This is a genomic window from Mesorhizobium sp. 10J20-29 (genome assembly GCF_054130485.1).
Genome location: NZ_CP199156.1, coordinates 1,399,024 through 1,510,138 on the forward strand (window position 1 = coordinate 1,399,024; position 111,115 = coordinate 1,510,138).

At 64.8% G+C, this 111,115-nt stretch carries 110 protein-coding genes, 1 tRNA gene and 1 pseudogene (2 of these 112 running past the window's edge); 65 read left to right on the forward strand and 47 right to left on the reverse strand.

What is annotated here, in order from left to right; all coding sequences use genetic code 11:
* The 3 genes from ACT2BZ_RS06720 to ACT2BZ_RS06730 all read left to right on the forward strand — a co-directional run.
* A protein-coding gene (locus tag ACT2BZ_RS06720) for a TRAP transporter large permease (RefSeq protein WP_457940070.1) crosses the window boundary here: on the forward strand, window positions 1-816 show its 3' portion. 537 nt of this gene lie to the left of the window's left edge; 816 of the gene's 1,353 nt are visible here — the last part of the coding sequence; its start codon lies off the left edge, out of view; its stop codon occupies window positions 814-816.
* A 9-nt stretch (window positions 817-825) separates the two neighbouring features.
* Complete coding sequence (locus ACT2BZ_RS06725) at window positions 826-993, forward strand: hypothetical protein (RefSeq protein WP_457940071.1); 168 nt, start codon at window positions 826-828, stop codon at window positions 991-993.
* A gap of 111 nt (window positions 994-1,104) precedes the next feature.
* Window positions 1,105-2,328: an argininosuccinate synthase gene (locus ACT2BZ_RS06730; RefSeq protein ID WP_457940072.1), complete on the forward strand. Its 1,224-nt coding sequence runs from the start codon at window positions 1,105-1,107 to the stop codon at window positions 2,326-2,328.
* Window positions 2,329-2,394: 66 nt separating this feature from the next.
* Here ACT2BZ_RS06730 and ACT2BZ_RS06735 read toward each other — a convergent pair whose 3' ends face one another.
* Window positions 2,395-3,189: a lytic murein transglycosylase gene (locus tag ACT2BZ_RS06735; protein WP_457940073.1), complete on the reverse strand. Its 795-nt coding sequence runs from the start codon at window positions 3,187-3,189 to the stop codon at window positions 2,395-2,397.
* A 307-nt stretch (window positions 3,190-3,496) separates the two neighbouring features.
* On the opposite strand from ACT2BZ_RS06735, the gene ACT2BZ_RS06740 reads away from it, so the two are divergent.
* From ACT2BZ_RS06740 to rpsP, 6 genes are all read left to right on the forward strand, one after another.
* The gene (locus ACT2BZ_RS06740; RefSeq protein WP_457940074.1) at window positions 3,497-4,549 is read left to right on the forward strand and encodes a zinc-binding metallopeptidase family protein; all 1,053 of its coding nucleotides are present in this window, start codon (window positions 3,497-3,499) and stop codon (window positions 4,547-4,549) included.
* An 89-nt stretch (window positions 4,550-4,638) separates the two neighbouring features.
* Window positions 4,639-5,316 (forward strand): DUF1236 domain-containing protein, encoded by a 678-nt coding sequence (locus ACT2BZ_RS06745; RefSeq protein ID WP_457940075.1) that lies wholly within the window; start codon window positions 4,639-4,641, stop codon window positions 5,314-5,316.
* Between the two features lie 120 nt (window positions 5,317-5,436).
* Window positions 5,437-6,429 carry a CPBP family intramembrane glutamic endopeptidase gene (locus ACT2BZ_RS06750; RefSeq protein ID WP_457940076.1) on the forward strand — a complete coding sequence of 331 codons (993 nt, stop codon included), beginning with the start codon at window positions 5,437-5,439 and terminating at the stop codon, window positions 6,427-6,429.
* Window positions 6,430-6,673: 244 nt separating this feature from the next.
* On the forward strand, window positions 6,674-8,236 hold the full coding sequence (gene ffh, locus ACT2BZ_RS06755) for a signal recognition particle protein (protein ID WP_457940077.1): 1,563 nt from the start codon (window positions 6,674-6,676) through the stop codon (window positions 8,234-8,236).
* Between the two features lie 7 nt (window positions 8,237-8,243).
* Window positions 8,244-8,570: a chorismate mutase gene (locus tag ACT2BZ_RS06760; protein ID WP_457940078.1), complete on the forward strand. Its 327-nt coding sequence runs from the start codon at window positions 8,244-8,246 to the stop codon at window positions 8,568-8,570.
* A 47-nt stretch (window positions 8,571-8,617) separates the two neighbouring features.
* Window positions 8,618-9,052, forward strand: a complete 435-nt coding sequence (gene rpsP / locus ACT2BZ_RS06765) for a 30S ribosomal protein S16 (protein WP_457940079.1) — start codon at window positions 8,618-8,620, stop codon at window positions 9,050-9,052.
* An 87-nt stretch (window positions 9,053-9,139) separates the two neighbouring features.
* Here rpsP and ACT2BZ_RS06770 read toward each other — a convergent pair whose 3' ends face one another.
* From ACT2BZ_RS06770 to ACT2BZ_RS06785, 4 genes are all read right to left on the reverse strand, one after another.
* On the reverse strand, window positions 9,140-10,114 hold the full coding sequence (locus ACT2BZ_RS06770) for an NAD(P)-dependent oxidoreductase (RefSeq protein WP_457940080.1): 975 nt from the start codon (window positions 10,112-10,114) through the stop codon (window positions 9,140-9,142).
* A 9-nt stretch (window positions 10,115-10,123) separates the two neighbouring features.
* Window positions 10,124-10,837, reverse strand: coding sequence for a FadR/GntR family transcriptional regulator (locus ACT2BZ_RS06775; RefSeq protein ID WP_457940081.1), 714 nt, complete (start codon window positions 10,835-10,837; stop codon window positions 10,124-10,126).
* A 3-nt stretch (window positions 10,838-10,840) separates the two neighbouring features.
* Window positions 10,841-12,010 carry a mandelate racemase/muconate lactonizing enzyme family protein gene (locus tag ACT2BZ_RS06780; protein WP_457940082.1) on the reverse strand — a complete coding sequence of 390 codons (1,170 nt, stop codon included), beginning with the start codon at window positions 12,008-12,010 and terminating at the stop codon, window positions 10,841-10,843.
* Between the two features lie 67 nt (window positions 12,011-12,077).
* Window positions 12,078-12,980 (reverse strand): sugar phosphate isomerase/epimerase family protein, encoded by a 903-nt coding sequence (locus ACT2BZ_RS06785; protein WP_457940083.1) that lies wholly within the window; start codon window positions 12,978-12,980, stop codon window positions 12,078-12,080.
* Window positions 12,981-13,445: 465 nt separating this feature from the next.
* Between ACT2BZ_RS06785 and ACT2BZ_RS06790 the strand changes: the two genes are divergently transcribed.
* Window positions 13,446-14,501, forward strand: a complete 1,056-nt coding sequence (locus ACT2BZ_RS06790) for a sugar phosphate isomerase/epimerase family protein (RefSeq protein ID WP_457940084.1) — start codon at window positions 13,446-13,448, stop codon at window positions 14,499-14,501.
* Between the two features lie 32 nt (window positions 14,502-14,533).
* Entirely contained in the window at window positions 14,534-15,721 is a 1,188-nt protein-coding gene (locus ACT2BZ_RS06795) for a Gfo/Idh/MocA family protein (protein WP_457940085.1), read from the forward strand.
* Between the two features lie 68 nt (window positions 15,722-15,789).
* Here the strand turns inward: ACT2BZ_RS06795 and ACT2BZ_RS06800 are convergent, their stop codons facing one another.
* Complete coding sequence (locus ACT2BZ_RS06800; protein WP_457940086.1) at window positions 15,790-16,224, reverse strand: MucR family transcriptional regulator; 435 nt, start codon at window positions 16,222-16,224, stop codon at window positions 15,790-15,792.
* A 307-nt stretch (window positions 16,225-16,531) separates the two neighbouring features.
* On the opposite strand from ACT2BZ_RS06800, the gene ACT2BZ_RS06805 reads away from it, so the two are divergent.
* From ACT2BZ_RS06805 to ACT2BZ_RS06835, 7 genes are all read left to right on the forward strand, one after another.
* The gene (locus tag ACT2BZ_RS06805) at window positions 16,532-17,278 is read left to right on the forward strand and encodes a helix-turn-helix domain-containing protein (protein ID WP_457940087.1); all 747 of its coding nucleotides are present in this window, start codon (window positions 16,532-16,534) and stop codon (window positions 17,276-17,278) included.
* 430 nt (window positions 17,279-17,708) lie between these two features.
* The gene (locus tag ACT2BZ_RS06810) at window positions 17,709-18,764 is read left to right on the forward strand and encodes a SagB/ThcOx family dehydrogenase (RefSeq protein ID WP_457940088.1); all 1,056 of its coding nucleotides are present in this window, start codon (window positions 17,709-17,711) and stop codon (window positions 18,762-18,764) included.
* An 89-nt stretch (window positions 18,765-18,853) separates the two neighbouring features.
* Window positions 18,854-19,039, forward strand: coding sequence for a hypothetical protein (locus tag ACT2BZ_RS06815; RefSeq protein ID WP_457940089.1), 186 nt, complete (start codon window positions 18,854-18,856; stop codon window positions 19,037-19,039).
* Window positions 19,029-19,949, forward strand: coding sequence for a DMT family transporter (locus ACT2BZ_RS06820; RefSeq protein ID WP_457940090.1), 921 nt, complete (start codon window positions 19,029-19,031; stop codon window positions 19,947-19,949). Before ACT2BZ_RS06815 ends, ACT2BZ_RS06820 begins: the two co-directional genes overlap by 11 nt.
* A gap of 111 nt (window positions 19,950-20,060) precedes the next feature.
* Complete coding sequence (locus ACT2BZ_RS06825) at window positions 20,061-21,332, forward strand: glycosyltransferase (RefSeq protein WP_457940091.1); 1,272 nt, start codon at window positions 20,061-20,063, stop codon at window positions 21,330-21,332.
* Window positions 21,329-22,312, forward strand: coding sequence for a hypothetical protein (locus tag ACT2BZ_RS06830; protein WP_457940092.1), 984 nt, complete (start codon window positions 21,329-21,331; stop codon window positions 22,310-22,312). Before ACT2BZ_RS06825 ends, ACT2BZ_RS06830 begins: the two co-directional genes overlap by 4 nt.
* The gene (locus tag ACT2BZ_RS06835; RefSeq protein ID WP_457940093.1) at window positions 22,309-23,259 is read left to right on the forward strand and encodes a GNAT family N-acetyltransferase; all 951 of its coding nucleotides are present in this window, start codon (window positions 22,309-22,311) and stop codon (window positions 23,257-23,259) included. The genes ACT2BZ_RS06830 and ACT2BZ_RS06835 overlap by 4 nt, the downstream gene beginning before the upstream one ends.
* A 21-nt stretch (window positions 23,260-23,280) precedes the next feature.
* Here the strand turns inward: ACT2BZ_RS06835 and ACT2BZ_RS06840 are convergent, their stop codons facing one another.
* A complete protein-coding gene (locus tag ACT2BZ_RS06840; RefSeq protein WP_457940094.1) occupies window positions 23,281-25,275 on the reverse strand; it encodes a putative bifunctional diguanylate cyclase/phosphodiesterase in 1,995 nt (664 codons plus the stop codon).
* A 291-nt stretch (window positions 25,276-25,566) separates the two neighbouring features.
* Here ACT2BZ_RS06840 and ACT2BZ_RS06845 point away from each other — a divergent pair, with 291 nt between their 5' ends.
* Complete coding sequence (locus ACT2BZ_RS06845) at window positions 25,567-26,601, forward strand: class I SAM-dependent methyltransferase (protein WP_457940095.1); 1,035 nt, start codon at window positions 25,567-25,569, stop codon at window positions 26,599-26,601.
* 884 nt (window positions 26,602-27,485) lie between these two features.
* Here ACT2BZ_RS06845 and ACT2BZ_RS06850 read toward each other — a convergent pair.
* The 4 genes from ACT2BZ_RS06850 to ACT2BZ_RS06865 form a co-directional block, all read right to left on the reverse strand.
* A complete protein-coding gene (locus ACT2BZ_RS06850; protein WP_457940096.1) occupies window positions 27,486-28,127 on the reverse strand; it encodes a hypothetical protein in 642 nt (213 codons plus the stop codon).
* A complete protein-coding gene (locus ACT2BZ_RS06855; protein WP_457940097.1) occupies window positions 28,124-29,074 on the reverse strand; it encodes a hypothetical protein in 951 nt (316 codons plus the stop codon). The genes ACT2BZ_RS06850 and ACT2BZ_RS06855 overlap by 4 nt, the downstream gene beginning before the upstream one ends.
* A 288-nt stretch (window positions 29,075-29,362) precedes the next feature.
* Window positions 29,363-30,469 (reverse strand): dTDP-4-amino-4,6-dideoxygalactose transaminase, encoded by a 1,107-nt coding sequence (gene rffA / locus ACT2BZ_RS06860; RefSeq protein ID WP_457940098.1) that lies wholly within the window; start codon window positions 30,467-30,469, stop codon window positions 29,363-29,365.
* Between the two features lie 308 nt (window positions 30,470-30,777).
* A tRNA-Gly gene (locus ACT2BZ_RS06865) sits at window positions 30,778-30,852 on the reverse strand.
* A 203-nt stretch (window positions 30,853-31,055) separates the two neighbouring features.
* Here ACT2BZ_RS06865 and ACT2BZ_RS06870 point away from each other — a divergent pair.
* The 4 genes from ACT2BZ_RS06870 to ACT2BZ_RS06885 all read left to right on the forward strand — a co-directional run bounded on the left by ACT2BZ_RS06870 (window position 31,056) and on the right by ACT2BZ_RS06885 (window position 33,597).
* Window positions 31,056-31,553 carry a prolyl-tRNA synthetase associated domain-containing protein gene (locus tag ACT2BZ_RS06870; RefSeq protein ID WP_457940099.1) on the forward strand — a complete coding sequence of 166 codons (498 nt, stop codon included), beginning with the start codon at window positions 31,056-31,058 and terminating at the stop codon, window positions 31,551-31,553.
* Window positions 31,554-31,634: 81 nt separating this feature from the next.
* Window positions 31,635-32,609, forward strand: a complete 975-nt coding sequence (gene trxA / locus ACT2BZ_RS06875) for a thioredoxin (protein ID WP_457940100.1) — start codon at window positions 31,635-31,637, stop codon at window positions 32,607-32,609.
* Between the two features lie 72 nt (window positions 32,610-32,681).
* On the forward strand, window positions 32,682-33,353 hold the full coding sequence (locus tag ACT2BZ_RS06880) for an LON peptidase substrate-binding domain-containing protein (protein ID WP_457940101.1): 672 nt from the start codon (window positions 32,682-32,684) through the stop codon (window positions 33,351-33,353).
* A 13-nt stretch (window positions 33,354-33,366) separates the two neighbouring features.
* A complete protein-coding gene (locus ACT2BZ_RS06885) occupies window positions 33,367-33,597 on the forward strand; it encodes a Trm112 family protein (RefSeq protein ID WP_457940102.1) in 231 nt (76 codons plus the stop codon).
* Between the two features lie 26 nt (window positions 33,598-33,623).
* Here ACT2BZ_RS06885 and ACT2BZ_RS06890 read toward each other — a convergent pair whose 3' ends face one another.
* From ACT2BZ_RS06890 to ACT2BZ_RS06900, 3 genes are read right to left on the reverse strand one after another with little or no spacing between them, the layout of a single operon-like run.
* Window positions 33,624-36,968, reverse strand: a complete 3,345-nt coding sequence (locus ACT2BZ_RS06890) for an error-prone DNA polymerase (RefSeq protein WP_457940103.1) — start codon at window positions 36,966-36,968, stop codon at window positions 33,624-33,626.
* Window positions 36,965-38,464 carry a Y-family DNA polymerase gene (locus tag ACT2BZ_RS06895; protein ID WP_457940104.1) on the reverse strand — a complete coding sequence of 500 codons (1,500 nt, stop codon included), beginning with the start codon at window positions 38,462-38,464 and terminating at the stop codon, window positions 36,965-36,967. The genes ACT2BZ_RS06890 and ACT2BZ_RS06895 overlap by 4 nt, the downstream gene beginning before the upstream one ends.
* Window positions 38,346-39,350 (reverse strand): ImuA family protein, encoded by a 1,005-nt coding sequence (locus tag ACT2BZ_RS06900; protein ID WP_457940105.1) that lies wholly within the window; start codon window positions 39,348-39,350, stop codon window positions 38,346-38,348. Before ACT2BZ_RS06900 ends, ACT2BZ_RS06895 begins: the two co-directional genes overlap by 119 nt.
* Before the next feature lie 191 nt (window positions 39,351-39,541).
* On the opposite strand from ACT2BZ_RS06900, the gene ACT2BZ_RS06905 reads away from it, so the two are divergent.
* Window positions 39,542-39,967: a metallopeptidase family protein gene (locus tag ACT2BZ_RS06905; protein ID WP_457940106.1), complete on the forward strand. Its 426-nt coding sequence runs from the start codon at window positions 39,542-39,544 to the stop codon at window positions 39,965-39,967.
* On the opposite strand, the gene ACT2BZ_RS06910 is transcribed toward ACT2BZ_RS06905, so the two are convergent.
* The gene (locus ACT2BZ_RS06910) at window positions 39,961-40,167 is read right to left on the reverse strand and encodes a DUF1737 domain-containing protein (protein WP_457940107.1); all 207 of its coding nucleotides are present in this window, start codon (window positions 40,165-40,167) and stop codon (window positions 39,961-39,963) included. The two genes, ACT2BZ_RS06905 and ACT2BZ_RS06910, sit on opposite strands and share 7 nt — an antisense overlap.
* A gap of 4 nt (window positions 40,168-40,171) precedes the next feature.
* Window positions 40,172-41,056, reverse strand: a complete 885-nt coding sequence (locus ACT2BZ_RS06915) for an HpcH/HpaI aldolase/citrate lyase family protein (protein ID WP_457940108.1) — start codon at window positions 41,054-41,056, stop codon at window positions 40,172-40,174.
* Between the two features lie 99 nt (window positions 41,057-41,155).
* Here ACT2BZ_RS06915 and ACT2BZ_RS06920 point away from each other — a divergent pair, with 99 nt between their 5' ends.
* The 7 genes from ACT2BZ_RS06920 (at window position 41,156) to ACT2BZ_RS06950 (ending at window position 48,576) form a co-directional block, all read left to right on the forward strand.
* A complete protein-coding gene (locus ACT2BZ_RS06920; protein WP_457940109.1) occupies window positions 41,156-42,325 on the forward strand; it encodes an NAD(P)/FAD-dependent oxidoreductase in 1,170 nt (389 codons plus the stop codon).
* 92 nt (window positions 42,326-42,417) lie between these two features.
* Complete coding sequence (gene leuD / locus ACT2BZ_RS06925; RefSeq protein ID WP_457940110.1) at window positions 42,418-43,023, forward strand: 3-isopropylmalate dehydratase small subunit; 606 nt, start codon at window positions 42,418-42,420, stop codon at window positions 43,021-43,023.
* 11 nt (window positions 43,024-43,034) lie between these two features.
* Window positions 43,035-43,415 carry a RidA family protein gene (locus tag ACT2BZ_RS06930; RefSeq protein ID WP_457940111.1) on the forward strand — a complete coding sequence of 127 codons (381 nt, stop codon included), beginning with the start codon at window positions 43,035-43,037 and terminating at the stop codon, window positions 43,413-43,415.
* A 75-nt stretch (window positions 43,416-43,490) separates the two neighbouring features.
* Window positions 43,491-44,603, forward strand: coding sequence for a 3-isopropylmalate dehydrogenase (leuB, locus tag ACT2BZ_RS06935; protein ID WP_457940113.1), 1,113 nt, complete (start codon window positions 43,491-43,493; stop codon window positions 44,601-44,603).
* A gap of 93 nt (window positions 44,604-44,696) precedes the next feature.
* Entirely contained in the window at window positions 44,697-45,620 is a 924-nt protein-coding gene (locus tag ACT2BZ_RS06940) for a phosphatase PAP2 family protein (protein ID WP_457940114.1), read from the forward strand.
* Between the two features lie 277 nt (window positions 45,621-45,897).
* Entirely contained in the window at window positions 45,898-46,932 is a 1,035-nt protein-coding gene (locus ACT2BZ_RS06945; RefSeq protein WP_457940115.1) for an aspartate-semialdehyde dehydrogenase, read from the forward strand.
* Window positions 46,933-47,475: 543 nt separating this feature from the next.
* On the forward strand, window positions 47,476-48,576 hold the full coding sequence (locus ACT2BZ_RS06950) for an NADH:flavin oxidoreductase/NADH oxidase (protein WP_457940116.1): 1,101 nt from the start codon (window positions 47,476-47,478) through the stop codon (window positions 48,574-48,576).
* A gap of 58 nt (window positions 48,577-48,634) precedes the next feature.
* On the opposite strand, the gene ACT2BZ_RS06955 is transcribed toward ACT2BZ_RS06950, so the two are convergent.
* From ACT2BZ_RS06955 to ACT2BZ_RS06985, 7 genes are all read right to left on the reverse strand, one after another.
* Window positions 48,635-49,714 (reverse strand): ABC transporter ATP-binding protein, encoded by a 1,080-nt coding sequence (locus ACT2BZ_RS06955; protein WP_457940117.1) that lies wholly within the window; start codon window positions 49,712-49,714, stop codon window positions 48,635-48,637.
* A complete protein-coding gene (locus tag ACT2BZ_RS06960; protein WP_457940118.1) occupies window positions 49,714-50,817 on the reverse strand; it encodes an ABC transporter ATP-binding protein in 1,104 nt (367 codons plus the stop codon). Before ACT2BZ_RS06960 ends, ACT2BZ_RS06955 begins: the two co-directional genes overlap by 1 nt.
* On the reverse strand, window positions 50,814-51,041 hold the full coding sequence (locus tag ACT2BZ_RS06965; RefSeq protein WP_457940119.1) for a hypothetical protein: 228 nt from the start codon (window positions 51,039-51,041) through the stop codon (window positions 50,814-50,816). The genes ACT2BZ_RS06960 and ACT2BZ_RS06965 overlap by 4 nt, the downstream gene beginning before the upstream one ends.
* The gene (locus ACT2BZ_RS06970; protein WP_457940120.1) at window positions 51,038-51,997 is read right to left on the reverse strand and encodes a carbohydrate ABC transporter permease; all 960 of its coding nucleotides are present in this window, start codon (window positions 51,995-51,997) and stop codon (window positions 51,038-51,040) included. The genes ACT2BZ_RS06965 and ACT2BZ_RS06970 overlap by 4 nt, the downstream gene beginning before the upstream one ends.
* Window positions 51,998-52,846: a carbohydrate ABC transporter permease gene (locus ACT2BZ_RS06975; protein WP_457941242.1), complete on the reverse strand. Its 849-nt coding sequence runs from the start codon at window positions 52,844-52,846 to the stop codon at window positions 51,998-52,000.
* A gap of 132 nt (window positions 52,847-52,978) precedes the next feature.
* Complete coding sequence (locus ACT2BZ_RS06980; RefSeq protein WP_457940122.1) at window positions 52,979-54,295, reverse strand: ABC transporter substrate-binding protein; 1,317 nt, start codon at window positions 54,293-54,295, stop codon at window positions 52,979-52,981.
* 347 nt (window positions 54,296-54,642) lie between these two features.
* Window positions 54,643-55,302 carry a TetR/AcrR family transcriptional regulator gene (locus ACT2BZ_RS06985; RefSeq protein ID WP_457940123.1) on the reverse strand — a complete coding sequence of 220 codons (660 nt, stop codon included), beginning with the start codon at window positions 55,300-55,302 and terminating at the stop codon, window positions 54,643-54,645.
* 109 nt (window positions 55,303-55,411) lie between these two features.
* Between ACT2BZ_RS06985 and ACT2BZ_RS06990 the strand changes: the two genes are divergently transcribed.
* The 4 genes from ACT2BZ_RS06990 (at window position 55,412) to ACT2BZ_RS07005 (ending at window position 58,944) form a co-directional block, all read left to right on the forward strand.
* Complete coding sequence (locus tag ACT2BZ_RS06990) at window positions 55,412-56,611, forward strand: Tm-1-like ATP-binding domain-containing protein (protein ID WP_457940125.1); 1,200 nt, start codon at window positions 55,412-55,414, stop codon at window positions 56,609-56,611.
* Between the two features lie 44 nt (window positions 56,612-56,655).
* On the forward strand, window positions 56,656-57,498 hold the full coding sequence (locus ACT2BZ_RS06995) for a phosphoenolpyruvate hydrolase family protein (RefSeq protein ID WP_457940126.1): 843 nt from the start codon (window positions 56,656-56,658) through the stop codon (window positions 57,496-57,498).
* A 22-nt stretch (window positions 57,499-57,520) separates the two neighbouring features.
* Entirely contained in the window at window positions 57,521-57,937 is a 417-nt protein-coding gene (locus ACT2BZ_RS07000) for a cupin domain-containing protein (RefSeq protein WP_457940127.1), read from the forward strand.
* A gap of 116 nt (window positions 57,938-58,053) precedes the next feature.
* Window positions 58,054-58,944 (forward strand): DMT family transporter, encoded by an 891-nt coding sequence (locus ACT2BZ_RS07005; protein ID WP_457940128.1) that lies wholly within the window; start codon window positions 58,054-58,056, stop codon window positions 58,942-58,944.
* 27 nt (window positions 58,945-58,971) lie between these two features.
* On the opposite strand, the gene ACT2BZ_RS07010 is transcribed toward ACT2BZ_RS07005, so the two are convergent.
* The 4 genes from ACT2BZ_RS07010 to ACT2BZ_RS07025 form a co-directional block, all read right to left on the reverse strand.
* Window positions 58,972-60,162, reverse strand: coding sequence for a M24 family metallopeptidase (locus tag ACT2BZ_RS07010; protein ID WP_457941243.1), 1,191 nt, complete (start codon window positions 60,160-60,162; stop codon window positions 58,972-58,974).
* 180 nt (window positions 60,163-60,342) lie between these two features.
* Entirely contained in the window at window positions 60,343-60,879 is a 537-nt protein-coding gene (locus ACT2BZ_RS07015) for an N-acetyltransferase family protein (RefSeq protein WP_457940129.1), read from the reverse strand.
* Window positions 60,880-60,886: 7 nt separating this feature from the next.
* The gene (locus ACT2BZ_RS07020; protein WP_457940130.1) at window positions 60,887-62,260 is read right to left on the reverse strand and encodes an aminotransferase family protein; all 1,374 of its coding nucleotides are present in this window, start codon (window positions 62,258-62,260) and stop codon (window positions 60,887-60,889) included.
* 5 nt (window positions 62,261-62,265) lie between these two features.
* Complete coding sequence (locus ACT2BZ_RS07025) at window positions 62,266-63,924, reverse strand: N,N-dimethylformamidase beta subunit family domain-containing protein (protein ID WP_457940131.1); 1,659 nt, start codon at window positions 63,922-63,924, stop codon at window positions 62,266-62,268.
* Window positions 63,925-64,167: 243 nt separating this feature from the next.
* Between ACT2BZ_RS07025 and holA the strand changes: the two genes are divergently transcribed.
* Entirely contained in the window at window positions 64,168-65,214 is a 1,047-nt protein-coding gene (holA, locus tag ACT2BZ_RS07030; protein WP_457940132.1) for a DNA polymerase III subunit delta, read from the forward strand.
* A 38-nt stretch (window positions 65,215-65,252) separates the two neighbouring features.
* Here holA and ACT2BZ_RS07035 read toward each other — a convergent pair whose 3' ends face one another.
* The 8 genes from ACT2BZ_RS07035 to hemE form a co-directional block, all read right to left on the reverse strand.
* Window positions 65,253-66,125, reverse strand: a complete 873-nt coding sequence (locus ACT2BZ_RS07035) for a ParB/RepB/Spo0J family partition protein (protein WP_457940134.1) — start codon at window positions 66,123-66,125, stop codon at window positions 65,253-65,255.
* Window positions 66,126-66,158: 33 nt separating this feature from the next.
* A complete protein-coding gene (locus ACT2BZ_RS07040) occupies window positions 66,159-66,959 on the reverse strand; it encodes a ParA family protein (RefSeq protein ID WP_457940135.1) in 801 nt (266 codons plus the stop codon).
* A gap of 30 nt (window positions 66,960-66,989) precedes the next feature.
* Window positions 66,990-67,622 (reverse strand): 16S rRNA (guanine(527)-N(7))-methyltransferase RsmG, encoded by a 633-nt coding sequence (gene rsmG, locus ACT2BZ_RS07045; protein WP_457940136.1) that lies wholly within the window; start codon window positions 67,620-67,622, stop codon window positions 66,990-66,992.
* Window positions 67,619-69,487, reverse strand: a complete 1,869-nt coding sequence (gene mnmG, locus ACT2BZ_RS07050; protein WP_457940137.1) for a tRNA uridine-5-carboxymethylaminomethyl(34) synthesis enzyme MnmG — start codon at window positions 69,485-69,487, stop codon at window positions 67,619-67,621. The genes rsmG and mnmG overlap by 4 nt, the downstream gene beginning before the upstream one ends.
* A 144-nt stretch (window positions 69,488-69,631) precedes the next feature.
* Complete coding sequence (mnmE, locus tag ACT2BZ_RS07055) at window positions 69,632-70,954, reverse strand: tRNA uridine-5-carboxymethylaminomethyl(34) synthesis GTPase MnmE (RefSeq protein WP_457940138.1); 1,323 nt, start codon at window positions 70,952-70,954, stop codon at window positions 69,632-69,634.
* A gap of 99 nt (window positions 70,955-71,053) precedes the next feature.
* The gene (gene rho / locus ACT2BZ_RS07060; protein WP_457940139.1) at window positions 71,054-72,319 is read right to left on the reverse strand and encodes a transcription termination factor Rho; all 1,266 of its coding nucleotides are present in this window, start codon (window positions 72,317-72,319) and stop codon (window positions 71,054-71,056) included.
* 165 nt (window positions 72,320-72,484) lie between these two features.
* Entirely contained in the window at window positions 72,485-73,027 is a 543-nt protein-coding gene (hemJ, locus tag ACT2BZ_RS07065) for a protoporphyrinogen oxidase HemJ (RefSeq protein WP_457940140.1), read from the reverse strand.
* Entirely contained in the window at window positions 73,024-74,058 is a 1,035-nt protein-coding gene (gene hemE, locus ACT2BZ_RS07070; RefSeq protein ID WP_457940141.1) for a uroporphyrinogen decarboxylase, read from the reverse strand. The genes hemJ and hemE overlap by 4 nt, the downstream gene beginning before the upstream one ends.
* Window positions 74,059-74,459: 401 nt before the next feature.
* Here hemE and ACT2BZ_RS07075 point away from each other — a divergent pair, with 401 nt between their 5' ends.
* From ACT2BZ_RS07075 to dnaQ, 5 genes are read left to right on the forward strand one after another with little or no spacing between them, the layout of a single operon-like run.
* The gene (locus ACT2BZ_RS07075) at window positions 74,460-75,281 is read left to right on the forward strand and encodes a pyruvate, water dikinase regulatory protein (RefSeq protein ID WP_457940142.1); all 822 of its coding nucleotides are present in this window, start codon (window positions 74,460-74,462) and stop codon (window positions 75,279-75,281) included.
* A 32-nt stretch (window positions 75,282-75,313) separates the two neighbouring features.
* Entirely contained in the window at window positions 75,314-75,913 is a 600-nt protein-coding gene (locus ACT2BZ_RS07080; protein WP_457940143.1) for a Maf-like protein, read from the forward strand.
* Complete coding sequence (locus ACT2BZ_RS07085; protein WP_457940144.1) at window positions 75,906-76,748, forward strand: shikimate dehydrogenase; 843 nt, start codon at window positions 75,906-75,908, stop codon at window positions 76,746-76,748. Before ACT2BZ_RS07080 ends, ACT2BZ_RS07085 begins: the two co-directional genes overlap by 8 nt.
* Entirely contained in the window at window positions 76,745-77,350 is a 606-nt protein-coding gene (coaE, locus tag ACT2BZ_RS07090; protein WP_457940146.1) for a dephospho-CoA kinase, read from the forward strand. The genes ACT2BZ_RS07085 and coaE overlap by 4 nt, the downstream gene beginning before the upstream one ends.
* 57 nt (window positions 77,351-77,407) lie before the next feature.
* Window positions 77,408-78,124: a DNA polymerase III subunit epsilon gene (gene dnaQ / locus ACT2BZ_RS07095; protein ID WP_457941244.1), complete on the forward strand. Its 717-nt coding sequence runs from the start codon at window positions 77,408-77,410 to the stop codon at window positions 78,122-78,124.
* 51 nt (window positions 78,125-78,175) lie between these two features.
* On the opposite strand, the gene secB is transcribed toward dnaQ, so the two are convergent.
* Together secB and ACT2BZ_RS07105 are read right to left on the reverse strand one after the other, a co-directional pair.
* A complete protein-coding gene (gene secB / locus ACT2BZ_RS07100) occupies window positions 78,176-78,682 on the reverse strand; it encodes a protein-export chaperone SecB (protein WP_457940147.1) in 507 nt (168 codons plus the stop codon).
* A gap of 126 nt (window positions 78,683-78,808) precedes the next feature.
* Window positions 78,809-79,297, reverse strand: coding sequence for an FxsA family protein (locus ACT2BZ_RS07105; protein ID WP_457940148.1), 489 nt, complete (start codon window positions 79,295-79,297; stop codon window positions 78,809-78,811).
* A 211-nt stretch (window positions 79,298-79,508) separates the two neighbouring features.
* Here ACT2BZ_RS07105 and ACT2BZ_RS07110 point away from each other — a divergent pair, with 211 nt between their 5' ends.
* From ACT2BZ_RS07110 to ACT2BZ_RS07125, 4 genes are read left to right on the forward strand one after another with little or no spacing between them, the layout of a single operon-like run.
* Window positions 79,509-80,216 carry a Tim44/TimA family putative adaptor protein gene (locus tag ACT2BZ_RS07110; RefSeq protein ID WP_457940149.1) on the forward strand — a complete coding sequence of 236 codons (708 nt, stop codon included), beginning with the start codon at window positions 79,509-79,511 and terminating at the stop codon, window positions 80,214-80,216.
* Window positions 80,217-80,241: 25 nt separating this feature from the next.
* On the forward strand, window positions 80,242-81,342 hold the full coding sequence (mltA, locus tag ACT2BZ_RS07115) for a murein transglycosylase A (RefSeq protein ID WP_457940150.1): 1,101 nt from the start codon (window positions 80,242-80,244) through the stop codon (window positions 81,340-81,342).
* Window positions 81,339-81,893, forward strand: a complete 555-nt coding sequence (locus ACT2BZ_RS07120) for a Smr/MutS family protein (RefSeq protein ID WP_457940152.1) — start codon at window positions 81,339-81,341, stop codon at window positions 81,891-81,893. Before mltA ends, ACT2BZ_RS07120 begins: the two co-directional genes overlap by 4 nt.
* Window positions 81,890-82,273 carry a helix-turn-helix domain-containing protein gene (locus ACT2BZ_RS07125; protein WP_457940153.1) on the forward strand — a complete coding sequence of 128 codons (384 nt, stop codon included), beginning with the start codon at window positions 81,890-81,892 and terminating at the stop codon, window positions 82,271-82,273. Before ACT2BZ_RS07120 ends, ACT2BZ_RS07125 begins: the two co-directional genes overlap by 4 nt.
* Before the next feature lie 43 nt (window positions 82,274-82,316).
* Here the strand turns inward: ACT2BZ_RS07125 and ACT2BZ_RS07130 are convergent, their stop codons facing one another.
* From ACT2BZ_RS07130 to hslV, 6 genes are all read right to left on the reverse strand, one after another.
* Window positions 82,317-83,276, reverse strand: a complete 960-nt coding sequence (locus tag ACT2BZ_RS07130; protein ID WP_457940154.1) for a DUF1402 family protein — start codon at window positions 83,274-83,276, stop codon at window positions 82,317-82,319.
* 134 nt (window positions 83,277-83,410) lie between these two features.
* A complete protein-coding gene (hslU, locus tag ACT2BZ_RS07135) occupies window positions 83,411-84,724 on the reverse strand; it encodes an ATP-dependent protease ATPase subunit HslU (RefSeq protein ID WP_457940155.1) in 1,314 nt (437 codons plus the stop codon).
* A 30-nt stretch (window positions 84,725-84,754) separates the two neighbouring features.
* Complete coding sequence (locus tag ACT2BZ_RS07140) at window positions 84,755-85,804, reverse strand: hypothetical protein (RefSeq protein ID WP_457940157.1); 1,050 nt, start codon at window positions 85,802-85,804, stop codon at window positions 84,755-84,757.
* On the reverse strand, window positions 85,801-86,400 hold the full coding sequence (locus tag ACT2BZ_RS07145) for a DUF2585 domain-containing protein (RefSeq protein WP_457940159.1): 600 nt from the start codon (window positions 86,398-86,400) through the stop codon (window positions 85,801-85,803). The genes ACT2BZ_RS07140 and ACT2BZ_RS07145 overlap by 4 nt, the downstream gene beginning before the upstream one ends.
* 92 nt (window positions 86,401-86,492) lie before the next feature.
* Window positions 86,493-87,008 carry a GNAT family N-acetyltransferase gene (locus tag ACT2BZ_RS07150; protein WP_457940160.1) on the reverse strand — a complete coding sequence of 172 codons (516 nt, stop codon included), beginning with the start codon at window positions 87,006-87,008 and terminating at the stop codon, window positions 86,493-86,495.
* Complete coding sequence (gene hslV / locus ACT2BZ_RS07155; protein WP_457940162.1) at window positions 86,992-87,546, reverse strand: ATP-dependent protease subunit HslV; 555 nt, start codon at window positions 87,544-87,546, stop codon at window positions 86,992-86,994. The genes ACT2BZ_RS07150 and hslV overlap by 17 nt, the downstream gene beginning before the upstream one ends.
* A 191-nt stretch (window positions 87,547-87,737) precedes the next feature.
* On the opposite strand from hslV, the gene hisB reads away from it, so the two are divergent.
* The 10 genes from hisB (at window position 87,738) to ACT2BZ_RS07205 (ending at window position 95,467) form a co-directional block, all read left to right on the forward strand.
* Window positions 87,738-88,337, forward strand: coding sequence for an imidazoleglycerol-phosphate dehydratase HisB (hisB, locus tag ACT2BZ_RS07160; protein ID WP_457940163.1), 600 nt, complete (start codon window positions 87,738-87,740; stop codon window positions 88,335-88,337).
* A gap of 13 nt (window positions 88,338-88,350) precedes the next feature.
* A complete protein-coding gene (locus ACT2BZ_RS07165) occupies window positions 88,351-88,830 on the forward strand; it encodes a DUF2628 domain-containing protein (RefSeq protein ID WP_457940164.1) in 480 nt (159 codons plus the stop codon).
* A 1-nt stretch (window position 88,831) separates the two neighbouring features.
* Window positions 88,832-89,482, forward strand: coding sequence for an imidazole glycerol phosphate synthase subunit HisH (hisH, locus tag ACT2BZ_RS07170; protein WP_457940165.1), 651 nt, complete (start codon window positions 88,832-88,834; stop codon window positions 89,480-89,482).
* Entirely contained in the window at window positions 89,479-90,234 is a 756-nt protein-coding gene (gene hisA / locus ACT2BZ_RS07175; protein ID WP_457940166.1) for a 1-(5-phosphoribosyl)-5-[(5-phosphoribosylamino)methylideneamino]imidazole-4-carboxamide isomerase, read from the forward strand. The genes hisH and hisA overlap by 4 nt, the downstream gene beginning before the upstream one ends.
* Before the next feature lie 4 nt (window positions 90,235-90,238).
* The gene (gene hisF / locus ACT2BZ_RS07180) at window positions 90,239-91,024 is read left to right on the forward strand and encodes an imidazole glycerol phosphate synthase subunit HisF (RefSeq protein WP_457940167.1); all 786 of its coding nucleotides are present in this window, start codon (window positions 90,239-90,241) and stop codon (window positions 91,022-91,024) included.
* Between the two features lie 21 nt (window positions 91,025-91,045).
* Window positions 91,046-91,372 (forward strand): phosphoribosyl-ATP diphosphatase, encoded by a 327-nt coding sequence (locus ACT2BZ_RS07185; protein WP_457940168.1) that lies wholly within the window; start codon window positions 91,046-91,048, stop codon window positions 91,370-91,372.
* Between the two features lie 20 nt (window positions 91,373-91,392).
* Window positions 91,393-92,352, forward strand: coding sequence for a type I pantothenate kinase (gene coaA / locus ACT2BZ_RS07190; RefSeq protein ID WP_457940169.1), 960 nt, complete (start codon window positions 91,393-91,395; stop codon window positions 92,350-92,352).
* A gap of 83 nt (window positions 92,353-92,435) precedes the next feature.
* On the forward strand, window positions 92,436-93,446 hold the full coding sequence (locus tag ACT2BZ_RS07195) for a glycosyltransferase family 2 protein (protein ID WP_457940170.1): 1,011 nt from the start codon (window positions 92,436-92,438) through the stop codon (window positions 93,444-93,446).
* A gap of 39 nt (window positions 93,447-93,485) precedes the next feature.
* Window positions 93,486-93,899 carry a GtrA family protein gene (locus ACT2BZ_RS07200; RefSeq protein ID WP_457940171.1) on the forward strand — a complete coding sequence of 138 codons (414 nt, stop codon included), beginning with the start codon at window positions 93,486-93,488 and terminating at the stop codon, window positions 93,897-93,899.
* The gene (locus ACT2BZ_RS07205; protein ID WP_457940172.1) at window positions 93,896-95,467 is read left to right on the forward strand and encodes a hypothetical protein; all 1,572 of its coding nucleotides are present in this window, start codon (window positions 93,896-93,898) and stop codon (window positions 95,465-95,467) included. Before ACT2BZ_RS07200 ends, ACT2BZ_RS07205 begins: the two co-directional genes overlap by 4 nt.
* A gap of 41 nt (window positions 95,468-95,508) precedes the next feature.
* On the opposite strand, the gene ACT2BZ_RS07210 is transcribed toward ACT2BZ_RS07205, so the two are convergent.
* The 4 genes and pseudogenes from ACT2BZ_RS07210 to ACT2BZ_RS07225 form a co-directional block, all read right to left on the reverse strand.
* Window positions 95,509-96,126 carry an alpha-ketoglutarate-dependent dioxygenase AlkB family protein gene (locus tag ACT2BZ_RS07210; protein ID WP_457940173.1) on the reverse strand — a complete coding sequence of 206 codons (618 nt, stop codon included), beginning with the start codon at window positions 96,124-96,126 and terminating at the stop codon, window positions 95,509-95,511.
* A gap of 90 nt (window positions 96,127-96,216) precedes the next feature.
* Window positions 96,217-96,727: pseudogene (lysM, locus tag ACT2BZ_RS07215) on the reverse strand (peptidoglycan-binding protein LysM).
* Window positions 96,728-96,802: 75 nt separating this feature from the next.
* Window positions 96,803-97,240, reverse strand: coding sequence for an alternative ribosome rescue aminoacyl-tRNA hydrolase ArfB (gene arfB, locus ACT2BZ_RS07220; RefSeq protein ID WP_457940174.1), 438 nt, complete (start codon window positions 97,238-97,240; stop codon window positions 96,803-96,805).
* 77 nt (window positions 97,241-97,317) lie between these two features.
* Complete coding sequence (locus tag ACT2BZ_RS07225) at window positions 97,318-98,928, reverse strand: phosphoenolpyruvate carboxykinase (RefSeq protein ID WP_457940175.1); 1,611 nt, start codon at window positions 98,926-98,928, stop codon at window positions 97,318-97,320.
* 352 nt (window positions 98,929-99,280) lie between these two features.
* On the opposite strand from ACT2BZ_RS07225, the gene ACT2BZ_RS07230 reads away from it, so the two are divergent.
* The 10 genes from ACT2BZ_RS07230 to addB all read left to right on the forward strand — a co-directional run.
* On the forward strand, window positions 99,281-99,982 hold the full coding sequence (locus tag ACT2BZ_RS07230; RefSeq protein WP_457940176.1) for a response regulator transcription factor: 702 nt from the start codon (window positions 99,281-99,283) through the stop codon (window positions 99,980-99,982).
* Between the two features lie 18 nt (window positions 99,983-100,000).
* Entirely contained in the window at window positions 100,001-101,779 is a 1,779-nt protein-coding gene (locus ACT2BZ_RS07235) for a stimulus-sensing domain-containing protein (RefSeq protein ID WP_457940177.1), read from the forward strand.
* 14 nt (window positions 101,780-101,793) lie between these two features.
* A complete protein-coding gene (locus ACT2BZ_RS07240; protein WP_457940179.1) occupies window positions 101,794-102,243 on the forward strand; it encodes an HPr kinase/phosphorylase in 450 nt (149 codons plus the stop codon).
* 166 nt (window positions 102,244-102,409) lie between these two features.
* Window positions 102,410-102,811 carry a PTS sugar transporter subunit IIA gene (locus tag ACT2BZ_RS07245; protein WP_457940180.1) on the forward strand — a complete coding sequence of 134 codons (402 nt, stop codon included), beginning with the start codon at window positions 102,410-102,412 and terminating at the stop codon, window positions 102,809-102,811.
* Window positions 102,808-103,104 (forward strand): HPr family phosphocarrier protein, encoded by a 297-nt coding sequence (locus ACT2BZ_RS07250; protein WP_457940181.1) that lies wholly within the window; start codon window positions 102,808-102,810, stop codon window positions 103,102-103,104. Before ACT2BZ_RS07245 ends, ACT2BZ_RS07250 begins: the two co-directional genes overlap by 4 nt.
* A 148-nt stretch (window positions 103,105-103,252) precedes the next feature.
* Entirely contained in the window at window positions 103,253-104,647 is a 1,395-nt protein-coding gene (gene ahcY, locus ACT2BZ_RS07255; RefSeq protein ID WP_457940182.1) for an adenosylhomocysteinase, read from the forward strand.
* A 199-nt stretch (window positions 104,648-104,846) separates the two neighbouring features.
* The gene (locus ACT2BZ_RS07260) at window positions 104,847-107,408 is read left to right on the forward strand and encodes an ATP-binding protein (RefSeq protein ID WP_457940183.1); all 2,562 of its coding nucleotides are present in this window, start codon (window positions 104,847-104,849) and stop codon (window positions 107,406-107,408) included.
* A complete protein-coding gene (tsaE, locus tag ACT2BZ_RS07265) occupies window positions 107,405-108,922 on the forward strand; it encodes a tRNA (adenosine(37)-N6)-threonylcarbamoyltransferase complex ATPase subunit type 1 TsaE (protein WP_457940184.1) in 1,518 nt (505 codons plus the stop codon). Before ACT2BZ_RS07260 ends, tsaE begins: the two co-directional genes overlap by 4 nt.
* Window positions 108,919-109,635, forward strand: coding sequence for a nucleotidyltransferase family protein (locus tag ACT2BZ_RS07270; RefSeq protein WP_457940185.1), 717 nt, complete (start codon window positions 108,919-108,921; stop codon window positions 109,633-109,635). The genes tsaE and ACT2BZ_RS07270 overlap by 4 nt, the downstream gene beginning before the upstream one ends.
* A protein-coding gene (addB, locus tag ACT2BZ_RS07275; RefSeq protein ID WP_457940187.1) for a double-strand break repair protein AddB crosses the window boundary here: on the forward strand, window positions 109,632-111,115 show its start. 1,636 nt of this gene lie beyond the right edge of the window; only the first 1,484 of its 3,120 coding nucleotides appear in the window; it begins with the start codon at window positions 109,632-109,634; its stop codon lies off the right edge, out of view. The genes ACT2BZ_RS07270 and addB overlap by 4 nt, the downstream gene beginning before the upstream one ends.

A 111,115-nucleotide genomic window follows, 5' to 3' on the forward strand; every position in this document is an offset into this window, starting at 1 on the left:
GTTTCCATCGTGCGGCTCTATGCCGGCGCGCTGCTGCCGGGCTTCCTGCTCGCCGGCATGTATCTGATCTACATCGTCGGCCGCGCCATGCTGCAGCCAAAGCTGGCGCCGAAACCGGTCGAACCCGAGGTGCCTATTCCCGGCACCCGGCTTGCCTGGATGCTGCTGACGTCGTTCTTCCCCCTGGCGATCCTGATCCTCTCCGTGCTCGGCGCAATCCTGTTCGGCCTTGCCACGCCATCGGAGGCAGCGTCGATCGGCGCGCTTGGCGGCCTCGTTCTCGCCGCCGCCTATCGCGCCCTGACCTGGAAGCGGCTACAGGAATCCGTCTATCTGACCGTCCGCACAACGGCGATGGTCTGCTGGCTCTTCGTCGGTTCCTGGACCTTCTCGTCGGTCTTCTCCTATCTCGGCGGCGAGCAGGTGGTGCGCGAATTCGTCGTCGGCCTCGACATGACGCCGCTGCAGTTCCTGCTGCTCGCACAGCTCATCATCTTCCTGCTCGGCTGGCCGCTCGAATGGTCGGAGATCATCATCATCTTCGTGCCGATCTTCCTGCCGCTGCTGCCGCTCTTCGACATCGACCCGCTGTTCTTCGGCATCCTGATCGCGCTCAACCTGCAGACCTCGTTCCTGACCCCGCCGATGGCGATGTCGGCCTACTACCTGAAGGGGATAGCGCCACCGCATGTGCGGCTGACGCAGATCTTTGCCGGTTCGCTGCCCTACGTGGCCATGGTCTTCATCACCATGATCGTCCTCTATGTCTTCCCCGACATCGCCTACTGGCTGCCGAGGCTGTTCTATGGCCGATAGGAGTCCGCAATGATCGTCGACCGCATCATGGCGCTGGCCGCGCTGGTCCTGTTTGCCGTTTTCCTTGGCATCGTCGCCCTGACGGTCAAGCGGGTCGATCTCTTCGCCGCCTGCGCCGTGGGCCTTGGGCTTGCCGGCTACGATATCTACCGGCAACTGTTCCGCGGCCGCTTCTAGCGGCCGCCCGGATGCGGGCGGCACCTTGCCCGATGGCGCTTTCCTGCTATTAGTGCGCCCGATTTCAACCGGCGCCGAGAAGGCGCCGACAGCGGGTGGCCGGCAAGCACAATGACCAAGTGGAAAGACGTCAAGAAAGTCGTCCTCGCCTATTCAGGCGGGCTCGACACCTCCATCATCCTGAAGTGGCTGCAGACCGAACTCGGCGCCGAAGTGGTGACCTTCACCGCTGACCTCGGCCAGGGCGGCGAGCTCGAACCGGCGCGCCGCAAGGCCGAGATGATGGGCATCAAGGACATCCGCGTGATGGACCTGCGCGAGGAATTCGTGTCGGATTTCGTTTTCCCGATGTTCCGCGCCAATGCCGTCTATGAAGGCACCTACCTGCTCGGCACATCGATCGCGCGACCGCTGATCTCCAAGCACCTCGTGGACATCGCCCGCGAGACCGGCGCCGACGCCATCGCCCATGGCGCCACCGGCAAGGGCAACGATCAGGTCCGCTTCGAACTCTCGGCCTATGCGCTCAATCCCGACATCAAGGTCATCGCGCCGTGGCGCGACTGGACCTTCAAGTCGCGCACCGATCTCATCAATTTCGCCGAGCAGCACCAGATCCCGGTTCCCAAGGACAAGCAGGGCGAGGCCCCCTTCTCGGTCGACGCCAACCTCCTGCACTCCTCCTCGGAGGGCAAGGTGCTCGAGGATCCGTGGGTCGAACCGCCGGAATTCGTCCACCAGCGCAGCGTCTCGCCGCTGGACGCCCCCGATGCGGTGACCGAGATCACGCTCGAATTCGCCAAGGGCGATCCTGTCGCGCTGAACGGCAAGAAGCTGTCGCCGGCAACGCTGCTTGCCGCGCTGAACGACCTTGGCCGCGACAATGGCATCGGCCGCCTCGACCTCGTGGAAAACCGCTTCGTCGGCATGAAGTCGCGCGGCGTCTACGAGACGCCAGGCGGCACCATCCTTCTCGCCGCCCACCGCGCGATGGAATCGATCACGCTCGACCGAGGCGCCGCGCATCTCAAGGATGAGTTCATGCCGCGCTATGCCGAACTCATCTACAACGGCTTCTGGTATTCGCCCGAGCGCGAGATGCTGCAGGCAATGATCGACAAGAGCCAAGAAGACGTCGAGGGCGAGGTTCGCCTCAAGCTCTACAAGGGCAACGTCATCGTCACCGGCCGCCGCTCGCCTAAATCGCTCTACTCCGACGCGCTGGTCACATTCGAGGACGATCGCGGCGCCTACGACCAGAAGGATGCCGAGGGCTTCATTCGCCTGAACGGCCTCAGGCTGCGCACCCTGGCCGCGCGCAAGCGACAGGGCTGAACCCCTCCATGGAACGGAAATGGCCCGGCGCTGTGCCGGGCCTTTTTCTTTTCAGGCTATGGATTATCAGCCGTCGATGGCCGCGGCCATGCGCGCGATGGCCTGCTGATAAACGCTCGCCGAGTTCCATCCGGCGATCGCGCCCATGTTGCCGTCGTAGCCGACACCCGGCCGCCAGCCATGCGCCCTCAGGAAATTGGCGGTGGACGCCAGCGCCGTCGCCTTGTCGCGCAGGTTCTTGTTGCCCACGCCGTAGTTCAGCACATTGCCTGGCAGGAACTGGGTGTGGCCAATCTCGCCATGCGCGGCGCCGACCGACTTGGGGCTGAGCGCCCCGCGGTCGACCAGGATCAGCGCGGCTACCGCATGCGGTTCGAAGAACGCCGGACGCCGGCAGTCATAGGCCAGTGTGAGGATCGCCGAGACGGTATTCTGCTTGCCCATGAAGGAGCCGAATCCCGTCTCCATGCCCCAGATGGCGAGGATCACGCCGGGCGGCACGCCGTAGGTGCGTTCGATCTTGTTGAAGAGCGCGGCATTCGACTGCTTGAGCTTGCGGCCCTTGGCGATGATGGTGTTGGCGCCACGGCGCTGCATGAAGGATTCGACCGAGCCGCTGAAGGCCTTGTGGATGGCGCGATCGACCTTGATGGTGGCGGTGGCGTAGGAGGCGCCGGCAAGTGCCGACAGGCCCTTCTTCTTCACCCCGGAGGCCTTGGCCACGCCGGCGAATTCAGCCTTCCACTGCTCGAACCCGGCTGCGTCGTTACCGCACGAGGCGGCCTGCGCCGCGCCTGTCAGCAAGCCGGCGACGGCGACGCCCACAGCCGCGATCATCTTTAGCTTGGCAAAATATGCCATGATGTTCTCCTGAGTTGCCTGATCCACCTTCCCCCGCTCGGGATGCTCGCCAGCAAAGGTGTAAAACTTACGGTAGGATGAACAGCGAACAACCGTGATCCCTGCTGCGAATGCCCAAAAAGCGGCGGCCGATCAAGCTTTTGTTGCGTCGAAACGGCAATAATGCGGCGTTGTTGCCGCTCTTGTGATCGGCAGGACACTGTTTGCGGCGCTTCCTCCTGACCGGATCGCCGGGCGCGCATCGGCCCGCGGAACCCGAGACCCCGCTCGCCGTTGCTGCGTCTCACCACAATCGCCGGACCTCGCCATGAAACTGTTTTCCTGCCCTAACTGTAGTGCCCGCCTCTATTTCGAGAATGCGCAATGCCTGAACTGCGGCAAGCTCGTGATCTATGATCCCGACGCCAGTGCATTCGTGCTGTCGGGCGGGTCGCACCCGCCCTGCGTCAACGCGACCGAGTGCGCCTGCAACTGGACGGCCGAACCGAACGGCCGGTTCTGCCGTGCCTGCGCGCTGAACAAGACCATTCCCGATCTGAACATCGACGGAAACCGTGACCGCTGGATCAGGGTCGAGGCGGCCAAGCGGCGCGCCATTTATTCGCTGCTCGCCTTCGGCTTGCCGGTCGGTCCGAAGGCCCGGCCGGACGACGAAAACGGCCTGGCGTTCGACTTTCTCGCCGACCCGATGCACGGCGACGAGCCGAGCGGCGAGCACGTGCTGACCGGCCACGACAGCGGCCTGATAACGCTCAACGTCGCCGAGGCCGATTCCGCCCGGCGCGAGGAGTTGCGAACCGAAATGGGCGAGAACTATCGCACCCTGCTCGGCCATTTCCGCCACGAGCTCGGCCACTATTACTGGGACCGGCTGGTTCGCGACGACGCCGGCTGGCTGCAGCGCTTCCGAGATGTCTTCGGCGACGAGACGGTCAACTACGAGGACGCCTTGAAGCGTCATTACCGGAATGGCGCGCCGCCGGACTGGGAAAGCCGCCACATCTCCGCCTATGCCGCGAGCCATCCCTGGGAGGACTGGGCCGAGACCTTCGCCCACTACCTGCACATCACCGACACCCTGGAGATGGTCCGGGCGCTCGATCTTCCCCTCGACCGGTTGGACACCGGCGGTCTGCCGGCCGGCAAGGCGCCACAGCCAGGCGACGAGGCCCGTCCTGGACCGGGCGCGGAGTTCGACCGCATGCTGGCGCGCTGGCTGGTGCTTTCCGAAGCCTCGAACTCGCTCAACCGCTGCATGGGTCTGCCCGACCTTTACCCGTTCGTCATCTCTCCCGTCACGGCAAGGAAGCTCGCCTTCACCCATGACCTCTTGTCCCGTCGACCGGCTGAGACCGCCTGAAACAAATCGTCACGACGCGCCCGATGGTCGGCCGGAACGCAATGGCTCCGTCGTCGTTCTTGGGCCGAGGGACAACAAGGAGTACTGACATGAACAAGAAACTGTTCGTATCGACTGCGGCGGCCGGGCTTCTCGCCTTTTCAGGCGCCGCTTTCGCAGAAGTCGCCGTTTCGGCGACCACCGATCTGAACCTGCGCGCCGGTCCCGGCCCGCAGCACAAGATCATCGGCACGATCGGCGCCGGCCAGTCGGCAGACCTCAATGGCTGCCTCGAAGACAGCAAGTGGTGCGTCGTCGCCTATGACGGCGTCGAAGGCTGGGTCTATTCGGATTACCTGACAAGCGATTTCGACGGCAACCAGGTCGTGCTCACGCAGCGCCCGCTCAATTCGGGTGTCGCGGTCGTACCGCCGCCCGCCGATGTTGACGGCGGCGCGACCGGCGCGGTTACCGGCGGTGTCACCGGCGCGGTTGCCGGCGCCCTGATCGCCGGCCCGGTCGGCGCGATCGTCGGCGGCGGCGCGGGCGTGGTCGCGGGCGGTGCCGCGGGCACCATCATCGATCCGCCGGAACAGGTCCGCACCTATGTCACCTCCAATGAGGTCGAGCCTGTCTACCTGGATGGCGAGGTTGTCGTTGGCGCGGGTCTGCCCGAGACCGTCGAACTTCGCCCCATCCCGGACTACGAGTACCAGTACGTCTATGTGAACGGCCAGCCCGTGCTGGTGGAGCCGTCGTCGCGCAGGATCGTCTACGTCATGCGCTAAAAGGGAAAGCCGCCGGGTTCGCCCGGCGGCTTTTTCATCTTCCCGAAACGATATTGCACCCACAGCCCTTGACGCACCGCCCTCCGACGAAGCCTATCCGGTGGAATGGAAGAGGGACCTATGACCAGCTCAGCCTTTGAACGTTACCGCCAGGCATCGGCCGCCAGGTCCAGCCTCCCATGGCTCCTTGCTGGCAGCCTGATCGTCGCGATCTGCTGGTTGCTCGCGACCGGCGCGGTGATCTACGGCGGCGCCTACCTCTACGCCTATGTCGGCCCGATCTTCGGCCCCGAACCGCTGACTTTCGACCAGGGCGGCTTCACAAGTCGCTTCCTTGCGTCGCCGATCGGCGTCATTTCAACCCTTCTCACCTTCGCCGGCGTCTGGCTCGGCGTCTGGGTCGCCATGCGGTTTCTGCATCGCGAGCCCGTCAGCCGCCTCTTCGGCGCCGGCCTTCGCCTGTCTCGCCCGGGCTTCGTCAACGGCCTCATTGCGGTGCTCTTCACCTCGGCACTGACCGAGATCGGCTTCTACCTGCTTGCCCCTGAAATCCACCGCGGCTCGGTGAGCCTGGGCGTATGGTTCGTCGTCTTCGTGCCGGTCGTCCTCCTCGCCTTCATCCAGACCTCGTCGGAGGAAATCCTGTTCCGCGGCTATCTTCTGCGCGGCCTGGCGGCGCGGTTTCGCAGCCCGCTCGTCTGGGCGGTCCTGCCCACGCTGCTCTTCACCCTGCTGCACTGGAATGCCGGATCGATACCCGCCATGAATATCGGTGTGCTGGTCTCGATCGGCGGCTTTGCAGCCCTTCTTGTCGCGCTGGTCTATGCCACCGGCAACCTCGGCGCCGCCATGGGCGCGCATCTCGGCAACAACCTGATCGGCTTCCTCTTCATCTCGCACGAGAATGCGCTCAGCCCCTTCGCGCTCTATCGCGGCGCGACGCTGGCTGAACTGCCCTGGACGGCAGGTCAGGCCGTGGCCATCGTCGGCATGAGCATTGTCTCCATCCTGATTACGCTGGGACTGCTCCTCCATCCGCGCTCGCCGCTCAAGGTAGGCCCCGACACGGCGCCGTCCGGTGATCGGGTTGCAGCCTCAGCACCGCAATCTTGACTCTTGCGGCAATTTCCTGTCTACAGCCGCCAATTCCGCGACGAGTAGAACACTCCGAGCAGCCGACCGGGACGCCGACGCTCTTTCAGGGCTGACGCCGTAAACAGATCCCGGAGGCCAACACCCGGCAGCGCAGTGCGCCCCCGGGTGCTTTTTGGCTTTGGCTCATGCTCTGGGTTTCATCACAGGCGCGAAAGCACTACCTCTCGGGCATCGCAGCGATGTCAGGGAAAAGGAAAACTGGATGTTTGAGTCACTTCAAGAGCGCCTTGGCTCGATACTGAACGGCCTTACCGGCCGTGGCGCGCTGTCGGACGCCGATGTTTCGGCGGCGCTGCGCGAGGTTCGCCGCGCGCTGCTCGAAGCCGACGTCGCGCTCGAAGTCGTCCGTTCCTTCACCGACAAGGTCCGCGCAAAGGCCGTCGGCGCCGAAGTCCTGAAGTCGATCAAGCCCGGCCAGATGGTCGTCAAGATCGTCCATGACGAACTGGTCGACATGCTCGGCGCCGAGGGCGTCGCCATCGACCTCAACGCACCCTCCCCGGTCGTCGTCATGATGGTCGGCCTGCAGGGCTCCGGCAAGACCACCACCTCGGGCAAGATCGCCAAGCGTCTCACCGACCGTCAGAACAAGAAGGTTCTGATGGCCTCGCTCGACACGCGCCGCCCGGCCGCGCAGGAGCAGCTGCGCCAGATCGGCGAGCAGGTCAGCGTCGCAACCCTGCCCATCGTTGCCGGCCAGACGCCGGTGGAGATCGCCAGGCGCGCCGTCCAGGCGGCAAGGCTGGGCGGCCATGATGTCGTCCTCCTCGACACCGCCGGCCGCACCCATATCGACGAACCGCTGATGGCCGAGATGGCCGAGATCAAGAAGGTTTCGTCGCCGCACGAGATCTTGCTGGTCGCCGACTCGCTGACCGGCCAGGATGCCGTCAACCTCGCCAAGAGCTTCGACGAGCGCGTCGGCATCACCGGCCTCGTCCTGACCCGCATGGACGGCGACGGTCGCGGCGGCGCAGCGCTCTCCATGCGCGCCGTCACCGGCAAGCCGATCAAGCTGATCGGCACCGGCGAGAAGATGGACGCGCTGGAGGAGTTTCACCCCAAGCGCATCGCCGACCGCATCCTCGGCATGGGCGACATCGTTTCGCTGGTCGAGAAGGCTGCCGAAAACATCGACGCGGAACAGGCCGCGGCGATGGCCAAGAAGATGCAGTCGGGCAAGTTCGACCTCAACGACCTGGCCGCACAGCTCGGTCAGATGTCGAAGATGGGCGGCATGGGCGGCATCATGGGCATGATGCCGGGCATGGGCAAGATGAAGGACCAGATGGCGGCCGCCGGGTTCGACGACAAGATGTTCGGCCGCCAGCTCGCCATCATCTCGTCGATGACCAAGGCCGAGCGCGCCAACCCCGACCTGCTGAAGCACAGCCGCAAGAAGCGCATCGCCGCCGGCTCCGGCACCAACGCTGCCGAAATCAACAAGCTCTTGAAGATGCATCGCCAGATGGCCGACATGATGAAGGCCATGGGCGGCAAGGGCAAAGGCGGCGGCATGATGCGCGGCCTCATGGGCGGCATGGCGCAGAAAATGGGTCTTGGCGGCATGCCCGGCATGGGCGGCGGCATGCCAGACCTGTCGAAGCTCGATCCCAAGCAGCTCGAGGCCCTGCAGAAGCAGGCCGGTGCTGCCGGTCTTCCGGGCCTTGGCAGCGGCGGTCTTCCGGGCATGCCCGGCGGCATGAAACTGCCAGGGCTTGGCGGGCCGGGTGGCCTGCCCGGTCTTGGCAACAGGAAGAAGTGAGGCGCAGATGACGGATTCGGCCGAGATGTCACCGGTACGCGCGATGCTCGCCGATTATCGCGCCTCGATCGACAACATCGACGCGGCGCTCATCCACATGCTGGCCGAGCGCTTCCGCTGCACCAAGGCGGTCGGCCTGCTCAAGGCCGAGCATGGACTGCCGCCCGCCGACCCGGCGCGCGAGCAGCAGCAGATCGCGCGGCTTCGCCAGCTGGCGAAAGACGCGCACCTCGACCCCGACTTCGCGGAGAAATTCCTCAACTTCGTCGTCAGGGAAGTTATCCGCCACCACGAACAGATCGCCGCTGAAAACGGCGTGACGAAAACCGGCTGAAACAGCCGCCAACCCAAACAGCGAAAACAGACTTTTAGGAGAAACAAATGTCGTTGCGAATTCGTCTGGCCCGTGCGGGCTCCAAGAAGCGTCCCTACTACCACGTCGTCATCGCCGACGTCCGTTCGCCGCGCGACGGCCGTTTTATCGAGCAGGTCGGCTCGTGGAACCCTCTGCTGCCCAAGGATGGCGGCGAGCGCGTCAAGATCGACGCCGACCGCATCAAGCATTGGATGGATCACGGCGCCCTGCCGACCGATCGCGTTGCCCGTTTCCTCGACGAGGCCGGCATCACCAAACGTGAAGCGCGCAACAATCCGACCAAGGCACTGCCCGGCCGCAAGGCCCAGGAGCGCACCGAGGCCCTGAAGAAGGCACAGGAAGAGGCAGCCGCCGCGATCGCCGCCGCCGCTGCCGAGCCGGCTGCTGCCGAAGAGGCTCCGGCCGAAGCCCCGGCTGAGGAAGCCACCACTGCCGAGTAAGGCGGTCTGAACTGGTTTTGAAGCGGCGGGCGAGTGATCGTCCGCCGTTTTCGTTTGGAGGGTTCAGAACAGCGGGGCGCGTCTCGGTCAGGCCGGAAACCGGCGCCGATAATGCTCCAGCACTTCGCGATTGCAGAAGTTGACCGGCAGTCCCCCGCCGAGAATCCGGATCGTCTCCTCCGCGGCGCCGATCCCCATCCGCATCATGCTTTCCTCGGTGATGCCCGCCATGTGCGGCGTGAGGATCACGTTGTCCAAGCGGAAATAGGCATGGTCCGGCGGCAATGGCTGCGTCACGAAGACATCGAGCGCCGCGCCGCCGAGACGTCCGTCCGACAGCGCCTCGATCAGCGCGTCGTCCTCCACGACCGGCCCGCGGGACACGTTGATCAGCAGCGCGCCAGGCTTCATGCGCCCGATGCGTTCGCGGTTGATCAGGCCGGTCGTCTCGGGTGTCAGCGGGCAGCAGAGCACGACGATGTCGCTTGCCGCCACCAGCTCGTTGACCGAGGCATGGCGTACATGGGCCGGCAGGTCGCGCTGCGTCCGCGTGTTGACGATGACGTCGAGCCCAAAGCCCTTGGCGGCGATCTCGCCGACATTGCGTCCCACGGCGCCGAAGCCGATGACGCCGATCCGGCGGCCCGCGAGATCGTGGCCCGAGACCGCGTGGTCGCGGCCGGCCAGCCAGCCTTTTTGCCTGAGGTCGCCGTCGACGCTGCGGAACTTCCTGAGCAGCGCCATCGACGTCCACATCACATGCTCGGCAACCGTGCGGGCGTTGGCGCCCGGCACGTTGGCGACCAGAACGCCGGCCCTTGTCGCCGCGTCCACCGGGATCATGTCGAGCCCGGCGCCGTGGCGAACCGCGGCGCGCAGCCTTGTCGCGCGCTCGAAGAGGATCGGCGGCAGGTTGGCGCGCACGATGACGATGTCTGCCTCGCGCGCCTCGTCGGCAATTGTCACCGGGTCGATCGCGGAGGCGACGACGAGCTCACCATGCGCGGCCAGCATGGCTGTCGGCTCCGGGTGCAATGGATGTGTGGAGAAGATGATCGGCACGGCCAGCTCCTAGGCCGGTGCCAGCGTTTTGCCTGCCTGCTCCGGACCGCCCTGCAGAAGCCCCTTCCAGTAGCTCTCGACGCCCTGCAGATGCGAGCTCATCAGCGCCTGGGCCAGGTTTCCGTCACGCTTCACCAGCGCGTCGAAGATCTGCAGGTGTTCGGCATGCGACTTGCGGCTGCGTTCCGGATCGGTGAAGTAGATCGGCAGGCGCTGCTCGCCCATCACGTAATAGACGCTGCACACCTTGTGAAAGACGCTGTTCTTGGTCGCACGCACGATCTCGAGGTGAAAGTCGCGATCCTCGCGTGCAAGGCCCACGCCCTCGGCAAGCCGCAGCTCGGATTCGTGCAGGATCTCGCGCAGCCGTTCGAAATTTTCGTCGGTGGCACGCGAGCAGGCAAGTTCCGCCGCCTTGATCTCGTGGATCTTGCGCAGTTCGACTGTCTCGTAGATCTGGATCGGGTCGAGCGGCACACCGGCCTTGGCAAACAGAGCCATGGCCTCGACGCTGGCCTGCCGCGTCGTCAGGTAGATGCCGGACTTGGCGCGTCTCTCGACGATCTGCATGGCCTCGAGGATCGCCAGCGCTTCGCGGATCTGCCCGCGGCTCACCGAGAAGTGTTCCGCCAGTTCGCGCTCCGAGGGCGTCCTTCCCGTGTCCCCGTGCGAACGGGAGAACAGGTAGGCGGCAAGCTCCGCGAGCAGGTTCTTCTCTTTCATCGGTCAGGCGTCCTGTGCGTGAGCCTCCAGAAAGCGTTCCGATACCGTGAAACCGAGCCCCGGTCGATCAGGAATGGCGATCATACCGTCACAGACCTCTATGCTTTCCTCCACGAGATCGTGGATCATCGGATTGGCGCCCAGCGAATATTCGACCGTGAACGACGCCGGCGAGGCGGCACAGACGTGCAGCCCTGCAAAGAAGCACGGCGCGCCGGCCCACAGATGCGGCGCCAGCCTCAGGTTGAAGGCGCTGGCAATGGTGCCGATGCGCATCGCCTCGCTGATGCCGCCGCAGAAGGCCGGATCGGGTTGGAAGATGTCGGCGGACTTGAGGACCGCAAGGTCGCGGAAGGCGTAACGCGTCGCCTCGCTCTCGCCGGTTGCAATCGGCACGCTGCTGGCCGCACGCACCTCCGCCATGCCGGCCTTGTCGTCGGCGATCAGCGGTTCCTCGAACCAGGCCAGATCGCAGTCCGCGACGAGATGCACGAAGCGCTTGGCGTCGGCGACCGTGTAGGTGCCGTGCGCGTCGACCATCAGGTCCACATCGGGACCGAGCGCGGCGCGTGCCGCACGTACCCTGGCCGCGGAGACGTGCGGCGCCCCGTCCATCGCGCCGACCCGCATCTTCACGGCCTTGAAGCCGCCGCTGTCGATATAGGATTTCAGCTGGTCGCCGATCGCGTCTGCAGATGCCCACCCGCCCGACGCATAGGCCGGCATGCGGTCGAGCTTGCGCCCTCCGAGCAATTGCCACACCGGCAACCCGAGCGACTTGCCCAGAATGTCCCACAGCGCGATATCGACTGCACTGATCGCTGCCACCGTCATGCCACGCCGCGCAATCTGCGGCATGGCGTGGCCGGACGCCACGGCAAGGCCGCCGCGCACGCCGTTGTAGAGCATCTCCCAGATCACGCCGATGTCGCCGGCGTGCCGGCCGATCAGCTGCGGTCCAATCTCGTGGTTGAGCATGTGGACGAGCGCGCCGTAGTCGCCGGCGCTTCCGGCGGCGTTCTTGCCCTCGCCCCAGCCGACGACGCCGTCATCGGTTTCGATTCGCAGAATCGCGGCGTCGAACGTCCGCACCTGGCCGAAGTCGCTGCGGTGCTGGCGGCTCGCTTCGATGGGTATCCGCACCCACCAGGCTCTGATGCTCTTGATGCGCATCGCTCTCCCTTGCCGCGCTCCGGGCGCAGGCGGGCTTGGCCCTGCCTGCGCCTTCCGCGGCGCCCTTTTAGGCCGGCATCTTCTTGCCGATCAGCGGCAGCAAGGTCTCGGCCGTGATCCGCATCTGGTCGGTATAGAACTTCTCGGTCAGCACGCTCGAGCCGTGGTCCTGGATGAACTTCAGCTGCTCGGGCGAGATGTCGACCGGGTTGCGTTCCACCATGTCCGGGTAGCGGTTGGCCGGCGTGCGATCGACGGGGGCAACGAACTCGTTGGTCAGCGCGCCGTCATAGCCGATGTCCTGCAATATGCCGACGATCTTCGGCCAGTCGATGGTGCCAAGGCCGGCAGCGAAGCGGTTGTTGTCGGCGACGTGGAAGTCGAACAGCCGCTTGCCGGCCTTGCGGATGGCTTCCTCGACGTCGAACTCTTCCATGTGGATGTGATAGGCATCGAGACAGATGCCGCATTCCGGGCTCACGGCATCGGCCAGCGCCAGCGCTTGTTCGCCACGGTTGAAGATGTAGGTCTCGAACCGGTTGAGCGGCTCCACGGCGATCTTGACGCCGACCTTCTTGGCATGGGTGAAGCATTCGCGCGTGGCGTCGACCAGCCACGTCCACTCTTCTTCCTCGGTCGCGTCGGGCGTCACCTTGCCGACCGTGCCGGGCACCAGCGTGATGATTTCGCCATCGAGCTCGCTGACCATGGTCAGCACGTCCTTGACATACTGCACCGAACGCTCGCGCTGGCCCTGGTCCTTGGCCGCGAGGTTGCGATCGCCGAGCATCAGCGTGACGGCACCCCAGCAGCGAATGCCGTGTTCCTTCAGAAGGGCACGCGTTTCGGCCGCCTTGTACTGCTCGGGTTCGCCGGAAATCTCAATGCTTTCATAGCCGAACTTCTTGATCCGCCTGAGCGTCGTCTCGAGCGGTTCCGCGCGCATCCAGTTATGCGTCGAAAGATGCATGTGCCTTCCTCCCTGCCATTGCCCGCCACCGCCATCGCGAGGAAGCGGGGCGCTGTCCAAAGTGCCAGGCCGAGCCAGTTCTTCCGATCTGGTTCGACCAATTCATCTCTGTCCGACCTCTACAGCAAAAATTTTCAGCGGGCAAGGCAGCCGCACTCATGCACCAATTCGGTCACTAACTATATGATCGACTTGGAATTATTGCGAGGCGCGAAAATTATCGCCGGGTCAGCGCGGGGTCGGCCGCAGCTTGACCGGACTCCGATTTTTGGTATTACCAGAGTGGGCGGTCAGGCAGCGGCTTGCCGCGGCGGCTTTGGCTGCCGCAGGGTCAGGCCAGCCTGTTCGGGGGAGCAAAGTGGCCGGCGGTCGGGGGGCCGTCGGCCATGTTTCTTGGTTCTGGACATTTGTCCGCGATCACGCAACCTATTGCCATCAGGCAGGATAGCGACAAGGGAGGAAGTTTTGCCCAAGACCATCAAGGGACCGGGAATTTTCCTGGCACAGTTCGCGGGCGATGACGCTCCGTTCAATTCGCTGAAGTCAATCGCGGAATGGGCTGGGGGGCTTGGCTACAAGGGGGTTCAGATCCCGACCTGGGACGGCCGCCTGTTCGATCTCAAGAAAGCCGCTGAATCCAAGGCTTACTGCGACGAGGTCAAGGGCATCTGTGCCGATGCCGGCGTCGAGATCACCGAGCTTTCGACGCATCTGCAGGGACAGCTTGTCGCCGTTCATCCGGCCTATGACCAGCAGTTCGACGGCTTCGCGCCGGCCTCGGTTCACAACAATCCGCAGGCCCGTCAGAAATGGGCCGTCGAGCAGATGATGTTCGGTGCCAAGGCCTCCCGGAATCTCGGGCTGAACGCCTCGGTCTCGTTTACCGGCGCCCTTGCCTTTCCCTATCTCTACCCCTGGCCGCAGCGGCCCGACGGCCTGATCGAGGAAGCCTTTGGCGAACTCGGCAAGCGCTGGAAGCCGATCCTCGATGCCTATGACGATGCCGGCGTCGACCTCTGCTACGAGATTCACCCCGGCGAGGATGTCTTCGACGGCGCCACCTTCGAGATGTTCCTGGACGCCGTCGGCGGCCATGCCCGCTGCAACATCAACTACGATCCGTCGCACTTCCTGCTACAACAGCTCGACTATCTCGACTTCATCGACATCTACCACGAGCGCATCAAGGCCTTCCACGTCAAGGACGCCGAGTTCAACCCGACGGGTCGCCAGGGCGTCTACTCCGGCTACCAAGGCTGGCTAAACCGAGCCGGGCGCTTCCGCTCGCTGGGCGACGGCCAGGTCGACTTCTCGGGAATCTTCTCGCGTCTGACCACGCATGGCTACGACAGCTGGGCCGTGCTGGAGTGGGAATGCTGCCTCAAGCATCCGGAAGACGGCGCTGCCGAGGGCGCTCCCTTCATCGCTCATCACCTGATCCGCGTCACCGAGAAGGCGTTCGACGACTTCGCCGGTGGCACGACGGACAAGAAGGTGCTGCGCAAGATGATGGGCATCTAGCCGCACCGCGGCGGACAGCGAGGGAGGAAATCATGGCGATCGAAGGTAAGAGCGAAAAGAAGAGCGGCCCGATCCGCTACGGCATGGTCGGGGGCGGGCAGGGTGCCTTCATCGGGGCGGTACACCGCATTGCCGCCCGCATGGATGGCGAGTTCGAGTTGGTCGCCGGCGCGCTCTCGTCTGACCCGGCAAGGGCCAAGGCCTCGGCCGCCGAACTCGGTCTCGATCCGGAACGCAGCTACGGCTCCTTTGCCGAGATGGCCAAGGCCGAGGCGAAGCGGCCGGATGGCATCGAGGCCGTGGCGATCGTCACGCCCAACAACGTCCACTTCCCGGCCGCCAAGGCATTTCTGGAGGCTGGCATCCACGTCATCTGCGACAAGCCGCTGACCTCCAATCTCGCCGACGCCAAGAAGCTTGCCGCCCTGGTCGAAAAGACAGGCAGGGTCTTTGTGCTGACGCACAACTACACCGCCTACCCGATGGTGCGGCAGGCGCGCGAGATGGTTGCCAAGGGTGTCCTCGGCGACATCCGCATCGTGCAGGCGGAGTATCCGCAGGACTGGCTGACCGAGGACCTCGCCGCCACCGGCCAGAAGCAGGCTTCCTGGCGCACAGATCCGAAACAGTCGGGGGTGGGTGGCGCCAGCGGCGACATCGGTACGCACGCCTACAACCTGGCCCGCTTCGTCTCGGGCCTCGAACTCGCCGAACTGTCCGCCGATCTCGACGCTTTCGTTCCCGGCCGCGCGGTTGACGACAATCTGAACGTGTTCCTGCGCTTCAAGCGGCAGGGCAAGGCGCCCGCCGCCAAGGGCATGATCTGGGCGAGCCAGGTGGCGCCCGGTCATGAGAACGGCCTGAAGATTCGCATCTACGGCACCAAGGGCGGCCTGGAATGGGTGCAGGCCGACCCGAATTACCTCTGGTATTCGCCCTTCGGCCAGCCAAAGCAGCTGATCACCCGCGCCGGCGCCGGTGCAGGCCCCGCTGCCGCCAGGATGACGCGCGTGCCGCCCGGTCATCCGGAAGGCTATCTCGAAGGTTTCGCCAACATCTACCAGGAAGCGGCGCGCGCCATACGCGCTGCCCGCAGGAAGAACGGCAAGCCGGCCAGGGACGTTATTTTCCCGACGGTGCAGGATGGTGTCGAAGGCGTTGCTTTCGTCGAGGCCTGCGTCAAATCTTCGAAGAAGAACGCGGCCTGGACGAAGCTCTAGCGTCTAAACGCGGCGTCCTGGCTGCTCCGGCGGCGGGCCGACGCAGTCAGCGGCGGACCCTCTGGCCGCTACTTGGCGCCGGCGGCGCGTCTGCCCTTGGGCTTCACGGCCGCGAGACGGCCGAGTCCGGCCTTCTTGGCGAGCTTCGAACGTTCTGAGGCATAATTCGGAGCGACCATCGGATAGGAGGGTCCGAGGTTCCATTTCGCACGATATTCGTCGGGCGTAAGTCCAAGCACGGACAGATGGCGCTTCATCGACTTGAACTTCTTGCCGTCTTCCAGGCATACGATGTAGTCGGGAAACACGGACTTCTTCGGATTGACGGCCGGAACCGGGGCGGCTTCGGGCTCGGGATCTGCTTCGCCAAGCTTCCGGACCGACCCGCTGACCGTTGCGATCAGATCCGGCAGGCCTGACGCCGGCATTGGGTTCTTTGAAACATAGGCTGCCACGATTTCAGCCGTCAGTCCCACAATTGTGGTTGTATCGATGCCAGCCATTTCATGCTCCCCAGATTTGAAGCCGACGATCTATCCGGTAATATTTAAACATGCAACAGTCTATAACCCGCAACAGCTTTGCTGTGTTACTTGCAACACTGAACTACGGCACGCGGTTCCGAGCGGCAGCGCAGTGACGCAAAGTCGCTTTCCGCGAGGCGCTCCGGCGTTGCGATACCGGCGCACTGGAACTTCGAAGCCGATGACACACTTCTTTCAGTAGAATTACAACTGGGAGAAGTTGATCTTCGGCCTCGCGTCACAACTCATTCTCTGTATAATCAGGCCGGGACGGGCTAGAACCACAATGCTAATTCGCGACATATTCGCGCGCAATTTGCGCACGCTGAGCGAAGCGCGCGGCTCAATTAACCATGTGTGCCGGCAGCTCGGCATCCACAGGCAGCAGTTTGCTGTCTACCTGCGCGGCGACCGGCTGCCCAACAAGACGACGCTGGCGCGTCTCAGCCGCTACTTCAATGTGCCGGAGGACGCCTTCTTCATCGATCCATCGATAGCCGCTGGCGTCGCCACGGCTGTCGACGACCCGTGCGTACCGATTGTGGAGCGCGTCAGGTCCCTGCCGCCGGCTCTGGCGGCCGGCCTTTATCAGACGTTCTTTTGGGCACCCGTGTTGGGCGACGATGTCGTCACCGCGCTCACCGTCGTCAAGGAGAACGACGGCGCCCTGGGCTTCCGGCGGCTGACAGCGACGGGCGAACGCGGCGATCCGACATGGTCCTACGTCAAGGGTGACCACCAGGGCGTGGTCTCCGAACGCCTCGGCTGGATCTATTTCCAGGCATCCAACCGCATGGACCCGCACGAGCCAAGTCTTATGGCGGTCAAGTGGGCGGCATTGTCCGAACCCCTGCTGGTTGGTCACGCCATGGTCATCAGCCACCTTGGACCGATGATCGCAAACGTTGTTCTGTCGCCTTATCCTCAGTCGATGACATTACTTGCTGCAATCCGTCGTACCCGCGTCTTCAACCGCGACGACCCCAAGATTGCTCTGTACAGAAGATTTTTGAGCCAGCCAATAGTATACTAGGCTGCATCTGTAGCATAAATTTTTGCATTTGGGACAACTCAACGGACTACCGTTTATACATTTTACCGAAGCCGGCGACGAGCCTATTTCACCATCAGTTATACTCAAAATAAAATTATTTATGTTGGATATGAACGAAATCCGTATAATATTATACTGATTTGATGGGATATTTTATTTCTGTCTTAATGGGTTATTAATGAATCGCTCTCCATAAACGTGAGGCATCCACCTGAAGGATGTTCGCAAAATGGAGACAGTCCGATGAATGCAAAGAAGCCTGTGATCACCGCTGCCGCCTCGACTGCTGCCTTTGTGTCGAAGGGCGCGCTTTTCAACAAGCGCTGATCACCTCCCGAGCATACGGTTTTCGGGCGGTTGCAGTAACGACCCCAACGACTGCAACCGCCTTTTTTCCCGTCAGGGCCCCATGCAGATCAGAGCAGCCAGGACACTTGTATTCACGCAACACGAGGGCGGAATACTGGGCTGCAACTACCTCTCCAAAAGCGTCTTCGGCTGCGACACCGGGCTCATCTCCGTGCTGTCGGAGACATCCGACTGGACCGACGTCGAGGCGCTGGTCGAGGGACCCTTTCAGGGCGACTCGGAAGCCGTCGAGGCGCTGATCGGCTATTCGGCCGTCGTGGTCGAAGGGTCCGAGCTGGCCCGCAAGGAGGAGGAATACATCTCCGAGTGGCACTGGAACGTGCCCACCGGCATGATGCATTTCTGTCTCGAAGACCCCGATATCATGAGCATCGAGGAGTCCGAGGCGGCACAGATCGAGCGCGTGGCGCACGAGCCGCAGCCGCCGCTCTTCATGCGCAATCCGGATTCGCTTCCTCGCATCTCGCTGCCTTCCGGCGGCAAGGCGGCCACCTTGCTCGAACTGATGGCCAGGCGGCGCACCGTGCGCGCTGCGGCCGCCCCCTCGATCAGTCTTTCGCAGCTTGCCGATTGCCTCTATGCCGGCATGGGCATCACCGGCTTCACGGCGAATTGCGTTGGCAGCCTTCCACTTGGCATGACGCCTTCCGGCGGCGCCAGGAATCCCTACGAAGCCTATGTTTTCGCGCGCAATGTGGACGGCCTTGAGCCGGGCATCTATCACTACTCCGCGCTCGACCATGACCTAGCCCGCGTCAGCGACGCGACGCCGCGCCTTTCCGAACTGATCGGCGGCCAGGACTGGGCCGATGAAATGCCCTGCATGATCGTCCTGACGGCGGACCTGCGCCGGACGATGTGGAAGTATCGTGATCCGAACGCCTACCGCGTGGTCCTGATCGAGGCCGGCCATATCGGCCAGAACGTCATGCTTGCAGCCACGCAGCACGGGCTCACGGCCTGCCCCACCGCCGCCCTGTCCCAGGCGCGCATACGCTCGCTTCTCGACCTCAAGCGGATCACCGATGCGCCCGTCTATGCAATGACGCTGGCGGTTCCTGGCATTGAACCAGGCGCGGGCGCCAGTATCCAGTGACCGGGTCCGGCAAGGCCGTCGCGGGCAGGGCCTCCCGTGCGACAGCGCCGGCTGGGCATCAGGCCCAGGCCGAGCCGCTGCAACAGCTGATGGACGAACTGCCGGAGCACACCGGAAACTGCCGACTGGCGATGCTCGGACATGTGCTCGAGATGACATGCGTTGCCCTTGACGGCATGCTGTCCGACAACGACCCGACCGCCGGCCGCCGGCCGGCCGCACCGCCGGCCTGCACCTGCGGTGCCGACACGCGTGCGAAATCCGATGCGTGCTGACCGGCCACTTCTCGGCATCATGCTGATGATCGGCTTCTGCGCCATGGCGCCGGTCGCCGATGCCATGGCCAAGCTGCTCGGCGGCAGGGTACCCCTTTCCGAGATGCTGCTCGTGCGCTTTGCCGCGCAAGGACTGCTCCTGCTGCCCGTCATCTGGCTGACCGGCCGCCGCCTCAGCTTGACGCGTGGCGCCTTCAAGCTGACCGTCCTCCGCTCTCTGCTGCACATTGTCGGTCTCGGCGCCATGTTTACCGCGCTGCGCTTCCTGCCTCTGGCCGACGCGGTCGCCATGGCCTTCGTGATGCCGTTCATCATGCTGCTGCTCGGCTGGTTGGTGCTTTCGGAGGAGGTCGGCTGGCACAGGCTGCTCGCCTGCACGGTCGGTTTTGCCGGCACGCTGCTGGTGGTGCAGCCGAGTTTCGCGGCGGTCGGCGCGCCGGCCCTGCTTCCGCTTCTCGTCGCCTTCGTCTTTGCGCTTTTCATGCTGGTAAGCCGCAAGCTCGCGCGGGAGAACGACCCGATTGTCCTGCAGGCGCTGAGCGGCATGGTCTCGACGCTGATCCTGGCACCCGTGGCCCTGCTGTTCGCCCACGCAAGACTGCCGTTCTTCGAGGTCATGCTGCCCGGTGCCGAGGAATGGGCACTGCTGCTTGGTGTCGGTGTGCTTGGAACGCTCGGCCACCTGCTGATGACCTGGGCGCTGCGCTTCGCGCCGGCGGCGACCCTGGCGCCGATCCAGTATCTCGAAATCCCGCTTGCGACCGCCGTCGGCTGGCTTGTCTTCCGCGACCTGCCCGACGGCATCGCCGCTCTCGGCATCGTCGTCATCATGTGTGCCGGCCTCTATATTCTCCTGGTCGAACGCGCGACCCCCCGGCCCGCCGCGGCCAGCCCCCAGTCCGCCGAGTAGCAGGCGCCTACTGCCGCATCGCTCGGTTGACGGCGCGCTCGGTGACCAGCATCATGCCCTCTCCGCCGATCCGGCCGATCGCGGCTTGCGACAATGCGGGTTCCTGTCACCATGCATTCTGTGCCCCCAGCAGAACCGATCAGGGTGTTGAGGCTGACCCCGCATTTCCATCGCGACGGTTCGCTGCCCGTTGCCTTCGATCCCGTCGGCGGCCTGCAGGTCCAGACCTGGACCATCGCCACCGCGCTCGACAGGCCCGGCATCGAGCAAACGGTGGCCACGAGCTACATTCCCGGCAGCCCGCGCCGCTTTCGTATCGGCCGAAACATTGACGTCCGGGCCGTCGGACCGCATTTCCCGCGCGTGCTCGCCGGCTCCCTCCTGTCATTCGGCTGGTTTCTCGGCGTGATGAGGCTGCTCGCCAGAAAGCGCGGCAGCTACGACCTCGTGCACATCCACTTCAACCACTCGGTCTGGTGCCGGGTTCTGGCATTTGTCCTCGGCATCGCCGGGCCGCCGGTGGTCGTATCCCTGAACACCGCCCTCTGGGGCGGCCTGCAACGCTTGCTGCGCCTGGAGGGGTCGCCGCTCGACGTCACGCTCTGGATCGAGCGCGCGGCCCTGCGGCGTGCCGACCGGGTCGTTGGCCTGACGGCCCAGGCGACCGGCGACGCCGCCCGAATCCTCGGTCTTGGGCGCGACAAGCTCCGCACGGTGTCCGACGCGGTTCATGCCGACGAGTTCCTTGTCCGGACCGGCGCCGAGCATCGTCAGATCTTCAGGCAGCGATACGGTGTTCCGGACTCCGGCCGGACGGTCGCCTATGTCGGTCGCATCAGCCCGGAGAAGGGCTGGCGAGACCTGCCTTTCCTCGCGCGGGAACTCGCCGGCGGCAATGGGTTTCTGCTCGTCTGCGGCGATGGGCCGGACCGTCCCCGGCTGGAGGCTGCGCTGCGCCGCCAGTGCCCCGAAGGCAACTGGGCCGTAACGGGATTCCTGACGCGACAAGAGATCAGGACGGCGATGCAGATCGCCGACGCGCTGGTCCTGCCGTCACGGCGGGAGGCATTCGGCAGTGTTCTGCTGGAGGCCATGGCCTCCGGCCTGCCAGCCGTCGCCTACGCGGTCGGCGGCATCCCCGAGGTTGCCGGCGACCCGCCCGCCATCTGTCTGGTCTCCGCGGGTGACAGGCACGCGCTCGTCCGCCAGGTGCTGGCCATCCTCGACGACCCGGTAATCAGCCAGCGCGCGATCATCCGCGGCCATCAGCGGGTAAAGGCCTTTTCTGTCGCCCGATCGGCCGCCGCCACCGCGGCGCTCTATCGCGAGGTTCTGCAGGCGGACGGCCATAGGGTCGCCGCCGACACGTTTGCCACGACATGATCAACTTCGTCACCACCCGGTCGCATCGCTATACGGTCCGCCGGCTGGTGCGGGACCTGGGGTGCAGGAAGTGCCGCCAATGGACCTACGAAGACCTGTTCACGCGACGCCGGCTTCCGGGCGGCACATGGATCTTCACCGACCACGAGCGCCTGTCGGATTTCGAACTGTCGCTCGCGGCAGCCATCGCGGCGCGGCTGGAAGGCGCCGGGTCGCTTGTGCTCAACCATCCGGCGCATGTGCGCGGACGGCTGGCCCTGCTGAAGCTCCTCAACACGGAGGGCATAAACGACTTCACCGCCTGGCCTTGCGATGGATCGCCCCGTCCCGCACGCTTCCCCGTCTTCATCCGCAACACTTTCGACCACAAGTCCGCAGCGATCGAACTGATCGGGGACCAGGCCGGGCTCGATGCATGCATCCTTGCAATGCAACGGGGCGGTGTTTCGCTCGCCGGAAAGATCGTCATCGAGTATGCCGGCGAGGAGGTCAGCCCGGGCGTCTGGGCCCGCTTTTCGACCTATCGGGCCGGCGACACCCTGGTGGAGCACCATGCCGCGGTCGGCTTCGAATGGATCGTCAAGGACCAGAAGCACGAGTCCCGCCTGCACGAGCATCCCGGTTACCGCGGCTTCCTCGAGGCGGAGCGGGATTTTGTCGCCAACGGTCGGTTTCGCGCGGTCCTGCGTCGTGCCTTCGATCTGGCCCGCGTCGATTATGGCCGCGCCGATTTCGCCATCGTGGCCGGGCGTCCGCAGATCTACGAGATCAACACGAACCCGAAACACGGATCGCGGCGCGCGCTGTTGCGGAGAACCCATCCGGACCGTCTGGAAACCCAGCTCGGCGCCGAGGACCGCCTGCGCGCCGCCCTTCTTGCGGCCGACGGCTCCGGCACGGGCACGGTCGTGCTCGACGATCCGCTGCTGCGGCGCCAGCAGAAGCCGCTGCGCCGGCTCTTTGGCCCGGCCCGCGGATGATGCAGCTGTCGGCACGCGGCAGTTTCGATTTCGCCTCGGCAGAGTATCTCGATCTCTTGGCCAAGGCCGGGGCGACCGCCTTTCAGCATCCGTGCTGGCTGCAGCCCTTCTACCGCCGGCTCCCGCCGGCGAACCGCGTCGAGCCGTTGATCGTTCTCGGTCACGACCGCGAAACCGGCCGTCTCGATCTCGTCCTGCCGCTGGTGAGGCACGCCGATGGCTCCGTCGAATACGCCTTTCTCGGCGTCACCGACTATGCCTGCGTGGTGGCCAGGCCCGGCGCCATCGCAGCGGATCCGGGTCTGGCTGCAAAGCTTGGCGAGACCATCGGCCCTCACCCGCTGTCGGTCGGGCCGGTGCGTGCCGAACACGCGCCGCAATGGCGCGAACTTCTCGGCGTCGCTCCCGTCAGGCTGTCCTTCCATGCCCACGCGCTGCCCATTGCCGGCGGGGCGGGCAGCCACTTCAGCAGCCGGCGCCTTGGCGACTTGCGCCGCAAGCGGCGACAGCTCGCCAGTCCACTGGAGTTGAAGTCGTTGAAGGGTCCTGCGGTCCGCGAGGCATTCCTCCAGGCGCAGTTCTGGCGTCGCGGCCTCTTTTCCGACGATCCGCTGCAGACCGGTCACGGGCTGGATTTCTATGTCGATGTCGCGGACGGGGGCGCGCGCCATGGCTTCGCCGACACGTTCAGCCTCTCGGCGGGCGGCCGCACCATCGCGGTCCTTTTCGGCCTTCGTGACAGGCGCAGTTTCCGCTATCTGGTCCTGGCTTGCGACTACCAGGCCTGCGGACCATCGTCGCCGGGACTGCAGGTCTTTGACGCGGCGATCGCGCATTGGGCATCGCTTGGCGGCGAGGAGTTCGACTTCACCATCGGCGACGAACCCTACAAGGGCGAACTCGGCTGCGTCGCCGCGCCGATGTACGGCTTCAAGCTCGCGGGCTAGTTGCGGGCAGGGCGGCCGCCTTCAGGCCGATCGCAATACCCGCACCGGTCGCTTGTAGGCGCTCGGGTTCGTCTGGAAACTGTCGGCCGGCGCCGGGCGCCCGATATGGTAGCCCTGGATCTTGTCGATGCCGAATTCGCGCATCAGCAGCAGTTGTTCTTCCGTCTCCACACCCTCGACCAGGATCTTGTGACCGCGGTTTCGGATCAGCCCGATGATGTCCTTCAGCATCGCCCGGCCTCGCGAGGAGCGGCAATCGTGCAGGAAGGAGCGGTCGATCTTCACGGTGTCGAAGTCGATCAGGCGCAGCCACGACAGTCCGGCAAAGCCGGTGCCGAAATCGTCGAGCCATATCCTGATGCCGAGCAGCTTGAGATCGCTGATGCAGCGCAGGATGTCGGAGTGCATCTCCATCTCCAGCCCCTCGGTGATCTCGAAGGCCAGACGGTTTCCGGTCACGCCGGTCTCGGTCAGGATGGCGGCGACGGAGGTCGCGAAGCCCGGCGTTCTCAGCTGGATCGGCGAGACGTTGACGCTGACGAGACTGACATGATTGTCGAGGATTAGCTCGTGGCAGACCGTCCGGATCGCCCATCGCCCGAGTTCCAGGATCGCCCCCGTCCGCTCCGCCACCGGGATGAACAGGCTTGGCGGAACCGAGGTGCCATCCAGCATTCTCAGCCGCATCAACGCTTCCACCGCCTCCAGCCTGCCCGTATCGACGTTCTGGATCGGCTGGTAGACCATCGAGACGAGGTCCTGGTTGATCGCGATCTTCAGCAGCGCCGCGATGTTTTCGCTCTCGTCGCTGCTCTGCGGGTCGCTCGGGTCGAACAGGCGCACGCAGTTGCGGCCACTTGCCTTGGCGAGATAGAGCGCCCGGTCGGCCTCGTGGATGATCTTTTCGAGCTTCGGCCCCGTCTGGCTGCGCGTGAAGGCCGCGCCGATGCTCACCGTAACGATCGACATGCCGTCGCGGCGCTGTTCGTGCACGATGGCAAGGTTCTCGACCGTGCGCCGGATCGCCTCGGCAAGCAGCGCGACCTGCTCCTTCCGCTCCATGCGTGCCAGCACGATGAATTCCTCGCCGCCATAGCGGCCGATCGAGGCATTGTGCTTCTTGATGGTGGCGCTCAGCGCGTCGGCCACCTGTACGAGGCAGCGGTCGCCTTCCTGATGGCCATAGCAGTCGTTGAACTTCTTGAAGAAGTCGACGTCGATGAGGATGGCGACGAAGCTGCTGCCGAGCAGCTGCCAGTCGCTCCAGTAGTCGCGCAGGCGCTCATCGACGGCGCGCCGGTTTTCAAGCCCGGTCAGCGGGTCGGTGCGCGACAGCCTGAGCAGCGCCTTGCCCCGCTCAGTGGCCTCCTTGTGCTGGTTCCTGGCCTCCAGCGCGTTCAGGAAGACATTGTAGCGTTCGACGTTGAGCTTCCAGTTCACATAGGAGGTGAAGGTGAAGCACGAGATGTAGAACGTGCCGAAAACCAGCCGATAGGTACCGCTCGCCGGAAAGAAGTGCAGCGCCAGGAAGAACGTCGCCAGCACGATCCCGGACGAAATGACCGACAGCCTGAAGCGGAAACTGAAAAACAGGTTGGCGCCCATCATGAAGATCGCGCCGAACACCATGTAGTATGAGAATGTCTGGATCTGCTGCGTCATCATCGCCGGGTACAGCCAGCCCGCGTAGCCGATGATCAGGCCAACGGCACAGGTGCCGTCGAGCCACTCGATCCTGGCGTCATAGCGAAACAGCAGTTCGATCAGCGTCAGCATCACGACGCCGACGGCGAAGCGGGCTGCGATCGTGTAGGCCGCGACGTCTGGAATGAGAATCAGGTCGGTGATCGAGAACAGCAGGTAGACGAGTCCGGCGATCCAGAGGCCCTGGCGCGCCGCCTGCTTTCGCTCCGCCGCACCATCCACGCGATAGAGATCGCGGAGCTCCTGCCGCGAGAGATCTCGCCGCTTCTCGCTCAGGTCTGCGTCAATCAGATTGGCCAGTGCGTTGGTCATTCACCGATCCATCAACAGCCGCCATCCCGACGGCGACACCTGTCCCCGTCGAGGAACGTTCCGACTGAACCCCCACACCACGGCGCCTAATCATGCCACTTTACAATAACCGACTGCTCTTACGGATTATTGCGCTGCACGCTTAAAGTTTTAATCGAAATTAATGTTTCGACTACCGCTCCTCTGTCCCCGCGAACATTCACAGGCAACGAAAAAAAGGCTGGAAAATTGTTGCGATTCCGGGCACATCTCTCTCGTTGGTTAATGAAGCGTTAACGCGTGAGGCTGTGAGTGAGCCAGTTTGTGTTTGACGGCGAGAGTCTGATTACCCCCGAAGCCATCGCTGCTGAATCCCCCCCTGCAAATGACTACATTGCCGAAGCCCTGGAGACGGCCAGGGCCGAACTGGCGCTTATCCTGAGCCTCGCAAGGCAGGGTTTCGAGCGCGGCAAGGAACCTGGCGAGGTCATCCGCCGGCTGGCCCGCGACCTCCACGACACCCGAGCCAAGCTTCCTCCCGCGCTCTGGAAGGCGCTTGTGCCGGTCGTGCAGAACCACCCGGTGTCCGAATTCGTTCTCCAGGACCCTTTCACGCGCTGGTCCTTCGAAAAGCCCCGCGGCTATTCGGGCGACGCCCATTTGCTCGATTTCATCTACGGGCACCCCAGCGTCGCCGAGGAAATCGAGGCCTCGACGCCCTTCGGGCGCGCGCTCTTCGCCGCCACGCGGGAGGCCTCCTCGTCGGTTGCCGTGCGCGAGCGTTGCGGCATCCTCACCCGCCAGGTCGACGAGACGGCCGCCACACGCGGCGGCGAGGCCGAGATCCTTACGATTGCGGCCGGACATTTGCGCGAGGCCGACGCTTCGGGCGCGCTGCGCGAGAAGCGAATCCGGCGCTGGGTCGCCGTTGACCAGGACCCGCTCAGCGTCGGCTCGATGGTGCGCGACTTCCAGGGCACCTGCGTCGAGGCCATCGACGGTTCGGTGCGTGGCCTGATGCACGATGCCTACGGCCTCGGCAGCTTCGACCTCATCTATGCGGCCGGCCTGTACGACTACCTGTCGGAAAGCGTCGCCATCCGCCTGACGCGGAAATGCCTGCAGATGCTGAAGCCCGGCGGCACGTTCATGTTCGCGAATTTTGCACAGGACATCGGCGTCGACGGCTACATGGAAAGCTGCATGAACTGGGCGCTGCTGCTGCGGTCCGAGGCCGACATGTGGAACATCGTAAACGCCAGCAGCGACCGCAACGCGGTCAAGGCGAACGTCTTCTTCGGCGACAACCGCAACATCGTTTACGCCGTCATCGAAACGCCCGCCTGAGTCTGCGACAGCCAGAAGGGTAGGGACTGCAGGCTGGCTGGAAGCATAATTCCAGCGAAGCCTTGGCTTCATGTTGCCTCAAATTCGGCAACGCCGCCCCAGAAACGAAAAAGCCGCGGAGATCCGCGGCCTTAAACGTCTGGAAATTTGGAGCGGGTGAGGCGATTCGAACGCCCGACCCCAACCTTGGCAAGCGAGAAATTGCGCCGGGGGCGTGTGGGTACGGCTGCCGGTGCGGTGGCCGGCCATAGCGCGTGCGTATGCCGATGATATGCCCGGTCCCGTAAGGTTCCAGTTCGCTAGCGAGGATCTCCTCTCGGTATAGCTCGTGAGCTCGCCCGCCATCGCGCGGCACATCCCAGTACTCGCAATAGACATAGCCCGGCCTGCCGGGCACCTCACCGGCGTACCTAAGGCCGCGACCACCTGTCTTGCGCTGCAGCGAATCGCCAATCTCAAGCGGTACCTTGCTCATCTGCCGGCCCTCGTTATTGTGACGTCCATTCTAACACACTGAAATTGCGCACATAATGGCCGCTGTGTGCTCGTGTCGTGTCGAGCAGGGACACGACGATGCACATCTTGGTCAGAGACAAGCGGACCGGCACAGAGGACTGATACCGCTCGAACCGGCGGCCCATTTGATGGGTAATGGGTATGACAGCTGAGGACATCGAAGCGGCGCTCGAGGAATTCGGCGAGATCGAGAGCGGCGACTACATCGCTCTCGAGCCGGAGTGATTTAGCCCCCCCTTCAAAGTCAAGTATGGGGATTAGGTCTAGGGGACCCGTTCAGGCCTGGAGCAGGGTCGAATTGCATAAGCAGGTACGCCGCTGCAGCACATCTTCCGATCGCGATTGCGCCGAGCGTGATCCAGCTACATTTAGATCGGTCCATAGGATTGCCGCATAACTGCACAAGGATTCCCAGCTACAAGTGCGCTTGGGGCTACTGACTTCCTGACAACCGCCCCTGCGGCGATTACAGCTTTATCGCCGATGGTTACTCCGTCGATCAAAACTGCGCCGGTTCCTATCGTCACTTGACGCCCAATCCTGCAGTTACCCGAAATGATCGCACCTGGATGTATTGTTGAGAATTCTTGAATCTCGGAATGGTGGCCAATGGACACTTGCCGGCCTACGCGCACCCAGCCTCCGATGCGGGTATAGCCAGCTATGATGGTTCCAGCGTCGATTGACACTCCGGAGCCCAACTGGGATCGGCGTGAGACTATAGACGCAGGATGCGCCAACGTCGCGAACAGGAAGCCTTGCGATACCTTTGATTCAATCCATGCAGCCCTCTTGGTCGTTGCAAGAGAGCAAATAAGACGATGACTTTCTCGCCATTCATGCAGGTCGTCATTCCATAGGATCGGAAGTCCTGCGACCGTCTCCTTGCATTTTGCCCGGTCGAGGTTTTCCACACAGCCATCGAAAACAATGCCGGGCACTGTCTCGAACATATCAATGAACGCATCGGTGTATGGCGTCGTGCCGAGCACAAGCAGTCGGGTGGTCATGGGCTGTTCTGATCCCGCTTTCGGGCATCTACGATTTCACAGAAACGTCCGACAGATACTTCAAGCGTCATTTCGCGGTTGACCGTATCAAGGCAGTTCTCAAGCATGGCTTTCCGGCGCTGCTCATCTTTGGATAATTCGGCAATCTCATTGGCCAGACGGTCGATGGGAGCAGAAATAAAATCGATGTTTGGACGAAGTGGGTCAGCGAGAAAAAGCGGCTCAGAAGCAACGACGGCTCCATTCGCGAGCGCCAGATTCCAACGCATCCATGGAGTGTCCCAGGGGAAGTTGTGGATGTGCAGCATGATGCGCGCTCGATTGACCAACTTGGTGCGTTCTTCGCCAAATATGGGATCCTTAGGGGTGTAAGCGTTGAGTCCCATCCTGTGGACCTCGGTAAACACATGCGCAAGCTTGCTGCGTCTTTGTTTTGGTTTCGTTTTTCCGATAAAAAGTAGATCGATGTCGCGATGCAGTTCGAGCAGCCTACCGAACTCGACCTGCTGGCCGACCGGCATGAACGCGCTCTCTATTCCCATATCGGCGAGATAGCGTTGCTTCTGCTTGGTGCTGACGGAAATTGCATCGATCCAGCGCTCCCGAAGCCCAATCGTCAGGAACGCAAGATTGTCGTGCAGGAATCGTAGATCGCTCGGAGTAATTTCGCGCCGCAGCTCCGCAGTTAGCGCTAAACGATGAATGGCGAAATGTATGGGGTAGGTGAGGAAGTGTAAGAGCGGCCTGGCCCAGACAGTACCTATTCGGATCGGACTAAGTGCTTCTGACAGCACCCGAGCCCATGAGGGCATACCCGGTGGCGGCAATGGTTCAGACACCCAAGCTACGACCACTGGTCGATTTTTCCGGGATCCCTTGAACAAGCGCGATGTTCCGCGCAAGGATACGAGGGACCCCATCAAAAGAGCAGCCTCGGCATCCAGCACGGCGGCATCTCCCTCCATTATGACCTTCGCTTGCCTACCGCGGCTCTCTAATTCGGCAACTACCGCGGGCGCGAAACCTGGATCAGCGTTTGGTGGGCGGACAACCGCTATCCATGGTTTCTCGGCACCACTCATCTAGTCAGCCAGTGCCTTAGAGTCTTCGGAACGTCGTTCGTGAAACGTACGACTGACCGCTCCAGTAGCACACGCTCTGGGCTCGTGAGGCCGAAACCGATCGCTTCCTCTCGTCATCAAGCTGGTCGACTCCTTGATGTGAACATCTGTGAATCAGGCGACAGAACCTCGGTCCGACCATTCTCGCACCGCGTCGATAACTAAGTCCTGCTTCGAGCCCAAGTCGTGATAAAGTGGTAAGCGTAGCAAACAATCCGTGGCGCGATCGGTGCCGGACATCTGGCCAACCGTCCGGCAATACCGCTGTCCGGCCGGTGAACTGTGCAAAGGGACGTAATGCGTCAGCGCCGAAATCCCGTGTTGCCGGAGTTCGGAAGCGAGGTGGTCGCGGTGTCGCCTGCTAGGTAAGACCAGGAAGAAGATATGGCCGTTGTGGTCAACCTCCGGAGGCGGCGACGGTAAATCAAAACAGCCGTCCGCAGCTAAATCGCCAAGGCACTCCCGATAGTAGTTCCATTGCGAACGACGCATCGCCGTAATCGTACCCGCGCGCTCAAGCTGGGCACGAAGAAAGGCAGCGGTCATCTCACTGACGATTTGTGACGAGCCAACATCCTGCCATGTGTAGAAGTCGACCTCGCCGGCCAGGAACCGTGACCGGTCTGTTCCTTTCTCCCGCATCACTGCAGCTTCCGCTGCCAACTTGATATCGTTCACCACTAGAGCTCCAGCCTCTCCAGCGGCGATGTTCTTCGTCCCATGAAAGCTGAAGCAGGCTAGCTTTGCGAAAGTCCCGGCCATTCGACCGTTGCGCTGTGATCCGTACGCTTGAGCCGCGTCCTCAACCACTGCGATGCCGTGCGGTTCAGCGATCCGCAGAATTGTCTCCATGTCGGCGGGGACGCCCGCGTAGTGGGTAACAAAGATTGCCCTTGTCCGGCTTGTCACAGCAACTTCAACCGAACTCGGATCGACGTTGAAGGTTATTGGATCGACGTCTACAAAGACCGGGGTAGCCCTGCGCAACACAACCGCATTCGGATTTGAAACAAAGGTGAAGGAAGGCATTATGACCTCGTCACCCGGTCCAAGTCCAAGCAACAAAGCGCACATCTCGAGCGCCGCAGTGCAGGAGGGGACGAGGAAGGCGGAGGGCGAGCCGACTTGTGCCCCCATTAGCGCCTCGCAAGCTGCGGTTTGAGCACCAGGTCCCGCAATTGCACGAGCTTTGAGGGATTCGCCGATATACGCAAGCTCCATCGCCCCTACATGAGGGCGGCTGAAGGGAACAGGTCCGGTGGAAGCCCTTTTGCGCAACTCGTGCACCTCTAGCCCTAGCCGATTTGAGCGAGCGTGACGGAAATCGACAACCCCGGCAAGCCAGTGAAGGCGGCATTCTGCGAATTGGCGTGCACCCCAGCGACGCTGCGACTTCACGCCGCGGCGAATTCGCAAACTGGTAACCCGCTTGTAACCGCGGCACTTTGGCGACCTGCCGCCGCCATCGTTGCAGATACCCCAGAAACGAAAAAGCCGCGGAGATCCGCGGCCTTAAACGTCTGGAAATTTGGAGCGGGTGAGGCGATTCGAACGCCCGACCCCAACCTTGGCAAGGTTGTGCTCTACCCCTGAGCTACACCCGCTCGCGCGGCGTTTCCGCCGCAAGCCGCGCCTATATGGCCGAAGAGTCGGGCGAATGCAACAGGCAAATCGCAGCCTGTCGACCGAAGCCGCCTAACCGCTTGCGCCGGCTGGGCCAATGCCCGCGTCCGGCGGCCTTGTGCCTTGTTTCGCGCCGGCATTTTCCTCTAAAGCTGAATGACCGACAGTCAATTCCGGACCCTTCATGCCCAAGTCACCTGCCGATCTGTTTGCATTTCTAGACGAGCTCGGCATCGCCGTCTCGACGGTATCGCATCCGCCGCTCTTCACCGTCGCCGACTCGCAGGCGCTGCGCGGCGAAATCAGCGGTGGCCACACCAAGAACCTCTTCCTCAAGGACAAGAAGGACAATTTTTTCCTTGTCACCGCAGAGGAAGACGCAGAAATCGACCTCAAGCAGATCCATCAGCTGATCGGGGCGGCCAGCCGCGTTTCCTTCGGCAAGCCGGAGGCGCTCCTGCAGCATCTTGGCGTCACGCCGGGGGCGGTAACCCCCTTTGGCCTGCTCAACGATCCCTCCGCGACGGTTCGCTTCGTCATTGACGAGGCCCTGATGCGGCACGCCGTCATCAACGCCCATCCGCTGACCAACGAGGCGACGACCTCGATTGCGGCTGCAGACCTGCTGCGCTTCGTGCGGGCGACGGGCCGCGAACCGCTTATCTTGAAAGTATCGCGCTGATCGCCACATGTGGCCAGCAGGTCTCGAATTGCGCTAGACTGCCGGCTTGGAAACAGCCTCGCCGGGCACGGAAGGGAAATAATGAGCGACAACGACAATCCGTTCGGCGGCATGGGCGGACAATATGCCCAGAATGTCAGCTTTGGCGCCTCCGAAGCCCCGTTGACCAACGGCGCCGCCGAGGCACCGGTCATCAAGGACGTGACGACGGCGAGCTTTCCCGCCGACGTCATCCAGGAATCGCGCAAGCAGCCGGTCCTCGTCGACTTCTGGGCGCCCTGGTGCGGCCCCTGCAAGCAGCTGCAGCCGGCGCTCGAGCGCGCCGTGGCGGGTGCGCGCGGCCGCGTCAAGTTGGTCAAGATGAACATCGATGACCATCCTGCGATTGCCGGCCAGCTCGGCATCCAGTCCATTCCCGCGGTCATCGCCTTCAAGGACGGTCAGCCGGCGGACGGCTTCATGGGCGCCGTTCCGGAGAGCCAGATCACCGAATTCATCACCAAGCTGGTCGGCAAGGACGACGGCGGGTCGCAGGTCGCCGAAGCGCTGGCGGCCGCTGCACAGGCGCGCGAGGCCGGCGACGCCCAGACGGCGGCCGGCATTTACGAGGCCGTGCTGCAGCAGGCTCCCGACAATGTCGAGGCCATTGCAGGCCTGGCTGACCTGCTCTTCGAGGCCGGTGAGACAACGGGAGCCGAGGAACTGCTTGCCAGCTGTCCTGACGACCAGAAGGAGGCCCCCGCCATCGTCGCCGTGCGCACCAAGATGGCGCTGGCGAAGCAGGCTGCAGAGCTCGGCGACCCGGGCGAGTTCGAGCGTCGGCTGGCCGAGAACCCCAAGGACCATCAGGCGCGTTTCGACCTTGCGATGATCCAGAACGCGCAGGGCAGGCGCCAGGAAGCTGCCGACAACCTGCTGGCGATCGTCTCGACCGACCGCGCCTGGAACGACGATGGCGCGCGCGCCCAGCTGATCAAGCTGTTCGAGGCCTGGGGGCCGACGGACGAGGTCACCCTGTCCTCGCGCCGGAGGCTCTCCTCGCTGCTCTTCTCGTAGGCCGCCGCGCCATGGGCCTTGCAACGGCGGCGCGATGCGCCAGATAGTGCCGAGCGGCAGACGGAGGAACAGGTGCAGGCGGGAAATTTCAACTACCGGCGGGAATCCGATCTGCCTTCAGCGGTGCCGGTGTTTCCGCTGACGGGCGCTCTGCTGCTGCCGGGCGGGCGGCTTCCGCTCAACATATTCGAACCTCGTTACCTGCAGATGATCGACGAGGCGATCTCTGGCTCCCGACTCATTGGCATGATCCAGCCCTCTTTCGATGGTGCTTTGCGCGCGGATGACGAGCCGGAGATCTGCAGTGTCGGCTGCCTGGGCCGCATCACCTCGCTCGCCGAGTCAGGCGACGGGCGCTACCTGATTTCGCTGCAGGGCGTATGCCGCTTCCGCGTGGTCAAGGAATTGCCCGTGAAGACACCTTACCGGCAATGCAAGGTGACGTGCTTCGTCGGTGACCTTGACGAGGACCAGACCGGCGACGAGGTCGATCGTCCCGCACTTCTTGCGACCTTCCGCTCCTATCTTGAAGCGAACGGGCTCGAGGCCGACTGGGAGAGCGTCAGCCGGGCCGAGAACGCCATGCTGGTCAATGCGCTGTCGATGATGGCACCCTATGGCCCGGCCGAGAAGCAGGCGTTGCTGGAGGCTCCCGATCTCAAGACGCGGGCCGAGACGCTGATCGCGCTGACCGAGATGACGCTCGCCCGCGACAATGACGATTTCGGGTCGAGCCTTCAGTAAGCGGAGTGACGTCATGACCGAGAGGGGCCGCGACAAGGAAATCGACGTCAAGCTGCTCGAACTCCTCGCCTGCCCCCTGACCAAGGGACCGCTGGTCTGGGATGCCGAGAAGAGCGAACTCATCTCGCGGCTCGCCCGGCTGGCCTACCCCGTGCGCGACGGCATCCCGGTCATGCTGCCCTCCGAGGCGCGGCCGGTGGAGATCGATGCCCCCGCCGCAAGGGCGCCCAGAAAGCCGCGCTGACGGCCTGGCCGGCCGGGCCTGATGCATTACTGGAAATTCCTCCCCTTCGGCATGACTTTGCCGGCCTTGACCGCCAGTGTTTCGGCATTTCCCAGACCGGCTGGGGCAAACGATGCCGCCCGCCCTTCGGGCGAGGCCCGGCTCTCCCCATGAATGCCGGCAGGCACTGCCGCGGATGGCGTTCTTTCTTCCAGCAGTGCCGACAGCCAGGGCGTCAGGTTCTCCGCCTTCTCGGCCACGATATGCACCACACCCGATTCCGACTGCAGCTTGCCGGTCACCCGGATGAACTTCGCGCCCATCACGACCGCCCGGAATTTTTCGAAATTGCGCGCCCAGACGATGATGTTGGCGACCGCGCCCTCGTCCTCCAGGGTCAGGAAGATGGCATTGCCCTTGCCGGGCCGCTGCCGCACCAGCACCAGGCCGGCGACCGACACACGCCTGCCGCCGGGCACGGTAGCCAGCCGTGCGTTCGGCGTGATGCCCGCGCGATCGAGCCGCTCCCGCAGGAAGGAGACCGGATGCGCCTTCAGCGACAGGCCGAGCGTCTGGTAGTCGTGCACGACATGCTGGCCGGGCGGCATCACGGGCAGCAGCGTCTCCGGCTCGTTATCGCGCAGGCGAAGGTCCGGCCGGTCGAACAGCGGCAGCTTTTCGGCCGCGCTCCGCCCGTCCAGCGCGCGCACGGCCCATAGCGCGGCGCGCCGGTCGAGACCGATCGAGCGGAAGGCATCGGCCTCCGCCAGCTTCTCGATCTCGTCGACATTGAGGCCAGAGCGCAGCCAGAGGTCGCGCACCGAATGGTAGCCGTCGCCGCGGCACGCCACCAGCTGCTCGATTCGCTTCGACGACAGCCCCTTGATCTGCCGCAGGCCGAGCCGCACCGCATGCCGCGTCCGGATGACGCCGCGCATCTCGCCATGGCGGTGGTGGATGCGCGCCGCCTCGAAGGGCGCCGGCTCTAGCGCGCAGTCCCAGCCGGAGTGGTTGATGTCCGCCGCGCGCACTTCCACGCCATGCTCGCGTGCATCGCGCACAAGCTGCGCCGGGGCATAGAAGCCCATCGGCTGCGCGTTGAGGATCGCAGCGCAGAAGACGTCCGGATAGAAGGTCTTGAACCAGCAGGAAGCATAGACCAGCAGCGCGAAGGAGGCCGCATGGCTTTCGGGAAAGCCGTATTCGCCGAACCCCTCGATCTGCTTGAAGCAGCGCTCGGCGAATTCCTTGTCGTAGCCATTGGCCAGCATGCCGTCGATCATCTTCTGGCGGTAGTTGCCGATCGTGCCGGTGCGCTTGAAGGTCGCCATGGCGCGCCGCAACTCGTCGGCGACGCCCGGCTTGAATCCGCCGGCGACGATGGCGATCTTCATCGCCTGCTCCTGGAACAGCGGCACGCCGAGCGTCTTGCCGAGAATTTCCCGTAATTCGGGCTTGGGATATTCGGCCTTCTCCTTCCCCTGCCGCCGTCGCAGGTAGGGATGCACCATGTCGCCCTGGATGGGGCCTGGCCTGACAATCGCCACCTCGATGACGAGATCGTAGAATTCGCGCGGTTTCAGCCGCGGCAGCATCGACATCTGGGCCCGCGACTCGATCTGGAAGACGCCGAGCGTGTCGGCGCGGCAGATCATGTCGTAGACGCGGGGATCCTCCGGCGGGATCGTCGCCAGTTCCAGACGGCGCCCGTACCGGTCGCGCACGTCGTAATGCTTGCCGAGCAGCACGAAAGCGCGGTTCAGGCAGGTCAGCATGCCGAGCGCCAGGATGTCGACCTTGAGGATCTTAACCGCGTCGAGATCGTCCTTGTCCCACTCGACCATCTTGCGTTCGTCCATCGCCGTCTTGACGATCGGCACGATCTCGTCGAGCCGGTCCCGGGTGATGACGAAGCCCCCGACATGCTGCGACAGGTGGCGCGGAAAGCCCATGATCTCGTTGGCGAGCGCGATGACATGGCCCGACAGCGGGTCGGTCCGGTCCAGCCCGCCGGCCCTGGCCTCCTCGTCGCCGACCGCGGAAGGCCCCCAGCCCCACACCGAGCCGGCCAGCGCGTCGCGCACGTCGTCCGACAGGCCGAGCGCCTTGGCGACCTCGCGCAGCGCCGAGCGGCCGCGATAGGTGACCACGGAGGCCGCGAGCGCGGTGCGCTTCTGGCTGTACCGCTCGTAGATATAGGCGATCACCTCGTCGCGCCGCTCATGCTCGAAATCGACGTCGATGTCGGGCGGTTCGTTGCGCTCGGCGGAGATGAAGCGCTCAAACAGCACGTCGATGATCTCCGGGCCGACATCGGTGATGCCGAGGCAGTAGCAGATGACGGAATTGGCCGCCGAGCCGCGCCCCTGGCAGAGAATGCCCTGCGACCGGGCGAACTTGACGATGTCGCGCACGGTCAGGAAATAGCGGGCATAGTTCAGCTGCTGCACGGTTGCGAGTTCGTGCCGGATGATGCCGGCGACCTTGTCGGACACCCCGTCGGGATATCGCTGGCGCGACCCCTCCCAGGTCAGCCTTTCCAGCTCGGCCTGCGGCTCGAGCCCCGATTCCGTCGGCTCGTCCGTGTAATTGTACTCCAGGTCGCTGAGCGAGAAACCGAGCTCGCCGGAAAACCGCAGCGTCTCGGCCAGCGCCTCGGGGTGATGGCGGAAGAGTCGCGCCATCTCCTGCGCCGGCTTGAGGTGGCGCTCGGCATTGGCCCTGAGCTCCAGCCCGGCCTCGGCGACCGGCACGTTGAGCCGGATCGCCGTCAGCACGTCCTGCAGCGCCCGTCTTTCCCCCGTGTGGTAGAGGACGTCGTTGCTGGCCATCAGCGGCACCCCGGCGGCGCTGGCCAGGGCGGCTGCCTGCTCGATCCTGAAGCGGTCGTCGCCGCCATAATCGGGCGCCACGGCCAGCCGCAGCGCCTCGCCGAAACGCTGCTTCAGCCGGGCCAGCAGGCCGCGCGGATCGGCAGCGCCCGGACCGACATCCGCGAACACGGCGAGCGACAGGTGGTCGCCCCATTCGACGAGATCCTCGAGATAGAGGCGCGCCGCGCCCTTCTCGCTCTCGTCGCGCAGATTGGCCTGGCTGAGCATGCGGCAGAGATGCCCCCAGCCCTTGCGATCGCGCGGATAGGCGAGCACGTCCGGCGTGCCGTCGCAGAACACCAGACGGCAGCCTGGATGATAGGCGAGCCCTTCCACCTTGGCCTGCTGCCAGGCCCGCACCACGCCCGCCACGCTGTTGCGGTCGGCAAGCCCGATCGACGAATAGCCGAGCAGCCGTGCCGCCACCACCAGCTCCTCCGGCCGCGACGCGCCGCGCAGGAAGGAGAAATTCGACTGCATGCCGAGCTCGGCATAGGGCGGGGGTGTCATCGCGTTCATGCAAAGAGACCGTGCATGAACCAGCGCGGCACCGATTTCTGCGTGGCGCCGTAAAGACCCTGCCGGTAGAGCCAGTAGCGCCGCCCGTCGGCATCCTCGACGCGGAAATAGTCGCGTACCGGCGCATCGGCACCCTCGCGCCACCATTCCGGGGCGATGCGCTCCGGCCCCTCCGCCCGCGCCACCCTGTAGAGCGCGCGCCGCCAGCGGAAATGCAGCGGTGGCCCCTCGGGCACCTCGGTTGCCGGCACGTCGAGCGGCTCGGGATGGCGAAACAGCCGGATCGGCCGTTCCGCCATCAGGGCCGGCAGGCCCGCGGCCGGATTGCCGGCTTCGGCGAAAGGCAAGAGGGCAACGGCACGCTCGGGCAGGTGGCTCTGCACGGCGACCGGCCGCAATATCGCCTGCTTGCCGAGGCGCGCGCCGATGCGGTCGGCAAGCAGCGCGATGTCCTCGCCGCGGTCGAGCGTTCCGCCGGCGAGGTCGCCCTGGTCCATCTCGAAGCGCGCCGCCGCCAGCACCGACAGGCGCACCAGGTCGAAGCCGTAGCCGGCGTCGATGTCGCTTTCGAGCGCCGCCAGCCTTTCGTGGAACAGTTTCTGCACGAGGCGCGGCTCGCGCAGCGGCCGCGAGGTACCGACCGCGATGCGGCTGACCGCGCCGTCGACCCTGAACAGCTGCAGCTGCAGCATCCGGGCACCCTCCTCGCGCCGTTCGAGACTGTCCTTCAGCGTCGCCGCCAGGAGAGCGACCAGGCTCTCGATGTCGGCTGTGCTCGACACCGGCTCGGCGAGTTGCCGCTCGACCGACAGCGGCGCCACCGGCAGGCGCGGCGACAGCGCCTCCTCGAGCCGGCCAAGCGCCTGGTCGAGGCGCATGAGAAGCAGCTTGCCGAAGCGCCGCGACAGGGGCGCGCGCGGCGCCGCCATCACCGCGCCGGCCGTGCGCAGGCCGACACTTTCCAGGCTGGCGCAGGTCGCCGGCTCCAGCCGCAGCGCCGACAGCGGCAACGGCCCGATCAGTCCCGCCTCCTGTCCCGGCTCGACGATCAGCGAGCCGGAGAAGCGCGCCGCCGCCCAGGCCGCGCCGGCCGTCGAGGCAAGCCCGGCGCGCACCTCGAAACCCTGGTGGAAGAAACGCGCCAACATGTCGTCGAGCAGGCGTTTCTCGCCGCCGAACAGGTGCACGCAGCCGGTGATGTCGAGGAACAGCCCTGCCTTGCCGTCGAGCGCCACCAGCGGCGTGTAGCGGTCGCACCAGTCGGCCAGACTTTCGAGCAACTGCCGGTCGGCCTGCGGATCGGCCTCGACGATGTCGATGCCGGGATGCATGGCGCGTGCGTCGGCAATGCCCATGCCGGGCTTCAGGCGGATGCGCTCAGCCTGCTCGTCCAGCGCGGCGATGCGTTGCGTATTGTTCTCGCGGTGACTGATGACGAGCGGCGGCATCGTCGCCGGCCGGCTGGAGCGCCACGACCGTCCCAGCCGCTGCCGCATGACCCTCTCGACGCTGAGATAGGGAAACCACAGCGAGAGGATTCTCTGCCGAGGGGCGGTCTGGCCGCCTTTGCTGGAGGGAGCGTGCATCGAAGTTCCATTCCGCTATGAACTGCCCGGGCAGAGCCGTCCGGCTCTTGCCAATGGTGACCGAAAAACCCGGCGGACCGATCGAGCGGGCGAGCGCCCCTCCTGCCGTCTGGCGCAGGCCGGCCGGCGCTGGCGAGACGATCAGCCGGACCGGCGCTGCGGTCGGCTCGGCATGTGCGGACTGGCGCAGCAGGAAGACCGGCCGCCCGCCCGCCTGTGCCCGGCGGTGCAGCCGGCGCGTTGCCGTCAGGTCGAGCGCCTGCGGGTTGCCGCGCAGTTCCAGCAGCACCGCAGAAAGCGTCGTCAGCCGCGCCGCCTCCTCGGCGATCCACAGCGCATCGGCGAGCTTCGGCGCCTCCGACAGCAGCATGTCCTCCGGCGCGATGCCGAAGCGGGCCTGCAGCCCGGCCGCATAGGGAAGGGCCGCCTCGCGAAAGATCTCCGCCGTGCCGATCCATAAGAGCGGCGCCCTGTCGGCCCGCTGCTTCAGCGCCATGCTGATCAGCGCCAGCGCGAACCCGGCCGCGGCCCCGGCATCGCGCGTCTGGGTCCCGTGGATCTCGGTCAGCGCGGCCTTGGGCAGCCCGCCGCCCAGCGCCCGGTCCAGATCCTCGACGCCGGTCGGCAGCAACCCGCCGGCCGGCACGGCGATGCCGTGCTGCCTGAGCACGATGTCGGACTCGGCCGCGGCCTCGCCGCTGCGCTCTTCAAGGCGCTCGGCAAGCCGGCCCTCTATCTTCGCAATCTGTCGACGCAAGGCAAAAACGGTTCCCTGCGTCGCGGCGTTGGTCGCCATGACGGTCCTGCTTTCCGGCAATTGTTCCTGTTATGTTCTTATAGATTCCAGAGGGACCCGGAAGAGTCAAGCGACTCGCAAGGAGAATTTATTCCTTTTGCCGGAGCTGCAGGCCGACCTGATTGCCCCGCTTGTCGCAAGGGCCTCGAAACCCGGGGCCACAACGGCTATATGCGTCGAAAGGAAAAACGATGGCCCGCATCTACCAGACACGCGCATGGCAAGACCAATTATCGCCCTCGATGGAAGAGATGGAGCTGCTGGCGCTTGAGACCTATGCCCACCTGCCCGAGAAATTCCGCACCCTGACAGGCGAGATCATCATCCAGATCGCCGAGTTTCCGACCGACGAGATCATGGACGACCTGTCGCTGGAAACCCCGTTCGACCTGCTTGGCCTGTTCGAGGGCCGCGGCATCGCCGAGCGCTGGAACCCGCAGACCGGCGAGGGCCCCAACCGGGTCACCCTCTACCGCCGCGCCATTCTCGACTATTGGGCCGAAAACGAGGAAACGCTGGGCTCGATCATCAACCACGTGCTGATCCACGAGATCGGTCATCATTTCGGCCTGTCGGACGACGACATGGAACAGATCGAGGAAGACGCCGATCAATAGTCGCCGAGCTTAATGCCGGGGTCGTAATCGATGCCTTCGACGTCCTTCACCACGGCCTGGCCGCAGCGCATCGTCTTGGACTCCGCATCGAAAGCGTAGGTCGGCGACCCGAACAGATGCCATCCGTTGTTCAGCGCCGCCGTGACCTTGTGGCAAAAGCTCGCATCGTCTGGCCCGCTGAGAAACCGGTAGAGTTTCATCGCCTCACCCTTTCCGTACCGCCCTTCCGGCCCGGGCGAGCAGCCGTTCCGCCTGCGCGAGATGCAGCCGCTCGATCATCAGGCCGTCCCGCGCGATCACGCCCTTCCGCGCATTCTCGGGCAGCGCGAAGGCCGCCACGATCGCCTTGGCCTCGGCCAGTACCGCCTCCGATGGCGAAAAGGCGCGGTTGGCCGGATCGATCTGAGCCGGGTGGATCAGCGTCTTGCCGTCGAACCCCATCGCCGCGCCGTCCGCGCATTCGCCCGCGAACCGGTCGAGATCGCGAAAATCATTGCTGACCCCGTCCAGAACGTCGAGTCCGCCCGCCCGCGCGGCCAGCACCATCTGCATCAGCCATGGCGCCAGGTAGCGCCGGTCGGGCGTCGAAAGGATCCCGGTTTCTTTCACAAGGTCATTCGTACCGGCAACGAAACAATCCAGGCGCGCAGCGCCGTCGCGGCCGAATTCCGCCAATGGGCCGATGTTGAGCATCGCCTTGGCCGTCTCGATCATGATCCAAAGCCGCATCGAGGCCGGCGCGTCGGTCTCGTCCAGCATGTCATCGATGTCGTGCACGTCGCGCGGCGAGTTCACCTTCGGCAACAGGACCGCATCGGGCTTGCAGGCGCGCGCCGCGAGCAGGTCTTCCGTGCCCCATTCGCTGGCGAGCGGGTTGATGCGGATGACGCATTCCGGCCCGCCCTCGCCGCGCGCGGCGAAAAAGCCACGCAGGTTCTCGCGCGCATCGGCCTTCGCCTCGGGCACCACCGCGTCCTCCAGGTCGAAGATCACCGCATCGCATTCGAGCGACGCCAGCTTGGCGATCGCCCTCTCATTGGAGGCGGGCACGAAGAGCACCGAGCGGCGCGGGCGCGTGGCATGGTTCATCTGGTCTTCTTGCCCGGCGGTGCTGGCCCTTGCAAGCCCTTGCCGCGCAATGGCGAACCTGTCATCTGCGCAATCGTGACAGCTGAGGAACGGAAAGACATGGCGCGATATGATGTCGTCATCATCGGCGGGGCAATCGTCGGCAGTTCGGTCGCCTACTATCTGCGCGAGCACGGCTTTTCCGGCTCGATCGCGCTGGTCGAGCGCGACCCGCATTTCACCCATGCGGCGACCACTCTGTCCTGCGCCTCGATCCGCCAGCAATTCTCGGTGCCGGAAAACATCCGCCTGTCGCAGTTCACGCTGAACCTGTTCCGCCGCTTGAAAGAAGAGTTCGGCGCGGAGGCCGACATCGGCTTTCACGAAAAGGGCTACCTCATCCTCGCCAGCGACAGCGGCGTGCCGATTCTCGAGGCCAATCACCGCGTCCAGCAGGAACTCGGCGCCGACATTCTCCTCGAGGATGCCCCAGCCCTGCAGAAGCGCTTTGCATGGCTGTCGACGGAAGGCATCGCCGCCGGCGCCTACGGCCGCAGCGGCGAGGGCTGGTTCGACGCCCATGCCATGCTCTCGCTGTTCCGCAAGGCGCTGAAGACCAGAGCCGTCGACCTGATCGGAGCCTCGGTCACCGGCATTGGCCGCGAAGGCAAGCGCGTCACCTCCGTCACGCTCGACAATGGCGACACGCTGGAGGCCGGTACGGTCGTCAATGCGGCGGGACCGAATGCCGGACGCGTCTCGGCGATGGCCGGCATCGCGCTGCCCGTCGAGCCACGCAAGCGGTCGGTCTTCGTCTTCGAGGCGCGCGACAAGTTCGCCGACATGCCGCTGATCGTCGACCCCAGCGGCATCTATGTCCGGCCGGAAGGGTCGGTCTACATTACAGGCGGCGCCGACCCGGACGAGACCGACGGTCCGGCCGATCCGCAGGATTTCGAGCCAGACTGGCCCCAGTTCGAGGAGATCATCTGGCCGCTTCTGGCGACCCGCGTCCCCGCCTTCGAGGCGATCAAGGCGACGCGCGCCTGGGCCGGCCACTACGACTACAACGTGCTCGACCAGAACGCCGTCATCGGACCGCATCCCGAGGTGTCGAACTTCATCTTCGCCAACGGCTTTTCGGGCCACGGCCTGCAGCAGGCGCCGGCGGTCGGCAATGCGCTCGCCGAACTGCTCGTGCATGGCGCATACCGCACGGTCGACTGTTCGCCCTTCGGCTATGAGCGGATCGCCGCCGACCGCCCGTTCCGCGAGCTGAACGTCATCTGACGCTGCCCCGGCGTGCCGGTCTCTTTGATTTCAGCCCCGCATTGTGTAAAGCAGCATCCACAAATCAGTGCCGAGAAGACGAGGGCCAAGTCATGGACAAATTCACGAAGCTCACCGGCGTTGCCGCCCCCTTGCCGATCGTCAATGTCGACACCGACATGATCATCCCCAAGGACTACCTGAAGACCATCAAGCGTACCGGCTTGAGCGTCGGGCTTTTCGCCGAGATGCGCTTCAATGACGACGGCTCGGAAAACCCCGACTTCGTGCTCAACAAGCCGGCCTACCGCAACGCCCAGATCCTCGTCGCGGGCGACAATTTCGGTTGCGGCTCGAGCCGCGAGCATGCCCCGTGGGCGCTGCTTGATTTCGGCATCCGCTGTGTCATCTCGACCAGCTTCGCCGACATTTTCTACAACAACTGCTTCAAGAACGGCATCCTGCCGGTCACCGTCAGCCCTGAGGACCTTGAAAAGCTGATGGACGACGCCTCGCGCGGTTCCAACGCCACGCTCACCGTCGATCTCGAGACCCAGGAAATCCGCGGGCCCGACGGCGGCTCGGTCAAGTTCGACATCGACGACTTCAAGCGCCACTGCCTGCTCAACGGTCTGGACGACATCGCCCTGACCATGGAGAAGGCCCCGGCCATCGCCAGCTACGAGGACAAGCTCGCCGACAGGCGGCCCTGGGCCTGAGGCTCGCCGCCATGCGCAAGCTGATCTCCACCGGCTCGCCTTTCGAGCGGACGGCCGGCTACAGCCGCGCCGTCGTGCAGGGCGACTGGTGCTTCGTTGCCGGAACCACCGGCTACGACTATAGCGCCATGACCATGCCCGACGGCGTCGAGGACCAGACGCGCAATTGCCTGAAGACCATCGGCAAGGCGCTCTCGGATGCCGGTTTCGAGCTGGCCGATGTGGTGCGGGCGCATTATTACATCACCGACCCGGCCTATGCCGACTTGGTGTTCCCGATCCTTGGCGAGGCGCTGGGCGAGATCAGGCCGGCTGCCACCATGGTCGTCTGCGAGCTGATCAAGCCGGAGATGAAGATCGAGATCGAGGTCACGGCGCTCAGGCGTTCCTGATGCGGCAGAGCCTTGCGCATTGGCGGTCCGGCGTTTAGCAAAGCCGCACCTCACGACTTTCCCAGGGACAGCATCATGGCATCGAAAAACCTCCTTCTCCTCGCCGGCGACGGCATCGGCCCGGAATCCATGGCCGAGGTCAAGAAGCTGATCGGGGCCATGAACGACCAGCTGGGCAGCGGGTTCGTCACCGAAGAGGGTCTGGTCGGCGGCTGCGCCTACGACGCGCATGGCCAGGCCATTTCCGACGCCGACATGGACAAGGCGATGTCCGCCGACGCGGTGCTGTTCGGCGCTGTCGGCGGACCGAAGTGGGATGCCGTGCCCTACGAGGTGCGCCCCGAGGCCGGCCTGCTCAGGCTGCGAAAGGATCTCGAACTCTTCGCCAATCTGCGCCCCGCGATCTGCTACCCGGCGCTCGCCGCCTCGTCCTCGCTCAAGCAGGACGTGGTCGAGGGTCTCGACATCCTCATCGTGCGCGAGCTCACCGGCGGCGTCTATTTCGGCGAGCCGAAGGAAATCATCGACCTCGGCAACGGCCAGAAGCGCGGCATCGACACACAGGTCTACGACACGTTCGAGATCGAGCGGATTTCGGGCGTCGCCTTCGAACTGGCGCGCACCCGCAAGAACCACGTGACCTCGATGGAAAAGCGCAACGTCATGAAGTCGGGCGTGCTGTGGAACGAGGTCGTCACCGCCACCCACAAGGCGAAATACCCCGACGTCAAGCTCGACCACATGCTGGCCGACGCCGGCGGCATGCAGCTGGTGCGCTGGCCCAAGCAGTTCGACGTCATCGTAACCGACAACCTGTTCGGCGACATGCTCTCCGATATCGCAGCCATGCTGACCGGCTCGATCGGCATGCTGCCCTCGGCTTCGCTCGGCGCACCGGATGCGCGGACCGCCAAGCGCAAGGCGCTCTACGAGCCGGTGCATGGCTCCGCGCCCGACATTGCCGGCCAGGGCATCGCCAACCCGATCGCCATGATCGCCTCCTTCGCCATGTGCCTGCGCTATTCCTTCAACATGGTGGCCGAGGCCGACCGCCTGGAGGCGGCAATCGCCTCCGTGCTCGACGAGGGTTTGCGAACCAAGGACATCATGTCGGCGGGCATGACCGAGGTCGGTACCGTCGAGATGGGCAAGGCGATCCGCGAAGAGTTCCTGGCCCGGTCGGCCTGACGCCGGGACTGTGCTCCGGACCTGCATGGCGCTATGCATGGGTGCCGCCGGCTGCATCGGCCGGCGCACAGGCAGGGCAGGTGATTGGCTCGCATGAGTTCTTCCCACAAGGCAGGTGATCGCATGGCGCGCTGGCGGGAAACCGCCTCCGCCAAGGCGCGTCTTGCCGTCGCCAACACCACGTCCGCCTTCGGCTTCGCGCTGCGGCGGCTGCGTGTGCGTACGGCGTTGCGGCATCACCACGTGCCATGGCGGCGCTTTGCCGTCGTCAGCATCGCGCTCATCATCCTCGCCGCAGCCTATTTCGACCCTGTCTTCGGCGCCCATATCGTCGACAATTCGAGCCTCGTCACCCGCTTCGGACGGGCGATCACCGACTACGGCAAGTCCGGCTGGTACCTGGTTCCGCTCGCCGTCTTCCTGATCTGGACAGCCTTCGTCGACTGGCGGCGCTATCCGCGCCGCGCCCGGCTGCTGCTGTTCAACAGGACGGCAGCCGCCTGGTACGCTTTCGTCGCCATCGGCGGCTCCGGTCTCATCGTGACGTTCCTGAAACAGGCCATCGGCCGCGCGCGGCCCATGCATTTCGCCGAGCACGGCACCTTCTATTTCGACAGCTGGGCCTTCGACGCCAGCTATGCCGGCTTTCCCTCCGGACACGCCACCACGGTGGGAGCCGTCTGCTTTTGCGTCGCCGTCCTCTTCCCGCGCCTGCGGCTCCTGGCGATCATTGTCGCGCTCTACTTCGGCTTCAGCCGCTCGGTGGTTGGCGCACATTACCCGAGCGACGTTGTCGCCGGCCTGCTGCTCGGCGGCTGGTTCGCCTATTTCACGGCAATCCGCTTCGGCAAGGCCGGTCTGGTCTTCAACCTGCCAGAGACGGGCATGCCGCACCGCCGGCAATCCTTCCACCTGCTTGGCCGGCGTCATCGCAGGCGCCTGAGCAACTGGAGCAACGCCGCCGACCGCCGTCTGCACGCGCTTGCCCGCAAGCCATACCGCGCACCGCCGAATTGACATTCCGTGGAAATTGGCGCTAGAAGCTGGCCGTTTCCGGAGATCACCATGCGCGGCCTGTTGATGGCTTTCCTTTCACTCGACTTCCACGGCGGTTCCGCCGGGGGGTTCGGTGCGCGTGCAGTCCGGCTGACGAAAACTGCCACGGCCAAAACGACCGCCAAAACGGTCTGATCTCCCTTGGCCTCACCGCCCCTCCCGGGTCTGGCCTCGGGAGCGAGGCCCGCGCCGGCCGGCGGGTTTCCAACGAAGCAGCGGAGAGGGACAGGAGAGTTTCATGGGTTTCAAGGTTGCAGTCGTCGGCGCCACGGGCAATGTCGGCCGGGAAATGCTCAACATCCTCGAGGAACGCGGCTTCCCCGCCGACGAGGTCGTGGCGCTCGCCTCGCGGCGCAGCCAGGGCACGGAAGTGTCCTATGGCGACCGCACGCTGAAGGTCAAAACCCTCGACCAGTACGATTTTTCCGACACCGACATCTGCATCATGTCGGCAGGCGGTGAAGTGTCGAAGCAGTGGTCGCCCAAGATCGGCAAGCAGGGCTGCGTCGTCATCGATAATTCCTCGGCCTTCCGCTACGACCAGGACGTGCCGCTGATCGTGCCGGAAGTGAACCCGGACGCGATCTCGCTGTTCAGCCGCAAGAACATCATCGCCAACCCGAACTGCTCGACCGCCCAGCTCGTCGTCGCGCTGAAGCCGCTGCACGACGTTGCGAAGATCAAGCGTGTCGTCGTCGCGACCTATCAGTCGGTCTCGGGCGCCGGCAAGGAAGGCATGGACGAGCTGTTCACCCAGACCCGCGCCGTCTTCGTCGCCGACTCGGTCGAGAACAAGAAGTTCACCAAGCGCATCGCCTTCAACGTCATTCCGCATATCGACGTCTTCCTCGACGACGGCTTCACCAAGGAAGAGTGGAAGATGGTCGCCGAGACCAAGAAGATGATCGACCCGAAGATCAAGCTGACAGCGACCTGCGTGCGCGTGCCGGTCTTCATCGGCCATTCGGAAGCGGTCAACATCGAGTTCGAGACGCCGATCACGGCCGACGAGGCGCGCGACATCCTGCGCGAGGCGCCGGGCTGCCAGGTCATCGACAAGCGCGAGGACGGTGGCTACATCACCCCGCTCGAATCGGCCGGCGAGGATGCGACCTTCATCTCGCGCATCCGCGAAGATTCGACCGTCGAGAACGGGCTCGCCATGTGGATCGTCTCCGACAATCTGCGCAAGGGTGCCGCCCTCAACGCCATCCAGATCGCCGAACTCCTGATCGAGCGCGGCCTGATCCAGCCGAAGAAGCAGGCTGCCTGACAGCCGACAAACGGAGCGCCTTTCCTCGCCCCCTTCAGGGTGAGGAAGGCCTGCCGCCCTCCGACATGGCCTCGCCCGTTCGCCTCCGAAGAAGCCCGATCGTTGGCCTCTTCCGGCCTTCGGCCAGCATTCATCGCTGCCACGCCCGGCAAACGCCGTCTGGCCATTGCATGCAGTCGGGAAGCGGGCACTAGGTCCGCACCTCTCTAAGCAAATACGTGGCGCTTTCCTGGCGCCCGCCGACGTTCTTGCCCTGCCGCAGGGAGCAACGAGTTTCACGCACATGCCTCGGCCAGGGCCCGGGTGTGTGGATGACAATGTCCAACCGCGCCACCGTTTCGCGCAGCCACCCGGCGCCGTCCCCTGCCACGCTCGCCCGGTTCGCGACCCCGCGTTCCCGTACAGGAGATGACGCCATTATGCGTGCAGCCTCGAAAGCGTGGATAAAATTCTTTCAGGATTGAACGACCGTGCCATGCGACGCGCTTGCGCCGGGGGCAAGCCGGCCTACCTTAGACTCTCGATCCCTCCCCGGAGACTTTCATGACCGCGCAGCTTTTTTCCCCGATCGCCATCGGCGATCTGGAGTTCCCGAACCGCATCGCCGTCGCGCCGATGTGCCAGTATTCCGCCGATGACGGCTCGGCCTCGGACTGGCACCTGCAGCAGTGGATGACCTACGCGCTGACCGGCGCCGGCATGGTGACGGTGGAGATGACCGACGTCGAGCGCCGCGGCCGCATCACGCATGGCTGCCACGGTCTCTATAGCGATCACAACGAGGCGGCCGCGAAGCGCACGCTGGACGCCGCCCGGCGCGTCGCCCAGCCAGGCACCAAGTTCGGCGTCCAGCTGGCCCATGCCGGCCGCAAGGCCTCCTGCCAGCGGCCGTGGGAGGGCGGTGGCCCACTGCAGCCGCATCAGGATCCGTGGCAGACCGTATCGGCCTCCGCCATCCCCTTCGACACGGACTGGCACACGCCCCGCGCGCTTGCCGAGGACGAGATCCACGCCCTGATCGGGCATTTCGTGAAGAGCGCCCATCGCGCCGAGCGCGCCGGCTTCGACTTCATCGAGATCCACGCCGCGCATGGCTACCTGCTGCACCAGTTCATCTCGCCGCTTTCCAACCATCGCAAGGACCAGTGGGGCGGCTCGCTCGAGAACCGCGTGCGGCTTGCCGTCGAGATCGTCAAGGCCGTGAAGAATGCCGTGCCGAAGATGATGGTCGGCGCGCGCATCTCGGTCACGGACTGGGTAGACGGCGGCTTGACCGTCGATGAAGGCGTCAAGGTCGCGCAGGCGCTCGAACAGGCAGGCGCCGCCTACATCTGCTGCTCCAGCGGCGGCAACTCGCCGCTGCAGCAGATCCCGACCGGCCCCGGCTACCAGGTGCATCTCGCAGAGGCGGTGAAGCGCGCCGTCAGTATCCCGGTCCGCGCCGTCGGCATGATCGACGACGCGCGGCAGGCCGAGGAAATCATCGCCGGAGGCCGCGCCGACATTGTGGCGCTGGCGCGCGCCATTCTCTCGGACCCACGCTGGCCATGGCGCGCGGCTGCTACCCTTGGCGAGGAGATCAGGAGCGCACCGCAACTGGCGCGCTCGACCTCTCTGATGAAGAAGTGGGTTGGCGCCAGCTAGCCTTCCGGCACGACGGACAAGACTGCTCGGCCCGCGACTTCGGGCCGGGCGATACCTGTCAGGCCGAATGCTGCAGGCTGTCTCCGCTTGCCTTGTCGAACAGCACCACGCGCTCCGCATCCCACGAGAAGCGCACCGGCTTGTCGATGGCGACGTCCGTCAGTGCGGGCACGGTAGCGCGCAGCGTGGTCTCGCCGACCCGCAGCGTCAGGATCTTCTCGACGCCATGGTTCTCGATGTCGTGCACCATGGCTTCGATCGGCGCCCCCGACTCTACCCGCACGTCCTCCGGGCGAATGCCGAAGGTCAGCGCGCGGCCCTCGGTGGCGGCTCCGTTGGCGCCCGCATAGGGCAACTCGAAGCTGGCGGCCTTCATCACCGCGCGGCCGTCGACCAGCTTGCCGTCGATCAGATTCATCGGCGGCGAACCCACGGAACGGGCAACGAAGGTGTTCTTCGGATTGTTGTAGATCTCGTTCGGCGTGCCGGACTGCACCAGCTTGCCATTGTTGAGCACGCCGATCTTGTCGCCCATCGACATCGCCTCGATCTGGTCGTGCGTGACGAACAGGAAGGTTTGGCCGAGGTTCATCTGGATGTTCTTCAGCTCGGTCCTGAGCGACTCGCGCAGTTTTGCGTCGAGCGCCGACAGCGGTTCGTCCATCAGGAAGACGCGAGGGTTGCGCACGATCGCCCGGCCGATCGAGACGCGCTGCATTTCGCCGCCTGACAGCCGGTCCGTCTTGCGCTCCAGCAGGTTCTCGATACGCAGCGTCTTGGCCACCCGTGCCACGCGCTCGGCGATCTCGGCGTCGGCAACGCGGCGCAGCTTGGACTTCAGCGGGAACTCGAGGTTCTGGCGCACCGTGTAGCGCGGGTAGAGCGAATATTGCTGCAACACCAGCGCCACGTCGCGCTCGGCCGCACCCCAGTCGGCGACGTCGACGCCGTCGATGAACACCTGTCCCTCGGTCGGCTTCTCCAGCCCGGCGACGAGCCTCAGCGTCGTCGTCTTGCCGGCACCGGTCTCGCCGAGCAGCACGAAGAACTCGCCGTCTGCGATCTCGAGGTCGAGATTGCGCAGCGCCGTCTGGTTGCCGAACTTCTTGGTAACGTTCCTGAGCTCGATATGGGCCATCAGAGTCGCACTCCCAGGGACTGTCCGCTCGTCGTGTCGAAGAAATGCGCCTGGGCCGGATCGATGCGGGCGAAGACCTGGGTGCCCGGCTTTGAAACGAAGCCGGCGCGGGTGCGGGCGCGCAGCATCTGCGGCCCGAACTGCAGATCGACGATGTCGTAGGAGCCGAGCGGCTCGATGATATGCGCCTCGGCGGGCAGGAAGCCTTCCGCCGCCTCATGCTCGACGAGCACGCCTTCGGGCCGGATGCCGAGCGAAAGCGGCTTGCCGGCGCTGCCGTTCAGCTTGCCGAGCAGTTCGGCGGGGAACGGGAAGCCCTCGGGCGCACCTTCGACAGTGACGCTGGCCTTGCCCTTTTCCTCGCTGACCGTGGCATTGGCGATGTTCATCACCGGGCTGCCGACGAACTGCGCCACGAACAGGTTCTGCGGCCGCGAATAGACGTCGTTCGGCGTGCCGACCTGCTGCAGCACGCCCTCATGCATGATGACGATGCGGTCGGCGAGGCTCATCGCCTCGATCTGATCGTGCGTCACGTAGATGGTGGTCGATCCCTGCTTGAGATGCAGACGCTTGATTTCGGCCCGCATCTCCTCGCGCAGCTTGGCGTCGAGCGCGCCGATCGGCTCGTCCATGAGCATCGCCTTCGGCTGCCGGACAAGCGCCCGGCCGATGGCAACGCGCTGCATGTCGCCGCCCGACAGGGCCGAGGGCTTGCGGTCGAGCAGGTCGCCGATACGCAGCACATTGGCGATCTCGCGCACCTGGCTGTCGAGTTCGCTGCGGTTCATCCGCGTCGCGCGCAACGGGAAGGCGATGTTCTCGTAGACCGTCATGTGCGGGTAGAGCGAGAAGGACTGGAACACCATGGCGATGTCGCGCGCCGCTGCCTTCAGATGCTGCACGGTCTGGCCGTCGATCAGAATGTCGCCCTCGTCGATGGTCTCGAGTCCGGCGATGGCACGCAGGGTCGTTGTCTTGCCGCAGCCCGACTGGCCGAGCAGCACGATGAACTCGTTGTCCTCGATGACGAGATTGAGGTCCTTGATGACCTGGACAGGGCCAAACCATTTCTGGACGCCGCGAAGTTCGATCTGGGTCACGAGCGGCCCTCTTGATGGTCGGAGACGTCGAAGACGCCCTCATTGTCTTCGTCGTCCACGACCGGCTTGCCGAACCAGTTGGTCATCATGAAGGTCACAAGTCCGACCAGGATGATGGTCACCCCGTAGCGGTGCAGGAAGAAGTTCCACGGCTGGCAGAGCGCGACGATGCCGAGCACCATCACGATCTCCGCAATTCTCTGTAGTCGGTCGCTGCGGATCATTTGCGGATCGCTCCGAATGACATGCCGCGCAGGAGATGGTTGCGAAGCAGGAAGGTGAAGATCGCGACCGGCAGCAGGAACAGGAAGGTTCCCGATGCGATGACCGTCCAGTCCGGCAGGCCCGAACCGACCTGGCTCGGGATGAAGGGTGGCGCGGTCTGGGCGCGGCGGTTGGTCATGATGAGCGCGAAGGCATATTCGTTCCACGCCGTGATGAAGCAGAACACCGCGGTCGCCGCGATGCCTGTCGCCGCTTCCGGAATGACGATCTTGAAGAAGGCTTCCATGCGCGTATAGCCGTCGACGAGCGCCGCCTCCTCGTATTCCTTCGGGATCTCGTCGATGAAGCCCTTCATCAGCCATACCGAGAAGGACAGGTTGAAGGCCGTGTAGAGGATGATCAGGCCCCAATGCGTGTCATTGAGCCCGACCACCCGGTACATAAGGAACATCGGGATGGCCACCACCACCGGCGGCAGCATGCGCGTCGACAGGATGAAGAAGAGCAGGTCACCTTCTCCCTTCACCTTGAAGCGCGAGAAGCCATAGGCGGTGAATGTCCCCATTCCGACGGCCAGAACCGTCGAGGTGATGGCGACGATCAGCGAGTTCATGAAACGACTGGGGTAGCCCGACAGCTGCACCTCGCCGCGGCCGGAACGCACAACCTTCTCGCCGCCGTCGAACACCAGGCGCTCCCACCAGGGAGCCGCCTCGTATTCTTCCGGCGTCGGCGCCGAACGAAGCTGCGAGCGCTTGGTGAAGAGCTTCACGAAGGGCGAGATCTCGGGCGTGAACACCACTGTCGGCGGGATCGTCGTCGACAGGTTGCGCGGCTTGAACGAGGTCGACACGATCCAGTAGATCGGCGCCAGGAAGATCAGCGTGACGATGAGCACGCTGGCGATGGCGACGCGGTTGAGCGTCCGTTCGCCGGTAGTGCGGACGGCGGCCATCTAGCGCTCCTTCACTTTGTTCAGGTACTTGACGTAGATGTTGGTGATCGCCAGCACCATGATCAGCACGATGTAGGCTAGCGCGCAGGAGCGGCCCGTCTGCCATTCCTGGAAGGCCATCTTGTAGAGCCGGATCGAGATCACTTCCGTCGTCGGCTGGCTGGTCAGGATGTAGGCCAGGTCGAAGGTCTTGAAGGCTTCCATGGTGCGGAAAATGATGGCAATCATCAGGATCGGCGCCACCAGCGGCAGCGTGATGCGGAAGAAGGTGTAGAGCGAGCCGGCGCGGTCGATCGCCGCCGCCTCGTAGAGATGCTTGGGCACCGCCGAAAGGCCGGCCAGCGACAGCAGCATCACGAAGGGCGACCACATCCAGATGTCGGTGATGGCCACCGCGTAGAGCGCCATGTCCGGGTTGGACAGCCATTCGAAGGTGCCGAGGCCGAGCGCGTAGTTGATGATGCCGAAGGACGGGTCGTAAAGCAGCTTCCAGAACAGGCCGACGACGGCCATCGACAGCATCATCGGCAGCAGGAGCAGGGTCGTGATCAGGCCCTTGAAGGGGATGTCGCGGTTGAGCAGCAGCGCCACGCCGAAGCCGACGATGACCTGGCCGATCACCGAGACGATGACGTACTTGGCCGTTATGGCGAAGTTGGTCCAGATGAAGTCGTCATTGAGCAGTTCGCGGTAGTTCTGCAGGCCGACGAAATTGGCCGGCGCCGGCGACGAGGCGCGGAAATCGGTGAACGAGTAGCCGAGCGAATACATCAACGGGAAGATGTTGAAGACGATCAGGAAGACGATCGTCGGGATGATGAAGAGGTTGCGGATCGCCAGGTCGCTCATGCCGCGGGAAGCGGCGCGCGATTTCGGGTCCAGCGTTGTGATGACGGCGGCGGTGGCCAAGGCCCGTTCCTTCCTTGTCCTGAAAAAGAAACGGAGGGGGCGACTGCCGCCCCCTCCGAGCGTTGAAGTCGCTTACTGCATGCGACCGTATTTCTTGAAGGTCTCGTTCCAGTCGGCGGCCAGCGAGTCGAGCACTTCCTTGGCCGTTCCCTCGCCACCGGTGATGTAGGGATAGACGCGCTGGTTCATCTGGATGAGCAGCTCGGCATATTCCGGCGTCGCCCAGAAGTCCTTCACCTTGAACATCGTGTCGTAGAACGCCTTGTTGTAGGGCGTGGCGTTCTGGAACTCTTCGCTCTCGAGCACCGCGACGTTGCAGGTGTAGCCACCGAGCTCGGCCCACTTCTTCTGCGTCTCGTCCTTGATGAACCATTCCAGGAACTTGAACGCCTCTTCCTTGTTCTCGGAGTAGTTGACGATCGAGATGCCCTGGCCGCCGAGCGCGGCGAACTGCTCGCCACCGGGACCTGCCGGGTTGGCGAAGAAGCCGGTGTTCTTGGCGTTGGGGTTCGACGCTTCGTTGACCAGCGCCGGGAAGAAGGCGAAGTAGTTCATGCTCATCGCCGCCAGGTTCTCGGTGATCGCCTGGTTGTCCTCGATGAAGAAGCTCTTGGCCCAGCCCGGAGGCGTGTAGCCGTAAAGCTCCTTGTAGACTTCGAGCGCCTTGACGTTCTGCTCGGAGTTGATGATGCCGTCGACCTTGTAGGTCGCATAGTCGCCGAGTTCGCCGCCATAGGAGAAGATGGCGTTCTCGACGCCCATCACCAGCGCGTCATACGAGTTGTCGGTGTAGATGGCGACGCCGTAGCGCTTCTCGTCGGGACGGTGGAAGAACTCGGCGATGTCGCGCAGCGCCTTCCAGTCCGCCGGCGGCGCCAGGTCGTAGCCGTACTTGGCCTTGAAGGCTTCCATTTCCTTGGGGTCTTCGAACCAGTCCTTGCGGTAGGACCAGCCGACAGCGTCGCCCTCGGCCGGGATCGACCAGTACTTGCCCGAGGCGGCCGGATATTCGGCGTAGTACTTCACGGTGGCCGGGGCCATCGTTTCGGTGAGCTTATGCTCGTTGAAGAAGTCGGTCATGTCGACATAGTGGCCAGCTTCAGAGGCCGCACCGATCCACTGCGAGTCGCCGACGACCATGTCGTAGGCACTGCCCTTGGCATTGAATTCGGTGAAGGCCTTGGTCTGGAAATCCGACCACGGGGTGGTCTCGACGGTGACCTTTACGCCGGTTTCCGCCTCGTAGATGTTGACGAGTTCCTGCAGGTAGTTTGCCGGATCCCATTCAGCCCAGAAAATGGTGAGTTCCTTGTCCTGCGCGAACACGGATGTTCCGCTGGCAAGCGTCAGTGCGAAGCCGGCAAGCATGCCGGTCAGTTTGTTCCTCATGATATTTCCTCCCTGGTAGTCGTTCTGCCCGCAAAAGCAGGCGATCCTTTCACTCAGTCTGCCGTTATTCCGCTCCGCCGCGTGGCGGTTCCGGCCCTCCCCTGCCGACTTTCGAACCGATCCCGGCCACATGGCGCGATCCGCTCTTGGTGCCTAATCTGGTATTACCAATGCGAGAGGTCCGTCAAGCGGTTTCTTGGCGCTTCGGTTTTCTCGCGCTCCAGCAGAACTCGATGAAAATGCTATAATATCATCCAGTTCGCTGCATGTCGAAGATCATGCCCTGGCGAGCATGGATCTTGGCATGGGCGCAATGCCGTTAGCCGCTTCACATCTGGTCGAACCAGTTATGACCCCGCTTCTCGCCCCTCCCTGACCTCGTCTGCTTCGCGAATTGCCGCATCCACCAGCGCCGAGGACACCCATTTGACAACCGACCGCGTCCTCTCGCCGTCCAGCCCCCAGATGTCCTTCAGCACGATAAGCGCTTCAACGCCAAATACCAGCGACAGCGCCTGCGCGAGCCGGTCAAACGATTGCGGCGGCAATGTCCCGCGCAAGGGCTCAAGCGCCTCGCCGAGCAGCTGGACGCGGTGCCCACGCCTGAACTGCGGCTCTTCGCCGAGCGTTCCCGCCTGCCCCTTGACCCATTGCTCCAGCGACAGTTTCAGCGCCGCCTTGAACGTCGCCTCAAAGGACTCGATGCGCGGCATGCCGGTGTCGATCAGGTCGTTCACCCTCGCCTTTGCGTCCTGCGACGTCGGCTTCCATGTCAGGATGGGGCCAAGGCCCTCGTCGACCACCGCTTCGACCAGTGCCGCCTGGCTCGGGAAATAACGGTAGGCGGTGGCACGCGATACGCCCGCGGCCTCGGCGACGTCGCTGACCGACGGTGTCGCCCCGCCCTGCATCAGGGTGATCGCCGTATCGAGCATCAGCCGACCGGTACGGGCCTTCGGTCCGCGTTCGATTGCGCTGTCGGCATCCGATTGACGTGAGACGAGCATATCAATACGATACGCCCGTCTCACAAAATTGCAAGAGCGCCGGCCAGTACCGTCGCCGCGAGGAAACGAACAAAATGCGCCGGGAGGCGGGGCGCGGGAGGACTGGAGCATGCCGACGGGGCATATCCATATCGTGGGCACGGCCGACACAAAGGGCGAGGAACTCGCATGGCTCGCCGACTGTATCCGGCAGGCAGGCGGCAAGCCCCTGATCGTCGACGTCGGCACCGGCGAGCCGACGATCCGGCCGGACATCGCTGCGGGAACGGTTGCCGCAGAGGGGCCCGCCGGCACGGCTGAGGCGCTTGCATCCGGCGACCGCGGCCGCGCCGTGGCGGCGATGGCCGAAGCCTTCGCCGCATTCGCCCGGCAGCAGGATATTGCAGGCGTCATTGGCATCGGCGGCGGCGGCGGCACTTCGATCGTCACGGCAGGCATGCGCCACCTGCCGCTCGGCCTGCCCAAGCTGATGGTCTCCACGCTCGCCTCGGGTGACGTGGCGCCCTATGTCGGCGTCTCCGACATCATGATGATGCCCTCGATCACCGACATGGCCGGCCTCAACCGCATCAGCCGTGTGGTGCTGCACAATGCAGCGCAGGCGATCGTCGCCATGGCGGCAAGCCCGCTGGCTGCCGGCGACGGCAAGCCGGCACTTGGCCTGACCATGTTCGGCGTGACCACCGACTGCGTCACCGCGATCGCGAAGATGCTGCGTTCCGATTACGACTGCCTTGTCTTCCACGCCACCGGCACCGGCGGCCGGACGATGGAAAAGCTCGCCGATTCCGGCATGCTTGCCGGCATCCTCGACATCACGACCACCGAGGTCTGCGACTTCCTGTTCGGCGGCGTGCTTTCGGCCGGCCCCGACCGCCTTGACGCAGTCGCGCGCACGAAACTGCCCTATGTCGGTTCGGTCGGCGCGCTCGACATGGTCAATTTCTGGGCTCCCGAAACCGTCCCGGAGCGCTATCGCGGCCGTCTCTTCTACAACCACAACGCCAACGTCACGCTGATGCGCACCACCGAGGAAGAGTGCCACCAGATGGGCAAGTGGATCGGCCACAAGCTCAACGCCTGCGAAGGACCCGTGCGCTTCCTGATCCCTGAAAAGGGAGTCTCCGCGCTCGACATCGAAGGCGGCGCCTTCTTTGACCAGGCCGCCGACACCGCGCTCTTCGCCGCGCTCGAGGAGACGGTGGTGGAGACGGCCGACCGACGGATCCTGCGCTATCCCCTCCACATCAACGACCTGGCCTTCGCCGAGGCCGCCGTGGCGGTGTTCCGCGAGATTTCGCGCGGCTAGCCGCCGCTTGCCGCCCGCTTCCGACAAAACGAAAGGACAGAACAATGCCTGCCATCCAACGCCAGAAAATCCTCGAAAAATTCCGCGGCATGATTGCCGCGGGCAAGCCGATCGTCGGCGGCGGCGCCGGGACCGGCATCTCCGCCAAGGCGGAGGAAGCCGGCGGCATCGACCTCATCATCATCTACAATTCGGGCCGCTATCGCATGGCAGGGCGGGGCTCGGCTGCCGGGCTGCTCGCCTATGGCAATGCCAACGAGATCGTCAAGGAGATGGCCTACGAGGTGCTGCCGGTCGTCAGGAACACGCCGGTGCTCGCCGGCGTCAACGGTACGGACCCCTTCGTCATCATGCCGCTGCTCCTGAACGAGCTTAAGACGATGGGCTTCTCCGGCGTGCAGAATTTCCCGACCATCGGCCTGTTCGATGGCTCGATGCGCCAGAGCTTTGAGGAAACCGGCATGGGCTTCGGTCTCGAGGTCGACATGATCGCCGAGGCGCACAAGCTCGACCTCCTGACTACGCCCTACGTCTTCAACCCCGAAGAGGCAAAGGCCATGACCAAGGCCGGCGCCGACATCGTGGTGGCGCATATGGGCGTGACCACGGGTGGCTCTATCGGCGCCACCTCGGCCAAGACACTGGACGACTGTGTGCGCGAGATCGACGCAATCGCAGACGCTGCCCGCTCGGTACGCAAGGACGTCATCCTGCTCTGCCACGGCGGCCCGATCTCGATGCCGGACGACGCGAAATACGTTCTCGACCGCTGCCACGGCATCCACGGCTTCTATGGCGCCTCGAGCATGGAGCGCCTGCCGGCGGAGGCCGCCATCCGCGACCAGACGGCGAGCTTCAAGAAACTGACCGTCGGCAAGACGTCGTAAACAAACCCGGGAGACAAGAGCCATGAGCAAAGAACGCAACTTCCTCTATGCCGGCGACGTCAACACCTTCGCCTTCGACTGGGGCCGCCTGGCGCTGACCGTGGCACCGGAAACCAATGGCGCGACCCGCTTTTCCGGTGGCATCGTCGACCTCGGCGCCGGCCAGGGCCACACCCGCCACAATCACCCCGGAGCGGAGGAGATCATCTTCGTCATCTCCGGCAATGGCGAGCAGATGGTCGAGGACCCCGACGGCAATCCGGTTGTCCAGAAGGTGAGTGCCGGCTGCACCATCTACGTGCCGGAGAGCCGCTACCACTCCACACTGAACACCGGCGACGGGCCGATGCAGCTATTCGTCGTCTATTCGCCGGCCGGGCCGGAGCTGGCGCTGCGCGATCTGCCGGACTTCCGCCTGGTGCCGCCCGGCGGCAAATAGCCACTCCAGAAAAACGGGCGCGCCGGAAAAACTCTGGCGCGCCGAAACGATGCGGGCGCTATAGACTGTGATTCGCGCGCGGCGCCGCCGCGCGCCACCGATCCGGAAGCACCCAATTGAACAACGGAATCCTGCTGGCGCTGCTCGCCTACGCCACCTACTCGTGGAGCGACGCCGCCATCAAGGCGCTTGGCGGCGAACTGTCGATCTTCGAGATCGGCTTCTTCGTCGCGCTGATTTCAGGCACCTGCATCGTCCTGACGACGCCGAAGGACGAGCATTGGCTCGACTTCTGGCGCATGAAACGGCCATGGGGCGTGCAGGGACGCGCCATCTCGGGCGTCGTGGCCAGCGTCTTCGGCGTTATCGCCTTCACCACAATTCCGCTCGCCGAAGTCTATGCCCTGGTCTTCCTGGCCCCGCTCTTCGTCACCATCCTGTCGCTGATCTTTCTCAAGGAACAGGTCGGGCCCTGGCGCTGGTTCGCCGTCGTCGCCGGCTTTGCCGGGGTGATGCTCGTCGTCCAGCCTGGTTTTCGAACGCTCGAGCCCGGCCATTTCGCCGCGCTCGCTGTCGCCATGCTGGCCGCCGTCAGCGTAATCCTGATGCGTTCGCTGGCCTCGCACGAGACGCGCACGACCATGCTCGGCTACCTGATCATCTATGCGCTGCTGCTCAATGCCGTCGGCATGGCCTTCACCGGCTTCACTGTGCCGACCCTGCAGCAGGCGGGCATCCTGCTCATCGCTGGCGTCTTTTCGGCCACCGGCAACATTGGCCTGCTGCGCGCCACCCGCTTTGCGCAGGCCAACCAGCTGGCGCCGACGCATTACTCCCAGATCATCTGGGCCGTGATCATCGGCGCGCTCATCTTCGACGAGAAGCCTGATCTGCTGTCGATAGCCGGTCTCGCCATCATTGCCGGGTCCGGCCTGCTGACCGTCGTGCGCGAGCGCATCCGGCTCGGCGCGGTCAAGTGGAACCCCTTCGGCCGCAACCGTCTGTAGGGATTACGGGCTGATGCGATCGCTGATCTAGGCGGTGCCGCCGCGGTTCCAGCCGCGCCCCGTCTCGCCGAACATCTCGTAGCCGCTGCTGGTGATGGCCAGCGTGTCCTCCAGCTTGATGAAGCCGCGCGTCGGATGCAGCATGGTGGTCTCGACCGAGATCACCATGTTTTCCTCAAGCGGCCTGTCGGCATCGACGCCTTCATAGGCGACCGGATGGTTGGTCATCAGGAACGGAACCTCATGGGTGATCAGCCCCATGCCATGCGCGAAGAAGTCGGTGAATTCGGCGGATGGCGAGGCTTTCAGCTTGGCCTCCGCCTCGGCAATGAGGTCGCCGCCGAGCGCTCCCGCCTTCACCTTCGAGAAGGCCGCCTGCTGGATCGATTCCACTTCCGCAAGAAGGTCCTCGAGTTCCGAGTCCGGCTCGCCCAAAATGCCCATGCGGCAGAGGTCGCCGATGAAGCCGTGGTAGTTGCCGCCCGAATCGATCGACATCACTTCGCCCGGGCTCCAGCTCTGCAGCGACGCGGCGCGGTTGTGGCTGGCGCCGAGCGTCAGCAGGCAATACTCGAACTGCAGGCCGCGATTGGTTTCCTCGCGGCGCAGCTGCTCGATGATCTCGTTCTTGGTCGAGCCGTCCTTTGCCGCCGCGATGGTGGCAAGCATCGATTCGGTGATCAGGTCGGAGGCCGTGCGCAGCTGTTCCAGCTCGGCCGGCGTCTTCAGGGCCCGCATCCGCTCGAAGGTCGAAGTCGCATCGAATACCTTGGCATCGGGCAGCGCCTTGCGCAGCGAGATATAGGCATCCGACGGCAGGAAGCCGGGCTCTATGCCGATGCGCGCGTCCGGGCGGCCGATCTTCTTGACATGCTCGGCGGCCAGCGCCGACGCATCCAGCGTGCCCCAGCATGAGGTATGGACGGCGGGCGTCCAGAAAGGGTGGTTCTGGTGTTCGCCGCGCTCGAGGCCGTTGCCGATATAGGCGGCGTTGTCCGGGCGGCCACGCTCGTAGACGACCACGGGCAGGTAGCGGCTGTGGCCTATCGCATCCATGGCGGAGAAGAAGATAAACTTGTAGCCGCCAAGCAGGTACTGGACATTATGCTTCGATGTGGCAATCAGGACATCGAGGCCCGCCTCCTCCATCAGTCCGTCGAGGCGGCTCTGCTCGAAAGGCGTTCGGGTTCCCTGGGCTTTTCCCGTCGCTGCGTCCATCATTCTCTTCCCACGCTTCTCAATGACCAAGCAATCTGCACCGAATCGGCCACTCTGGTCCAGTAGTCAGCCGGCTCGGCTCACTATTGCGGCTTGAAAACAAAGATTCCGGGCAGAAACAAGGGCTATTCTCCACCCTCCTGATCAGCCGGGCGATCCTCGGCCCGGTACGAGCGCCGCCTACTCCTGCGCCGGATCGCCGCCGTCACCGGCATCGGCCAGCGCTGAAAATGCCTCGCCGGCGATCTTGTGCGTCTGCTCCGATGGCGAGTGGGCGATGGCAACGCGCTCGTAGAAGCGAATGGCCGCTGCATTGCCCGTATCGACCGAGAGCCGCAGGTAGACGCCGCCCCGCTGCCGGCAGAGCGCCGCCGTCCGCCGCAGCAGGGTCTCGCCGACGGCGCGGCCGCGGAAAGCCGGATCGACATAGAGATCCTGCACATAGACGCCCGGCCGCCCCATCCAGGTGGAGAAGATCGGGAAGAACAGGCACATGCCGGCGAAGGTGCTTCCGGCTTCCGCGATCAGCGCCTCGAAGGCCGGCGCCGCGCCGAAACCGTAGCGCCTGATGTCGTCGACCGTGCTCTTCACCAGGTGCCGCTCGCCCACGGTGTCGGCGATGCCCAGCAGGCCGCGGTGGATGGAGCCTGCATCCGCAGCATGCGCAAGCCGGATGCGGATCGGCTGATCGCCGGGTCTTGTGTCTTCCCGTTCCATTGTTCCCTCAGCCGTTCACCGGCAGTCCGAATTCGGCGGCCGCCGCGGCAATGGCGTCGCCGAGGATCGAGACGATCTCGCCGATCTCGGCGCCGGTGACGATCAGCGGCGGCGCCACCATCACGCAGTCGCCCTGCACGCCGCCCTTCACGCGCCGGAAATAGACGATCAACCCGCGCTCATAGGCGAGGTCGAGCACGCGCTGGCCGATGTTGATGCTGGCCGGCAGGAGCGCCATGGTTTCTCGATCGGCGACGAATTCGATCGCCGTCATCAGGCCCTTGCCGCGCACGTCGCCGATGAAGGGAAAGCGCTCCGCCAGGCCGCGCAGGCCGGCGAGCAGGTCTTCGCCGCGCGCCGCGGCATTGTCGATCAGCCCCAGCCGGTCGATCTCCTGCATCACCGCAAGGCCCGCCGCGCAGGCCAGCGGATTGCCCGCATAGGTGTGGCCGTGCTGGAAGCCACCCATGTCGAGCACCGGCCGCACGATGCGCTCGGGCGCCGCCATCGCGCCGAGCGGCATGTAGCCCGAGCCGATGCCCTTCGACAGCGAGACGATGTCGGGCCGGCAGTTCCAATGATCGCCGCCGAGGAATTTCCCGGTCCGCGCCACGCCGCTCATAACCTCGTCGTGGATCAGCAGGATCCCGTGCCGGTCGCAGATCTCGCGGATGCGCGGGTAGTAGCTGTCGGGCGCCACCAGCGCGTTGGTCGCGGCGCCCCCGATTGGCTCCATGATGAAGGCGACGACGCTTTCCGGCCCCTCGGCCAGGATCTTCTCCTCCAGCATGTCGGCATATTTCAGCCCGCGCTCCTCCATCGAGAGATTGTCGCGGTCGCGGTAGGCGGTCGGCGCCGGGACCGACGGCATGATGCGCAGCTGGTCGGAAAATGTGTCGGTCAACGCCCCGTCGCCGGTCACCGAAAGCGCGCCATATGTGCCGCCATGATAGGACGGCATGCGGCTGATCACCTTCCAGCGCTTCGGCTGGCCGGTGGCGACGGCCCATTGCCGCGCCAGCTTGATGCAGGATTCCACCGCCTCGGACCCGCCCGAGACGAAGAAGATCTTCTCCAGCCCGCTGGGCATGCGGCCGGCAAGATCGCGAGCCAGTTCCTCGGCCGGCTCGTTCTCGAAATGCAGGCGATAGGCGAAGGTGGTCTTCTCCATCTGCCGCTGCATGGCGTCCAGCACGTGCCGGTTGCCGTAGCCGAGATTGACCGCCACCGGGCCGCTCGAACCGTCGATGAAGCGGCGGCCGTCCTGCGTCCAGAGGTAGATGCCCTCGGCGCGGTCGACCAGCGGCCGGCGCAGCCGTGTCACGTAGAAGAGGTGCGAGGGACGGGTGTTGACCGCGATGTCACCGGTTTTCTGGTCCATGGTCTTCAGTTCCGTCCCTTCAGGTAGCGGTCGAGAACATTGGCGGTGACGCGCTCGACCATCGCGTCCTTACGAAGCAGCCCGGCGACCCATTCGCAACTGCCGGCGTGAAACACCTCGCCCTTGCCCTGCGGAAAATTCACAATCATGCCGTTGCTGTAGCGGACTTTCTCCAGGTTCTCGTCGCTTGCCTCGCCATAGAGCGTCTCGGCGATGAAGCGGCCGTCCTCGTCGCCGAAGAACTGGTCCTCCGGCTTCAGGAAGTCGGCCTCCTCGACCTGGCTGGCCATGCCCATCGCCAGGATTTCCAATCCGGCAGGCGCCCCGCTGGTTGAGGTCGGATGTGGACGGCCGTTGCGGATCTCGTAGTCAAGACCGTCGACCTCGTAGCCATAGACATGGCTCTCGGCGCCGAGCACGTCGCCGTAGAACAGCCCCGTCCCGGCGAAGGCCCAATGTTCCGGCCGGTAGACCGGAAAGCCGCGCACGCCGCGCGGGGTGCAGCCGCCCCAGCCCGCATAGACGCCCTTGGTCGAGTTGAGGCCGAAGGTCATGGCGCCGGGCCGGCACACTTCGGGCGCGTCCCAGGAATTGGTGGCCCTTGTGACATCGCCTCCGGAATAGGCCGGGTCTTCGGCCCGCGCCTTGTACTTGTAGCAGACCTGCCTGCGGCCCTCGTCCTCCAGCCGCGTCTGCCACATGAAATTGCCCGCGAAGCGCGCCGCATGGCCGCCGCTTGCCACATAGGCGTCGACCGCGTCGCGCATCTCCCAGGTCCAGTATTCGTCATGCCCGACGAAGACGGCGCAGTCATAGCCGTCGAGGATTTCGGGCGAAAAATGCAGCTCGTGCTGGCTGGCGATGTCGATGCCGTAGCCCGCCCGCTCGGCCCAGCGGAAAAAATGGCTGTCATAGCTTGCCCAGCCGGCGGAGGCGTATTTCTTGGAATGGCCCGTGGCGCGCGCCCATTCCATGTGCGGATAGCGTGGCACGGTTTTCGGTGGCATCGCCACTTCGAGCGGCACGCGCGGCGCGCCGGGCGGCAGCACGACGAAGCCGCGGCACCACGGCCTTTGCGTCGACACCATGCGCGCAAACTGGTCGCGCCCCGGCCCGGCGATGCCCTCATAGGCGTTGGACCCACCCCAGGTATTGTAGGCGAGCCAGGTGCCGGTGGCCGCGACCTGCAGGATGCGGCCCGGTTTCGGCCCGGGCGACGGCGCAACGATGAAGAGATGGTGGCAGCGGATCGGCTTGCCGTCGCGCCCGTCCGCCGTCAGCGTCACCCGGTAGGCGCCCGAGGGCCAGTCGTCGCCGATGCTGAACGCGAATGTCGTCTCCCAGCCGCAGCCCTCTACCGAGCATTGCTCCGGCGTCTCCTGCCAGCGGGCGGCAAGGCCGGTCTTTTCGAGTACCGTAAGCTCGTCCGCCCCGTCGCGCGTGATGTCGAGCGAGAACCGCGCAGCCGTCGCGCTGACCTTTAGTTCGACCCTGTCGCCCGCACGGTAGGAGAAGCGGTCGGTGTAGCACCAGATCTCGCCGCGCTGGCCGTCCATGCCAGGATATTCATAGTAGGTTCCCCGCACCGCGAAGCGGCGCTCATCGGCCGTTAGTCCGAAATCGGGAAATTCAGTCGCTGACGCCACGCAATGCCTCTCCGCCATCGGCCTTGCTTCGATGCGAAGGGGCCAGAACCGGTCGCGATTGACCGCCTTCATGCCCTTGCGGTCAAGGGGTGCAGCGAGCCGGACGTATCCTGGCTGCCGCTGGCCTTGGGATTGCTCCGCTCTGGAGCAAAGCAATCTCGAGCAGAGGGGGGCGGTGGCCCGCTTCCGAATCTGCGCTTTCGGCCGATCCAACCCACTTCTGTCTGTTCGGCCGGCGCGCTGCCATGCTATCCAGCGGCGATGGCACAGAAGAAAGCATTCGAGGTCGATGCCTGGCTGGCGCGCCCCGGCGAGCATACGGCGATCGTCCTGGTCTATGGACCCGACCGCGGCCTCGTCTCCGAGCGTGCCCGCGCCTTTGCGGTCAAGACCGGCTTGCCGCTGGACGACCCTTTTTCGGTGGTGCGCATGGACGCGGCCGAGATCGAGGCCGACCAGGGCCGGCTGATCGACGAGGCGCGCACCGTGCCGATGTTTTCGCCCAAGCGGCTGCTGTGGGTTCGCAACGCCGGCGCCCAGAAGGGGTTGGCCGAGCAGGTCAAGCTGCTTTGCGCCGAGCCGCCGGACGACGCGGTCGTGCTTATCGAGGCGGGCGACCTGAAGAAGGGTGTCGGCCTGCGCGCGACGGTCGAGTCGAGCGGCGCGGCCATGGCGCTCCCCTGCTATGCCGACGCCGAGCGCGATGTCGACGCGGTGATCGAATCGGAGGTCGCCGCGGCCGGCATGACGATCTCGCAGGAGGCGCGCCAGGCGCTCCGCCGCAATCTCGGCGGCGACCGGCTGGCCTCGCGCGGCGAAGTTGCCAAGCTCGTCCTCTACGCGCATGGCAAGAGTGAGATCGGCCTCGCCGACGTCGAAGCCATGACCGGCGATGTCTCGGGCCTTTCCGTCGACGACGCGGTCGATTCGATGCTGGAGGGCCGCATCGACGCCTTCGACAGCATTTTCACGCGTCATTCGCTGAACGGCAGCCAGGCCTACCAGGTGTTGGCGGCGGCAATGCGCCAGATGCAGACGATCCAGCTGCTGCGCGGGGCGATGGGTGCCGGCGACCGCAATGCCGCGGGACTTGTGGCTGCTGCCAGGCCGCCGATCTTCTTCGCCCGGCGCAAGACCATCGAGCGGGCAATAGAGCGATGGAGCGGTCCGGCGTTGCAGCGCGCCCTGGCGCGGCTGCAGTCTGCGGTTCTGGCCTCGCGGCGGCGGCCCGACCTGTCGGTCGCGATCGCCCGCCAGGCGCTGCTTGGAATCGCGGTCGAAAGTGCCCGGTCCGGCCGCAGGGGCTGACCGAATCGCGTCACCATTAGCCGGCTAAATGTGATATGTCACTGCTGCAGGCGGCGGCAGAGATCGTCCAGCTGCTCGAGCGTACGGTAGGCGATCCGCACCTCGCCGCCCTTTTCCTTGTGGCTGATCGACACCGACAGTCCGGTCACGTCGCCGAGCATCTTTTCGAGCGCCAGCGTGTCGGCATCCTTCGGCTGTGGTGCCGACTGCGTGCGGGGCGCCCTGCCTGATTCCGGCTGCTGTGCCAGGGCCTCGGCCTGCCTGACCGACAGGCCGTCCTCGACGATCCGCTTGGCCAGCCCCGCCGGGTCGCTGGCATTGACCAGCGTGCGGGCATGACCGGCCGACAGCTCGCCGTCGACCAGCATGTCGCGAATGACGTCCGGCAGCTTGAGCAGGCGCAGCGTGTTGGCCACATGGCTGCGGCTCTTGCCGATGACCTGGCCGAGGTCTGCCTGCGAGTAATTGTGCTCGTCGATCAGTTGCTGGTAACCGAGTGCCTCCTCGACCGGGTTGAGGTCGGCGCGCTGGACGTTCTCGATGATGGCGAGTTCCAGCGAGGTGCGGTCATCGACATCGCGCACCAGCACCGGGATATCGGTCAGCCCTGCAGCCTGGGCCGCGCGCCAGCGCCGCTCGCCCGCAATGATCTCGTAGCGCCCGCCGTCGCGCCGCCGCACCAATACGGGCTGCACGATGCCGTGCTCGCGGATCGATTGCGTCAGGTCGGTAAGCTCGGAATCGCCAAAGTGCCGGCGCGGGTTTTTCGGGTTGGGCGACACGAACTCGATGGGCACGCGCCCATCGGCGAGGGCCGGCGCCTTGGTCTCGGCCGCGGCTGGCTTGTCCATTTCGCCGATCAGCGCCGCAAGCCCGCGTCCCAGACGCTTCTTCGAAAGATCTTCAGCCATACTCAGTCCAATTGTTTCGATGCCGAATCGACGCTACGCCGCATGAAGGTTCCGCTCGCGCCGGATCACCTCGGATGCCAGCTGCAGATAGGCCTGACTACCCGAGCACTTCAGGTCGTAGAGGATTGCGGGCTTGCCGTAGGACGGCGCCTCGGAGACGCGCACATTGCGCGGGATCACCGTCTGGTAGACCTTGTCGCCCATATGCGCCCGGACGTCGTCGACGACCTGGTTGGCGAAATTGTTGCGCCCGTCGAACATGGTCAGCACGATGCCCTGGATCACCAGGTCCGGATTGATCGAGTTGCGTACCTGCTCGACGGTCTCGAGCAACTGGCTGAGTCCTTCGAGCGCAAAGAACTCGCACTGCAGCGGGACCAGCACGGAATCCGCCGCGGCCATCGAGTTGAGCGTCAGAAGGTTGAGCGACGGCGGGCAGTCGATCAGCACATAGGTGAAGCCGGCGTGGCGGGCCGACGAGGCGCGCAAGGCGTTGCGCAGGCGCAGCACGCGATCCGGCGCACTGGCGATCTCCATCTCTATACCGAGCAGATCGAGTGTCGACGGCACGATGAAGAGGCCAGGCACCGCTGTCTGCACGGCGGCCTGCTCGATCTCGAGGTCGCCGGTAAGCACGTCGTAGGAAGAAACGGCCCGGTCGCGCCGGTCGATGCCGAGCCCGGTGCTTGCATTGCCCTGCGGATCGAGGTCGACGATCAGAACGCGCTCGCCTATGGCGGCCAGCGCGGTGGCAAGATTGATGGCGGTGGTGGTCTTGCCGACGCCGCCCTTCTGATTGGCGACTGTTATGATGCGTGGTCCGGTATTCATCATAGCGCTTTGTTTTCGATATGTTTTTAGCCGTTATCCTCGCGCGGCGAGCTTGGTTATCTCCAGCACGACGCCTTGCGGATCGACTCTGCTAGGATGTTCTACCAGATCGAAGCTCCACTCGTTAAGGCTTTCTTGCACTTCCAGCCGGTAATCCCGACCTTTATGGAAGAGGCCTTTGGCGCCCTGGCTGAGCCACGGCGCCGTCGCGGCCAGAAGGGCCGGAAGCGGCGCGAGGGCACGCGCGGTGACCGCATCCGGTTGATTTACAAGGGTTTGGACGTCTTCGATCCTGCGCGCATGGACCTTTGCGGGCAGGCCGAACTCCCCTATTGCCGCCTGCAGGAACCCGGCTTTCTTGCGGTTGCTCTCGACCAGATCGACGAACCCGCCCTGTCGTTCAAGCAGCAGGAATCCCAGGATCAGGCCCGGAAATCCGCCTCCGGAACCCAGATCGAGCCATCGCGTGGCCTCGGGCGCCAGGGGCCAGAGCTGCGCACTATCCAGGATATGGCGTTCCCATACATCTCCCAGAGTCGAACTGGCGGACAGGTTTATCCTGCGCGACCACTTCTGGAACATGGCTTCGAAGGCGGCCAGCCGATCGAATGTTTCACGTGAAACGGGTCCTGCGACCTCCTGAAGTCCGGCAAAGGCGGGTTTCAAGCCGCATCCTCGGTACGTTCGTGCTGGCGGATGTGCGAAACCACAATCGCGAGAGCAGCCGGCGTCATTCCATCGATTCGTTGCGCCTCGGCCAATGAGGAGGGGCGCCGCAGCTTCAACTTCTGTTTGATTTCATTGGACAAACCCGGCACTTCGCCGAAATCGACATCTGCAGGTATGAGCCGAGCCTCCTCACGCCGCATTTGCGCTGCATCCGCCGCCTGCCGATCCAGATAAACGGCATACCGCGCTTCCGTCTCAAGCCGTTCGGCGGTTGCCGCGTCTATTGCGGAAAGTTCAGGCCACAAGCGTGAGAGGGCACTGACCTTCATGTCCTTCATCGCCAGCAGGTCGTAGGCCGAACGTCTTATGCCGTCCTGGTTCAGATCGAACCCCTGCCTCTTGGCCTCGCTCGGGGTAATGGTCGCCGACTTGGCAAGCTTACGGGCTGCTTCAAGGCTTTCACTACGTTCGCTAAAGCGACGATTGCGCTCTTCCGAGGCGATCCCCAGCCGCATTGCCAACGGCGTCAGCCGGTCGTCGGCATTGTCGGCGCGCAATGAAAGCCGGAACTCCGCGCGGGACGTGAACATGCGATAGGGTTCGGTGATGCCACGCGACGTCAGATCATCGATCATCACGCCGATATAGGCCTCGCTCCGGCTGAGATGCACGGCATCCTGGCCACCGGCGCGCCGCGCGGCGTTTAGCCCGGCCACCAGTCCTTGCGCCGCCGCTTCTTCATATCCTGTCGTGCCGTTGATCTGCCCGGCCAGGAAAAGCCCCGCAACCTTTCGCGCCTCCAGCCCGGCATTGAGTTCCCGCGGATCGACGTGATCATATTCGATTGCATAGCCAACCTGCTTCATCACGGCCTTCTCTAGGCCCGGAATGGTCTTCAGCAGCTCGATCTGCGCGTCCTCTGGCAGCGATGTCGATATCCCGTTCGGATAGACCGTATCGTCGTCGAGGCCCTCCGGTTCGAGGAAAATCTGGTGCCCATCCCGGTCGCCAAACTTGACGATCTTGTCCTCGATGGACGGGCAATAGCGCGGCCCGACACCTTCAATTGAACCCGAATACATCGCCGACCTGTGCAGGTTCGCGCGGATGACGTCATGCGTCCGGGGTGTCGTCCTCGTGATTCCGCACTCGACCTGCTGGTTGACGATCGCATCCGTCATCAGCGAGAAGGGACCCGGCTCCTCGTCTGCCGCCTGCATATCGAGCGATGCCCAGTCAATGGTCTTGCCATCCAGGCGCGGCGGCGTACCGGTCTTAAGGCGTCCCAACGCGAAACCAGCCCGCATCATAGTCGCCGAGAGCCCGATCGAGGCTTGCTCGTTCATTCGGCCAGCCGGGATCTTGCGATCCCCAATATGGATAAGGCCGCGCAGGAAGGTCCCGGTCGTCAGCACCGCCGCTCCACAATCCAGTCGGCGGCCATCGGCCAACAGCACGGCAGCGAGGCGGTCGTTCACGATGTCGAAATCCTCGACTTCCGCCTCGATTACCGTGAGCTGTCTCTGGTTCGCTATGGCCTGTTGCATGGCCCGCGCATAGAGCTTCCGATCAGCTTGTGTCCGCGGGCCGCGCACTGCGGGACCCTTGCGCCGGTTGAGAAGACGGAACTGGATGCCCGCAGCGTCTGCAACACGGCCCATCAATCCGTCCAGCGCGTCGATCTCGCGTACGAGATGCCCCTTGCCAAGCCCACCGATAGCCGGATTGCACGACATGGCACCGATTGTGTCGGCACGCATGGTCACCAAGGCCGTTCGCGCGCCGGCGCGCGCCGCGGCACTGGCAGCCTCGCACCCTGCGTGGCCGCCGCCGATGACAATGACGTCATAGCGGTGAGACATTCGAAACTCCGTTTGAGCCCGACACATGTGCCGTGGATGGTTGCCTGTCAAGCATTGGGGTTTCACGTGAAACGAGCTAACCGTCAACCAGCGATGTTTCACGTGAATCCACCCGATGGCCGCCACCCTAGTGTTTCACGTGAATCACTTGCCGATGCAGAACTCCGAAAAGATGACATCGAGCAGATCTTCAACGTCAACCGCACCGGAAATTCGTCCGATCCGGTCTGCAGCCTGGCGCAGCTCCTCGGCCCTCAGTTCGACATCACGATCTGTGGCATCCAACGCCTCTGCCAGGAATCCATGGGCTTCGCGCAGCAAAGCGGTGTGCCGCAGGCGGGAAGGCAAGACGTCGCTCGAATCCCCTGCTGCCTCAGATGCCAGGCTCATGATCCTATCCAGCAGTTCGGAAACGCCTTCCCCCGTCTTCACCGATAGAGAGCAATCAAAATCGCCAAGCTCCGCCAAATGAACCAGGTCTGCCTTGGTCCCTACCACCAAACGCTTTACGGCCGGCAGCAACGTCTCCCCGCGGGTCGGATCAGTCAGATCGACGAGGTGCAGCAGAAGATCGGCATGCTCTGCCCGCGCCAAGGCCCTTTCAATCCCGATTGCCTCGACCTTGCCCGCGTTTTCGCGAATGCCTGCCGTGTCCGTCAGCCGCACCTTCAGCCCACCGAGGTCAAGGGAGAGTTCCACCAGATCACGCGTCGTGCCGGGTTCGTCCGAGACAATGGCTGCATCGCGCTGCGCCAGCGCGTTCAACAGGCTGGACTTACCGGCATTGGGAGCGCCGACAATCACCACGTCAAAGCCATCCCGGACGATTTCCGCCCGGTGATATGCCTGGATATGGCCTGATAGCTCGTCCTTGAGCTTAGAGAGATCCCCCCACACCGCATCAGAAACCGACCCGGGCACATCCGACTCGTCAGCGAAATCGAGTTCGGCCTCAATCATCGCAAGCCCATGAATCAGGCGCTTGCGCCATCCAGCATAAAGATCCGCCTGGACACCTTCGGCATTGTGCACCGCCAGACGGCGCTGCGCCTCGGTTTCGGCCGAGATGATGTCCGCCATGGCCTCGGCGCCGAGAAGATCGAGCTTGCCGTTGAGAAAGGCGCGTCTTGTGAACTCCCCGGCCTCCGCATGCCGGACGCCCGGCAGCGAAACAAGCGCTTCAAGCAGCGTAGCCACGGACGCTTTGCCGCCGTGCACGTGGAATTCCGCCACCTCCTCTCCCGTAAAGCTGGCAGGAGCTTCAAAGAAGATCAGCAATCCGGAGTCTATGACCTCAGCCGCATGCTGGAATCTGCGCAAGACGGCCCGGCGCGCCTCGGGGCACGGTCCAGCAATCGTTTCGATGGCGAATCGAGTCTGTGGGCCGGAAATCCGCACCACCGCCACACCCGAAGGCAGGCGTCCGCTCGACAGTGCAACGATGGAATCGGAAAATGCGAAACTCATGCCAAGAACCAGCCCGGAGCAGGGGACCGGCAATGATGGTTACCGGTCCGTTAACAGGACGTTCCGGACGCGAATCGAGTCTTGTTCCTGCTGTCTTCGTCAGGTGTTCATCGAGTCGAAGAAGTCCGTATTGGTCTTGGTCTGCTTCAGCTTGTCGATGAGGAACTCGATCGCATCGGTCGTGCCCATCGGTGCCAGGATGCGGCGCAGCACGAAGATCTTCTGCAGGTCCTGCTTGGCGACCAGCAGGTCCTCCTTGCGGGTACCCGACTTGAGGATATCCATGGCCGGATAGATGCGCTTGTCGGCAACCTTGCGGTCGAGCACGATTTCCGAGTTGCCGGTCCCCTTGAACTCTTCGAAGATAACCTCGTCCATGCGGCTGCCGGTATCGATCAGGGCTGTCGCGATGATGGTCAACGAACCTCCTTCCTCGATGTTGCGCGCCGCGCCGAAGAAGCGCTTCGGCCGTTGCAGCGCGTTGGCATCGACACCACCGGTGAGCACCTTGCCCGATGACGGCACGACGGTGTTGTAGGCGCGGCCGAGGCGGGTGATCGAATCGAGCAGGATGACGACGTCACGGCCATGTTCGACCAAGCGCTTGGCCTTCTCGATGACCATTTCCGCAACCTGGACGTGGCGCACGGCCGGTTCGTCGAAGGTCGAGGAAACGACCTCGCCCTTCACCGAACGCTGCATGTCGGTGACTTCTTCAGGCCGCTCGTCGATCAGCAGGACGATCAGGTAGCATTCCGGATGGTTGGTGGTGATCGAATGCGCGATGTTCTGCAGGAGCACGGTCTTACCGGTACGCGGCTGCGCGACGATCAGTGCGCGCTGGCCCTTTCCGAGCGGCGCCACCAGGTCGATGACGCGCGAGGAGATGTCCTTGCCGGTCGGATGGTCGACTTCCATCTTCAGCCGCGAGGTCGGGTAGAGCGGCGTAAGATTGTCGAAATGGATCTTGTGGCGGATCTTTTCCGGGTCGTCGAAATTGATCGTGTTGACCTTGAGCAGGGCGAAATACCGCTCGCCTTCCTTCGGGCTGCGGATAGGACCTTCGACCGTATCGCCCGTCTTCAGCGAGAAGCGGCGGATCTGCGAGGGCGAGATGTAGATGTCATCCGGGCCCGGCAGGTAGTTGGCGTTGGCCGAGCGCAGGAAGCCGAAGCCGTCCTGCAGCACTTCCACCACACCGTCGCCGATGATCTCGATATCCTGGCCGGCCAGCTTCTTCAGGATCGCAAACATCAGTTCCTGCTTGCGCATGACACTAGCGTTCTCGACCTCGAGCGATTCAGCGTAAGCGATCAGCTCCGGCGGCTTCTTGTTCTTGAACTCTGCGAGTTTCATTTCTTGCATGGATAGACTCTGGGTGTGCAGTACGGGGAAATCGATCGGCGGAATGCGATGATCGTGACGGCGGCCAGCTGTAGGCGGTGAGGCGGCACGTGACGAAGAAGGAAGAATCGCCTTTTAGCGGCGACTCTTGCAAAGAGCAAGGCGGGAATCGCCTGAAGGCCTTTGTCAGAAGGGCTTGACGATCACCAGGATGACGATCGCGATCATCAGCAAGGTCGGAACCTCGTTGACGATCCGCCAGTGGCGCGTCGACTTGACGTTCCGATCCTCGGCAAAGCGCCGCACGGAACCGGCCAGATAGCCATGCACGCCCGACATCGCCACGACCAGCCCGATCTTGGCGTGCAGCCAGCCGCCGTGAAATCCGAAACCGTCCCAGGCCAGCCAGAGGCCGAACACCCAGGTCACGATCATCGCAGGATTGATGATGGCGCGCAGCAGGCGCCGCTCCATCACCTTGAATGTCTCCGACTGCGGCGAGCCGACGGCGACTTCGGAGTGATAGACGAAGAGCCGCGGCAGATAGAGCATGCCTGCCATCCAGGCGATCACGGCGATCACATGAATCGCCTTCGCCCAGAGGTAGAGATTTTCGGGCGCGAGCCAGAACAGCAACGCCGTCAGCGCCACGAAGATGGCGATGGCCACGGCCGCGCGCTTCATCGCAAGCCTTCCACTCCCGCTGTCGGCCGGAGAGGGCGCGCTCATCGCGCAGCTCCCTTGCGCACCTGCGCCACCATTGCCTCGACATGGGCGATAGGCGTGTCGAGCGTGATGCCGTGACCGAGGTTGAAGATCAGCGGTCCGTCGCCGAGAGCGTTCAAAATGGCGTCCACACCCTCGGAGAGTGCCTTGCCGCCGGCGACCAGGCGCTGCGGGTCGAGGTTGCCCTGTACCGCGCCTCCGGCCTGCAGGCGCTTGGCCTGCGATAGAGGCACGGTCCAATCAAGCCCGAGGCCTGTAGCACCCGTCTGCACCCGGTAGCTGTCGTAGTGGACGCCCGCACCCTTCGGAAAGGCGATTACCGGCACCTCGGGGTGCGCCGCCTTCACGCGACGCACGATCTCGGCAACCGGCTCGACGCAGAATGCCTTGAAACTCGGTTCGTCGAGCACGCCCGACCAGGAATCGAAGATTTGCACCGTGTCGGCGCCCGCCTCGATCTGGCGGATCAGGTAATCGGCCGATTGCCGCGCCAAGGTGCTCAGGAGCTTCTTCATGGCATCCGGATGGCGGTAGGCAAACAGCCGTCCGGGCGCCTGGTCCGTGGTGCCGTGCCCGGCGATCATATAGGTCGCCACCGTCCAGGGCGCGCCACAGAAGCCGATCAGCGTCGTCTCGGCCGGCAACTCGCTGCGCAACCGTCTCACCGTCTCGTAGACCGGCGCCAGGTGTTCGTGGAACCCACCAGTCTCGAGCTGATCCACCTCATCGGCAGAGATCGGCGTCAGCAAGGGGCCACGGCCTTCCTCAAATCGCAGGTCGCGACCAAGCGCGTGCGGTACGACCAGAATGTCCGAGAACAGGATCGACGCATCAAAGCCGAAACGGCGGATCGGTTGCAATGTCACCTCGACCGCGAAGTCCGGGTTGTAGCAGAGGTCGAGAAAGCTGCCTGCCTGCTTCCTGAGCTTGCGGTATTCCGGCAGGTATCGCCCGGCCTGACGCATCATCCAGATGGGCGGAGGCGACACTTCCTTGCCCTTCAGCACGTCCAGCATGATGCGGCTTTCAGCCATTGAATCGCGTCCTCACAGCTTTCCCTTAAAACTAAAGAAATTTGAAAATTTCTGTCTTCTAATTCTTAGAGTCTGTGGGAATCGGTTGTTTGGTTTCGTCCCCAGACGCCCCTCCGATCTCCACTGGCGACATCATGTAGCAGATCGGACGGAAAAAGGATAAGTCTGGGGACGAGTCCAAATTCGTCATTTCGAGCAGACACTTGGCTGAAGCCGGAAATAGGGAGACGAGCCGCTGCGTCAATGGGTCCACACTTGTCCCCACAGTTGGCACGAGCTGGACAACGATCTTCACCGCGACCCGAATTGTGGACAAGCAGGCATCTGATACAGTCGCCTTTCGAGGAGGGGCCTCCGACCGCTTCTCCATCCACAGCAGACCACAGCCCCAGGCCCACCCTGTGAACAAACCCCAAAGCTTCTTCCACCTGCACCTGATCTCGGACGCTACCGGTGAAACGCTGCTGGCCGCTGGCCGCGCCGCCTCGGCGCAATACAAGGACGCGCGCTCCATCGAGCACATCTACCCGCTGATCCGTACCGAGAAGCAGCTGATGAAGGTTTTCGAGGACATCGAGGAGGAGCCAGGCATCGTGCTCTACACGGTGGTCGACCAGGCTCTCGCCCGGATGATCGACGACCACTGCGCGGCGATGTCGCTGCCCTGCGTCTCGGTGCTGGAGCCGGTGCTTACGGTGTTCCAGTCCTATCTCGGAACGCCGGCCGGTCGGCGGGTCGGCGCCCAGCACGTGCTCGACGCACAGTATTTCCGCCGCATAGACGCGCTGAATTTCACCATGGAGCACGATGACGGCCAGCTTCCCGACGACATGGACGATGCCGACATCGTCCTGATCGGCATTTCGCGCACGTCGAAGACCCCGACCTCGATCTATCTCGCCAACCGCGGCATCAAGACGGCCAACATACCGATCGTGCTGGGCGTCCCCGTGCCTGACAGCCTGATTGCGGCCAAGAAGCCGCTGATCGTCGGCCTGGTGGCCACTGCCGAGCGCATTTCGCATGTCCGCCAGAACCGGCTGCTCGGCTCGACGCCCGGCTACGACCCGCAGGGCTACGCCGACCGGGCAACGATTACGGAGGAACTCACCTATGCGCGCCAGATCTGCACGCGCCATGGCTGGCCGATGATCGACGTCAGCCGCCGTTCCATCGAGGAGACCGCGGCCGCCATCGTTGCCCTGCGCGGCAAGACGCGTTAGGCCGCCGAAAGCAGCAACAGTTCAGGACTGACATGACCGAAACCATCATCCTCGCCTCGGCAAGCCCCTTTCGCAGGACCATGCTGGAGAACGCCGGCATCGCCGTCGAGGCCGTGCCGGCCCAGATCGACGAGCGCGCCGTCGAACTGGCCCTCGAAGGCACTGGCTCTACGCCGGAAGACGTCGCGCTGGTCCTGGCCGAGGCCAAGGCGCTGCGGGTCAGCGAGGAAAGGCCGGGCGCGCTGGTGCTCGGCTGCGACCAGACGCTGTCGCTTGCCGGCGAGCAGTTCCACAAGCCGGCCGACATGGAGGCCGCACGCCGCACCCTGCTGGCGCTGTCCGGCAGGACGCACCATCTGAACAGCGCCGCCGTGCTGGTCCGCGACGGCGAGGCGCTGTGGCGTCACTGCGAAACGGCGAGCCTCACCATGCGCAAGCTCGAGCCGGCCTTCATCGGCCGACACCTTGCGCGGGTTGGACAAAAGGCACTGTCGAGCGTCGGCGCCTACCAGGTGGAAGGCGAGGGCATCCAGCTGTTCAGCAAGATCGAGGGCGACCATTTCACCATTGTCGGCCTGCCGCTGCTTGCGGTTCTGAAGGCGCTGCGCGACCGGGGCGCGATCGATGGCTGAAACCGGCCGGCGGGCCTTCGTCTGCGGCCACCCGATCGCCCATTCGCGGTCGCCGCTCATCCACGGCTTCTGGCTGCAGCACTACGGGATAGCCGGAACCTATGAGGCGATCGACGTCGCGCCGCAGGATTTCGCCCGCTTTGCCGGCAGCTTGCGCGAAGAGGGGTTTGCAGGCGGCAACGTGACCATCCCGCACAAGGAAGCCGCCTTCGCGGCGGTCATCCGCCACGATGCGGCGGCCGAGATGATCGGTGCCGTCAACACGCTTTGGTTCGAAGGTAACGCGCTTGTCGGCGGCAACACCGATGCCGAAGGCTTCGCCGCCAATCTCGACGAATTTGCACCGGGCTGGGAGAAGGCCGGGTCCGCCGTGGTTCTCGGTGCCGGCGGCGCCGCGCGGGCGGTGGTCCACGCGCTGCAACAGCGCGGCGTTACCGACATCCGCATCGTCAACCGCACCCTCGAGAGGGCGCGCGAACTGGCCGACCGCTTCGGCGCCGGGGTCTCGGCGCATGGCGCCGGTGCCGCTGCCGAACTGCTCGGCGATGCCGGCCTGCTGGTCAACACCACGGCACTCGGCATGCACGGCAATGAAGACCTGGCCGCCGATCCGCAGCACCTGCCGGCCGGCGCCATCGTCACCGACATCGTCTATGTGCCGCTCGAGACGCCGCTGCTCGCCGCAGCTCGCCGCCGCGGGCTGAAGACCGTCGACGGGCTCGGCATGCTGCTGCACCAGGCAGTTCCAGGTTTCGAGCGCTGGTTCGGCATCCGGCCAGAAGTATCTGCCGAGCTGCGCGCCCTGATCGTTGCCGACATGGAGGCGGGCCCGTGATCGTCCTCGGGCTCACCGGATCCATCGGCATGGGCAAGTCGACGACGGCGAAAATGTTCGCCGACGCGGGCGTCCCGGTGCATGATTCCGACGAGGCCGTGCACCGCCTCTACGCCGGCGTGGCCGCGCCGCTGGTCGAGGCGGCCTTTCCCGGCACCGTGGCCGACGGTGCGGTCGATCGCGGCCTGCTGGCCGGCCAGGTCATCGGCAAGCCACAGGCACTGAAGCGGCTGGAAGAGATCATCCATCCGCTTGTCCGCGCCGACGCCGAGGCGTTCCTTTCCCGCCATCGCGCGGGCGGCGCGCCGCTCGTCGTGCTCGACATTCCGCTGCTCTTCGAGACAGGCGGCCGCGGCAGGGTCGACAAGGTCGTCGTGGTCACGGCGCCGGCGCAGGTGCAGCGCGAGCGCGTGCTGGCGCGGCCCGGCATGACGGCTGAGAAGTTCGAGGCGATCCTCAAGAGCCAGGTGCCGGATACCGAGAAACGAGAACTGGCCGATTTCGTCATCGACACCAGCCTCGGCATGGAGGCGGCCCGGGAGGCGGTTGGCGCGATCGTTGCCGCTCTGGGCGGGGGAAAGACGGGACCGTCAGCGGCCTGATGCTTGCGGGACGGGCGGCCCTTGCCCATTCTTGCCGCTGCAAACAGGGGTGATTCGGTGCGCGAGATCGTCTTCGACACGGAAACGACAGGGCTCGATTCGCGCGAGGAGCGCATCATCGAGATCGGCGGCATCGAACTGGTGAACCGCTTTCCGACCGGCCGCGTCTTTCACAAATACCTCAACCCGCAGGGCCGCGAGATCCACCCGGACGCGCAGGCCGTGCATGGCATCAGCGCGGCGGACCTCATCGGCAAGCCGACCTTCGCCGATATCGCCGACGAATTCCTGGCCTTCATCGATGGCGCCAACCTGGTTGCCCACAATGCCGGCTTCGACATGGCCTTCATCAATGCCGAACTCGCCCGGCTCGGGCAGCGTGCGGTCGATCCGGGTTTCGTCGTCGACACGCTGCAGCTGGCGCGACGCCGACACCCGATGGGGCCAAATTCGCTCGATGCGCTCTGCCGGCGCTACGGTATCGACAACAGCCACCGCACAAAGCACGGCGCGCTGCTCGATTCGGAGCTTCTGGCGGAAGTCTATGTCGAGCTGATCGGCGGCCGGCAGGCGGCGCTCGGCCTAGAGACGGCCGACAGGCGCTCCGACGGCACTGCCGCCTCGGTCTCTATCGAGATTGCCGTGCGTGTGCGGCCGGCGCCGCTGGCGCCCAGGTTGTCGGAAGCCGAGATCGAGGCGCACAGCGCGCTTGTCGCCTCGCTTGGCGAGAAGGCAGTCTGGCTGCGCATCGCCGAGGCCTCCGGCAAGGCATGAAAAAACCCGGCGCGAGGCCGGGTTCTTCAGACTCATTGATGGATGCGGCGATCAGCTGGCCGGCACTTTGCCCTTGGCCTGGTCCTCGGCCATCTTCTGCTGGAACATCTGCGCGAAGTCGATCGGATCGAGCATCAGAGGCGGGAAGCCGCCATTGCGCGTCGCCTCGGCGATGATCTGGCGCGCGAAAGGGAACAGCAGGCGCGGGCACTCGATGAAGAGCAGCGGCAGCATGTGCTCCTGCGGGAAGCCCTCGATGCGGAACACGCCGCCATAGATCAGCTCGACGTTGAACAGCACGTCCTTCTCGAAGGAAGCCTTGGCCGACAGCGTCAGGTTTACGTCGAATTCCTTCTCCGAGAGAGGATTGGCGTTGACGTTGACGTTGATGGCGATGTTCGGCGCCTTGTCACGGGCGCGCAGCGAGCCCGGCGCGCCTGGGCTCTCGAAGGACAGGTCCTTCACATACTGGGCAAGAACGTTGAGTGCCGGCTTGGCGGCATTGGCGTCGCCATTGGCTGCTGCTGCGCCTTCCGGCTTCTTCTCTTCATTGGCCATGAGCCGGTTCCCTGTCTGTTGCCGCGCACGGCCAGTTGTCGAAAATCGAGCGTTGGCTAGCATGGCGTGCAGGGCAAGACAAGGTTCGCCGGAAACGCATCCGTCCGGGCGGGCGGAGGTCCCGAATCAGTCCCTGTCGATCCGCCGCCAGGGCGAATCGTCGTCGCGCTTGGCGGAATACTCGTCCTCGTCGAGGTCTATGGTCTTGCCGCGCGGCGCCGGTCCGCGTGCGGAGAAGCCGCCGAAACCGCCTGACGTCACCACCACGCGGCTGCGCAGGAAGCGCCAGGCCAGATCGCGCAGCGGCGGCAGGAAAAGCAGCACGCCGATAATGTCGGTCACGAAGCCCGGGATCAGAAGCAGCACGCCGGCGAGCAGGATCATCACGCCATGGGCCAGTTCGCGGCCGGGATCGCGCCCATCCTCAAGCTCTGCCCGGATCCTGTTCATCACACCAAAGCCCTGCAGCCGCATCAGGAACGCGCCGAGCACGCCGGTGGCGATGACCAGGCCGAGCGTTGGCAGCACGCCGATTCGTTCGCCGACGACCACGAATCCGGCGATTTCCACGAAGGGCATCGCAAGCAGGATGAGGGGGAGGACGGACAATCGCATTGGCGGTTTCTCAATTGCGGTGGAGTTTGGCCGCGCCACCTGGGTCCGGGAGCATGGTCGGCAGGTCGGTTTGACCGCGTGGCTGGTACTCTGCCTGTAATATAGGTATGCACGCCTTTGATTTGAATGATCGCGGCACGCGTTCTATATGCAGGTATTGGAGCCTGCGGCGCGCGGCAAGCCGGAGACAAGGGATCGGTTGGCGGAAGACATGGAATTCTTCGACTTCGGCACAATATTTTTTCTGGTTGCGGCAGTGGTGATCTTTTTCCAGCTGCGCAACGTCCTTGGCCGCCGCACCGGCAATGAGCGCAAGCCCTTCGACCCCTATTCCGCGCCGCGCAATGGCAAGGACGCCGCGGCCAATTCGGAGAACGTGGTGTCGCTGCCGCGCAAGCGTGGTGCTGCCGACGAGCCGGTCGAGGACGCCTATGCCGCGATCGACGCCTTCGCCAAGCCGGGTACCGATCTCAACAAGGGCCTGCGCGCCATCCACGATGCGGATCCGACCTTCAACCCGAAGACCTTCGCCGAAGGTGCCAAGATGGCCTACGAGATGATCGTGCTGGCCTATGCCGACGGCGACCGCAAGACGCTGAAGAACCTGCTGTCGCGCGAAGTCTTCGACGGTTTCGTCTCCGCCATTGCAGAGCGCGAGGCCAAGTCCGAAAAGATCCAGTCCTCCTTCGTCGGCATCGACAAGGCCGAGGTCGTCGCGGCCGAGATGAAGGGCAGCGAGGCGCACGTCACCCTGCGGATCGTCAGCGAGTTGATCTCGGCGACCCGCAACAAGGCCGGCGAGGTCATTGACGGCGACCCCGAAACCGTGGCGGAGGTCAAGGATGTGTGGACCTTTGCCCGCGACACGCGTTCGCGCGATCCGAACTGGAAGCTGGTCGCCACCGAAGAAGAAGACTGAGCGCCGCCGCTCCGGAGCTCTGGCCGTGCCTCTGTCGCCGCTCTTCCGGCCCGTCGCCTTCGCCGACGTGCCGGGCTGGTCCGACGATTTCCATCGCGCGGCCTACGAGGCCTTCCGCCGCTCCGCCTTCCAGGTCCTGACCAAGCCCTACCGCACGGGTGCGCTTGGCGTCGCGGGCGAGGCTTTCGCAGCGGCGCAGGCCGATTCACGTGAAACACCGGCGTTCGACGACGCGATGGCCCGCGCTTTCTTCGAGCGCCACTTCACGCCTGCGCTGGTTCGGCCGGAGAGTGGCGGGCAGGGTCTCGTCACCGGTTTCTACGAGCCACGCGTCGAAGCCTCCCCGGTCAGGACCGAGCGTTTCACGGTTCCGCTGCTTGGCCGCCCGGCCGATCTCGTCGATCTCGACGATGCCAACCGGCCAGCCGGCATGGACCCTTACCTGGCCTTCGCGCGCTCCACCCCGGACGGCCTGGTCGAGTACCACGACCGCGCTTCCATCGAACGCGGCGCACTTGCCGGGCGGGGCCTCGAGATCGCCTGGCTCGCCGCGAAGGTCGACGCCTTCTTCATCCATGTGCAGGGTGCCGCGCGTCTCGACATGACGGACGGAACGTCGAGACGCATCACCTATGCCGCCAAGTCTGGCCAGCGCTTCACCGGGCCGGGGAAAGTCCTGGCCGAACTTGGCGAGATCCCGCTGAAGTCGGTCACGATGCAGTCGATCCGGGCCTGGTTTGCCCGCAACCCGGAACGAATTGACGAGATTCTCTGGCAGAACCGCTCCTATATCTTTTTCCGCGATGCACCGGTCGACGATCCGGAGCTCGGTCCCGTCGCCGCCGCCAAGGTGCCGCTGACGGCAGGCCGCTCGACCGCCGTCGACCGGCTGCTTCACACCTTCGGCACGCCGTTCTTCATCGACGCGCCATCGCTCACCGCATTCGATGGAAAGCCGTTCCGCCGCCTGATGATCGCGCAGGACACCGGCTCGGCGATCACCGGCCCGGCCCGCGGCGACCTGTTTGCCGGTTCGGGCGACGCCGCAGGTGAAATCGCCGGCGTGATCAACAATCCGGCCGACTTCTACGCCCTGCTGCCCAGCGCCCTGGTCGGGTCCCGATGAGCCGGCGCACCACAAGAAAACTGAGCGACGAGGACCGCGTCCTGTGGAACCTGGTGGCGCGGTCCGCCGTGCCGCTGAAGGGCCGCGAGGCGGTCGACATTCCAGAACCGCCAAAGCCGAAGGCGGCTGCGCCGGCCGCGCCACCTGCCACGGCCCGGTCTGCTGTGCCGGGCACCTTGCCTTCCAAACCTGCAGCGCCGCCCAGGCCGGCCCCGAAGCACATCATCGACCGGCCGACCCTCGACAAGCTTGCCAAGGGCAGGGTGCCGATCGAAGGCCGCGTCGACCTGCACGGCATGAGCCAGGACGAGGCCTATTTCCTGCTGCTTTCATTCCTGCAGCGGGCGCATGCCGGCGGCGCGCGCTACGTGCTGGTCATCACAGGCAAGGGCTCCTCGTCGGGCGGCGACGGCGTGCTGCGCCGTGCCGTTCCGGGCTGGCTGGCCACGCCGCCCTTCAGGGTGCTGGTATCGAGCCACGATCTCGCCGCGCAAAAGCATGGTGGTGCAGGCGCGCTCTATGTCCGCCTGCGCCGGCACGCCCAGAAATGACGCCGCTCGGCGAAAAGCTTCGCGAATTGAGACGGCGCAAGGGCGTCAGCCAGAAGGAGATGGCCGCGGCCCTCGGCATCAGCGCTGCCTACCTGTCGGCGCTGGAGCACGGCCGGCGTGGCACGCCGACCTGGGCGTTCACCCAGAAGATCATCGGCTATTTCAACATCATCTGGGACGAGGCCGAGGAACTGCAGCGGCTGGCCGAGAATTCCCATCCGCGCGTCGTCATCGACACGTCGGGCCTGTCGCCGGCCGCAACCGAACTGGCGAACCTGCTTTCGGAGCGGATATCGGAACTGTCGGAGGCCGAACTCGCCGAGCTGCTGGCCTTCCTGAGCGGATCGGCAAAACCGGCGCCAGACCGCTACGACGACTGAAACCGACCTTGGTCCGAAAAGCTGAGCGGCGCTCAGCCGGTGCTCAGAACAGTGCCTTGAGTTCCGGCAGCTTCTCGTTGACCAGCCAGCCGTAGTAATTCTCTTCCGGCAGGCGGGGGGAGAGGCCCTGCGCCTTGCGCTTGCGGTTTTCCGAGCGCAGCGCGCGGGCACGGTCTTCCGGGTTGCCGACATTGTAGAGCGTCGCCGTCACGCCCGGATTCTGCGAAATATCGAAGCCCGCAATCTTGTTGTAGGCGTCGATCGACTTCTTCAGCGCCGCCGCCACATAGGGCAGGGTCAGGTCGGGATCCATGATCGTCTCGTAGACCTGGTTGGGCCGGCTGGGGTCGAGCTTGGGCAGGCCCGACACGTCGTGCACCAGGTCGCTCATCTGCAATGCCGTCAACGGGTTCAGCTGGCCGAGTCCGAAGGTCTGGCCGGCGTAGAAGGGCTGGAAGAAGGTGGCGCTGAAGCGGTCGTTCGGAAACGAGATGCCGTCGACGGTCTTGCCGCGGAACGAGCGGTTCCAGACTGTCTCGCGACAGGACCACAATTCGTAGCTGCTGGAGATCTTGGTGCATTCGGAGAATTGCGGGCGCTTGACGAAATCGGAGACGTCCTCGCCTTCGTAGCGGAAGGTCAGGCTGCTGCTGAGATAGGCGATCGCCTTGACGTAATAGGTCTGCAGCCGGTCGTAGGCATCGACATTGTAGGTGTGCTCGCCGACGATGGCGCCGACGATGTGCAGCGGATCGATGCCGTAGGCGGCGGCCGCCTGGCTGATCTTCGAGCGCAGCGACTTGTCGTCCTTCAGCAGCGAATAGACCTTGCGGTACTTGGCCTCGAAAGTGGTGTTGCCGGCAGTGGTGCGCTTCGTGGAGGCGCCCGGCACGCCCGGCTGTTCGGCCGAGCGGTTTCCCGGAGGCACAAGCGTCGCTGCGGCAGCGCACGAGACGCCGCCGACGAAGATCACCACTGCTGCAAGAATTGCCTGTCTTTTCATCTGCCGCCGCTGCAAGCCCAAGCCAACGCCGCGCAAACTAGGTAAAGCACGGCCGGAAGTCGAGAGCGCAGTCCGCCGGTCCCTGGCGGGAAACCGGCGACTGCTGCGATCCGGCCACACAGGCCAGCGCAAACCTAGAGAATGAAGCGCGACAGGTCGGTGTTGCGCGACAGGTCGCCGACATGCTTCTCGACGTACTCCGCATCGACCGAAAGTTCCGTGCCGCTCTTGTCGGGAGCTTCGAAGGAAATCTCGTCGAGCACCCGCTCCATGACCGTCTGCAGCCGTCTCGCGCCGATGTTCTCGACGCTGGCGTTGAGGTCGACGGCGATCTGCGCCAGGGAGTCGATGGCATCCTCGGTGAAGTCGAGCGTCACGCCCTCGGTGTTCATCAGCGCGATGTACTGCTTGATGAGGCTGGCCTCGGTCTCGGTCAGGATGCGGACGAAGTCGTCCTTCTCGAGCGCCCGGAGTTCGACGCGGATCGGCAAGCGGCCCTGCAGCTCGGGCAGCAGGTCCGACGGCTTGGCGATGTGGAAGGCGCCCGAGGCGATGAACAGGATGTGGTCGGTCTTCACCGGCCCGTACTTGGTCGCCACCGTGGTGCCCTCGACCAGCGGCAGCAGGTCGCGCTGCACGCCCTCGCGCGAGACGCCCGCACCCATCGTGCCGTTGCGCACGGCGATCTTGTCGATCTCGTCGAGGAAGACGATGCCGTCGTTCTCGGTCGATTCAAGCGAACGGCGCACCACCTCGTCCTGGTCGAGCAGCTTGTCGGACTCGTCGTTGATCAGGACCGCGTAGGATTCCTTGACGGTGGTCTTGCGCGTCTTGGTCTTGGCGCCGCCCATCGCCTTCTGCAGCATGTCGTTGATGTTGAGCACGCCGATATTGCCGCCCGGCATGCCGGGAATGTCGAAACCGGGCATGCCGCCGGTGCCGGTGTCGGTCACCTCGACCTCGATCTCCTTGTCGTCGAGCTCGCCGTCGCGCAGCTTCTTGCGGAAGCTGTCGCGCGTCGCGGGGCTCGCCGTCTTGCCGACCAGCGCCTCGAGCACGCGTTCCTCGGCATTGAGGTGGGCGCGCGCCTTGACGTCCTCGCGCATCTTCTCGCGGGTCAGCCCGATGGCCACCTCGACGAGATCACGGATGATCTGCTCGACGTCGCGGCCGACATAGCCGACCTCGGTGAACTTGGTTGCCTCGACCTTGATGAAGGGCGCGCCGGCGAGGCGCGCCAGGCGGCGCGAGATTTCGGTCTTGCCGACGCCGGTGGGCCCGATCATCAGGATGTTCTTCGGCATCACTTCCTCGCGCATCGCGCCGTCGAGCTGCTGGCGGCGCCAGCGGTTTCGCAGCGCAATGGCGACGGCGCGCTTGGCGTCGTTCTGGCCGATAATGTGCCGGTCGAGTTCCGAAACGATTTCGCGGGGGGAGAAGGTGTCCATGAAGAATACTCTTTAAACAGCAGGAGCCGCTTATGTATGGGGTGGGAGCCGGTGTACAAGAGCGACCGGCAACAGCGGCAGCAGCAGGCGGCGCAGTCCGTGCCAACCGGCGCTGAGCAGCAGCACCAGCGCGCCCAGCACCAGAAGGGTGAGAGGGGCCGTGCCGCTGGTCAGTCCGGCGTTCGCCACCAGCGTGCCGAAGGCGATGCCGGCATAGGACAGGCCGGCGACCAGGATGGCGCGTCGATCGACGATCAGCGCGACCAGCGACAGGGCAATGAAGATCGTCAGCACGGCAAGCGCTGACGCCGTGTCGAGGCTGCCGCCGCCGACGAAGCCGCTGACCAGCGGGTGGACGATCAGCGGCGCTGCCAGCATGTGCAGCCAGAAGGCGATGTCGGTGCGGCGTGTCTGCCTGGCCGGATCACTGAGGTCGAAGCGCATCGCGAGCGCGAATACGCCGATGCCGCAGACGAAGATGAGCGGAACGGTTGCGCGGCTGGCGAGATCGGGCGCCAGCAGGACGAAGAGGGCGACGATCGATGCGACCAGCGCCGCAGCACCGGCGGCGATGGTGATGGGCACGCGGAAGCGCAGATAGTGCAGCGCCGTTGCCGCCGCGGTGACGAGGCCAGCAAGGACTGCCGGCCAGCCCGAGACGTCGATGCCGAGCGAGAAGACGCTGGCGAGCTGCCTTGGATCCGCGATGGAAAGAAAGATTGAGACGGCAAAGACCAGCAGCAGCACGATGCTGGGCAGCGCCATGCGCCGCTGGCGGGTGAAATACTCGGCCAGCAGCCAGCACGCCGCGGCTGCGGCAAGGCGGGCGCCGGCATCGCCGATGAAGCCGCGCGCGAAATAGGTCAGGGCGCCAAGAAACAGCGCCAGCCCGATGGTGACGAAGATGTCGCCGAAGCCGGTGATGAAACGGAACTGCTCGCTGTCTGCCGGTCCGGATGATCCTGGAGGAGAGCCCTCCTGCTCGAGCGCATGCAGCGCCTCGACCTGGTCGGCGGTCAGAACGCCGCCGGCGAGCGCCCTGGCAAGCGTGTCTTCGGAGATCGGGCCGCGCATGGTCATAGTCCTCCCTGCCAGGCTTTGACCGCGTCGAGCGGATAGACCAGCATCAGGACGTTGAGGGTAAGGTTATCGCGGATCAGCCAGCCGACGCCGAGTTCGAAGACGATGGCGAGAAGGATCGTCAGCCAGACCGGCAGCCGCGCCGCCAGGAAGAAGCCGACCACCATGAACAGGGTGTCGAACACCGAGTTGACGATGCTGTCGCCGTAATAGTCGAGCGAGATCGTCGCCTCGCGGTAGCGGTTGATGATGATCGGGCTGTTCTCGAGGATTTCCCAGGCGGCTTCGAGCAGGACGGCGAAGGACAGCCGCGTCCACACGGTCGAGCGGCGGAATAGCAGCCAGAACAGCAGGTAGAACAGGAAGCCGTGGATGACGTGCGAGAAGGTGTACCAGTCCGACAGGTGCTGCGAGTTCTCGGAACTGACAACCACGCCGTGCCAGAGCTTCACGTAGCCGCATTTGCAGATCCAGATGCGGCCGAGCAGGTGCAGCAGGGCAGCCTGGGCGGCGACGAGAAGCGCTGCGACGGCGACACCCGTCTTCCAGTCCAGCCCCCGTGCGGCGCGCCCGTCCGTCGCATTTGTCTGTGCCACGTTCCCCTCCGCGTCCGAATCACTGTGTCGGCGGCGACAAGAGCACATCTGCGGCCCGACGGGGAGCGGGCTTCAGGCGGCCGGGTGGGGCGCTAGTCCTCGGCTTCCGCGTCGACGGCCATGACGAGCGCCGGGCCGAATGGGGTCGTCCGTTCGCCGAGCCGCCTGAAACCGGCCTTCTCGTAGGCGCGGATGGCGCGGCCGTTGCCGGGATGCGGGTCGATGATGACGCGCGGACAGCCTTCCTCGAACAGGATCTCGACGAAGGCGCGGACCAGCCGCGAGCCATGGCCGATGCCGACCAGTTCCGGCACGCCGATCGTCACGTCGATGCCGAGCGTACCGAAGGGCTGGTCCTGATAAGGGTGGTCGTCCTCGAGATGCGGGTCGTAGCTCTGGACGTAGCCGATCGGCTTGCCGTCGAGTTCGACGACCAGCGGCTCGGTGGAGTCGCTATCCATCGCCTCGACGATCTCGGCGAGCGCTGCGCCGGGGCCATCGTTCCACCATTCCGCGACATGCGGCTCGGCCAGCCAGGCCGACAGCATCGGCAGGTCGTCCTCGGTGACGGCCCGGAAGTCGTACTGGAAATCAGCCTTTCGCGGCATCGATGGTTTCGATGACGAAGCTGGAATTGGTGTAGACGCAGATTTCCGAGGCGATCTTCATCGCCCGGCGGGCGATTTCCTCGGCGTCCATGTCGGTGTCCATCAGGGCGCGGGCAGCGGCGAGCGCGTAATTGCCGCCCGAACCGATGGCCATCACGCCATGTTCCGGCTCCAGCACGTCGCCGGTGCCGGTCAGCGCCAGCGACACGTCCTTGTCGGCCACCAGCATCATCGCCTCGAGGCGGCGCAGGTAGCGGTCGGTGCGCCAGTCCTTGGCGAGCTCGACGGCGGCGCGGGTCAGCTGGTCGGGATATTGCTCGAGCTTTGCCTCGAGGCGTTCGAGCAGGGTGAAGGCATCGGCGGTGGCCCCGGCGAAGCCGGCGATCACATTGCCCTTGCCGAGGCGGCGCACCTTCTTGGCGTTGCCCTTCATGATGGTCTGGCCGAGGCTGACCTGGCCGTCGCCGGCGATCACCACCTTGCCGCCCTTGCGCACCGTCACGATGGTCGTGGCGTGCATGGAGAGTTCGTTCGACATGTCTTGCTCCGATTCAGGCGGTCCCGGAAAAGCGATCCGCCCGTTACGAGGATGAGTTCGGCCCTATGTATGCACGCACCGGGAGAATGCAAAGGCCCGAAAGCCGCCGGAAACCATGCACCCTTTCGCAACTGGCAATCGCCCGACCTTGCTGTTAGAAGGCTCTCGCCTTCAACCGCAGGACCGCCAGCATGAGCTCCCGTTCCGCCGAAATCGGCCGCAAGACCAAGGAGACGGAGATCGCCGTGTCGATCGACGTCGACGGCACTGGCCGCTCCGACATCGCAACCGGGGTCGGCTTCTTCGACCACATGCTCGACCAGCTGTCGCGCCATTCGCTGATCGACATGACGGTGAAGGCGAACGGCGACCTGCACATCGACGATCACCACACGGTTGAGGATACGGGCATCGCGCTCGGCCAGGCGCTGTCGAAGGCGCTCGGCGAGCGGCGCGGCATCATGCGCTATGCATCGATCGACCTTGCCATGGACGAGACGCTCACGCGCGCCGCAATCGACGTATCGGGCAGGCCCTTCCTCGTCTGGGACGTCAAGTTCTCCGCGCCCAAGATCGGCACTTTCGACACCGAGCTGGTGCGCGAGTTCTTCCACGCACTGGCGCAGAACGCCGGCGTGACCCTGCATGTCGCCAATCACTACGGCGCCAACAACCACCACATCGCCGAGACCTGCTTCAAGGCGGTGGCCAGGGTGCTGCGCGCGGCAACCGAGCGCGATCCGCGCCAGCCCGACGCCGTGCCCTCCACCAAGGGCAGTCTGAAGGGTTAGGACCGGACCTGCTATGGCCATCTATGTCGTGATGGAGCCGCCCGGCGCGGCAGGCAGCGAAGCGGAGGCGCGTGCCGTCTTCGTGCGCGACGCCTTCTCCGCGATCGCCTTCCTGCTGCCGCCGCTCTGGCTGCTGTGGCACCGGCTGTGGATCGAGGCGGCCATCGCGTTGATCACAGCCGTGGCGCTGTCGGCGCTCGGCGAAATGGCGGGCCTCGGCTTTACCGGCGGTGCGCTGTCGCTGCTCGTGTCGGTCTATGTCGGGCTCGAGGGTCCGGCCTTGCGCATCGCCGCGCTCACGCGGCGCGGCTGGCGCCAGTGGGGCGTCGTCGAGGCAAGCGGCCGCGACGAGGCCGAGATCCGCTACATTGCCGGCACCGCGCCCGAACAGGCGGCGCGAGTGGCGGCCGTCCCGGAACCCCAGCTGCAGCTCGGCCGGCCCGCGGCCTCCGGCCCGGCGCTCGGCCTTTTCAGCTATCCCGGAAAGCCCTGACATGCGGGTCGCCATCATCGACTACGGCTCGGGCAATCTGCGCTCGGCGACCAAGGCCTTCGAGCGCGCCGCCCGCGAGGCAGGCATTGCCGCCGAGATCGCGCTTACCGCCGATGCCGAGCGCGTGCGCGGCGCCGACCGCATCGTGCTGCCGGGCGTCGGCGCCTATGCCGACTGCGCGGCCGGCCTGCACGCTGTCGAGGGCATGTGGGAGGCGGTCGAGGAGGTGGCCATCGCCCGGGCGAGGCCGTTTCTCGGCATCTGCGTCGGCATGCAGCTGATGTCCGAGCGCGGGCTGGAAAAGACGGTCACCAGGGGCTTGGGCTGGATCGCCGGCGACGTGAAGGAAATCGCGCCGAACGACCCTGCACTGAAGATTCCGCAGATCGGCTGGAACACGATTCACGTGAAACAGGCGCATCCCCTGTTCGACGGCATCGCCACCGGCGAGAACGGCCTGCACGCCTATTTCGTCCACTCCTACCACCTCGACGCCACCGATCCGGCACAGGTGCTGGCGACCACCGACTATGGCGGCCCGGTCACGGCGGCAGTCGGGCGTGACAACCTCGCCGGCACGCAGTTCCATCCCGAAAAGAGCCAGGCGCTCGGCCTGGCCCTCATCGCCAATTTCCTGAGGTGGAAGCCTTGATCCTTTTCCCGGCAATCGACCTCAAGGACGGCCAGTGCGTTCGCCTGAAGCTCGGCGACATGGCGACAGCGACCGTCTACAACGAGAACCCCGCCGCGCAGGCCAGGGCCTTCGAGGAGCAGGGCTTCGAGTGGCTGCATGTCGTTGATCTCAACGGCGCCTTCGAGGGTCAGAGCGTCAACAGCGCCGCGGTCGGCGCCGTCCTGCAGGCGACGAAGAACCCGGTGCAGCTCGGCGGCGGCATCCGCACGCTGGCGCAGATCGAGGACTGGCTCGACCGCGGGCTGGCCCGCGTCATCCTCGGAACCGTGGCGGTGCGCGATCCGGATCTGGTGAAGCAGGCCTGCAGGCTGTTTCCCGGCAAGATCGCCGTCGGCATCGACGCCAAGGGCGGCAAGGTGGCCGTCGAAGGCTGGGCCGAGGCCTCGGAGCTCGGCGTCATCGAACTGGCAGAAAAGTTCGAGGGCGCGGGCGTCGCGGCCATCATCTACACCGACATCGACCGCGACGGTGTGCTGGCCGGCATCAACTGGGCCTCGACCATCGAACTCGCCGATGCCGTTTCGATCCCGGTCATCGCCTCGGGCGGCTTGGCCTCGCTGGCAGATGTGGTGCGCATGACCATGCCCGACGCGCACAAGCTCGAAGGCGCCATATCCGGCCGCGCGCTCTATGACGGGCGCATCGACCCGGCCGAGGCGCTGGCCGTGCTGCGCGGCCGTGGCAATGCCGCGCCGGCAGGGCTAGACTAGGCGCATGACCCTCAAATCCCGCGTCATTCCCTGTCTCGATGTCAAGGACGGCCGCGTCGTCAAGGGCGTCAACTTCGTCGACCTGATCGATGCCGGCGACCCGGTCGAGGCGGCGCGCGCCTATGATGCGGCCGGCGCCGACGAACTCTGCTTCCTCGACATCACCGCCTCGTCGGACAACCGCGAGACGATCTTCGACGTCATCGCCCGCACGGCCGAGCATTGCTTCATGCCGCTGACGGTTGGCGGCGGCGTGCGGCAGGTGGCCGACATCCGCAAGCTGCTTCTGGCCGGCGCCGACAAGGTTTCGATCAACACGGCCGCGGTGAACAATCCCGATTTCGTCGCCGAGGCGGCAGACAAGTTCGGCAACCAGTGCATCGTCGTCGCCATCGACGCCAAGAAGGTTTCGGCGCCGGGCGAAGAAGACCGCTGGGAAATCTTCACCCATGGCGGGCGCAACAAGACCGGCATCGATGCCGTCGAGTTCGCTGAGAAGGTTGTCGGCCTAGGGGCCGGCGAGATCCTGCTGACCTCGATGGACAAGGACGGCACGAAATCGGGTTACGACATCGCGCTGACGCGGGCTATCGCCGACGCGGTGCGCGCGCCGGTCATCGCGTCAGGCGGCGTCGGCACGCTCGACCACTTGGTCGCCGGCATACGCGACGGCCATGCCACGGCCGTTCTGGCCGCCTCGATCTTTCACTTCGGGACCTATTCGATTTCAGAGGCCAAGGCCTATATGGCTGAGGCCGGCCTGGCTATGCGGCTCGATGCGGCCGCCTGAGCCGGCAACGGAGATCTTCTGATGACTGCATTTTCGCTCGCCGATCTGGAAAAGATCATCGCCGAGCGGGCCGCCTCCGGCGATCCGCAGTCCTGGACGGCCAAGCTGATGGCCGGCGGCATGGACAAAGCGGCCAAGAAGCTTGGCGAGGAGGCGGTGGAGACGGTGATCGCGGCGGTCAGCGAGGATCGTGGCGCCATCGTTTCGGAAAGTGCCGATCTTCTCTATCATTGGCTGGTCGTGCTGGCCCTCGCGGGCGTGCCGCTTGCAGACGTGATGGACGAGCTCGAGCGCCGCACGGCGCGCTCGGGCATCGCCGAAAAGGCTGCGCGGGCCGGGCCCGCCTGAGGCGAAGGACGGTGAACCCGATGGACCAGCTGGCGCCGAGCGAACGCTATTCGCCCTACCGCTTCTTCTCGGCCGAGAAATGGGCAGAGTTCCGCGCCGATACGCCGCTGACGCTGACGCCCGACGAGGTCAGGCGGCTTTCCTCGCTCTACGACCCGATCGACATCGACGAGGTGCGGCGCATCTATTTGTCGCTGTCGCGCCTGCTCTATGCCCATGTCGAGACGAGCCAGGTGCTGTTCAGCCAGCGCAAGGCCTTCTTCAGCGCCGATGACGCCATCAAGACGCCCTACATCATCGGCATGGCCGGCTCTGTCGCTGTCGGCAAGTCGACCACGGCCCGTGTCCTCAAGGAGCTGCTGGCGCGCTGGCCGTCGAGCCCCAAGGTCGACCTCGTCACCACGGACGGTTTCCTGCTGCCCAACGAGGTGCTGCGGCGCGACAATCTGATGGAGCGCAAGGGCTTTCCCGACAGCTACGATGTCGGCGCCCTGCTGCGCTTCCTGTCGGCGATCAAGTCGGGCGAGCCGAACGTGCGCGCGCCGGTCTATTCACATCTGGTCTACGACGTCATGCCAGGCGAATACGTCACAATCGACCGGCCGGACATCCTGATCTTCGAGGGGCTGAACGTGCTGCAGCCGCGCGAACTGCCCAAGGACGGCAATTTCGTGCCCTTCGTGTCGGACTTCTTCGACTTCTCGATCTATATCGACGCCGACGAGACGCTGATCCGGCAATGGTATGTCGACCGATTCATGCGGCTGCGCGAGACGGCCTTCCGCAATCCTGAGTCCTTCTTTCACCGCTATTCGCAGCTTTCGGACGATGCCGCAGGCGCCATCGCCGAGGGACTCTGGAACAACATCAACCTGAAAAACCTCAGGGAAAACATCCTGCCGACCCGCCCGCGCGCCGACCTTATCCTGCGCAAGGGCGTGCGCCATCTCGTCGAGGAAGTGGCGCTGCGCAAACTTTAGGGCCGGGTTTAAAGTTAACTTAACCGCGCTTTTCTAGTCTCCGCCGCGACAACGTCCATGAACCGACAGGCGAGCGGCAACCGATGAACGCGCCTTTTTTGCATAAAGACGGGCCGTCGGTGACAGGAGCCGATACGCTGGAGAATGGCGCAGCGACGATTGCCATCGTCGTTCCGGTGCACAATGAGGAAGACGCGATTGCGCCTTTTCTGGAAGCAGTACGCCAGAACACCGACGTCCTGGCCGAGCAGGGTCTCGCCTTCGAGTTCATCTTCGTCAACGACGGCAGCACCGACGCGACACTGGAGCGCCTGGTAGAGGCGCAGGGCCATGATGCACGCATCCGCGTGCTCGACCTGTCGCGCAATTTCGGCAAGGAGGCGGCGATGACGGCAGGCCTCGACGCCTGCGACGCCGATGCCGCGATTCCCATGGACGTTGACTTGCAGGACCCGCCCTATGTCATTCCGCTGCTGATCGAGAAGTGGCGCGAGGGCTACGAGGTGGTGCTTGCCAAGCGCGCCGACAGGTCGAGCGACGGCTTCATGAAGAAGCGGAGCGCCTCGATGTTCTACCGGGTCCACAACTACATGGCCGCCCAGCAGATCCCGCGCGACGTCGGCGATTTCCGCCTGGTCGACCGCCAGGTGATCGACGCGCTGCGTGCGCTTCCCGAGCGCCGCCGCTTCATGAAGGGCCTGTTCGCCTGGGTCGGTTTCAACACCGCAACGGTCGAATATGTTCGCGACCCGCGCCTGACTGGCCAGTCGAAATTTTCCGGCTGGAAGCTGTGGAACTTCGCCATCGAGGGGATCACCAGCTTTTCCAGCGCGCCGCTCGAGATCTGGACCTATGTCGGCGCCATCATCTCGGCCTTCTCGTTTCTCTATGGCCTCGTGATCGTCGCCAAGACACTGCTTTTCGGCATCGATGTGCCTGGTTACGCGTCGATCCTCGTCAGCGTGTTGTTTCTGGGCGGCATCCAGCTGCTCGGCATTGGCATAATCGGCCAATACCTCGGACGTGTTTATGCCGAAATCAAGCAGCGGCCGATTTACATCGTCCGCCGCACCTATGGGGGAACGCCGTCGTGAATGCGGAACTGCCCGCCGTTTCAGGCGCCTGACGGACGGATGCTTCGCCTCCCCGACCTTGCACGCATCATGCGGTTTGGCCTCGTCGGCGTGGCAGCGACGCTGACCTATGCCGGCGTTGCCGCCATGCTGTCCTACGGCCAGCTGGCCAAAGCCTTCTCCGCTACGCTTGCCTCGTTCGTCGCCTACTTGATCGCCATGCCGATCTCGTATTTCGGGCACAAGTGGCTGACCTTCGGGTCGCGCGGCTCGCATGCGCAAGAGGCGCCACGGTTTGTCGCCTCGGCCCTGCTCGGCATCGCCATTTCCTGCATTCTGCCGCTGACCCTCGTTGAGTGGCTGGGCTACACGCCCGCCGTGTCGATCGTTGCGGCGACGATACTCGTCCCGCTGACCAACTATGTTGTCCTTGGGCTCTGGGTCTTCCCAACCTCAGGGGAGCAATTGACATGAGCGCCTCGGACGACCTCAGTATCGGCCCTGTCTGCAGTTCCGCCGCACCAAATGTGGGAGTTGCAACTCGAACCACGCTTGCCTGTGTGGGGATCACCTTTCTCGGCATCCTTTACCAGATGCGCTGGGGCACCATTCCTGACACGAGCTGGCTGATAACCGTCTGCGAACGCGTGCTCTCGGGCGACCAGCTTTACGTGGAGGTCTATGAAACAAACCCGCCCTTCTCGATCTGGCTCTATCTGCCGCCGGTCGCGCTTGCGGGAATGCTCAACGTAGCGCCGGAAATCCTGGTCCACGCGTGGACCTACCTCGCCGCCATTCTGGGCTTCGGGCTGGCGTGTCTCGTCGTTCGTCGCGCCGGATTTCCGGAAGGCTCGGCCCTCGCCACGCTGGCGCCGGCCTTCTACGCCCTGCTGGTCTTGTTTCCCGGCCTCGCCTTCAGCGAGCGCGAACACATAGGCATGGCGCTATTCCTGCCGCTGTTGGCACTGCTCGCCTGGCGTGCCCGGCCGGCCAGCCCGCCACCAGGCCTCGGCCTCGCCATTCTCGTCGGCGCTTCCGGCAGCATCCTCCTGCTGGTGAAACCCTACTACGCTCTCATGGTTCTTCTGCCGGCGCTCTTCGCCGCATGGCGGCGCCGCAGCCTGCGGCCGATTTTCGCGCCCGAGATGTGGGTGATCGGCTTTGTCTGCACCGCCTATCTCGTGGCGGTGACATCGCTTCATCCTGAATATATCAGCGACTTTCTTCCCGTCCTCACCGACACCTACCTGAAGATCCGCGGCTACCTGGCGCTGACCCTGCAATACTGCATCCCCTTTTCGTTCCTGATGTTCCTCGCCTGGCGCCTGTGGCCGATCGGGCGCGTTCCGGAACTCGCCACTGTTGCGACGCTGGCTTCCATCGCCGGCATGTTTCCGCTCATCTACCAGGCCAAGGGTTGGGCCTATCACGCCTACCCGGCCATTCTCTGTGCCATCTTTGCCCTGTTATGCCTATTGGCCTTGCCTGCGGCGGCGCGGCGCGCCGAGCAATGGCAGGGCGCCATGTCCCTCTTCATGAGGCCCGGCATCGCGATGGTGCTGATGGGGATCATCGTGGCCTATGCGCCTTTCGTGACAACGCAAAAGCCGAGTGCCGACCTCGTCCAGACGGTGCGCGGTGCCACGGTCAATCCCACGGTCGCCCAGATTGGCACCGATTTGGCGGTAGGGCACCCATTGACCCGCATGGTGGGGGGACGTTGGGCCGAAACCTATGTGAGTGACTGGCTTGGAACCTCGGCGCTGGTTCTCTCGGCAAAGGCGCGCCGCGACGGTGACGTGGACGAAGCGGATCGATACCTGGCGATGGTCGAGCGCTATGCGGCGGGCAAGCGCGAGGAGTTCGAGCGCATCCGACCCGATATCGTCGCGATCCAGAAAATCGAGCCGGTGTGGAGGAAGCTGCTCGAAAGCCGCTTCGGCTTCGACCGGATCATGGCGGAGTACCGCCCTATCGCCGAGGATGACGAGGTGCTCATCTATCTCCGCAACGACTATGCGCCCGCCAAGGCCGTCGACTAGCGACTTCGCGGTCCTTCCCCCGGAAGCAGGCGGGAAGCCGTTCATGCATCCTTTGTCACCCGCCTGAGCGTCAGATTGATCCTGCCGCCATTCTTCAGCAGCGCCGAGGTAGACGGGTAGATGCGGTCCACGCCGTGGAAAGCGAGGCGCCCCTCGCCGCCGAGGATGACGACGTCGCCGCTCTCCAGCCGGAACGACATGGTGCGCTCGCCCCGGCTGGTGCCGCCGACGCGGAACAGGCAGGCGTCGCCGAGCGACACCGACACGACCGGTGCCGAGAGGTCGGCCTCGTCGCGGTCCTGGTGCAGGCCCATCTTCGCCGTGTCGGCATAGAAATTGACGAGGCAGGCCTGCGGCGGCTGCGGGTGACCAGAGACGGCGTCCCACAGGCGCAGCAGCGCTTCGGGAATAGGCGGCCAGGGCTCGCCGGTCACCGGATGGGTGGCCTGGTAGCGGTAGCCGCGCTCCTTGTCGGTAACCCAGCCGAGCGCGCCGCAATTGGTCATGCGCACGCTCATTTCCTTGCCGGTGCGCGGCATCGCGGGCACGTAGAGCGGGGCTGCCTGGACCACGGCGCGCACCTCCTCGACCAGCGCTTCCTGCGCCGCGCGGTCGAGATGGCCGGGAATGTGCCTGACGCCTTTCGGCAGAACCAGCATGCTTCACCTTTCGGCCGACAGGGCCCTGAACGAGAAACGGCGGCCGCGAGGGCCGCCGTCCAGAGATAGGATAGGATTGTCCGGGGGCAATCAGGCCTCGGCGAGTTCCGGTATGCGCAGTGACTGGCCGGGGTAGATCTTGTCCGGATGCGTCAGCATCGGCTTGTTGGCCTCGAAGATCACCGGGTACTTGGACGCCTTGCCGTAGACCTCCTGGGCGATCTTGGACAGGTTGTCGCCCTTCTTGACCGTGTAGAACTTCGGCTGCTTGGCTGGCGTCGACGCCTTGACGAGCTCGGTCATGTCGATGCCGTCATCGAGCTTCAGGCCGGAGTCGGGAGCCACGATGTTCAATTCGTCGGCCTGCACCTTGGAGACGCCGAGCGTTGCCGATCGCAACGATTGCCTTTTCGAACACCGACTGGTCGGCGACGACTCCCTTCAGGATCGCCGTGTCTCCCTTGACCTCGACTTCGACCTTTTCGGTGCCGAGCTTGTGCGAATCGAGCTCCTTCTTCAGCGCCTTGGCCGAGGTCGCCTCGTCGTCATCGCCGAATCCAAGCTTGTTGCCGACGCTTTTCACGAAATCGAATATGCCCATCAGGCGGGTCTCCTTTGCGTTTTTTCCCCGCCGACTTTCGCATTCGGGGACCGGAATTGAAAGCAGGAAGCGTCGTCAGTCGTCGCTGACCCGGCCGCGCAGCTTCTTCACGGTCGAGCGTCCGGCCTTGCTTTTCAGCCGCCGCTCGACCGACCCCTTGGTCGGCCGCGTCTTCTTGCGCGGCGGCGGCGGCGGCTCGGCGGCCTTGGCCACCAGCTCCGTCAGCCGGGTGCGGGCGTCGGCCCGGTTCTGCTCCTGCGTGCGATAGCGCCCCGCCTCGATGACGATGACGCCCTCCTTGGTGGCGCGCTGGCCGGCGAGCTTGAGCGCCCGCGCGCGCACCCGCTCCGACAGGCCGGCGGCGTTGCGGGCATCGAAGCGCAGCTGCACCGCGGTCGCCACCTTGTTGACGTTCTGGCCGCCGGGACCGGACGAGCGGATGAAGTTCTCCTCGAGGTCGGCCTCGTGGATCACGGCTTCATGCGAGATGGTGATGGGTTCGTCGGCGGCCATGGCGCAGTGATGGCGCGGAAGCGGCAAAAAGAAAAGGCCCGGCAGCGCCGGGCCTTTCAGTAAACGAAGCAGGCTGCCTATTCGGCGGCGATCTGCGTGCGCGGCGCAGCACCCAGGACGGCGGCGTCGACATGGCTTTCGAACTTTTCAAAATTGTCGATGAACATGCCGACCAGCCGCTCCGCCTGGCGGTCGTAGGCAGACCGGTCACCCCAGGTCGAACGCGGATCGAGAATGGCGCGCTCGATGCCGGGAAGGGCCACCGGAACGGCAAAGCCGAAATGCGGATCGGTGCGGAACTCGGATTGGTTGAGCGAACCGTCGAGGGCCGCCGCCAGCAGTGCGCGCGTCGCCTTGATCGGCATGCGCCGGCCGGTGCCGTAGGCGCCGCCGGTCCAGCCGGTATTGACCAGCCAGCAGGCGGCGCCGTGACCGGCGATGAGCTGCTTGAGCAGGCTGCCGTACTCCGACGGATGGCGCGGCATGAAGGGCGCGCCGAAGCAGGTCGAGAAGGTTGCCTCCGGCTCGCTGACGCCGCGTTCCGTCCCGGCCACCTTGGCGGTGTAGCCCGACAGGAAGTGGTACATGGCCTGCGCCGGGGTGAGCCTGGCGATCGGCGGCATCACGCCGAAGGCGTCGGCGGTCAGCATGATGACGGTCTTCGGATGGCCGGCGCGGCCGGTCGTGCTGGCATTGGGGATGAAATCGAGCGGATAGGCGCAGCGCGTGTTCTCGGTCAGCGAGCCGTCGTCGAAGTCGGGCCGACGCTCGTCGTCGAGCACGACATTCTCGAGCACCGTGCCGAAGCGCTGCGTGGTTGCGAAGATCTCGGGCTCCGCCTCGGCCGAAAGGCGGATCGTCTTGGCGTAGCAGCCGCCTTCGAAGTTGAAGATGCCGTCCTCGCCCCAGCCATGCTCGTCGTCGCCGATCAGCGTGCGCGACGGGTCGGCCGACAATGTCGTCTTGCCGGTGCCCGACAGGCCGAAGAACACGGCGGCGTCGCCGTCGGGGCCGACATTGGCCGAGCAGTGCATCGGCATCACGCCGCTCTCGGGCAGCAGGTAGTTGAGCGCGGTGAACACCGCCTTCTTCATCTCGCCGGCATAGGCCGTGCCGCCGATCAGCACGATCATGCGCGTCAGGTCGATGGCGATGACGGTCTCGCAGCCAGTGCCGTGGCGCGCCGGGTCGGCGCGGAACGAGGGCAGGTCGATGATCGTCATGCGCGGCTCGAAGCCAGCCAGCGCGTCGCGTTCCGGCCGGATCAGCAGGTTGCGGATGAACAGCGAATGCCAGGCGTATTCGGTCACGACGCGCGTCGGCAGGCTGCTTGCCGCGTCGGCGCCGCCGATAAGATCCTGCACGAACAGGTCGCGGTCGGCCGCATGCGCCAGGAAGTCGGCGTGCAGGCGCTCGAAGGCCTCGGGCTCCATCGGCTTGTTGTTGTCCCACCAGACGCTTGGCGCCGTCCTGGCGTCGCGCACGATGTACTTGTCCTTCGGGGAGCGGCCGGTGTGCTGCCCGGTCAGCGCGACAAGCGCCCCGCCTGCGGTGAGTCGGGCCTCGCAACGCGCGATCGCGTGCTCGTAGAGCGCCGGTGCGGAAAAATTGTAATGCACGGTTCCAGAGGTGCTCAGGCCGACCTTGTCGATCCCGAAGTCTGGGTTGCGAATTCCGGCGTCAGTCATGGCGAGCCTCGGCTGTCTCTGGGCTTCGTTGAACGCGCCATGTTCTCCCGATGACGCGCAGGTTCCCGAAAACAGAAAAGCCAAGTGATATCAAATCATTAATCGATTTAAAGATTTTAAATTCTGTTTAAATCGTTTATATGTTGTTGGCTGCACAAATTTTAGGCCGGTGGGAACCGGTTGGTGGCGGCACTCGTGCGATGGAGTCCGGGTTGCCGAGCCTGTAGGGCAGTTCGCCGCACTCGCTTGTGGCCCGACCGGCATGTGTGCCACAATTTGTACCCAATTTGTCCCGCATCTGCCGGCTTCTCGAAGCAGGAAGGGACACCCGCTCATGAGGGAGCCGCTTGATATGGCAACGATCGCGCTTGTCGATGACGACCGCAACATTCTGACGTCGGTTTCGATTGCCCTGGAATCCGAGGGCTACAGGGTCGAGACATACACCGACGGGGCGTCCGCGCTGGAAGGGCTGGCCGCGCGCCCGCCGAACCTCGCCATCCTCGACATCAAGATGCCGCGCATGGACGGCATGGAGCTTCTGCGCCGCATGCGCCAGAAGACCGACCTGCCGGTGATCTTCCTGACCTCCAAGGACGACGAGATCGACGAGCTCTTCGGCCTCAAGATGGGCGCCGACGATTTCATCCGCAAACCCTTCTCGCAGCGCCTTCTGGTCGAGCGCGTCAAGGCCGTGCTGCGGCGCGCCAGCACGCGCGAAGCCACGGCCAAGACGCCGAACCAGCAGGCCCGCTCGCTGGAGCGCGGCCAGCTCGTCATGGATCAGGAGCGCCACACCTGCACCTGGCGCGGCGAGCCCGTGACGCTGACCGTGACGGAGTTTCTCATCCTGCACTCGCTGGCCCAGCGGCCCGGAGTCGTAAAAAGCCGTGATGCGCTGATGGATTCGGCCTATGATGAACAGGTCTATGTCGACGACCGGACCATCGACAGCCACATCAAGCGCCTGCGCAAGAAGTTCAAGCAGGTCGATGACGATTTCGAGATGATCGAAACGCTCTATGGAGTGGGCTACCGGTTTCGCGAGGCGTAAACCGGGGACCCCTGCCTTATGGCCATGGAAGCGGAGCTCAAGAACAGTCCGGCCGTTGCGAAACGGTCGGCCAAGGGGCGTGCTTCCTCGCTCGGCCGGGCGAAGGTCCGGCTGCAGCGCTTTCTCGGCCACTACATCTTTTCGAGCCTGACGCGCCGCATCCTGTTCCTCAACCTGGCCGCGCTCTGTGTGCTGGTCGTCGGCATCCTCTATCTCAACCAGTTTCGCGACGGCCTGATCGAAGCGCGCGTCGAGAGCCTGATGACGCAGGGCGAGATCATCGCTGGCGCCATCGCCGCCTCGGCAACGATCGAGACGGATTCCATCTCCATCGATCCCGAGAAACTGCTCGAGCTGCAGGCCGGCGAAAGTCTTGGCCCCGGCTCCGACCAGCTCGACAGCCTCGATTTCCCGATCAACCCCGAGCGTGTGGCCCCGGTCCTGCGGCGGCTGATCTCGCCGACCCGGACGCGAGCCCGCATCTACGACCGCGACGCCAACCTGCTGCTCGATTCGCGCCATCTCTATTCGCGCGGCCAGATCCTGCGCTACGACCTGCCCTCCGTCGACGAGGAGGTGCCCGGCATCCTCGACCACATCCAGCGCTTCATCGCCGAGTTCTTCCGCCGCACCGACCTGCCGATCTATCGCGAGCAGCCGGGTGGCAACGGCGCTGCCTTCCCGGAAGTCATGAACGCGCTGACCGGCATTCCCTCGACCGTGGTGCGCATCAGCGAACAGGGCGAGCAGATCGTCTCGGTCGCCGTGCCGGTGCAGCGCTTCCGCGCCGTGCTCGGCGTGCTGATGCTGTCGACGCAGGGCGGCGACATCGACAAGATCGTCGCCGCCGAACGCAAGGCCATCCTGCGCGTCTTCGGCGTCGCGGCGCTGGTCAACGTGCTTCTGTCGGTGATGCTCGCCTCGACAATCGCGCAACCGCTGCGCCGGCTTGCCGCCGCCGCCGTCAGGGTGCGCCGCGGCGTCAAGAACCGTGAGGAGATCCCCGATTTTTCCGACCGCCAGGACGAAATCGGCAACCTCTCCGTCGCCGTGCGCGACATGACCAATGCCCTCTATGCCCGTATCGAGGCCATCGAGAGTTTCGCCGCCGACGTCAGCCACGAGCTGAAGAATCCGCTGACTTCGCTGCGCAGTGCCGTCGAGACGCTGCCGATCGCCAAGACCGACGTGTCGCGCGGCCGGCTGATGGAGATCATCCAGCACGACGTGCGCCGGCTCGACCGCTTGATTACCGACATTTCCGATGCCTCGCGCCTCGACGCCGAACTGGCGCGTGAGGACGCCGGCCGCATGGACCTGAAGAAATTCGTCGCCGACCTCGTCGCCGTGTCGCGCGATTCCGGCCGTCACCGGAAGGTCGTCGAGATCGATTTCAAGCCTGACAAGGGCGCGGCCAAGAGCTTCATGGTCGTCGGCCACGATCTGCGCCTTGGCCAGGTCATCACCAACCTGATCGAGAATGCGCGTTCCTTCGTGCCGGAGGAGACGGGACGGATCACGATTTCATTGGCGCGTGCCGGCAAGCGCATCATCCTCAATGTCGACGACAATGGTCCGGGCATCCGGGCCGAGAGCGTCGAGCGCATCTTCGAGCGCTTCTACACCGACCGTCCGTCCGGCGAGGCCTTCGGCCAGAACTCCGGCCTCGGCCTGTCGATCAGCAGGCAGATCGTCGAGGCACATGGCGGTACTCTGACGGCCGAGAATATCATGGGCGGCAAGCCCGGCGAGATCCGCGGCGCGCGCTTCACCGTCACGCTTCCGGCCGACGGCTAGGCCGGTCACCCGAAATGGCTGACAACATCCATGCCAGCGCCGTCGTGCTTGGTGATCGCGGCGTGCTGATCACCGGCGAGCCCGGATCGGGCAAGACCGGGCTGGCGTTGGCATTGGTCGGCCACGCCCTGAATTTCGGCCTGTTTGGCCGCCTCGTCGGCGACGACCAGCTGTTTCTTTCCGCATTCGACGGCCGCCTCTGCTGCACGGCGCCGAAGACGATCCTTGGCCTGGCCGAGGTGCGCGGCTACGGTCCGGCGCGGCTGGATGTCGAGCCGGCTGCCCGCATCGACCTGCTTGTGAAACTGGTCGCGCCGCAGGTGGCGCCCCGCTATCCGGACAGCCAGACCACCATTCTGGCAGGCTGCGAACTGGCCTTCCTGGCGCTCGCCGCGGGAGACCGGCAGGCCGCGCTTCTTGCCGTAGCGGCAAGCCTTTCCTTGCCGCCTTTTGACGGCTTATGAACGGAAATGAATGCTGCAATGCGTCAAAATGGCTTGCACCGAGACACTTTTGGGCTTGTCAACGCTTCGTCGGTCGACAAGATTGCGCTCCCGTCAGCCGGATACTCCGGCTGGGGCGAAATATTCGTGAAGCCGGTGAACGGACGATGACGGGAGCCAGGGAAGCATGATCGGACTCGTGCTCGTAACGCACGGTCGACTGGCCGAGGAGTTCCGCAACGCCGTGGAACACGTCGTCGGCCCTCAGGAAAATTTTGAATCGGTAGCGATCGGCGCCGACGACGACATGGAGCGCCGCCGGCAGGACATCGTCGAGGCCGTGGCGCGCGTCGACAACGGCTCGGGCGTGGTCGTGCTCACCGACATGTTCGGCGGAACCCCGTCCAACCTCGCCATCTCCGTCATGGAGTCGGGACACATCGAGGTCATCGCTGGCATGAACCTGCCGATGCTGATCAAGCTGTCCAGCGTGCGCAAGACCGGCGATCTGGCGACCGCCGTCGAGCAGGCCCAGGCCGCGGGGCGGAAATACATCAACGTCGCCAGCCAGCTCCTGGCGACCAAATGAGCGACGCGCCGTCAGCCGATGGCCTGATCGAGCGCGATCTCATGATCGTCAATCAGCGCGGCCTGCATGCCCGCGCTTCCGCCAAGTTCGTCCAGGTCGCAGGCTCCTTCGACGCCAGCATCCATGTCGAGAAGGACGGTACCCGCGTCGGCGGCACCTCGATCATGGGCCTGATGATGCTGGCGGCCAGTCCCGGCTGCTCGGTGCGCGTCACTGCCAGCGGCCCTGAAGCCGAGAAGGCCATGGCGGCGATCGAGGAACTCGTTGCCACCCGCTTCGGCGAGGAAGCCTGATCTTCAGGCATATGCACGAATAAAGATTTCTTTATATCCCATTGTCGATCTGGGCGTGATCTGCTAGTCACGGCCCACATTTGCGCGCCCTTTTGTCCTCCGGGCAGGCGCGCCGAAACGCACCAATCACGCAATGCGGAGCACAAGCATGGCCAAGGACTACCACGTCGCAGATATCTCGCTCGCCGGCTGGGGCCGCAAGGAGATCGAGATCGCCGAAACCGAGATGCCGGGCCTGATGGCCTGCCGCGAGGAGTTCGGCAGCGACAAGCCGCTGAAGGGCGCGCGCATCTCAGGCTCGCTGCACATGACCATCCAGACGGCGGTGCTCATCGAAACGCTGAAGGCACTCGGCGCCGATGTGCGCTGGGCCTCCTGCAACATCTTCTCGACCCAGGACCACGCCGCGGCCGCCATCGCGGATGCCGGCATCCCGGTCTACGCGGTCAAGGGCGAGTCGCTCGAGGAATACTGGGCCTACACCGACCAGATCTTCCAGTGGACCGACGGCGGCACGTCGAACATGATCCTCGACGATGGCGGCGATGCCACCATGTACATCCTGATCGGCGCCCGCGCCGAGGCCGGCGAGGATGTCCTGTCAAAGCCGACCAGCGAGGAAGAGGAGTACTTCTACGCCCAGATCAAGAAGCGCCTGGCCGCCACGCCCGGCTTCTTCGCCAAGCAGAAGGCAGCGATCCGCGGCGTTACTGAGGAAACCACCACGGGCGTCAACCGTCTCTACCAGTTGCAGAAGAAGGGCCTGCTGCCCTTCCCGGCGATCAACGTCAATGACAGCGTCACCAAGTCGAAGTTCGACAACAAGTATGGCTGCAAGGAATCGCTGGTCGATGGCATCCGCCGCGGCACCGACGTGATGATGGCTGGCAAGGTCGCGGTCGTGTGCGGCTATGGCGACGTCGGCAAGGGCTCGGCCGCATCGCTGAGCGGTGCGGGCGCCCGCGTCAAGGTCACCGAGGTCGATCCGATCTGCGCCCTGCAGGCGGCGATGGACGGTTTCGAGGTGGTGACGCTCGAGGATGCGGCACCCACAGCCGACATCATCATCACCACGACCGGCAACAAGGACGTCGTGACCATCGATCACATGCGCAAGTTCAAGGACATGGCGATCGTCGGCAATATCGGCCATTTCGACAACGAGATTCAGGTCGCCTCTTTGCGCAACCTGAAATGGACCAACGTCAAGCCGCAGGTCGACATGATCACCTTCCCGGATGGCAAGCGCATGATCCTGCTGTCGGAGGGCCGTCTGCTCAACCTCGGCAACGCCACCGGCCACCCGAGCTTCGTGATGTCGGCTTCCTTCACCAACCAGGTGCTGGCGCAGATCGAGCTTTATGTCCGCGGCGAGAACTACAAGAACGAAGTCTATGTCCTGCCCAAGCACCTCGACGAAAAGGTCGCACGCCTTCATCTCGACAAGCTGGGCGCCAGGCTGACCGAACTGTCGGGCGAGCAGGCCGCCTATATCGGTGTCACGCCGCAGGGTCCTTTCAAGCCGGAACACTATCGCTATTAACCATAGCGCGTTCTACTACCAGATATTGAGGCCGGGCAGTTGACAAACTGTCCGGCCTTACTTTTTGCGGCGCAAGCTTCTTCACGCCGATTCGCGCAGGCGTTATGGTGGGTGATTCGCGGCGCCTCCGCTCCGGCGGCAATGGACCGGAGAGCGCATCGGGCGGCCTTGCGGTCAGGCGGCGGAGAGGAAACAGGACATGCCGGGGGAAAACCCGCTTCGGGCGGGAAAAGCCGATTCCGGCGGCGATACGGATTCCGGAGAGGGGCTGCCGTCCAAGGGTGCCGGCGGTTCCCATAGCGGGGCTTTGCGCGCGTCGAAGCGGCTGCTGGCCGCCTCCGCCGCGACATGCCTGTTCGCGCCGACCGTAGCGCATGCGCAGAGCGCGTCGGCCAAATCGCTGTTCGCCTTCAACACGGTCGAGGTCATGCAGCTGGCGATGTTCGCCGGCGCCATGGGCGCCGCGCTGATCTCGGCCATCTTCCTCATTCGGGAACGCGCCCGCACCGCCAACGAGAATGTCGAGTTGCGCGGCCGGATCGCCGACCTCAACGCCGCGGTCCAGCGTTCGGACGCCCTGCTCAACCTGCGCGACCTGCGCGTCATCGTCTGGAGCAACGACAACCGCAAGCCCGAGCTGATCGGCGCCCTGCCGGTCGAGTCCGGTGCGCCGGAAGAGCGCGCCGCCTTCCTGGCCTTCGGCCGCTGGCTGACGGCGCGGTCCGCCGCTGCCCTCGAAAACGCCATCGCCGCGCTGCGCGAGAAGGCGACGGCCTTCGACATCGTCGTTGAGACGCATAGCGGCGCGCCGCTCGAGGTGCAGGGCCGCAAGAGCGCCTCGCATGTGATCGTGCGCTTCGTCTCGCTGTCCGAGCAGCAGCGCCTGCAGGCACGTCTTCGCATCGACAACCAGCGTCTGGTCAACGACCGCGAGAGCATGCTCGGCCTCATCGATTCCCTCGACATGCCGTTCTGGATCAGGTCGTCGGACGGCGAGCTGCGCTGGGTCAACCGCGCCTATGCCGCAGCGGTCGAGGCGGCCGACCGCGACGCCGCCATCAGCGAGAACAAGGAATTCTTGGGCACGCAGGCGCGCGAGGCGATCGCCCTGCACCACGCCTCGCGGCCGGTCTTCCAGCAGCAACTCTCGACCGTGATTGCCGGCGACCGCCGTGTCTTTGCCGTCACCGACTTTGCCGGTGCGCAGGGCTCGGCCGGCATTGCGCTCGACAAGAGCGAGATCGAGGCGACCCGCGCCGAATACGAGCGCATGGTGCAGAGCCATGCCGACACGCTCGACCAGCTAACCACGGCGGTCGCCATCTTCGACAGCAGCGAGAAGCTGCGCTTCTTCAACCAGGCCTTCCAGAAGCTCTGGGATTTCGATCACGGCTTCCTGTCGAGCGCGCCGGACAATGCGCTGATGATCGACAGGCTGCGCAGCGAGGGCAAGATCGCCGAGCAGCCGGAATGGCGGCGCTGGAAGGAAAACCTGCTGGCGGCCTATCGCTCGGTGGAATCGCAGGTTCACTGGTGGCACCTGCCCGATGGCCGCACCATCCGCGTCGTCGCCAATCCGCAGCCCAAGGGCGGCGTCACCTGGGTGTTCGAGAACCTGACCGAGAAGATGGATCTCGAGAGCCGCTACACCACGGCGGTGCGCGTGCAGGGCGAGACGCTCGACAATCTGGCCGAAGGCGTCGCCGTGTTCGGTCCCGACGGCCGCATCCGCCTGTCCAACCCGGCCTTCAACGCGCTCTGGCACCTGTCGCCCGATGTCGTCGAACAGAAGACCCACATCTCCGCCATCCGCGCGCAATGCGAACCGCTGGTGAAGGACAGCCCCTGGCCGGGCTTCGTCGCCTCCGTCACCGGCTTCGACGAGGAACGCCACGACCGCAGAGGCCAGGCCGAGCTCCTCAACGGCACGGTGCTGCGCTACGCGGTGATCCACCTGCCCAACGGCCAGGTGATGATGACCTTTGTCGACGTCACCGACCGGGTCAACATCGAGCGCGCGCTGGAAGAGAAGAACGACGCGCTGCAGCGGGCGGACCAGCTGAAGAACGATTTCGTCCAGCACGTCTCCTACGAGCTGCGCTCGCCGCTGACCAACATCATCGGCTTCACCGAGCTTCTTTCGCTGCCCGAGACCGGGCCCTTGCAGCCGCGCCAGCGCGAATATCTCGAGCATATCGGCACCTCTTCCTCGGTGCTCCTGACCATCGTCAACGACATCCTCGACCTTGCCACCGTCGACGCCGGTATCATGGAGCTCGACATTTCCGAGGTCCGCGTCGGCCAGACCATCGAGGCCGCCGCCGAACTGATTGCCGATCGCCTCGGCGAGCACCGCATCGAGCTGAAACTCGAGACGGCCATGGCGCCGGAAACCTTCCACGGCGACGAGATCCGCGTCCGCCAGATACTCTACAACCTGCTCTCGAACGCGGTGAACTACGCGCCCGACGGCAGCTCCATCACCCTGTCGTGCCGCCAGCTGGAGATCGGCACCGAATTCTCCGTGCATGACGACGGCCCAGGCATTCCGCCCGAGGTGCTCGACACCGTGTTCCGCCGCTTCGAGCCGCGCAGCAATGGCGGCCGCCGCCGCGGCGCCGGCCTCGGCCTGTCGATCGTAAAAAGCTTCGTGGAACTGCATGGCGGCAGCGTGCGCATCGAGACCGCCGAAAATGTCGGCACCACGGTGATCTGCCTGTTCCCGGTCAAGCCTGCCGGCATGCGCGAAGCCGCCGAGTGATCGCAGCGGTGGCCGCGAACCGGGTGCTGGAACGCTTTCTGGCCGACGAGGACGCCACGACGCGGCTCGGCGAGGACCTTGCCATGGCGCTGCGGCCGGGCGACCTCCTGGCGCTGTCGGGCGATCTCGGCGCCGGCAAGACCACACTGGCGCGCGGCCTGATCCGGGCGATGGCGGAAGATCCGGCGCTCGACGTGCCGAGCCCGACCTTCACGCTGGTCCAGTCCTACGAAGCCCGCGTGCCGGTGCATCATCTCGACCTCTACCGCCTGTCCTCGCCCGACGAACTCGATGAGCTCGGTCTCGACGAACTGCTGTCGGACGGGGCAGCACTTGTGGAGTGGCCGGAACGCGCCGGCGACCGCCTGCCAGCCGACGCCGTCCAGGTCGAACTCGTGCACGAAGCCGGTGGCCGGCTGGCGCGGATGGCGGGAAGCGGCCCGGCCTTCGAGCGCATTGCGCGCTCGCTTGCTGCCCGCGACTTCCTGGCGGCGCACGGACGTGGCGATGCCCACCGCCTTCACTTTGCTGGCGATGCCTCCGCGCGCTCCTACGAGAAACTGGCGGGGCCGTCCCCGCTGATCCTGATGAACGCGCCGGAACTGGTGCTCGGCCCGCCGGTGCGCGACGGCCGGCCCTATGCCGAGATCGCCCACACCGCGCGCTCGGTCGCCGCCTTCGTCGCCATCGACCGCGCGCTGGCCGCCGAGGGCTTTGCGGTTCCCGAGATCGTCGAGCAGGATCTGGCGCAGGGCTTTCTGCTGATCTCCGATCTCGGTTCGGAGGGCGTGCTCGATGCCGAAGGCCGGCCGATTCAGGAGCGCTATGCCGCCGCCGCTGAATTGCTGGCCGCGCTTCACACCCGCTCATGGCCCCGACGGATCGAGGCGGCTCCCGGCATCGTCCACGCGATCCCGCCCTTCGACCGCGACGCCATGCTGATCGAGGTCGACCTGCTGGTCGAGTGGTACTTCCCCTACATGACCGGCAGCCTGCCCGACGCAGCCGTCAGGGACGCCTTTCGCGACGTGTGGAGCCGATTGATCAGCCGGCTCGATGATGCCGAGGCGACGCTCGTGCTGCGCGACTATCATTCGCCGAACCTGATCTGGCGCGAAGCGCTGCAGGGTCACGACCGTCTCGGCCTGATCGACTTCCAGGACGCGCTCTGGGGTCCCGCCGCCTATGACGTCGCCTCGCTCGCCATGGACGCCCGGGTGACGGTGCCGCCCGAGGTCGAGGCGTCGACGCTCGCCGCCTATGCGGCGGCGCGCCAGGCGCTTGGTGGGTTCGACGAGGCGGCCTTTGCCGAGGCCTATGCCATCATGGCCGCGCAGCGAAATTCGAAGATCCTCGGCATCTTCGTGCGGCTGGACCGCCGCGACGGCAAGCCGGCATACCTCAAGCACCTGCCGCGCATTCGCGCCTATCTCGACCGTGCGCTCGTCCATCCGGCGCTCGCAGAGTTGAGCGCGTTCTATCGCGAGCATGGGCTTACCGGAGGGGCGGCATGAACGCGAAGCCGAAGGTCGCCATGGTGCTCGCTGCCGGGCTCGGCAAGCGCATGCGGCCGATCACCGACACCATTCCCAAGCCGCTGGTCGAGATTGCCGGGCGAACATTGCTCGACCGGGGCCTGGACAGCCTGGAGGCCGCCGGCGTCGTCACGGCCGTCGTCAACGTCCACTACCTGCCGCGCCAGATCGCCGATCATCTTGCGGGCCGCGCCGCGCCGCAGACGGTGATCTCCGACGAGAGCGACGGCCTGCTCGATTCGGCCGGCGGCATCGTCAAGGCGCTGCCGGCGCTCGGGCCGGAGCCCTTCTACATCCTCAACGCCGACACCTTCTGGCTCGACCGTGGCAAGCCGAACCTCGACCGGCTCGCCCTTGCCTGGGATGCGACGAAGATGGATATTCTGCTCATGCTGGCAGACCTTGATTCCGCAACCGGCCATTCCGGCGGCACAGACTTCGTCGTCGATGAAGACGGCCGCCTCAGCCGTGCCGCCGGCGCGCCGGACGGACTGATCTATGCCGGTGCGGCGATCGTCGACCCGGCGCTCTTCGCCGGTGCGCCGCAGGGGCCGGCTTCGCTCAACCGCTATTTCGATGCCGCCATTGCGGCCGGACGGCTCTACGGCATGAAGATGGATGGCCGCTGGATCACCGTCGGCACGCCGGACGCCATTCCGCTTGCCGAGGCGGCGGTGGCCGAAGGAGCATGAGCGACCCTCGCGTCGTCTCGATCCCGCCCGGCGCCGCCTTCCTTCCGACGCTGGCCGATTCCCTGCTGTCTGGCGCGCTCGTACCGGGCTTTTCCGCCGACGGCGATCCGCTGGCGCTTGCCGGCGTCACCATCTATGTGCCGACCCGCCGCGCCGCCCGTGCGCTGCGGGCGATCTTTGCCGACCGCGCGCCGGCCGGCGCCTCGATCCTGCCGGTGGTCAAGCCGCTCGGCGAGTTCGACGAGGACGAGGCGGTTTTCGGCGAGGACGATTCCGCCCCGCTCGAGCTTGCGCCGCCGATCTCGGCGCTGGACCGGCTGCTCTATCTCACGCCGCTGGTGCACGCCTGGAAGCAGCGGCTCCCCGCCCATGTCGCGCAGCTCTTCCAGGAACCCGTCGTCGTGCCCGCTTCGCCGGCCGACGCCATCTGGCTTTCCCGCGACCTCGCCGCGCTGATGGACGAGATCGAGACCGAGGGCGCAGGCTGGCAGGGCCTTGCCGGGCTCGCGCCCGACAGCCTGTCCGGCTGGTGGCAGGTGACGCTCGAGTTCCTCGGCATTGTCACCAAGCACTGGCCGGATTTTCTCGCCGCCCGCCAGCAGTCCAACCCGGCCGCCCATCGCAACGCGCTGATCCGGCTGGAGGCCGAGCGCCTGCGCAACAACCCGCCGGCCGGCCCGGTCATCGCCGCCGGCTCGACCGGCTCCATCCCCGCCACCGCCGAGCTGCTGGCGGCGATTGCGCGCCTGCCGATGGGAGCGGTGGTGCTGCCCGGCCTCGACCGCGCGCTCGACGAGCGGGCCTGGTCGGTGCTGGCCGCCGAGATGCCGCGTCCCGCCATCCTCGGGCATCCGCAGTTCGGGCTCGCCAAACTCCTGCGCCGCATCGGCCTGACGCGCGCCGACGTCACCGAGATCGGCGCCGCGACGCCGGCGCTGTCGCTGCGCGCCGCGCTGGTGTCGGAATCGCTTCGTCCGGCGGAGACGACCGACGAGTGGGCGGAACGCCGTGCCGCCCTGCCCGATGCCGACGTTGCCGAAGCGCTGTCGCGCGTCAGTCTCGTCGAGGCGCCGCGCGAGCGCGACGAGGCCGTCGCCATCGCGCTCGCGCTGCGCGAGGCGGTCGAAGAGCCCGGCCGCCGAGCCGCCCTGGTCACGGGCGACCGCGAACTCGCCCGCCGCGTTTCCACCGAACTGCTGCGCTTCGGCGTGCGCGCCGACGATTCGGGCGGCACGCCGCTCGCCAAGACGCCGCCGGCGACGCTGCTGACCTTGCTCGTGCAGGCGGCCTTCGAACCGGGCGATCCGGTCGCTGTGCTTGCCTTGCTGAAGCACCCGCTGCTGACGCTGGGCATGATGCGATCGACCGTACGCCACGCCGCCGAGACGATCGAACTGGTGGCGCTGCGCGGTGGCACGGGGCGTCCCGATATCGCCAGCCTCGGCGACCTCTTCGAAGCGCGGTTCGCCGAGACCGGTGC

Excerpts from the sequence above, each read along its gene's own strand:
- ACT2BZ_RS06725 (WP_457940071.1), top strand. The coding sequence starts at position 826 with ATGATCGTCGACCGCATCATGGCGCTGGCCGCGCTGGTCCTGTTTGCC.
- ACT2BZ_RS06730 (WP_457940072.1), top strand. The coding sequence starts at position 1,105 with ATGACCAAGTGGAAAGACGTCAAGAAAGTCGTCCTCGCCTATTCAGGC.
- ACT2BZ_RS06735 (WP_457940073.1), bottom strand. The coding sequence starts at position 3,189 with ATGGCATATTTTGCCAAGCTAAAGATGATCGCGGCTGTGGGCGTCGCC.
- ACT2BZ_RS06740 (WP_457940074.1), top strand. The coding sequence starts at position 3,497 with ATGAAACTGTTTTCCTGCCCTAACTGTAGTGCCCGCCTCTATTTCGAG.
- ACT2BZ_RS06745 (WP_457940075.1), top strand. The coding sequence starts at position 4,639 with ATGAACAAGAAACTGTTCGTATCGACTGCGGCGGCCGGGCTTCTCGCC.
- ACT2BZ_RS06750 (WP_457940076.1), top strand. The coding sequence starts at position 5,437 with ATGACCAGCTCAGCCTTTGAACGTTACCGCCAGGCATCGGCCGCCAGG.
- ffh (WP_457940077.1), top strand. The coding sequence starts at position 6,674 with ATGTTTGAGTCACTTCAAGAGCGCCTTGGCTCGATACTGAACGGCCTT.
- ACT2BZ_RS06760 (WP_457940078.1), top strand. The coding sequence starts at position 8,244 with ATGACGGATTCGGCCGAGATGTCACCGGTACGCGCGATGCTCGCCGAT.
- rpsP (WP_457940079.1), top strand. The coding sequence starts at position 8,618 with ATGTCGTTGCGAATTCGTCTGGCCCGTGCGGGCTCCAAGAAGCGTCCC.
- ACT2BZ_RS06775 (WP_457940081.1), bottom strand. The coding sequence starts at position 10,837 with ATGAAAGAGAAGAACCTGCTCGCGGAGCTTGCCGCCTACCTGTTCTCC.
- ACT2BZ_RS06780 (WP_457940082.1), bottom strand. The coding sequence starts at position 12,010 with ATGCGCATCAAGAGCATCAGAGCCTGGTGGGTGCGGATACCCATCGAA.
- ACT2BZ_RS06785 (WP_457940083.1), bottom strand. The coding sequence starts at position 12,980 with ATGCATCTTTCGACGCATAACTGGATGCGCGCGGAACCGCTCGAGACG.
- ACT2BZ_RS06795 (WP_457940085.1), top strand. The coding sequence starts at position 14,534 with ATGGCGATCGAAGGTAAGAGCGAAAAGAAGAGCGGCCCGATCCGCTAC.
- ACT2BZ_RS06800 (WP_457940086.1), bottom strand. The coding sequence starts at position 16,224 with ATGGCTGGCATCGATACAACCACAATTGTGGGACTGACGGCTGAAATC.
- ACT2BZ_RS06805 (WP_457940087.1), top strand. The coding sequence starts at position 16,532 with ATGCTAATTCGCGACATATTCGCGCGCAATTTGCGCACGCTGAGCGAA.
- ACT2BZ_RS06810 (WP_457940088.1), top strand. The coding sequence starts at position 17,709 with ATGCAGATCAGAGCAGCCAGGACACTTGTATTCACGCAACACGAGGGC.
- ACT2BZ_RS06815 (WP_457940089.1), top strand. The coding sequence starts at position 18,854 with ATGGACGAACTGCCGGAGCACACCGGAAACTGCCGACTGGCGATGCTC.
- ACT2BZ_RS06820 (WP_457940090.1), top strand. The coding sequence starts at position 19,029 with ATGCGTGCTGACCGGCCACTTCTCGGCATCATGCTGATGATCGGCTTC.
- ACT2BZ_RS06825 (WP_457940091.1), top strand. The coding sequence starts at position 20,061 with ATGCATTCTGTGCCCCCAGCAGAACCGATCAGGGTGTTGAGGCTGACC.
- ACT2BZ_RS06830 (WP_457940092.1), top strand. The coding sequence starts at position 21,329 with ATGATCAACTTCGTCACCACCCGGTCGCATCGCTATACGGTCCGCCGG.
- ACT2BZ_RS06835 (WP_457940093.1), top strand. The coding sequence starts at position 22,309 with ATGATGCAGCTGTCGGCACGCGGCAGTTTCGATTTCGCCTCGGCAGAG.
- ACT2BZ_RS06840 (WP_457940094.1), bottom strand. The coding sequence starts at position 25,275 with ATGACCAACGCACTGGCCAATCTGATTGACGCAGACCTGAGCGAGAAG.
- ACT2BZ_RS06850 (WP_457940096.1), bottom strand. The coding sequence starts at position 28,127 with ATGACCACCCGACTGCTTGTGCTCGGCACGACGCCATACACCGATGCG.
- rffA (WP_457940098.1), bottom strand. The coding sequence starts at position 30,469 with ATGGAGCTTGCGTATATCGGCGAATCCCTCAAAGCTCGTGCAATTGCG.
- ACT2BZ_RS06870 (WP_457940099.1), top strand. The coding sequence starts at position 31,056 with ATGCCCAAGTCACCTGCCGATCTGTTTGCATTTCTAGACGAGCTCGGC.
- trxA (WP_457940100.1), top strand. The coding sequence starts at position 31,635 with ATGAGCGACAACGACAATCCGTTCGGCGGCATGGGCGGACAATATGCC.
- ACT2BZ_RS06885 (WP_457940102.1), top strand. The coding sequence starts at position 33,367 with ATGACCGAGAGGGGCCGCGACAAGGAAATCGACGTCAAGCTGCTCGAA.
- ACT2BZ_RS06890 (WP_457940103.1), bottom strand. The coding sequence starts at position 36,968 with ATGAACGCGATGACACCCCCGCCCTATGCCGAGCTCGGCATGCAGTCG.
- ACT2BZ_RS06895 (WP_457940104.1), bottom strand. The coding sequence starts at position 38,464 with ATGCGGCAGCGGCTGGGACGGTCGTGGCGCTCCAGCCGGCCGGCGACG.
- ACT2BZ_RS06900 (WP_457940105.1), bottom strand. The coding sequence starts at position 39,350 with ATGGCGACCAACGCCGCGACGCAGGGAACCGTTTTTGCCTTGCGTCGA.
- ACT2BZ_RS06905 (WP_457940106.1), top strand. The coding sequence starts at position 39,542 with ATGGCCCGCATCTACCAGACACGCGCATGGCAAGACCAATTATCGCCC.
- ACT2BZ_RS06910 (WP_457940107.1), bottom strand. The coding sequence starts at position 40,167 with ATGAAACTCTACCGGTTTCTCAGCGGGCCAGACGATGCGAGCTTTTGC.
- ACT2BZ_RS06915 (WP_457940108.1), bottom strand. The coding sequence starts at position 41,056 with ATGAACCATGCCACGCGCCCGCGCCGCTCGGTGCTCTTCGTGCCCGCC.
- ACT2BZ_RS06920 (WP_457940109.1), top strand. The coding sequence starts at position 41,156 with ATGGCGCGATATGATGTCGTCATCATCGGCGGGGCAATCGTCGGCAGT.
- leuD (WP_457940110.1), top strand. The coding sequence starts at position 42,418 with ATGGACAAATTCACGAAGCTCACCGGCGTTGCCGCCCCCTTGCCGATC.
- ACT2BZ_RS06930 (WP_457940111.1), top strand. The coding sequence starts at position 43,035 with ATGCGCAAGCTGATCTCCACCGGCTCGCCTTTCGAGCGGACGGCCGGC.
- leuB (WP_457940113.1), top strand. The coding sequence starts at position 43,491 with ATGGCATCGAAAAACCTCCTTCTCCTCGCCGGCGACGGCATCGGCCCG.
- ACT2BZ_RS06940 (WP_457940114.1), top strand. The coding sequence starts at position 44,697 with ATGAGTTCTTCCCACAAGGCAGGTGATCGCATGGCGCGCTGGCGGGAA.
- ACT2BZ_RS06945 (WP_457940115.1), top strand. The coding sequence starts at position 45,898 with ATGGGTTTCAAGGTTGCAGTCGTCGGCGCCACGGGCAATGTCGGCCGG.
- ACT2BZ_RS06950 (WP_457940116.1), top strand. The coding sequence starts at position 47,476 with ATGACCGCGCAGCTTTTTTCCCCGATCGCCATCGGCGATCTGGAGTTC.
- ACT2BZ_RS06955 (WP_457940117.1), bottom strand. The coding sequence starts at position 49,714 with ATGGCCCATATCGAGCTCAGGAACGTTACCAAGAAGTTCGGCAACCAG.
- ACT2BZ_RS06965 (WP_457940119.1), bottom strand. The coding sequence starts at position 51,041 with ATGATCCGCAGCGACCGACTACAGAGAATTGCGGAGATCGTGATGGTG.
- ACT2BZ_RS06970 (WP_457940120.1), bottom strand. The coding sequence starts at position 51,997 with ATGGCCGCCGTCCGCACTACCGGCGAACGGACGCTCAACCGCGTCGCC.
- ACT2BZ_RS06975 (WP_457941242.1), bottom strand. The coding sequence starts at position 52,846 with ATGAGCGACCTGGCGATCCGCAACCTCTTCATCATCCCGACGATCGTC.
- ACT2BZ_RS06980 (WP_457940122.1), bottom strand. The coding sequence starts at position 54,295 with ATGAGGAACAAACTGACCGGCATGCTTGCCGGCTTCGCACTGACGCTT.
- ACT2BZ_RS06985 (WP_457940123.1), bottom strand. The coding sequence starts at position 55,302 with ATGCTCGTCTCACGTCAATCGGATGCCGACAGCGCAATCGAACGCGGA.
- ACT2BZ_RS06990 (WP_457940125.1), top strand. The coding sequence starts at position 55,412 with ATGCCGACGGGGCATATCCATATCGTGGGCACGGCCGACACAAAGGGC.
- ACT2BZ_RS06995 (WP_457940126.1), top strand. The coding sequence starts at position 56,656 with ATGCCTGCCATCCAACGCCAGAAAATCCTCGAAAAATTCCGCGGCATG.
- ACT2BZ_RS07000 (WP_457940127.1), top strand. The coding sequence starts at position 57,521 with ATGAGCAAAGAACGCAACTTCCTCTATGCCGGCGACGTCAACACCTTC.
- ACT2BZ_RS07010 (WP_457941243.1), bottom strand. The coding sequence starts at position 60,162 with ATGGACGCAGCGACGGGAAAAGCCCAGGGAACCCGAACGCCTTTCGAG.
- ACT2BZ_RS07015 (WP_457940129.1), bottom strand. The coding sequence starts at position 60,879 with ATGGAACGGGAAGACACAAGACCCGGCGATCAGCCGATCCGCATCCGG.
- ACT2BZ_RS07020 (WP_457940130.1), bottom strand. The coding sequence starts at position 62,260 with ATGGACCAGAAAACCGGTGACATCGCGGTCAACACCCGTCCCTCGCAC.
- ACT2BZ_RS07025 (WP_457940131.1), bottom strand. The coding sequence starts at position 63,924 with ATGGCGGAGAGGCATTGCGTGGCGTCAGCGACTGAATTTCCCGATTTC.
- holA (WP_457940132.1), top strand. The coding sequence starts at position 64,168 with ATGGCACAGAAGAAAGCATTCGAGGTCGATGCCTGGCTGGCGCGCCCC.
- ACT2BZ_RS07035 (WP_457940134.1), bottom strand. The coding sequence starts at position 66,125 with ATGGCTGAAGATCTTTCGAAGAAGCGTCTGGGACGCGGGCTTGCGGCG.
- ACT2BZ_RS07040 (WP_457940135.1), bottom strand. The coding sequence starts at position 66,959 with ATGATGAATACCGGACCACGCATCATAACAGTCGCCAATCAGAAGGGC.
- mnmG (WP_457940137.1), bottom strand. The coding sequence starts at position 69,487 with ATGTCTCACCGCTATGACGTCATTGTCATCGGCGGCGGCCACGCAGGG.
- mnmE (WP_457940138.1), bottom strand. The coding sequence starts at position 70,954 with ATGAGTTTCGCATTTTCCGATTCCATCGTTGCACTGTCGAGCGGACGC.
- rho (WP_457940139.1), bottom strand. The coding sequence starts at position 72,319 with ATGCAAGAAATGAAACTCGCAGAGTTCAAGAACAAGAAGCCGCCGGAG.
- hemJ (WP_457940140.1), bottom strand. The coding sequence starts at position 73,027 with ATGAGCGCGCCCTCTCCGGCCGACAGCGGGAGTGGAAGGCTTGCGATG.
- hemE (WP_457940141.1), bottom strand. The coding sequence starts at position 74,058 with ATGGCTGAAAGCCGCATCATGCTGGACGTGCTGAAGGGCAAGGAAGTG.
- ACT2BZ_RS07080 (WP_457940143.1), top strand. The coding sequence starts at position 75,314 with ATGACCGAAACCATCATCCTCGCCTCGGCAAGCCCCTTTCGCAGGACC.
- ACT2BZ_RS07085 (WP_457940144.1), top strand. The coding sequence starts at position 75,906 with ATGGCTGAAACCGGCCGGCGGGCCTTCGTCTGCGGCCACCCGATCGCC.
- secB (WP_457940147.1), bottom strand. The coding sequence starts at position 78,682 with ATGGCCAATGAAGAGAAGAAGCCGGAAGGCGCAGCAGCAGCCAATGGC.
- ACT2BZ_RS07105 (WP_457940148.1), bottom strand. The coding sequence starts at position 79,297 with ATGCGATTGTCCGTCCTCCCCCTCATCCTGCTTGCGATGCCCTTCGTG.
- ACT2BZ_RS07110 (WP_457940149.1), top strand. The coding sequence starts at position 79,509 with ATGGAATTCTTCGACTTCGGCACAATATTTTTTCTGGTTGCGGCAGTG.
- ACT2BZ_RS07120 (WP_457940152.1), top strand. The coding sequence starts at position 81,339 with ATGAGCCGGCGCACCACAAGAAAACTGAGCGACGAGGACCGCGTCCTG.
- ACT2BZ_RS07125 (WP_457940153.1), top strand. The coding sequence starts at position 81,890 with ATGACGCCGCTCGGCGAAAAGCTTCGCGAATTGAGACGGCGCAAGGGC.
- ACT2BZ_RS07130 (WP_457940154.1), bottom strand. The coding sequence starts at position 83,276 with ATGAAAAGACAGGCAATTCTTGCAGCAGTGGTGATCTTCGTCGGCGGC.
- hslU (WP_457940155.1), bottom strand. The coding sequence starts at position 84,724 with ATGGACACCTTCTCCCCCCGCGAAATCGTTTCGGAACTCGACCGGCAC.
- ACT2BZ_RS07140 (WP_457940157.1), bottom strand. The coding sequence starts at position 85,804 with ATGACCATGCGCGGCCCGATCTCCGAAGACACGCTTGCCAGGGCGCTC.
- ACT2BZ_RS07150 (WP_457940160.1), bottom strand. The coding sequence starts at position 87,008 with ATGCCGCGAAAGGCTGATTTCCAGTACGACTTCCGGGCCGTCACCGAG.
- hslV (WP_457940162.1), bottom strand. The coding sequence starts at position 87,546 with ATGTCGAACGAACTCTCCATGCACGCCACGACCATCGTGACGGTGCGC.
- hisB (WP_457940163.1), top strand. The coding sequence starts at position 87,738 with ATGAGCTCCCGTTCCGCCGAAATCGGCCGCAAGACCAAGGAGACGGAG.
- ACT2BZ_RS07165 (WP_457940164.1), top strand. The coding sequence starts at position 88,351 with ATGGCCATCTATGTCGTGATGGAGCCGCCCGGCGCGGCAGGCAGCGAA.
- hisH (WP_457940165.1), top strand. The coding sequence starts at position 88,832 with ATGCGGGTCGCCATCATCGACTACGGCTCGGGCAATCTGCGCTCGGCG.
- hisF (WP_457940167.1), top strand. The coding sequence starts at position 90,239 with ATGACCCTCAAATCCCGCGTCATTCCCTGTCTCGATGTCAAGGACGGC.
- ACT2BZ_RS07185 (WP_457940168.1), top strand. The coding sequence starts at position 91,046 with ATGACTGCATTTTCGCTCGCCGATCTGGAAAAGATCATCGCCGAGCGG.
- coaA (WP_457940169.1), top strand. The coding sequence starts at position 91,393 with ATGGACCAGCTGGCGCCGAGCGAACGCTATTCGCCCTACCGCTTCTTC.
- ACT2BZ_RS07195 (WP_457940170.1), top strand. The coding sequence starts at position 92,436 with ATGAACGCGCCTTTTTTGCATAAAGACGGGCCGTCGGTGACAGGAGCC.
- ACT2BZ_RS07200 (WP_457940171.1), top strand. The coding sequence starts at position 93,486 with ATGCTTCGCCTCCCCGACCTTGCACGCATCATGCGGTTTGGCCTCGTC.
- ACT2BZ_RS07205 (WP_457940172.1), top strand. The coding sequence starts at position 93,896 with ATGAGCGCCTCGGACGACCTCAGTATCGGCCCTGTCTGCAGTTCCGCC.
- ACT2BZ_RS07210 (WP_457940173.1), bottom strand. The coding sequence starts at position 96,126 with ATGCTGGTTCTGCCGAAAGGCGTCAGGCACATTCCCGGCCATCTCGAC.
- arfB (WP_457940174.1), bottom strand. The coding sequence starts at position 97,240 with ATGGCCGCCGACGAACCCATCACCATCTCGCATGAAGCCGTGATCCAC.
- ACT2BZ_RS07225 (WP_457940175.1), bottom strand. The coding sequence starts at position 98,928 with ATGACTGACGCCGGAATTCGCAACCCAGACTTCGGGATCGACAAGGTC.
- ACT2BZ_RS07230 (WP_457940176.1), top strand. The coding sequence starts at position 99,281 with ATGGCAACGATCGCGCTTGTCGATGACGACCGCAACATTCTGACGTCG.
- ACT2BZ_RS07235 (WP_457940177.1), top strand. The coding sequence starts at position 100,001 with ATGGCCATGGAAGCGGAGCTCAAGAACAGTCCGGCCGTTGCGAAACGG.
- ACT2BZ_RS07240 (WP_457940179.1), top strand. The coding sequence starts at position 101,794 with ATGGCTGACAACATCCATGCCAGCGCCGTCGTGCTTGGTGATCGCGGC.
- ACT2BZ_RS07245 (WP_457940180.1), top strand. The coding sequence starts at position 102,410 with ATGATCGGACTCGTGCTCGTAACGCACGGTCGACTGGCCGAGGAGTTC.
- ACT2BZ_RS07250 (WP_457940181.1), top strand. The coding sequence starts at position 102,808 with ATGAGCGACGCGCCGTCAGCCGATGGCCTGATCGAGCGCGATCTCATG.
- ahcY (WP_457940182.1), top strand. The coding sequence starts at position 103,253 with ATGGCCAAGGACTACCACGTCGCAGATATCTCGCTCGCCGGCTGGGGC.
- ACT2BZ_RS07260 (WP_457940183.1), top strand. The coding sequence starts at position 104,847 with ATGCCGGGGGAAAACCCGCTTCGGGCGGGAAAAGCCGATTCCGGCGGC.
- ACT2BZ_RS07270 (WP_457940185.1), top strand. The coding sequence starts at position 108,919 with ATGAACGCGAAGCCGAAGGTCGCCATGGTGCTCGCTGCCGGGCTCGGC.